The 98,793-nt window shown below is 60.0% G+C and carries 82 protein-coding genes and 1 riboswitch; of the genes, 22 read left to right on the forward strand and 60 right to left on the reverse strand.

All coding sequences use genetic code 11. From position 1 onward, the window contains the following. Window positions 1-72: 72 nt before the first annotated feature. The 12 genes from AC1DIS_RS08900 to AC1DIS_RS08955 form a co-directional block, all read right to left on the reverse strand. Entirely contained in the window at window positions 73-2,007 is a 1,935-nt protein-coding gene (locus AC1DIS_RS08900) for a methyl-accepting chemotaxis protein (protein WP_477744201.1), read from the reverse strand. Between the two features lie 138 nt (window positions 2,008-2,145). Then, window positions 2,146-3,438, reverse strand: a complete 1,293-nt coding sequence (locus AC1DIS_RS08905) for an adenylosuccinate synthase (RefSeq protein WP_018928499.1) — start codon at window positions 3,436-3,438, stop codon at window positions 2,146-2,148. 54 nt (window positions 3,439-3,492) lie between these two features. Further along, window positions 3,493-4,680: an ATP phosphoribosyltransferase regulatory subunit gene (locus AC1DIS_RS08910; protein WP_007939588.1), complete on the reverse strand. Its 1,188-nt coding sequence runs from the start codon at window positions 4,678-4,680 to the stop codon at window positions 3,493-3,495. Window positions 4,681-4,998: 318 nt separating this feature from the next. Further along, window positions 4,999-5,868, reverse strand: a complete 870-nt coding sequence (gene hflC, locus AC1DIS_RS08915) for a protease modulator HflC (RefSeq protein WP_086944078.1) — start codon at window positions 5,866-5,868, stop codon at window positions 4,999-5,001. Further along, on the reverse strand, window positions 5,868-7,040 hold the full coding sequence (gene hflK, locus AC1DIS_RS08920) for an FtsH protease activity modulator HflK (RefSeq protein WP_018928501.1): 1,173 nt from the start codon (window positions 7,038-7,040) through the stop codon (window positions 5,868-5,870). Before hflK ends, hflC begins: the two co-directional genes overlap by 1 nt. A gap of 96 nt (window positions 7,041-7,136) precedes the next feature. Continuing rightward, window positions 7,137-8,438, reverse strand: a complete 1,302-nt coding sequence (gene hflX, locus AC1DIS_RS08925; protein WP_007939591.1) for a ribosome rescue GTPase HflX — start codon at window positions 8,436-8,438, stop codon at window positions 7,137-7,139. A gap of 12 nt (window positions 8,439-8,450) precedes the next feature. After that, window positions 8,451-8,711: an RNA chaperone Hfq gene (hfq, locus tag AC1DIS_RS08930; RefSeq protein ID WP_007902656.1), complete on the reverse strand. Its 261-nt coding sequence runs from the start codon at window positions 8,709-8,711 to the stop codon at window positions 8,451-8,453. Between the two features lie 94 nt (window positions 8,712-8,805). Further along, the gene (gene miaA / locus AC1DIS_RS08935; RefSeq protein WP_477780835.1) at window positions 8,806-9,777 is read right to left on the reverse strand and encodes a tRNA (adenosine(37)-N6)-dimethylallyltransferase MiaA; all 972 of its coding nucleotides are present in this window, start codon (window positions 9,775-9,777) and stop codon (window positions 8,806-8,808) included. Then, window positions 9,777-11,687 (reverse strand): DNA mismatch repair endonuclease MutL, encoded by a 1,911-nt coding sequence (gene mutL / locus AC1DIS_RS08940; RefSeq protein WP_086944080.1) that lies wholly within the window; start codon window positions 11,685-11,687, stop codon window positions 9,777-9,779. The genes miaA and mutL overlap by 1 nt, the downstream gene beginning before the upstream one ends. Continuing rightward, window positions 11,684-13,114: an N-acetylmuramoyl-L-alanine amidase gene (locus tag AC1DIS_RS08945; protein ID WP_019582199.1), complete on the reverse strand. Its 1,431-nt coding sequence runs from the start codon at window positions 13,112-13,114 to the stop codon at window positions 11,684-11,686. The genes mutL and AC1DIS_RS08945 overlap by 4 nt, the downstream gene beginning before the upstream one ends. Further along, window positions 13,115-13,585, reverse strand: a complete 471-nt coding sequence (gene tsaE / locus AC1DIS_RS08950; protein WP_018928505.1) for a tRNA (adenosine(37)-N6)-threonylcarbamoyltransferase complex ATPase subunit type 1 TsaE — start codon at window positions 13,583-13,585, stop codon at window positions 13,115-13,117. Further along, a complete protein-coding gene (locus AC1DIS_RS08955; protein WP_477780836.1) occupies window positions 13,573-15,072 on the reverse strand; it encodes an NAD(P)H-hydrate dehydratase in 1,500 nt (499 codons plus the stop codon). Before AC1DIS_RS08955 ends, tsaE begins: the two co-directional genes overlap by 13 nt. Window positions 15,073-15,135: 63 nt before the next feature. On the opposite strand from AC1DIS_RS08955, the gene queG reads away from it, so the two are divergent. After that, window positions 15,136-16,200, forward strand: a complete 1,065-nt coding sequence (gene queG, locus AC1DIS_RS08960; protein ID WP_086944082.1) for a tRNA epoxyqueuosine(34) reductase QueG — start codon at window positions 15,136-15,138, stop codon at window positions 16,198-16,200. A 93-nt stretch (window positions 16,201-16,293) separates the two neighbouring features. On the opposite strand, the gene AC1DIS_RS08965 is transcribed toward queG, so the two are convergent. Further along, on the reverse strand, window positions 16,294-16,905 hold the full coding sequence (locus AC1DIS_RS08965) for a trimeric intracellular cation channel family protein (RefSeq protein WP_477780837.1): 612 nt from the start codon (window positions 16,903-16,905) through the stop codon (window positions 16,294-16,296). A gap of 239 nt (window positions 16,906-17,144) precedes the next feature. After that, on the reverse strand, window positions 17,145-17,687 hold the full coding sequence (orn, locus tag AC1DIS_RS08970) for an oligoribonuclease (RefSeq protein ID WP_018928509.1): 543 nt from the start codon (window positions 17,685-17,687) through the stop codon (window positions 17,145-17,147). Window positions 17,688-17,794: 107 nt separating this feature from the next. On the opposite strand from orn, the gene rsgA reads away from it, so the two are divergent. The 4 genes from rsgA to AC1DIS_RS08990 all read left to right on the forward strand — a co-directional run bounded on the left by rsgA (window position 17,795) and on the right by AC1DIS_RS08990 (window position 20,907). Continuing rightward, window positions 17,795-18,826, forward strand: a complete 1,032-nt coding sequence (gene rsgA / locus AC1DIS_RS08975) for a small ribosomal subunit biogenesis GTPase RsgA (protein WP_018928510.1) — start codon at window positions 17,795-17,797, stop codon at window positions 18,824-18,826. Between the two features lie 226 nt (window positions 18,827-19,052). Continuing rightward, window positions 19,053-19,460 (forward strand): TIR domain-containing protein, encoded by a 408-nt coding sequence (locus tag AC1DIS_RS08980; RefSeq protein WP_477744204.1) that lies wholly within the window; start codon window positions 19,053-19,055, stop codon window positions 19,458-19,460. A gap of 2 nt (window positions 19,461-19,462) precedes the next feature. Further along, window positions 19,463-20,422, forward strand: a complete 960-nt coding sequence (locus AC1DIS_RS08985) for a caspase family protein (protein ID WP_064616015.1) — start codon at window positions 19,463-19,465, stop codon at window positions 20,420-20,422. Next, complete coding sequence (locus tag AC1DIS_RS08990; RefSeq protein WP_064616014.1) at window positions 20,422-20,907, forward strand: toll/interleukin-1 receptor domain-containing protein; 486 nt, start codon at window positions 20,422-20,424, stop codon at window positions 20,905-20,907. The genes AC1DIS_RS08985 and AC1DIS_RS08990 overlap by 1 nt, the downstream gene beginning before the upstream one ends. Before the next feature lie 204 nt (window positions 20,908-21,111). Here the strand turns inward: AC1DIS_RS08990 and AC1DIS_RS08995 are convergent, their stop codons facing one another. The 6 genes from AC1DIS_RS08995 to motA all read right to left on the reverse strand — a co-directional run bounded on the left by AC1DIS_RS08995 (window position 21,112) and on the right by motA (window position 27,144). Further along, window positions 21,112-21,873, reverse strand: a complete 762-nt coding sequence (locus tag AC1DIS_RS08995) for a hypothetical protein (protein WP_477744205.1) — start codon at window positions 21,871-21,873, stop codon at window positions 21,112-21,114. Next, on the reverse strand, window positions 21,867-23,021 hold the full coding sequence (locus tag AC1DIS_RS09000; protein WP_477780838.1) for a hypothetical protein: 1,155 nt from the start codon (window positions 23,019-23,021) through the stop codon (window positions 21,867-21,869). Before AC1DIS_RS09000 ends, AC1DIS_RS08995 begins: the two co-directional genes overlap by 7 nt. A 211-nt stretch (window positions 23,022-23,232) precedes the next feature. Beyond that, a complete protein-coding gene (locus AC1DIS_RS09005; protein WP_064616011.1) occupies window positions 23,233-23,502 on the reverse strand; it encodes a hypothetical protein in 270 nt (89 codons plus the stop codon). Between the two features lie 463 nt (window positions 23,503-23,965). Beyond that, complete coding sequence (locus AC1DIS_RS09010) at window positions 23,966-25,132, reverse strand: sterol desaturase family protein (protein ID WP_064616010.1); 1,167 nt, start codon at window positions 25,130-25,132, stop codon at window positions 23,966-23,968. A gap of 110 nt (window positions 25,133-25,242) precedes the next feature. Continuing rightward, the gene (gene motB, locus AC1DIS_RS09015; protein WP_018928514.1) at window positions 25,243-26,289 is read right to left on the reverse strand and encodes a flagellar motor protein MotB; all 1,047 of its coding nucleotides are present in this window, start codon (window positions 26,287-26,289) and stop codon (window positions 25,243-25,245) included. Between the two features lie 3 nt (window positions 26,290-26,292). Further along, a complete protein-coding gene (motA, locus tag AC1DIS_RS09020) occupies window positions 26,293-27,144 on the reverse strand; it encodes a flagellar motor stator protein MotA (protein WP_018928515.1) in 852 nt (283 codons plus the stop codon). A gap of 166 nt (window positions 27,145-27,310) precedes the next feature. On the opposite strand from motA, the gene AC1DIS_RS09025 reads away from it, so the two are divergent. From AC1DIS_RS09025 to AC1DIS_RS09040, 4 genes are all read left to right on the forward strand, one after another. Next, window positions 27,311-28,843 (forward strand): HDOD domain-containing protein, encoded by a 1,533-nt coding sequence (locus tag AC1DIS_RS09025; RefSeq protein WP_477744207.1) that lies wholly within the window; start codon window positions 27,311-27,313, stop codon window positions 28,841-28,843. A 96-nt stretch (window positions 28,844-28,939) separates the two neighbouring features. After that, complete coding sequence (gene rhdA / locus AC1DIS_RS09030) at window positions 28,940-29,755, forward strand: thiosulfate sulfurtransferase (protein ID WP_019582192.1); 816 nt, start codon at window positions 28,940-28,942, stop codon at window positions 29,753-29,755. 18 nt (window positions 29,756-29,773) lie between these two features. Continuing rightward, window positions 29,774-30,634: an archaetidylserine decarboxylase gene (gene asd, locus AC1DIS_RS09035; protein WP_086944086.1), complete on the forward strand. Its 861-nt coding sequence runs from the start codon at window positions 29,774-29,776 to the stop codon at window positions 30,632-30,634. 135 nt (window positions 30,635-30,769) lie between these two features. Next, window positions 30,770-32,557, forward strand: a complete 1,788-nt coding sequence (locus AC1DIS_RS09040; RefSeq protein WP_477744208.1) for a molecular chaperone — start codon at window positions 30,770-30,772, stop codon at window positions 32,555-32,557. Window positions 32,558-32,626: 69 nt separating this feature from the next. Here AC1DIS_RS09040 and serB read toward each other — a convergent pair whose 3' ends face one another. Beyond that, window positions 32,627-33,841, reverse strand: a complete 1,215-nt coding sequence (gene serB, locus AC1DIS_RS09045) for a phosphoserine phosphatase SerB (RefSeq protein WP_477744209.1) — start codon at window positions 33,839-33,841, stop codon at window positions 32,627-32,629. Between the two features lie 134 nt (window positions 33,842-33,975). Between serB and AC1DIS_RS09050 the strand changes: the two genes are divergently transcribed. Next, entirely contained in the window at window positions 33,976-35,505 is a 1,530-nt protein-coding gene (locus tag AC1DIS_RS09050) for an AhpA/YtjB family protein (protein ID WP_477744210.1), read from the forward strand. Window positions 35,506-35,791: 286 nt separating this feature from the next. Here AC1DIS_RS09050 and AC1DIS_RS09055 read toward each other — a convergent pair whose 3' ends face one another. The 9 genes from AC1DIS_RS09055 to AC1DIS_RS09095 form a co-directional block, all read right to left on the reverse strand. Next, window positions 35,792-36,505, reverse strand: coding sequence for a PqiC family protein (locus AC1DIS_RS09055; RefSeq protein WP_018928520.1), 714 nt, complete (start codon window positions 36,503-36,505; stop codon window positions 35,792-35,794). Window positions 36,506-36,681: 176 nt separating this feature from the next. Then, window positions 36,682-38,946 carry a DNA topoisomerase IV subunit A gene (gene parC, locus AC1DIS_RS09060; RefSeq protein ID WP_064616004.1) on the reverse strand — a complete coding sequence of 755 codons (2,265 nt, stop codon included), beginning with the start codon at window positions 38,944-38,946 and terminating at the stop codon, window positions 36,682-36,684. Between the two features lie 10 nt (window positions 38,947-38,956). Next, window positions 38,957-39,478, reverse strand: coding sequence for a retropepsin-like aspartic protease family protein (locus AC1DIS_RS09065; protein ID WP_018928522.1), 522 nt, complete (start codon window positions 39,476-39,478; stop codon window positions 38,957-38,959). Then, window positions 39,475-40,464, reverse strand: a complete 990-nt coding sequence (locus AC1DIS_RS09070) for an esterase-like activity of phytase family protein (protein WP_064616003.1) — start codon at window positions 40,462-40,464, stop codon at window positions 39,475-39,477. Before AC1DIS_RS09070 ends, AC1DIS_RS09065 begins: the two co-directional genes overlap by 4 nt. Next, entirely contained in the window at window positions 40,464-42,371 is a 1,908-nt protein-coding gene (gene parE / locus AC1DIS_RS09075; RefSeq protein WP_018928524.1) for a DNA topoisomerase IV subunit B, read from the reverse strand. Before parE ends, AC1DIS_RS09070 begins: the two co-directional genes overlap by 1 nt. A gap of 42 nt (window positions 42,372-42,413) precedes the next feature. Beyond that, window positions 42,414-43,022: a YqiA/YcfP family alpha/beta fold hydrolase gene (locus AC1DIS_RS09080; protein WP_018928525.1), complete on the reverse strand. Its 609-nt coding sequence runs from the start codon at window positions 43,020-43,022 to the stop codon at window positions 42,414-42,416. Between the two features lie 151 nt (window positions 43,023-43,173). Next, window positions 43,174-43,989: a 3',5'-cyclic-AMP phosphodiesterase gene (cpdA, locus tag AC1DIS_RS09085; RefSeq protein ID WP_026286607.1), complete on the reverse strand. Its 816-nt coding sequence runs from the start codon at window positions 43,987-43,989 to the stop codon at window positions 43,174-43,176. Between the two features lie 111 nt (window positions 43,990-44,100). Beyond that, on the reverse strand, window positions 44,101-44,553 hold the full coding sequence (locus AC1DIS_RS09090; RefSeq protein WP_007939629.1) for a DUF1249 domain-containing protein: 453 nt from the start codon (window positions 44,551-44,553) through the stop codon (window positions 44,101-44,103). Continuing rightward, on the reverse strand, window positions 44,544-45,161 hold the full coding sequence (locus tag AC1DIS_RS09095) for an NUDIX domain-containing protein (protein WP_007939630.1): 618 nt from the start codon (window positions 45,159-45,161) through the stop codon (window positions 44,544-44,546). Before AC1DIS_RS09095 ends, AC1DIS_RS09090 begins: the two co-directional genes overlap by 10 nt. Before the next feature lie 229 nt (window positions 45,162-45,390). Here AC1DIS_RS09095 and AC1DIS_RS09100 point away from each other — a divergent pair, with 229 nt between their 5' ends. Beyond that, window positions 45,391-46,137, forward strand: coding sequence for an RsiV family protein (locus AC1DIS_RS09100; RefSeq protein ID WP_064616001.1), 747 nt, complete (start codon window positions 45,391-45,393; stop codon window positions 46,135-46,137). On the opposite strand, the gene cytX is transcribed toward AC1DIS_RS09100, so the two are convergent. Next, window positions 46,106-47,398: a putative hydroxymethylpyrimidine transporter CytX gene (gene cytX / locus AC1DIS_RS09105; RefSeq protein WP_064616000.1), complete on the reverse strand. Its 1,293-nt coding sequence runs from the start codon at window positions 47,396-47,398 to the stop codon at window positions 46,106-46,108. The genes AC1DIS_RS09100 and cytX overlap by 32 nt on opposite strands. Before the next feature lie 213 nt (window positions 47,399-47,611). After that, the gene (gene thiC, locus AC1DIS_RS09110) at window positions 47,612-49,501 is read right to left on the reverse strand and encodes a phosphomethylpyrimidine synthase ThiC (RefSeq protein WP_064615999.1); all 1,890 of its coding nucleotides are present in this window, start codon (window positions 49,499-49,501) and stop codon (window positions 47,612-47,614) included. A gap of 166 nt (window positions 49,502-49,667) precedes the next feature. Next, window positions 49,668-49,773, reverse strand: a riboswitch (TPP riboswitch). Between the two features lie 192 nt (window positions 49,774-49,965). Here thiC and AC1DIS_RS09115 point away from each other — a divergent pair. Then, on the forward strand, window positions 49,966-51,399 hold the full coding sequence (locus AC1DIS_RS09115) for a TolC family outer membrane protein (RefSeq protein WP_064615998.1): 1,434 nt from the start codon (window positions 49,966-49,968) through the stop codon (window positions 51,397-51,399). Between the two features lie 66 nt (window positions 51,400-51,465). Here the strand turns inward: AC1DIS_RS09115 and waaA are convergent, their stop codons facing one another. Together waaA and AC1DIS_RS09125 are read right to left on the reverse strand one after the other, a co-directional pair. Then, window positions 51,466-52,743 carry a lipid IV(A) 3-deoxy-D-manno-octulosonic acid transferase gene (gene waaA / locus AC1DIS_RS09120; protein ID WP_018928533.1) on the reverse strand — a complete coding sequence of 426 codons (1,278 nt, stop codon included), beginning with the start codon at window positions 52,741-52,743 and terminating at the stop codon, window positions 51,466-51,468. A gap of 22 nt (window positions 52,744-52,765) precedes the next feature. After that, window positions 52,766-53,656, reverse strand: a complete 891-nt coding sequence (locus AC1DIS_RS09125) for a LysR family transcriptional regulator (protein ID WP_018928534.1) — start codon at window positions 53,654-53,656, stop codon at window positions 52,766-52,768. Between the two features lie 103 nt (window positions 53,657-53,759). On the opposite strand from AC1DIS_RS09125, the gene AC1DIS_RS09130 reads away from it, so the two are divergent. The 4 genes from AC1DIS_RS09130 to AC1DIS_RS09145 all read left to right on the forward strand — a co-directional run bounded on the left by AC1DIS_RS09130 (window position 53,760) and on the right by AC1DIS_RS09145 (window position 57,217). Then, a complete protein-coding gene (locus AC1DIS_RS09130) occupies window positions 53,760-54,092 on the forward strand; it encodes a DMT family transporter (RefSeq protein WP_007939639.1) in 333 nt (110 codons plus the stop codon). A gap of 139 nt (window positions 54,093-54,231) precedes the next feature. Next, window positions 54,232-55,407 carry an NAD(P)/FAD-dependent oxidoreductase gene (locus tag AC1DIS_RS09135; RefSeq protein WP_064615996.1) on the forward strand — a complete coding sequence of 392 codons (1,176 nt, stop codon included), beginning with the start codon at window positions 54,232-54,234 and terminating at the stop codon, window positions 55,405-55,407. Then, window positions 55,404-56,216, forward strand: coding sequence for an aldo/keto reductase (locus tag AC1DIS_RS09140; protein WP_477744211.1), 813 nt, complete (start codon window positions 55,404-55,406; stop codon window positions 56,214-56,216). The genes AC1DIS_RS09135 and AC1DIS_RS09140 overlap by 4 nt, the downstream gene beginning before the upstream one ends. Before the next feature lie 32 nt (window positions 56,217-56,248). Continuing rightward, entirely contained in the window at window positions 56,249-57,217 is a 969-nt protein-coding gene (locus AC1DIS_RS09145; RefSeq protein ID WP_086944091.1) for a metal ABC transporter ATPase, read from the forward strand. A 98-nt stretch (window positions 57,218-57,315) separates the two neighbouring features. On the opposite strand, the gene hldE is transcribed toward AC1DIS_RS09145, so the two are convergent. The 4 genes from hldE to msbA all read right to left on the reverse strand — a co-directional run bounded on the left by hldE (window position 57,316) and on the right by msbA (window position 62,139). Further along, entirely contained in the window at window positions 57,316-58,746 is a 1,431-nt protein-coding gene (hldE, locus tag AC1DIS_RS09150) for a bifunctional D-glycero-beta-D-manno-heptose-7-phosphate kinase/D-glycero-beta-D-manno-heptose 1-phosphate adenylyltransferase HldE (protein ID WP_086944092.1), read from the reverse strand. 102 nt (window positions 58,747-58,848) lie between these two features. Beyond that, window positions 58,849-59,454 (reverse strand): adenylyl-sulfate kinase, encoded by a 606-nt coding sequence (cysC, locus tag AC1DIS_RS09155; protein ID WP_018928542.1) that lies wholly within the window; start codon window positions 59,452-59,454, stop codon window positions 58,849-58,851. Then, window positions 59,447-60,151, reverse strand: coding sequence for a sulfotransferase family 2 domain-containing protein (locus tag AC1DIS_RS09160; RefSeq protein WP_018928543.1), 705 nt, complete (start codon window positions 60,149-60,151; stop codon window positions 59,447-59,449). Before AC1DIS_RS09160 ends, cysC begins: the two co-directional genes overlap by 8 nt. Before the next feature lie 185 nt (window positions 60,152-60,336). Continuing rightward, the gene (msbA, locus tag AC1DIS_RS09165; RefSeq protein WP_064615993.1) at window positions 60,337-62,139 is read right to left on the reverse strand and encodes a lipid A export permease/ATP-binding protein MsbA; all 1,803 of its coding nucleotides are present in this window, start codon (window positions 62,137-62,139) and stop codon (window positions 60,337-60,339) included. 156 nt (window positions 62,140-62,295) lie between these two features. On the opposite strand from msbA, the gene AC1DIS_RS09170 reads away from it, so the two are divergent. Then, window positions 62,296-64,161, forward strand: coding sequence for an O-antigen ligase family protein (locus AC1DIS_RS09170; RefSeq protein ID WP_138866684.1), 1,866 nt, complete (start codon window positions 62,296-62,298; stop codon window positions 64,159-64,161). A gap of 136 nt (window positions 64,162-64,297) precedes the next feature. Here AC1DIS_RS09170 and AC1DIS_RS09175 read toward each other — a convergent pair whose 3' ends face one another. From AC1DIS_RS09175 to glnE, 16 genes are all read right to left on the reverse strand, one after another. Further along, window positions 64,298-65,182: a glycosyltransferase gene (locus AC1DIS_RS09175; RefSeq protein ID WP_064615991.1), complete on the reverse strand. Its 885-nt coding sequence runs from the start codon at window positions 65,180-65,182 to the stop codon at window positions 64,298-64,300. After that, entirely contained in the window at window positions 65,179-66,333 is a 1,155-nt protein-coding gene (locus AC1DIS_RS09180) for a glycosyltransferase family 4 protein (protein ID WP_064615990.1), read from the reverse strand. The genes AC1DIS_RS09175 and AC1DIS_RS09180 overlap by 4 nt, the downstream gene beginning before the upstream one ends. Further along, entirely contained in the window at window positions 66,330-67,214 is an 885-nt protein-coding gene (locus tag AC1DIS_RS09185; protein WP_086944094.1) for a DUF6625 family protein, read from the reverse strand. Before AC1DIS_RS09185 ends, AC1DIS_RS09180 begins: the two co-directional genes overlap by 4 nt. 52 nt (window positions 67,215-67,266) lie before the next feature. Then, complete coding sequence (locus tag AC1DIS_RS09190) at window positions 67,267-68,700, reverse strand: PIG-L deacetylase family protein (protein ID WP_086944095.1); 1,434 nt, start codon at window positions 68,698-68,700, stop codon at window positions 67,267-67,269. An 8-nt stretch (window positions 68,701-68,708) separates the two neighbouring features. Next, window positions 68,709-69,605: an antimicrobial resistance protein Mig-14 gene (locus AC1DIS_RS09195; RefSeq protein ID WP_086944096.1), complete on the reverse strand. Its 897-nt coding sequence runs from the start codon at window positions 69,603-69,605 to the stop codon at window positions 68,709-68,711. After that, on the reverse strand, window positions 69,605-70,735 hold the full coding sequence (locus AC1DIS_RS09200; RefSeq protein ID WP_018928551.1) for a glycosyltransferase: 1,131 nt from the start codon (window positions 70,733-70,735) through the stop codon (window positions 69,605-69,607). Before AC1DIS_RS09200 ends, AC1DIS_RS09195 begins: the two co-directional genes overlap by 1 nt. After that, the gene (locus AC1DIS_RS09205) at window positions 70,719-72,476 is read right to left on the reverse strand and encodes a carbamoyltransferase family protein (RefSeq protein WP_018928552.1); all 1,758 of its coding nucleotides are present in this window, start codon (window positions 72,474-72,476) and stop codon (window positions 70,719-70,721) included. The genes AC1DIS_RS09200 and AC1DIS_RS09205 overlap by 17 nt, the downstream gene beginning before the upstream one ends. A gap of 174 nt (window positions 72,477-72,650) precedes the next feature. Further along, entirely contained in the window at window positions 72,651-72,986 is a 336-nt protein-coding gene (locus tag AC1DIS_RS09210; protein WP_081626544.1) for a YceK/YidQ family lipoprotein, read from the reverse strand. Window positions 72,987-73,154: 168 nt separating this feature from the next. Then, window positions 73,155-74,606, reverse strand: coding sequence for a lipopolysaccharide kinase InaA family protein (locus AC1DIS_RS09215; protein WP_064615985.1), 1,452 nt, complete (start codon window positions 74,604-74,606; stop codon window positions 73,155-73,157). After that, the gene (locus AC1DIS_RS09220) at window positions 74,606-75,358 is read right to left on the reverse strand and encodes a lipopolysaccharide kinase InaA family protein (RefSeq protein ID WP_064615984.1); all 753 of its coding nucleotides are present in this window, start codon (window positions 75,356-75,358) and stop codon (window positions 74,606-74,608) included. The genes AC1DIS_RS09215 and AC1DIS_RS09220 overlap by 1 nt, the downstream gene beginning before the upstream one ends. Beyond that, on the reverse strand, window positions 75,355-76,089 hold the full coding sequence (locus AC1DIS_RS09225) for a lipopolysaccharide kinase InaA family protein (protein WP_477744212.1): 735 nt from the start codon (window positions 76,087-76,089) through the stop codon (window positions 75,355-75,357). Before AC1DIS_RS09225 ends, AC1DIS_RS09220 begins: the two co-directional genes overlap by 4 nt. After that, a complete protein-coding gene (gene rfaP, locus AC1DIS_RS09230; protein WP_019582161.1) occupies window positions 76,089-76,895 on the reverse strand; it encodes a lipopolysaccharide core heptose(I) kinase RfaP in 807 nt (268 codons plus the stop codon). Before rfaP ends, AC1DIS_RS09225 begins: the two co-directional genes overlap by 1 nt. Beyond that, window positions 76,895-78,016: a glycosyltransferase family 4 protein gene (locus AC1DIS_RS09235; protein ID WP_086944097.1), complete on the reverse strand. Its 1,122-nt coding sequence runs from the start codon at window positions 78,014-78,016 to the stop codon at window positions 76,895-76,897. The genes rfaP and AC1DIS_RS09235 overlap by 1 nt, the downstream gene beginning before the upstream one ends. Further along, on the reverse strand, window positions 78,016-79,077 hold the full coding sequence (rfaC, locus tag AC1DIS_RS09240) for a lipopolysaccharide heptosyltransferase RfaC (protein WP_477780839.1): 1,062 nt from the start codon (window positions 79,075-79,077) through the stop codon (window positions 78,016-78,018). The genes AC1DIS_RS09235 and rfaC overlap by 1 nt, the downstream gene beginning before the upstream one ends. A gap of 1 nt (window position 79,078) precedes the next feature. Further along, complete coding sequence (gene waaF / locus AC1DIS_RS09245; RefSeq protein WP_018928560.1) at window positions 79,079-80,113, reverse strand: lipopolysaccharide heptosyltransferase II; 1,035 nt, start codon at window positions 80,111-80,113, stop codon at window positions 79,079-79,081. 300 nt (window positions 80,114-80,413) lie between these two features. Then, window positions 80,414-83,353 carry a bifunctional [glutamate--ammonia ligase]-adenylyl-L-tyrosine phosphorylase/[glutamate--ammonia-ligase] adenylyltransferase gene (glnE, locus tag AC1DIS_RS09250; RefSeq protein WP_064615983.1) on the reverse strand — a complete coding sequence of 980 codons (2,940 nt, stop codon included), beginning with the start codon at window positions 83,351-83,353 and terminating at the stop codon, window positions 80,414-80,416. A gap of 383 nt (window positions 83,354-83,736) precedes the next feature. Between glnE and aceE the strand changes: the two genes are divergently transcribed. The 5 genes from aceE to msrA all read left to right on the forward strand — a co-directional run bounded on the left by aceE (window position 83,737) and on the right by msrA (window position 93,763). Next, on the forward strand, window positions 83,737-86,382 hold the full coding sequence (aceE, locus tag AC1DIS_RS09255) for a pyruvate dehydrogenase (acetyl-transferring), homodimeric type (protein ID WP_477780840.1): 2,646 nt from the start codon (window positions 83,737-83,739) through the stop codon (window positions 86,380-86,382). A gap of 11 nt (window positions 86,383-86,393) precedes the next feature. Then, window positions 86,394-88,376, forward strand: a complete 1,983-nt coding sequence (aceF, locus tag AC1DIS_RS09260) for a dihydrolipoyllysine-residue acetyltransferase (protein ID WP_477748803.1) — start codon at window positions 86,394-86,396, stop codon at window positions 88,374-88,376. Window positions 88,377-88,723: 347 nt separating this feature from the next. After that, window positions 88,724-90,118 (forward strand): alkaline phosphatase D family protein, encoded by a 1,395-nt coding sequence (locus AC1DIS_RS09265; protein ID WP_477744214.1) that lies wholly within the window; start codon window positions 88,724-88,726, stop codon window positions 90,116-90,118. 235 nt (window positions 90,119-90,353) lie between these two features. Beyond that, window positions 90,354-93,047 carry a putative bifunctional diguanylate cyclase/phosphodiesterase gene (locus AC1DIS_RS09270; RefSeq protein ID WP_477780841.1) on the forward strand — a complete coding sequence of 898 codons (2,694 nt, stop codon included), beginning with the start codon at window positions 90,354-90,356 and terminating at the stop codon, window positions 93,045-93,047. Window positions 93,048-93,115: 68 nt separating this feature from the next. Next, a complete protein-coding gene (gene msrA, locus AC1DIS_RS09275) occupies window positions 93,116-93,763 on the forward strand; it encodes a peptide-methionine (S)-S-oxide reductase MsrA (protein ID WP_018928566.1) in 648 nt (215 codons plus the stop codon). Window positions 93,764-93,876: 113 nt separating this feature from the next. On the opposite strand, the gene AC1DIS_RS09280 is transcribed toward msrA, so the two are convergent. The 6 genes from AC1DIS_RS09280 to AC1DIS_RS09305 all read right to left on the reverse strand — a co-directional run. Further along, complete coding sequence (locus AC1DIS_RS09280) at window positions 93,877-94,716, reverse strand: 23S rRNA (adenine(2030)-N(6))-methyltransferase RlmJ (protein WP_018928567.1); 840 nt, start codon at window positions 94,714-94,716, stop codon at window positions 93,877-93,879. A 323-nt stretch (window positions 94,717-95,039) separates the two neighbouring features. Next, window positions 95,040-95,363, reverse strand: a complete 324-nt coding sequence (locus AC1DIS_RS09285) for a hypothetical protein (protein ID WP_477744218.1) — start codon at window positions 95,361-95,363, stop codon at window positions 95,040-95,042. A 404-nt stretch (window positions 95,364-95,767) separates the two neighbouring features. Then, a complete protein-coding gene (locus AC1DIS_RS09290; RefSeq protein ID WP_258613000.1) occupies window positions 95,768-96,184 on the reverse strand; it encodes a hypothetical protein in 417 nt (138 codons plus the stop codon). Further along, complete coding sequence (locus tag AC1DIS_RS09295; protein WP_477744215.1) at window positions 96,184-96,588, reverse strand: hypothetical protein; 405 nt, start codon at window positions 96,586-96,588, stop codon at window positions 96,184-96,186. The genes AC1DIS_RS09290 and AC1DIS_RS09295 overlap by 1 nt, the downstream gene beginning before the upstream one ends. Before the next feature lie 75 nt (window positions 96,589-96,663). After that, window positions 96,664-96,969, reverse strand: a complete 306-nt coding sequence (locus AC1DIS_RS09300; RefSeq protein WP_477744216.1) for a contact-dependent growth inhibition system immunity protein — start codon at window positions 96,967-96,969, stop codon at window positions 96,664-96,666. Next, the coding region (locus tag AC1DIS_RS09305; protein WP_477748568.1) for an RHS repeat-associated core domain-containing protein at window positions 96,962-98,793 on the reverse strand (1,832 nt) is incomplete at its 5' end. The genes AC1DIS_RS09305 and AC1DIS_RS09300, both read right to left, overlap by 8 nt.

A 98,793-nucleotide genomic window follows, 5' to 3' on the forward strand; every position in this document is an offset into this window, starting at 1 on the left:
CCTACAAGGATTACGTAGCCCTTGTAGGAGCGAGGCTTGCCCGCGAAGGCACCAGACCTGCGAACGAGAAACCTAAGCCCTGAACTGCCCCAGGCTCGCCTTCAACTGCGCCGCCAACCCATCCAGCACCTTGCCGCTGGCCGTGGTCTCCACGACCGCCTGAGCCGCCTTCTCAGCTTGAGCATGGATGGTCTCAACCCGCCCACGCACGGCCTGCGCACCTTGCGCCTGATGCGCCGCGGCCTGGGTCGCCAGGCCGATCGCCGCATGCACCTGCTCGACCGACGCCTGCACCGACTGTTGCAACCGCGCGCTATCGCGCAACACCAGCAGGCCTTCGCTGGCCTGACGCCCAGCCTGCCCGATTGCCGCGACGGCCTCACGCGCGCCCTGCTGCAGCGCAACAATGTGCGCCTGAATATCGCCAGTGGAGCTCTGCGTCTTGCTCGCCAGCGCCCGCACCTCGTCCGCCACCACGGCAAACCCGCGACCGGTCTCGCCGGCACGCGCCGCTTCAATGGCCGCGTTCAGCGCCAGCAAGTTGGTTTGTTCGGCAATCCCGTGAATCACCGTCAGCACCACTTCAATCTGCTCACTCTGCTGCGCCAGGCGCTCGATGACTTTCGCACCAGTGTCGACTTGTCCAGCCAATGCCTCGATGAGACTGCCGACTTTCGCCGAAGTCCGGGTGTTCTCATCCGTGGCCTGACGAATGCCCACCACCTGCTGCAAAGCGGCCTGCATGGCGTGGCTTTCAGACTGGGCCTCGTCAGCCATTTGCGACAACGCGCGCAGGCTTTCGGCCACTTCATCGCGCTGCATGCCAGCCGCCGCATCGGCACCAGCATTACGCAAAGTCATGGCGCCGATTTCCACACCGGTACGCTGGGCCACATCACCCGCCTCACGCACGATCGGCTGTAATTTATCCACAAAGCGATTGACCGCCGAGGCCATGTCGCCGATCTCGTCCTGGCTGTTGATCTGCACGCGCTTGGTCAGGTCGCCCTCGCCTGCCGCCAAGTCATCCATCGCGACAATGAGCATTTTCAGGCGATTGACCACTCGACGCCCCAGCACCACCGCCAGTAACAGCAGCACACCGAAACCCACCACCGCCAGGCCCATGCCGATGCGCCAGCGCAAAGCCCCTGCGGCTTCCTGTACGGCGCCCGTGGTGTTGGCTTTCATTTCAGAAGCAGTGGACTGCGCCGATTGCAGACGTCCGCGCATCGCCGTTGCGCTGTCGGCCGCCGCACCTTTGAGGCTGTCACCCACCAATTGATCGCCGCTGGCGATCAGCGCCGAGAAACGCTTGTCCAGCGCCGCCAGATCGGTTTCCACGGAGGCAGTTGAGACCCCCATCAAGACCTTGCCGATTTCCACCCCATTGGGACTGATCGAGGCTTCGAGGTAGTAGACCGACGGATCGCTCTTCGCTGCGTCCAGCACCTTGTCCAACGCCCGCTCGCCCTGGCCTTTATCCAGAAGCGCCTTGTTGATCGCGTTCTCCCGGTTGAGATAGCGCGTCAGGTGCTGGCCCGTGGCGTCGTCATAGACCACGAACAACACGTTGGGATTGCGCTGGGCGCGGCGAGCGAATTCGGACAGGGTGGGAATGTCGCTGTCCCACATGGCGCGGGGTGCGACCGACGCCAGAAGTTGCGCCATGTCATTGGCCGAGTCCTTCAGGTCCTTCTCCAGCGTCGTACGCAGTTGAGCCTGCTCGTCTTTCAAACGTGAAGACAGCCCAGCGGTCAGGCGCTGACGGGTATTGCTGGACAGGTTATCCAGGCTCGACGTGACTTCACGCCCCGCCTGCTCCAGCTCACCGGAGAGCTTTTGGCTATCGGAGCCCAAGCGCACGCCCAGATCGGTTTCCAGCGCAGTCACCGTGCTCCGGGTCAGAGCGACAGCCACCAGCACCTGCACCAAAAGGGCGATACCAAGGGTAACGAACACGGGCCGCAACAAACGGCTTTGTAACAGTGAGAGAACGGCCGACACAGGAAATCCCTCTACTCTAACGCCATTAAATTGATGGCATTCTGAAGGCAATATTCACAGCAAAGGTCATGCCGTCCAACAGGCATAAACGACAAAGGCCCCGATTAAGGGGCCTTTGTGTTTTACATCAACGACTTATTAAGCGAACGGGTGACGCAGAACGATAGTTTCGTTGCGGTCCGGGCCCGTCGAAATAATGTCGATCGGCGCGCCGACCAACTCTTCGATGCGCTTGATGTAGTTGCGCGCAGCCTGAGGCAGCTCCTCCAGGGTCTTGGCACCCAGGGTCGACTCGCTCCAGCCCGGCATCTGCTCGTACACCGGCTCCAGGCCGATGTAGCTGTCGGCGTCGGTCGGTGCGTCGATCACTGCACCATCTTCGTTCTTGTAGCCTACGCAGATGTTGATGGTTTCCAGACCGTCCAGCACGTCCAGCTTGGTCAGGCACAGGCCCGAGATGCTGTTCACATCGATAGCGCGACGCAGGATCACGGCATCGAACCAGCCGCAACGACGGGCACGGCCAGTGGTGGCGCCGAACTCGTGGCCACGCTTGGCCAGGAACGCACCAACGTCGTCGAACAGCTCAGTCGGGAACGGACCGGAGCCGACGCGCGTGGTGTAAGCCTTGGTGATGCCGAGGATGTAGTCCAGGAACATCGGACCAACACCCGAACCGGTGGCGATGCCGCCAGCAGTGGTGTTGGAGCTGGTGACGTACGGGTAGGTGCCGTGGTCGATGTCCAGCAGGGAGCCCTGGGCGCCTTCGAACATGATGTCCTTGCCGGCACGACGCAGGTTGTGCAGCTCTGCGGTGACGTCGAGCATCATCGGCTTGAGCAGCTCGGCGTATTCCATGCACTCGTCGAGAGTCTTCTGGAAGTCGATCGCTGGCTCTTTGTAGTAATTGACCAGTACGAAGTTGTGGTAATCCAGCAACTCGCCCAGCTTGGCGGCGAAACGCTCACGATGGAACAGATCACCGATGCGCAGACCGCGACGGGCAACCTTGTCTTCGTAAGCCGGGCCGATGCCGCGACCGGTGGTGCCGATCTTCAGCTCGCCACGGGCCTTTTCACGGGCCTGGTCCAGTGCTACGTGGTAGGACAGGATCAGCGGGCAGGACGGGCTGATACGCAGGCGCTCGCGCACCGGTACGCCTTTCTCTTCCAGCTTGTTGATTTCCCGCAGCAGGGCGTCGGGTGCAACCACCACGCCGTTACCGATCAGGCACTGCACGCCTTCGCGCAGCACGCCAGACGGGATCAGGTGCAAGACGGTTTTTTCGCCGTCGATCACCAGAGTGTGACCAGCGTTGTGGCCACCTTGGTAGCGCACTACGGCGGCAGCATGTTCGGTCAGCAGATCAACGATCTTGCCTTTGCCCTCATCACCCCATTGGGTGCCCAGGACTACGACATTCTTACCCATAACACTTGTCCTCATTCGCGCAAACTTGGTGCCGGCGGCGGCCGGCAGGAAAACTCAAGAAGCCAGTGGCGATACTTGCCAAAGCCCGTTCTGCTGAATCAATTGCCGGTCGCAGTCCGCTTCACGGGCGGCGGCCAAAGGCTGCCCAGGCAATGCCTGAACGACACGCTGACCCTCACTGCGCAACTGGCAAACCTGCTGCCAGAGTGCTGCATCCGTACTGTCAGGCATCCAGATACCGCCAGACGGTAGCTCGATCTCAGCACGCCCCAGGGTCACCAGGGTTTTCAAATCGGTGGAGAAGCCTGTCGCCGGACGGGCGCGACCGAAGTCGGCACCGATATCGTCGTAACGACCGCCCTGAGCGATGGACTGGCCAACACCCGGCACGAACACGGCGAACACCACACCGGTGTGGTAGTGGTAGCCGCGCAATTCGCCCAGGTCGAAGTACAGCGGTAACTCCGGGAAACGCGTGGACAGACGCTCGGCAATCGCCAGCAAATCGTCCAGGGCCGCCAGAACAGGCGCCGGCGCATTGGCCAGACGCTCGCGGGCAGCGCTCAACACTTCACGACCGCCACACAGGTCGACCAGCGCTCGCAGCATGCCCGACAGATCGGCAGGCAGGCCTTCGGTCAAGGTAATGACCTCGTCGATGGCTTTACGTTGCAATGCATCGAACAACTGTTGCTCGACTTCGCCGGACAAACCGGCGGCGCGGGCCAGGCCGCGGTAGATGCCGACATGCCCGAGGTCCATGTGCACATCCGGCACATCGGCCAGTTGCAGCATGGCCAGCATCAGGCTGATGACTTCCACGTCGCTGCTCGGGCTGGCATCGCCGTACAACTCGGCGCCCAGTTGAATCGGGCTGCGCGAGGACGACAACGCACGTGGCTGAGCATGCAGCACGCTACCGGCATAGCACAGACGGCTCGGGCCTTCGCGACGCAGGGTGTGCGCATCGATGCGCGCCACTTGCGGCGTGATGTCGGCACGGAAACCCATCTGCCGGCCCGACTGCGGGTCGATGACCTTGAAGGTGCGCAGATCGAGGTCCTGGCCTGCGCCGGTCAGCAGGGATTCCAGGTACTCGATATGGGGAGTCACGACAAACTCGTAACCCCAGCTCTGGAACAGATCCAACACCTGGCGACGCGCAACTTCGATGCGCGCAGCCTCCGGTGGCAGTACTTCTTCGATGCCATCTGGCAGCAGCCAGCGGTCTACCGTTGCCATTACGCCATTCCCCTATGATCCGGGCAGCAAGCCTTTGGGCGAGCCTTGAGTGAAGCAGAAAATGATCGGCTCATGTGCATAAACCCCGCGCATGAACAACGTGGCGAAAAGCCTGGAATCGGCTTCGCCAACCACTTTCCTCGAAAAACCTGTCGAGTCATTCAACTCGGGCGCCTGCATAAAAACAGCAATCAAACGTGCAGACGCAAAAAAGCCGGGAATTTCCCGGCTGCCGCATCATACACACGTTTTCCCAAAGGATCACCCCGCCCGAGGCTTTAGCCGCCAGGCGGGGGGATGATTCAGGTCAACGTCGTATCAAGGCTTGGCTTTTTCCAGGTAACGGAAGAAGTCACTGCTCGGGTCCAGGACCATGACGTCGGATTTGTTCGCGAAGCTTTCACGGTAGGCACGCAGGCTACGGTAGAACGCGTAGAACTCCTGATCCTGGCCGTATGCCTTGGAGTAGATCGCAGCAGCCTGGGCATCACCATCACCGCGAACCTCTTCGGATTCACGATAGGCTTCAGCCAGCAGCACGCGGCGTTGACGGTCGGCGTCGGCACGGATGCCTTCGGCCAGCTCGTTACCCTTGGCGCGGTGCTCGCGAGCTTCACGCTCACGCTCGGTGCTCATACGCTCGAACACGCTGCGGTTCACTTCCTTCGGCAGGTCGATGGCCTTGACCCGGACATCGACAACTTCAATGCCCAGCTCTTTTTCCGCCATCTTGTTCAGCGAAGCGGTGATGTCTGCCATCAGCGCATCACGTTCACCGGATACCACTTCGTGCAGGGTGCGTTTACCGAACTGGTCACGCAGGCCCGACTCCAGACGACGGGACAGGCGCTCGTCGGCAATCTGCTTGAGGCCGGAAGTCGCGGTGTAGAAGCGCTCGGCATCTTTCACGCGCCACTTGGCGTAGGCATCGACCATCACGGCTTTCTTTTCCAGCGTCAGGAAGCGCTGTGTCGGTGCATCCAGCGTCATCAGGCGCGCGTCGAATATGCGCACCTTGTTGACGTAAGGCACTTTCACATGCAGGCCCGGCTGAACATCGGCCTGGACCACGCGACCGAACTGCAGCAACACCGCACGCTCGGTCTGAGCCACGATGTAGAAGCAGTTCCAGGCAACGATCGCCACGACGACGCCGATAATAAGGGCGATCAGCGATTTATTGCTCATCAGCGACTCTCCCTGGTACGTGCCTGCTGTTGCTGCAGATCAGCCGCCGCACGCACATTCACTTCATTGCTGCTGGCTGCTGCGCCGGTCACCGGAGTGCTGGTGCGGCGACCATCCTCGACCATCTTGTCCAGCGGCAGATACAGCAGATTGCTCTGGCCATTCTTGTTGCCGGTCACGAGAACCTTGCTGGTGTTGCTGAAGATTTCCTGCATGGTGTCCAGGTACAGACGCTGACGGGTAACTTCAGGCGCCTTGCGGTACTCGGCCACCAGTTTGGTGAAGCGGTCAGCCTCACCCTTGGCGCGGGAGACGGTCTCGTCGCGGTAACCGTTGGCATCCTCGAGGATGCGCTGGGCCTGACCACGGGCTTCCGGCACGACGCCGTTGGCGTAGGTTTCAGCCTGGTTACGCGAACGCTGCTCGTCTTCACGGGCGCGGATCACGTCATCGAAGGCTTCCTGGACTTCACGCGGTGCAGCAGCGCTCTGTACGTTGACCTGAGTGACGGTGATACCGGTGCGATAGGTATCGAGGAAACGTTGCAGACGCTCCTTGATTTCGCTGGCCATCAATTCACGACCTTCGGTCAGCACCTGGTCCATGGCGGTAGAACCCACCACGTGGCGCAAGGCACTGTCGGTCGCATGCTGCAGGCTGGTTTCCGGCTGATCGACGTTCAGCACGAAGTCCTGCAGGTTGCTGATCTTGTACTGCACGGTCAGCGGCACTTCGACGATGTTTTCGTCTTCAGTCAGCATTTGACCCTGCTTGGTATAGGCACGCTCACGCGTGACGTTTTCCAGGTACTTGCGATCGATCGGCGGGAAATAGATGTTCAGGCCCGGGCCGACGGTTTCATAGTATTTGCCGAAGCGCAGCACCACGGCCTGCTCCTGCTCGTCGACCACGTAGACAGCGCTGTACAGCCACACGGCTGCGAGCACGGTCAGACCGATGCCGAGCAGGCCACCAAAGCCGCCACTCTTGCCCGGACCACCGCCCTCGTCACCGCGTTTCTTGCCACCACCGAACAACCCGTTCAGGCTTTCCTGCAGCTTTCGGAAGGCCTCGTCGAGATCCGGTGGTCCCTTGCGGTCGCCGTTATTGCGGCGCTTGCCACCCCAAGGATCCTGATTATTCGAGTTGCCACCCGGCTCATTCCAAGCCATAGCGCTCTCCATCTGATAAAGCAAAGACGCACCCACGGCGCGCCGACCAATGCTACAGAATGCCTGTCACCGCGGCACAACCGCTTTCTCAGGCTTTTATTGCAAAGTGTGTTGCTCGATGAATTCCATCGGTTGCAGACCTTCGCGGCTCACGAGTCGATTCAATTCGATCCGTGGCAAGCGAACGGCCAGCAGGCTGATGCCTTCTTCGTCGTGTTCTTCTTTTTGCACCGCACCGAGTTCGAAAAACTGCGCACGCAGTCGAGCAAAACGTTGCGGCAAGCGCAAGGTGCCAACAAACAAATCGCTGCCCAACAGTTCCGCCACTGCCTGCTTGAGCAAGTCCAGGCCGGTACCGTCCTTGGCCGACAACCAGACCCGCTGCGGCTTGCCATCGGCATCGCGCTGGATCTGCGGCTCAACCCCCTCGAGCAAATCGAGTTTGTTGTATACCTCAAGGATCGGCAAGTCTTGTGCCCCGATCTCCCCGAGCACCACCATGACCTGTTCGATCTGGGCCATACGATCAGGCTCGTGCGCATCGATCACGTGCAGCAGCAGGTCGGAGTTGCTCGACTCTTCGAGCGTAGCTCGAAATGCCTCGACCAGTTTGTGCGGCAGGTGACGAATGAAGCCCACGGTGTCGGCCAGCACGATCGGCCCGAGGTCCTCGAGCTCTAGTCGGCGCAAGGTCGGGTCGAGGGTCGCGAACAGCTGGTTGGCGGCAAAGACGTCGGAATCGGTGACCGAGTTGAACAGCGTCGATTTGCCGGCGTTGGTATAACCAACCAGTGAAACCGTCGGAATGTCAGCACGCTTGCGCCCGCGACGAGACTGCTCGCGCTGGCTGCGGACCTTTTCCAGGCGCCCCTTGATCTGACGCAGACGAATCCGCAACAGGCGCCGGTCGGTTTCCAGTTGGGTTTCACCCGGCCCGCGCAGGCCGATACCGCCCTTCTGCCGCTCAAGGTGAGTCCAGCCGCGAACCAGACGCGTACTCATGTACTCAAGCTGGGCCAGTTCGACCTGGAGCTTGCCTTCATGGGTGCGGGCGCGTTGGGCGAAGATATCGAGAATCAGACCCGTGCGATCGATCACGCGACACTCGAAAATACGTTCGAGGTTACGTTCCTGACTGGGCGTGAGGATGTGATTGAAAATCACCAGATCGACCTGTTCGGCTTTGACCAGGTCGCGTAACTCTTCGACCTTGCCGCTGCTGATCAGGGTTTTGGCGGTTGGCCGATGACGCGGCACGTTAAAAAACGCGACGGTCTCGGCACCAGCCGAAATTGCCAACTCCTGAAACTCCTGCGGATCTTCGCGCGCCTCAGGGTCCTGACCATCCAAGTGAACGAGAATTGCCCGCTCACCACCACCGTGGCGCTCAAAGAACAAAGGAGACTCCTATCAGGCGTTACCTGGCTCAGCGTCGCCTGCTTCGGATTCGGTTGCGCTAGGCAGACGAATTGGACGAACTGGCACCACTGTAGAGATAGCGTGTTTGTAAACCATCTGGCTGACGGTGTTTTTCAGCAGGATAACGAACTGGTCGAAAGACTCGATCGTGCCTTGCAGTTTGATCCCGTTGACCAGGTAGATGGAAACCCCCACTTTCTCTTTACGTAAAGTATTCAAGTAAGGGTCTTGTAGCGAATGCCCTTTTGACATGTGCCGCACTCCTTTAAGGATTCAATATAAAAAATAGGTAAACAGATGGCTTGGGGCCGTCACACCCCCAAGGATAGACGGCAATTGCAAGGACTCAGCTCAATATGGAGATGGTCCCGAGGTATTTCAAGGCGCGCGGCAGATTGTCGCAATCGAGGCTGTCCAACCAGTGTAAATCAGCCCAACTGCGCAGCCAGGTGAACTGGCGCTTCGCCAATTGGCGCGTGGCAATGATTCCACGCTCCTGCATCTCGGCTTGCGTCAGCTTGCCATCCAGGTAATCCCAGACTTGTCGATAACCTACTGYACGTATAGACGGCAACCCGGAATGCAAGTCACCTCTATCTCGCAGGGCTACGACCTCGTCGACGAATCCCTGTTCCAACATATTTGTGAATCTTTGTTTAATGCGCTCGTGCAGTACCTGGCGATTTGCCGGAGCGATGGCCAAGTTCGCGACAGTATAGGGCAATTGTTGCAGTCCCGAAGCGGCTGCTTCAGTACTTTGCGCAGATTGTCGCAAGCGTAGCTCAGTCATGCTCTGGCCGCTGACGCGATAAACTTCCAGTGCACGACTAAGGCGCTGCGGATCGTTCGGGTGAATTCGCGCCGCGGATTGCGGATCAATCACCGCCAATTGATCGTGCAGGGCTTGCCAGCCAAGGCGTGCAGCCTCTTCTTCGATTTGCGCACGAACGTCCGCATCGGCCGCCGGCATGTCGGCCAGACCTTCGAGCAAAGCCTTGTAATAGAGCATTGTGCCGCCCACCAGCAGCGGAATATTGCCCCGCGCGGTGATCTCGCCCATGGCTTGCAACGCATCGCGACGGAAATCCGCGGCGGAATAACTCTCGGCCGGGTCGAGAATGTCGATCAGACGATGCGGGAATTCGGCCAGGATCTCTTTGGAGGGTTTGGCGGTGCCGATGTCCATGCCGCGATAAACCAGCGCCGAATCGACACTGATCAGCTCGCAGGGCAGGACCTTGGTGAGTTCGATGGCCAGGTCGGTCTTGCCGGCGGCCGTCGGCCCCATCAGGAAAATCGCGGGAGGGAACTGGCTCATCAACGACCGCGCAAGAACAGTTTGTCCAGATCGTCCAGGCCCAGTTGGGTCCAGGTCGGTCGGCCATGGTTACATTGACCGCTGCGCTCGGTGTTTTCCATGTCCCGCAGCAGGCCGTTCATTTCCGGCAAGGCCAGGCGCCGATTCGCGCGAATCGCGCCGTGGCAGGCCATGGTGCCGAGCAGTTCGTTCAAGTGCGCCTGAATCCGGTCGCTGGTGCCGTATTCCATCAAATCCGCCAGCACATCGCTAACCAGTCGGTTGGCCTCGGCCTGCTTCAGCAACGCAGGGATTTGCCGGATGGCCAGGGTTTCCGGGCCAAGGCGCTGCAATTCAAAACCCAGACGCTGGAACCAGGCGACGTTTTCTTCGGCGCAGTCGGCTTCGCGCTGGCTGACCGCCAGGGATTCCGGCACCAGCAATGGCTGACCGCTCAACCCCTCGCTGGCCATGGCGACTTTCAGCCGTTCGTACATGATCCGCTCATGGGCGGCATGCATGTCTACCAGCACCAGGCCTTGGGCGTTTTCCGAAAGAATGTAGATGCCCTTGAGCTGCGCCAGTGCATAGCCCAGCGGCGGAATGTCATCTTGCCCGGCCGGCAGCGCGACCGCATTGGCCTCGGGCAACGGCGCGAAAAACTCGCGATAGGCCGCCTGGGCTTCGGCGACGGGCACGCCGGACTGAGGTCGCGGCGTGTATTGATACTGATAACCGGCACCGGCGCCAGAGCCCGCCGAAGTATTGAAGGACGGCTGGGCCTGAGGCTGCTCCAGCAGCGCATTGGCCGCCAGACGCATCTCGCCCTGCGGGCCGAACTCGCCGGCTTCGATACCGGTTGGCCGGACCACGGCTGTCGCGACAGGCGCGGCCAACTGGTCTTCCGGCCGCACATCACCCAAGGCGCGATGCAAAGTGCCGTAAAGGAAGTCGTGAACCATGCGCCCGTCACGGAAGCGTACTTCGTGCTTGGTCGGGTGCACGTTGACGTCGACGCCCGCCGGATCGACTTCGAAAAACAGCACGAATGTCGGGTGCCGACCGTTGAACAATACGTCGCGATAAGCCTGGCGCACTGCGTGCGCCACCAGTTTGTCGCGCACGGCACGGCCATTCACAAAGAAATACTGCAAATCCGCCTGGCTGCGGTTGAAGGTCGGCAACCCGACCCAACCCCACAAATGCAGGCCATTGCGTTCGATTTCGATCGGCAACGCCTGCTCCAGAAAGCCCGCCCCGCAGATCGCCGCCACACGCCGGGCGCGGGCCGCGTCATCATGGGCTTCGTGCAGGCTGAGGATGGTTTTGCCGTTATGGCGCAGATGGAACGCCACATCGAACCGCGCCAGCGCCAGACGCTTGATCACTTCTTGCAGGTGATCGAATTCGGTTTTTTCGGTCTTGAGAAACTTGCGGCGCGCCGGGGTATTGAAGAACAAATCGCGCACTTCCACCGAAGTGCCCACCGGATGAGCCGCTGGTTGCACGCGAGCCGCCATGTCCCGGCCTTCGGTTTCCACCTGCCAGGCTTGATCGGCGTCGCGAGTGCGGGAAGTCAGGGTCAGACGCGCCACGGAACTGATGGAGGCCAGCGCCTCACCACGAAACCCCAGGCTCATGACCTGTTCGAGGTCTTCCAGGTTGCGAATCTTGCTGGTGGCGTGACGGGCCAGGGCCAAAGGCAGGTCATCGGCGGAAATGCCACTGCCATCGTCGCGCACCCGCAGCAGCTTGACACCGCCCTGCTCCACATCGACATCGATGCGTTTGGCGCCGGAGTCGAGGCTGTTTTCCAGCAACTCCTTGATCACCGAGGCCGGGCGCTCAACCACTTCACCAGCGGCAATCTGGTTCGCCAGCCGTGGACTGAGTAGCTCGATACGCGCCGTGTTGGTCAGCACCTGGTTCATTCTTTGGCCGCCAGTTCAGTGCCTGGAATGGTCAACGTCTGACCAATCTTCAGCTCGTCACTTTGCAAGTTGTTGGCACTGCGCAAGGTGGCCGCAGACACCTGATAACGCACGGCGATCATCGCCAGGGTTTCACCGGGGCTCACGCGATGGTCACGTGGGCCTTGGGCGATCTTGCCGGAATCGCGCAGCCAGGCAATGTAGGTGCCCGGCGGCGGGTTCTGCTGGAAGAATTGCCGCACGCCGCTGCTGATGGAGCGCGCCAGCGCCTGCTGGTGGCTCGATGCCGCGAGTTTCGAGGCTTCGTTGGCGTTGGAGATGAACCCGGTTTCCACCAGGATCGACGGGATGTCCGGCGACTTCAGCACCATGAACCCGGCTTGCTCGACACGTTGTTTGTGCAGCGGCGTGACGCGACCGATGTTGCTCAAGACTTTCTGGCCAACGTTCAGACTGGAAGTCAGGGAAGCGGTCATCGACAGGTCGAGCAGCACGCCGGCGAGCATCCGGTCCTTGTCGTCGAGGCTGACGTTGCCGGCACCGCCGATCAAGTCGGAACGGTTTTCGCTGTCGGCCAGCCAACGGGCGGTCTCCGACGTAGCGCCGCGGTCAGACAGGGCAAACACCGACGCACCGAACGCTGCGGCTGACGGCGCGGCGTCGGCGTGGATCGAAACGAACAGGTCGGCGCCCTTCTTGCGGGCGATTTCGGTACGGCCGCGCAATGGAATGAAGTAGTCGCCGGTACGGGTCAGTTCGGCGCGGAAACCTTTCATGCCATTGACCTGACGCTGCAGTTCACGGGCGATGGCCAGCACCACGTCTTTTTCACGCTGACCGCGAGACCCCGAGGCGCCCGGGTCTTCGCCGCCGTGACCGGCATCGATCACCACGATAATGTCGCGCTTGCCAGCCGGTGCGGGTGGCAGCTTGATCGAAGGCTCGGACGGCGTGACGGGTACGGCGGGTACCGTGGCCACAGACGGTGTTGGCGCAGGCGGTGGCGCGGCATCGGCCGCGTTGTCGAACAGGTCGACTACCAGGCGATTGCCGTACTGGGCGTTCGGCGCCAAGGTGAAGCTTTTCGGCGTGACGGCTTTTTTCAGGTCGATGACCACCCGCAAATCGGTCGGCGTACGCTGAGCCGAACGCATTGCCGTGATCGGCGTGTTGGCCGTGGAGACGTTCAGCGGCGAGCCGAGCGTCGCGCCATTGATGTCGATTACCAGCCGATCCGGTGCGGTCAGGGTAAAGACGCTGTGCTGGACAGGCCCCGTCAGGTCGAACACCAGTCGAGTGTTATCCGGCGCCCGCCAAAGGCGAACACTGTTGACCTTCGTCTCGGCCACAGCGTCGACGGTCACCGCCAAAAACAACACCCCTACGGCAGCAACCAACGCGCGAAAGCGCATACCTAACCCCATCATTTATTTGGATTCCAATGCCAAAACGGCACACCACGACTCGCCACGCGAGCCTTGGGGCAAAATTCTCAGCGAACGCCCGCTGTCTTGCGGGCTAATGGTAATGGTCAGGTCGGGCTTTGGCAAAAAGCCTGCACCCTTCTGGGGCCATTCAATAAGACATAATGCGTCGTCATCGAAATAGTCGCGGATGCCGAGGTACTCCAGCTCCTCGGGGTCGACCAATCGATATAAGTCGAAATGGAAGGCGCGGACGGCGCCGATCTCGTAAGGCTCGACCAGGGTAAAGGTCGGACTTTTTACCGCGCCGGTATGCCCCAGGCCACGGATGATGCCCCGGGACAGTGTGGTTTTCCCCGCGCCCAGATCCCCTTCAAGAAAGATCAGACCGTGCCCTCCGGTGGTTTTGGCGATACGTGCGCCAAAATCGCTCATGGCCTGCTCATCAGCCAGGTACAGGGTTACTTCAGACACGGTGCTTGCTCCTCCAACAACTGACGAATGGCTGGAATCAGATCACTGGCCGCCAGCCCGCGGCCTAATTTACCTTGTTGCGCACCGGCATTGGCGTGCAGCCAGACCGCCAGGCAGGCCGCGTCATACGCGTCCAGGCCCTGAGCGAGCAAGGCGCCCACCAGACCGGCCAGCACATCACCCAACCCGGCCGACGCCATGGCCGGATGGCCCTGATGACACAGCGCCAGACGCCCATCGGGGCTGGCAATCAGACTGCCAGCGCCCTTGAGCACTACCACCGCTGTATATTTTTTGCTCAACGCATGGGCCGCGGCCGGGCGGTCAGCCTGTACGGCGGCTGTCGATATCCCCAGCAATCGTGCCGCTTCGCCCGGATGCGGCGTGATGACACTACCTGCGGGCAAGCTCACGCCACCTTCGGCCAACAGGTTCAATGCATCGGCATCCCATACTTGTGGCTGCGACGCGTTGGCCGCGGCCGACAACAGGCTGCGCCCCCAGGCGGCCTGCCCCAGCCCCGGGCCGACGACCAGCACCGTGGCCTTCTCCAGCAAGCCCATCAATTGATTGGCCGACGACGTACCGAGCACCATAGCTTCCGGCAAACGCGCCAGGGCGGCCGGAACATGCTCGCTGCGGGTGGCCACGGACACCATGCCGGCACCGCTGCGCAGGGCACTTTGTGCACTAAGCAGGATGGCGCCGCCAAAACCGCGATCACCGCCAACGAGCAATACGTGACCGAATTTGCCTTTGTGGGCAGTTGGAGCGCGGCCGGTCAGACGCGGCACATTACCGGCCGTCAGGCGACGCGCACTTATCTCGGCCCCAATAAATGTCTCGGGGGCGACGTGCAGATCGTTAAATACCAAATCGCCCACCACATCCGCCGCGTCACCGGCGAACAGCCCCACCTTCAACCCGATGAACGTCACAGTCAGGTCTGCTCGAACCGCAATGCCGAGCTGGYGCCCCGTATCGGCGCACAACCCCGAGGGGATATCCACCGCCGCAACCGGGAGCCCACTGGCATTGATCGCGGCGATGGCGCTGGCGAACGGCTCGCGCACTTCACCGGTCAGGCCGGTGCCGAGCAATGCATCCAGCACAATGCCGCGCAACTCGGAGTGCGGGGTCCAGCCTTGAATGGCCACGCCTTCGGCCACCGCCTCGGCATGCGCCGACGCGGCATCGCCCTGCAAACGCCCGGGGTCACCGGCGGCCAGCACCCGCACATGCCAGCCGGCACGTCGGGCCAGCACGGCCACCAGATAACCGTCGCCCGCGTTATTGCCATGGCCGGCCACCACACTCAATTCGTGCCCGGTCGGCCAATGGCGGACCAGCGCACGCCAGGTCGCCCGTGCCGCACGCTGCATCAATTCGAAGCCCGGTGTACCGGCCGCGATCACGCTCGCATCGAGCCCTCGGACTTGCGCGGCGCTATACAGCGCGTCGGGTAATTCATCTTTAGTGTGCGGCATGCGTCTTCAGGCTCCGATGTCTGGCAGAATTATACGCATCTCAGCTCCGGTTTCTCTCGCCTCATGCCCGCTATTACCACAGACCTGCCCGCCCTCGCCCAATCCATCAAGGACTGGGGCCGCGAGCTGGGCTTTCAGCAAGTCGGCATCAGCGGCCTCGATCTGGCCGAGCATGAGCAGCACCTGGAGCGCTGGCTCGCCGCTGGCTATCACGGCGAAATGGATTACATGGGCGCCCATGGCAGCAAACGCTCGCACCCGGAAGAACTGGTGCCGGGCACCCTGCGCGTGGTTTCCCTGCGCATGGACTACCTGCCGGGCGACACGCACATGGCGCAACGGCTGGCCCAACCGGAAAAAGCCTACGTCTCGCGTTATGCCTTGGGCCGCGATTACCACAAATTAATTCGTAAACGCGTGCAACAACTGGCGGAAAAAATCCAGGCGGTGATCGGCCCGTTCGGCTACCGCGCCTTCGTCGACAGCGCCCCGGTGCTGGAAAAGGCCATCGCCGAACAGGCTGGCCTGGGCTGGATCGGCAAAAACACGCTGGTCTTGAATCGCAAGGCCGGCAGTTACTTCTTCCTCAGCGAACTGTTCGTCGACCTGCCGCTGCCGGTGGACCCACCCCACGCCACCGAGCACTGCGGTCGCTGCACGGCCTGCCTGGACATTTGCCCGACCAATGCCTTCGTCGGCCCCTATGTGCTGGACGCCCGTCGCTGCATTTCGTACCTGACCATCGAACTGAAAAGCGCGATTCCTGAAGATTTACGACCGCTGATCGGCAATCGGGTGTTCGGTTGCGATGACTGCCAGATTGTCTGCCCATGGAACCGCTTCGCCCGACCTTCCGGGGAAAGCGACTTCAAACCCCGGCACAACCTGGACAACGCCGAACTGGCCGAACTGTTCATGTGGGACGAAGAAAAATTCCTCAGCAGCACCGAAGGTTCACCGTTGCGTCGGGCCGGTTACGAGCGTTGGTTGCGCAATCTGGCGGTCGGCCTGGGCAATGCGCCGTCGAGCATTCCGGTGCTGGAAGCGTTGAAGGCACGGCGGGACTATCCGTCGGAACTGGTGCGCGAGCATGTCGAATGGGCGCTAAAACAACACGGGCTTATGTAGTAGCTGCCGAAGACTGCGTTCGGCGCGACTGCGAAGCGAGCCCTTCGGCCTCGAACGCAGCCTTCGGCAGCTGCTACAGGGACTGCGTGTAAATCAGGCTTCGTCGTTATAAACGAACTTGGGCATTTCCCAGTGGAAACGGATCGCCAGCAAGCGCAGCAGGAAGCCGCCGAATAGCGTGATCAGGATCGCCTGTTCACCCGGCAATTGCAGATAGATACAGAATAAATAGCACCACGCCGCAGCAAACGAGACGCTGGCGTAGAGTTCGCGGCGGAAAATCAGCGGGATGTCGTTGCAGAAGATGTCCCGCAGAATGCCACCGAATACCCCGGTGATCACGCCGCTGACCGAGGCCACCAGCATGCCGTGGCCCATTTCCAGGGCGGTCATGCAGCCGATCAGGGTGAACGCGACCAGGCCCGCGGCGTCGAGCACCAGAAACAGCGAGCGCAGATGGCGCATCCAGCGCGCAGCGAAGACGGTGAACATCGCAGCGATCGACGTCAGCACCAGGTATTCCGGGTGTTTGACCCAGGTCAGCGGGTAATGGCCAAGCAACACGTCGCGCACCGAACCGCCGCCCAACGCCGTGACGCATRCAATCAATACCACGCCAAACCAGTCCATGCCGCGACGGCCCGCAGAAAGGGCGCCAGTCATGGCTTCGGCAGTAATGGCGATCAGGTAGAGCATCAGCAACATGGTGGCGGTCCTTACGAGAAGGCGCGCAGTCTACTCAGATCGTCAGGGCACCAAAAGGGGGCAAGGGTACCTGTGTCGAGGGAGCTTGCCCCGCTGCGCCGCAGAGCGGCCCTATTTGCTGAGAGAGCAACTCTTCAAATAGACCACGCCGGCTGACTTTACGACTGCTACGCAGCCGAGCGGGACGGTGCGGCGTTCCGACAAGCCCCCTCGCCACAAAAACCCTCGTTGCCACCCAATCAGAACTTGATGAAATTCTTGCGGTAGTGTTGCAGCTCGGCGATCGATTCGCGGATGTCGTCCAGGGCCAGGTGGGTGCTGCCCTTTTTGAAGCTGTCGCGCACATCCGGTGCCCAACGCGCGGCCAACTCCTTGAGGGTCGACACGTCGAGGTTGCGGTAGTGGAAATAGCTTTCCAGCGACTTCATGTGGGTATAAAGGAAGCGACGGTCCTGGCAGATGCTGTTGCCACAGATCGGCGACTTGCCCTTCGGCACCCATTTCTCCAGGAAGGCGATGGTCTGGGCTTCCGCTTCGGCCATGCTGATGCGGCTGTCGCGAACCCGTTGGGTCAGTCCGGAGCCGCCGTGTTGACGGGTATTCCACTCGTCCATGCCGGCGAGGATCTCGTCGCTGTGATGAATGGCGATCACCGGACCTTCAGCCAAGGTGTTCAAATTACTGTCGGTGACGATGGTGGCCATCTCGATGATGACGTCGGTATCAGGGTTCAGCCCGGTCATTTCCAGGTCGATCCAGATCAGGTTCTGCGGGTTCTGCATATGTCGGCTCCTCGGCGTAGGTTCGCAGTTTAGCCTAGGGAGACGGCCGGGCGTGCTAAACTCGCGACCGTTTTACCTAATCGCTGCATTCTCGATACGGAACACCCATGGCCAAACGCCAACTCAATCGTCGTCAAAACTGGCGCATCGAAAAGATTCAGGGCGAGCGCGCTGCCCGCGCCGCCAAACGCGAGTCCTCGGCTGTCGAGGCACTTGAGGGTGGCGACCTGGGTCCGGAACAGACGGGCCTGGTGATCGCGCACTTCGGTGTACAGGTTGAAGTCGAAGCCCTCGATGGCGAGCTGGCCGGCCAGGTATTCCGCTGCCACTTGCGCGCCAACCTGCCGGCGCTGGTGACCGGTGATCAGGTCGTATGGCGTGCCGGCAACCAGGGCATCGGCGTGATCGTGGCGCAACTGCCGCGCAAAACCGAGCTCTGCCGCCCGGACAGTCGTGGACAGCTCAAGCCGGTGGCGGCCAACGTCGACATGATCGTCATCGTCTTCGCACCGCTGCCAGAGCCTCATGCCAACCTGATCGACCGCTACCTGGTTGCCGCGGAACATGCGGGTATCCGCCCGTTGTTGCTGCTGAACAAATTCGACCTGATCGACGAGCAGAACGCCCCGGCGCTGAATGCCTTGCTGGCGGTTTACCGCACGCTGGGCTACCCGGTGCTGGAAGTGTCGGCGCACCACGGCAACGGCATGGAACAACTTCAAAAACTGTTGGACGGGCACATCAGTGTGTTCGTCGGCCAGTCCGGTGTCGGCAAATCATCTTTGGTCAACAGCCTGTTGCCGGAAGTCGAAACCCGCGTCGGCCCGCTGTCCGAGCTGTCGGGCCAGGGCACCCACACCACCACCACCGCGCGGTTGTTCCACTTCCCCGGTGGCGGTGAGCTGATCGACTCTCCGGGTATCCGCGAGTTCGGCCTGGGTCACGTCAGCCGTGCCGACGTCGAAGCCGGCTTCATCGAGTTCAACGACCTGCTCGGCACCTGCCGCTTCCGCGACTGCAAACACGACCGCGAACCGGGCTGCGCCCTGCTCAAGGCCCTGGAAGATGGCCGCGTGCAGCAGCAACGGATGAACAGCTACCGGTCGATCATCGCCAGCTTGCCTGAAAACAGCTATTAAACAGACGCTCCAGCCGCCCCGACATTAACGGGACGGCTGGCCGCTCGTAACCACCTACAAAACAACCTACAAAACAACCCGTCGACTTAAACATCAGATATTTCTGTAGGGCGTCCGCACGCCTGTTTGAAGGGCACTTCTCTTTCACCGCGAAGCCCTTGTTTCGGCCATTCAACTGCATACATTCAAAACCCTCTTCGCACATTGGCGATACCGAGGGCCCCCCATGCAAACCTATCATTTGTTCATCAGCCACTCGTGGAACTATTCAGACGCCCACGACAATCTGATCCGCCTGCTGGGCGCACAGCCGGACTTCAGTTTCAAGAACTTCTCGGTGCCACCGCACAACCCGATCATCGGCGCCCGCACCGACAAACAACTCGAAGAAGCCATCGAAAACAAGATCCGCCCGTGCTCGGCAGTGCTGATCATGGCCGGGATGTATTCGACCTACAGCAAGTGGATCAACAAGGAAATCGAGATTGCCAAACGCATGGGCAAAGTGATCATCGCGATCAAACCGTTCGGCGCCGAGCGGATTTCCAACGTAGTGCGCGAAGCCGCACACGCCGAATGCGCGTGGAACACCAAGAGCATCGTCAGTGCGATTCGCCTGCATACGGCGGTGTGATCATGCGCAAGGGACTGTTTATCGGTATCAACCACTACTCGCATATCGCGCCGCTCAGTGGCTGTAACAATGACGCCATCGCCATGGCCTCGATACTGGAACGACATGCGACGGGTAAGCCCAACTTCAAAAACCTGGTGCTGACGTCCGCCGAGGAGTATCTGACTCGCCAGATGCTGGAAGAGAACATAAAGCAATTGTTCTCCGGCGACTGCAATGTGGCACTGCTGTACTTCGCCGGACATGGCCACTTCGAAAGCGGTATCGATGAAGGCATGCTAATTCCACAGGATTACCGCTGCAGCAACGATGGCATTCGCATCAGCGACATCCTTCAGTGGGCGAACGCTGCCGACAAGATCAAAAACAAAGTCATCATTCTCGATTGCTGCGAAGCTGGCGCCGCGGGCGAGATGCGCGGCCTGCGCGGTGGCGCCAGCGTCATCGGCGAAGGCATGACGATATTGACCGCCTGCAAGAAAGCCCAACCCGCCCTGGAGGAATCCGGCCATGGCGTGTTCACCGGACTGCTGCTGCAAGCGCTTCACGGCGGCGCCGCCAACGTATTGGGCGAGATCACGCCTGGCAGCCTGTATTCGTTCGTCGATAACGCATTGGGCGCCTGGGATCAGCGTCCGGTGTTCAAAACCAACGTGTCGCAATTCATCGCCCTTCGCGAAGTCCCGCCGCTGATTCTGGAAGAAATATTAAGCCGCTTGCCCGAGTGGTTTCCCGAGGCACAGTCGGTCTATGCACTTGACCCCAGCTACGAGCCCACCGAAGCCACGTACGACCCGGACCACGGCCACATCTTCAAACAACTGCAAAAGTGCAACCGCCACAGCCTGATCGAACCGGTGGACGCCGAACACATGTACTACGCGGCCATCAACTCCACCGGTTGCCGCCTCACGGCACTCGGCGCCTATTACCGCGAACTCGCCCTCAAAGGACATTTCTGATGCCCGTATTCATCAGCTACCGTCACGTGGATCGCCCCCACGCGATCGCCATCAACAGCCGTCTGATACAGGCCAACATCAAGACCTACTTCGACGTGCTGGATCCGGAATCACAGACCACCGACGACATCACCGGGGTCATCACCCGCAACATCACCGCATGCACGCATCTGATGGCGGTGGTCTCTGACAAGACTGCGCTCTCGTGGTGGGTACCGTTCGAAATCGGCGAAGCGACCATCAGCAACCGGCGGATCTGCTCATTCAAGACCGAACCGGCGGAACTGCCGCTGTACCTCGATAAATGGCCAAAGCTCAGCACTGACAAGGATCTGGATTTTTTCATTGATGCCTACCGTGAAGAAGTGGCGACCAAGCGCTCCATGACGCTGGATTCGATCAGCGAATCCCTTTACGGCACCTACAGACGCAATGCCGAGCTGTTCCACGACCAGCTCAAAAACCGCATCCGACGGGGTTACTGACAGGTGCAAAAAAGCCGCGATGATCGCGGCTTTCTGGTCTTTAGCAAGCCTTGGATGCGCTGGGCTGGAAGCTGACGCACTGAGCAGACTTGCCCAGCCAACATACCTTACGTCCAAAATCGGCATTACAGAGCCATCTTAACAGCCAAATAACAGGATTTACGCACGCTATCAGCGCCTACGATACCGTGCGAAAAAAATGAATTAATTGAGGCTGAAGGCTTCTTGAATGGTCTTGATCAAACGGTCGCCATCCACCCCTTTGTAACCTTGGGGGTTTGACGCAAGCTCAGCGGACACTTGGCTGAGAAATGACGTCAAATCGAGAGCCATTCGTTCAGGGAGTTCGGTCATTCCTTCCGTAAGACCGACAGAAAGCAAGATCACATCTCTGAAGTGCTTCTTGATATCGCGACTGTCCACTTGCACGCCGTTCTGGATCTGCGCCTTCTTGTTAAGCCAGGCATGGGCTTTGAGCGGAACGAGCCTGTCGGCCCCAATGTGACTGATTTCCTGGGTGTGATCGACGCCGGCCAGGAGAAAGTTGTAATACTCATCATCAAGGATGATCGCAGAAAGACTTGCGGCTTGCTCTTCTACGGGGATTCTGGTCATTCGGGCCGCTTCTTCGTGTTCCAGGCCATCTGGGAGACGAGAAAAAAGCTCGATCTGAACTGGAAAGGATTTGTCCTCGGGATTCTGGAAGCGATAGAAAACAGGGGAGCCCCCTTCTCTGTCTCCATTTTGGCGAATGGCATATCCGCCGTCCTTGATGAACTTCCAGAACTGACCTACGAACTCACGATTGAGAGCCTCAACGACCAGTACGACATCCAGATCCTTGGTGGGTCGAAATCGCTCACCCAGATCCTCCATGGTTATCGAGGCTGCCACCCCGCCTATCAGAACGTAGCTGCCCTGATAGTCTTTGAAATACTCTCTAAACCGGTCGATACCCACTACCATTTCACGTTCTCCATCATTTCATCCAAACACATTTGCACCCGGTCATCATGGTCATCCTTGAGACTTAGATAGAGAGAAAATGGGTCGACAACTCCAATAGCTATGTTGCTGTGCAGTGGCTCATAGTTCCAAAACTGGATGCAGCACGCTGCATGGTTTTGCGGCACCTCAAAATAGGGAAACGTGGTCTCGCGTTTAGATTTGGCCGTCTTTGAAGTCGAGCCCCAAAAGCCGATCTCTACCCCATATGCCGTATTCACTTTTTGGAGGTGATCAGACTGAGCAAGCTCTCGAATGTGATCGAACTGCGCAGTCGTCATTGCAAAGCCAGGTACTTTTGGACTGGCGAGAAGGCTCATCTCTGCCAGGGCCGCCTCCCCCGCCAGCAGCATTGGGGTGTCAAACGCCTCAGGAATTGCATTTAACCAAAGCGTTTTTTTGACCGGCGTACGCATGTAGTCTTTCGCCATTTCCCAAGTCTCTTTAGGAGACAAGTGAAAAAAGATCGCGGCTTCACCCATTTCCTTTCCAGGCTGAACGATGTCCAGATCGGTCAGCTCTTTGATGGCTCTGGTAACGGTCATTTTTGCGTAGGCAAAGGACTTCTCGAAAGTAGAGCGAGTGGTCAGTAACCGGGGCTGCCATCCTTTGATCAATAATTGAATAAGCATGGATTGAGTGGCGGGGCTCAGAACCTGAGGTTTTTCCAGGCGCTGCCTGTAGTACTCACGCAAATCCATTCCAAACGCTGGAAGATAAAGCTGGTTTCCCGGCACGATGAATTGGACGCCTTTCTCGACCAGTCGTTTTCTGTCATAGCTCGGGAGCGCGTCTGTGACGAAAACCATGAGGTCACTGGTTTCGGGCAACTTCTTCTCCAGCAGCTTGTTGATTGCCTGCATATGCTTGGCTACATCCGCAACGCTAGCTTCCCGCTGTGGATGCTCCTTGAGGATAAGGCACTTGGCACCCAAGATTTCCGTGACGAAAAATTCGTATCGGTCACGCAGCACATACGGAAGGATTTTGACGTGCTCCCACGGTTTTAAGCGCAGCTTGAGACCAAGCACACTCTCTACATRGACCTTGAGCTCGATCAGGTCACGCCTCTCAGGGAGGTCGTGGTCGTAGCTGGTAAAATCAACCATGGCCATTCTTCCGTATCACGATTTCATCACGATATCAGAGGCTCTGATAGCGTGCAAAATTCCTGATATTCTTCCGTGAATTCTGATACAGAGTCTCTGTGAAGCGAGATAAAAGATAATGGCCAGGGAGCGAGTGACTGTCGCGGTAGGGATAGAGTTATCTACAACCCCTACCGCGACCAGATGCGCGACGATCGCGGCTTTCCGGTCTTCAAAGTGCGGCTTTTTCCAGCTTCCAGCCCAAAGCATCCAAGGCGTCACAGCCGTCCTGAATCAACAGGTGTGCAGCATTGGCGAAATGCTCCAGATCGTGACCTTCGACGTTTTTGATGCACAGGCAGGTGACGCTATTGAGCAGATTGCGCGCGGCTTTGATTCGGTGAGTGGCGGTTTCGAGGAGATCCGAGAATTTGGCTTCGGTGTCGATATACAGAGTCGGGCCGACGCTGAAATTGCCTTGCAAGGGGTGATACTTAGCCATTAGGTCTAACTCCGGTCACTTGGGTGAGGATTCATCTTTGTTTCGACCGGCTAAGATCGATCGCTGATTCGTCAGCGACGAGCGAACTGTAGGCGAGCAATCTGGGGAAGTAAACCCGGCCAATACGCCTCGGAACTGTCCTACATCATTCTCCGAACAAGCCTCACTCCTTGATTTTTACCGCCGGCACCGCCAGCCCATCGCGCGGTTAATCAATCCACCTTCCGTTCGTTGCTGTCTTATTCGAGTTCCAGATCGACAGTCGCTGCCCGCCTTTGCCGATCATTTTCGTGACGCCACGAAAATGATTAGCGGCATCCAATCCAGCGGTTTTGCCGTTGAAGCTGTGGCAAGGAGTGATTGTCCATAACGACTTCCTGATAAGAAGCCAGAAGGTGTAAACCTTATTCAGGACGAAGCAGCAGAGACAAAAAAGCCGCGATCATCGCGGCTTTTTTTGGCCTCAGGAAACCGCTGCCGGCGGTTTCGGCTCGACGCTCTTCAGGCCAGGCTTCTGGAACGGGTACAAGTGCTGGCGCAGGATACCGCCCGGCAAGTCCTTGCCAAAAACCCCGTAGCGCGTCGGCCACTCCTTGGGTGGCAACTTGAAGGTGCCAAACAGCATATCCACCAGCGGCGTATGGATCGCATAGTTCTTGTAGATGTAATCCTTGTGCCGGGCATGATGCCAATGGTGATAGCGCGGCAGGACCAGCACATAATTCAGCCAGCCGCCGTTGATCCGTACATTGGCGTGGGCCAGCACTGCCTGCACCCCGACCAGAATCACGTAGGCGTTCAACGCCTGGGGCGCAAAACCCAGCAGCATCAAAGGCACCAGCACGCCGGTACGGGTGAGCAGAATCTCGATGAAGTGGACACGCGAACCGGCGAGCCAATCCATGTGCGTGCTTGAGTGATGTACGGCATGCATGCGCCATAACCATGGCACGACGTGATACAGCCGATGCAGCCAGTACTGACCGAGGTCAGCCACCAATACCGCCAGCAAGAACTGCACAACGATCGGCAGGCTTTGTACGCTGGCCTGCAAATCCGCCGACACGGCCCAGCCAGCCATAAAGCTCGACGAGGCAGTGATGAAAATCAGGATGAACTGCACCAGCATATGACTGACAAAAAAGTAGGTCAGGTCAGTTCGCCAGTGCGGACGCAGAATGTTTTGCTCAGGGTCCTTGGAATAGAGTTTTTCCAGGGGGATAAAGACGATGGCCGACACCAGCAGAGCCAGGACGAACCAGTCCAGCCCCAGCGAGTACGGTGTCTGCCCAATCGAGCTGATCTGCACATTGGTGCCGCCGAGAAACACCGCCAGCCCCGAGGCGACAAGTCCGGTAATCCCCAAGCGCTTTCGCTTGTTGAGCAGGATATTCAGGGTGCCCAGGCTGAAAGACAGTACCAGCCCAAGCAATAGCGTGGTGCGCGCAAACTGTTCGTCGTACACCTTGCGCAGTTCGGCGGTGGTCAGCCATTCGGGAAAGAGAAAGCACAATACCGCCAGCAGGCTCAATAGCCCGAGCGTGGCTGAGATGTAGCCACTGACCCGCCCTTCACCAAACTTGAAGGGTGCATTGCCATGCTGCTGAAAATAGGACTTGAGTCTTTCCATTACTGATCTTCCATGATTCCGAAAACAAACTTGCAGTGAGTCGAGTCAGTGCGACGCTGCAGTGACGCAGCCAGAAACAGAAAAGCCACTCATGGTGGCTTTTCTGCAGGTTATTGCTTGGGCGGTACAGCGGGTTTGGGCGGTTCGCCCGGCTTCGGCGCCGGATTATCAAACAGATTCAAACGCTCACGAAGTTCGTGTGCCGGCAGCGGTTCCTTATCCGCCGGCAATGCGTTCGGATCGGCTGGCGGCGCATGCACTTCGCCCGGGCCACCCTGCCCTTGCGTCGGCGCTGGCGCCGGTTCGGCACCTTGTTCACCTTCGATGGCGCGCTGGGCTTTCTTGGTCAGCACCACGATGTCGATCCGGCGATTGACCGGATTGAACGGGTTCTCCCTGTCGAACAGCGCCGACGAGGCATAACCGACGACTCGCGCGACCTGGGCATCCGGATAACTGCCGGCGACCAATGCACGACGAGCCGCGTTGGCGCGATTGGCCGAGAGTTCCCAGTTACCGAAATCGCCGGTGCCCGAGTACGGCTTGGCATCGGTGTGGCCGCTGATGCTGATCTTGTTCGGCACCGCTTTGATGGTGTCGGCCATGGCCAGCAGAATGTCTTCGAAGTACGGCTTCAGACGCGCACTGCCAGAGTCGAACATCGGGCGGTTTTCGGCGTCCATGATCTGGATGCGCAAACCGTCCTGGGTGATCTCGAAGAGGATCTGGTCCTTGAATTTCTGCAATTGCGGGTTTTCATTGACCTTGTTCTGCAACTCTTGCAGCAACAACTCCAGGCGTTCCTTCTCGACCTGCTCGGCCATGCCTTCAACCTGCTCGGCGTCGATGGTCACCTTGTCTGGCTGCGGCTGAGATTTCACCTCCGGGTTGAGGGTGTTCTCCGGCGCCAGGGTCGGCGTGCCGCCCAGGTCGATGATGTACGGTGTACCGCTTTCGGAAAACCCGACCGGGTCCTTGAAGTAACCGGCGATGGCGATCTTCTGTTCAGGCGTCGCGGTGGACAGCAGCCACAACACCAGGAAGAACGCCATCATCGCCGTCGCGAAGTCCGCGAAGGCGATTTTCCAGGCGCCCCCGTGATGCCCTCCGGCGATGCGCTTGACGCGCTTGATGATTATCGGCTGGTTATTTTCCATGACTTAACGACCGCGAACCGCTTGTTCCAGCTCAGCGAAGCTAGGACGGTGCGCCGGGTACAGAACCTTGCGACCGAACTCCACCGCCAGCGACGGCGGCATCCCGGAAGCCGAAGCCACCAGCGAAGCCTTGATGGCTTCGTAGGTGTTCAGTTCTTCCTTGGCATCGTGAGCCAGGGAGTGGGCCAGCGGACCAAAGAAACCGTAGGCCGCGAGAATACCGAAGAAGGTACCGACCAGTGCCGCACCCACGTGCAGACCGATGGACTTCTGGTCGCCTTCGCCCAGGGATGCCATGGTCACCACGATCCCCAATACCGCCGCGACGATACCGAAACCGGGCATGGCGTCGGCGATGCCGTTCACCGCGTGGGACGGGTGCTCGAGGTCTTCCTTGAGGCTGTAGAGTTCCATGTCGAACAGGCCTTCCAGCTCATGGGGAGCCATGTTGCCGGAGGACATGATGCGCAGGTAATCGCAGATGAACGCGGTCATGCGTTCGTCTTTGAGCACCGCCGGGTACTTGGCGAAGATCGGGCTCGCGGCGGCATCTTCGATGTCGCCTTCGATCGCCATCATGCCTTCGCGACGGCTCTTGTTGAGGATCTCGTAAATCAGCCCCAGCACTTCCAGGTAGAAGGTGTGGTTGAAACGCGAGCTGAACATGCCCAAGGACTTCTTGAGCACGTGCATTGTCATGTGGCCGGGGTTGGCCTGCAGGAAGGCGCCAAGGGCCGCGCCACCGATAATCATCACCTCGAAAGGCTGGATGAGAGCGGCAATCTTGCCGTGGGAAAGCACGTATCCGCCGAGCACGCTCGCGAATACGACGATGATGCCGATAATTTTAGCCATAGGTAGGAGAGCACTTACTGAGTCGGGTTCAAGGTCATATTCGGAAGTTAAAAAATCTCTTCTTCTACTTATCGGCAAAACTGCGCCAGACTATAGCCAGTTAAGGCGAAAAGCTAATTTGACCCGTTCAGGGCATAGGTAAAGCAGACGATGATCGCGTCCAGACATGGCTAACGAAACGAACGTCCCAACGCCAAAACCAACCACGCTTGAAGGCTGGGTCAAGCTTCTCGATGGCGTGCGCCTGCCGGTTCCGCAAGCCAGCCACGACCGGGTCTGCAAAGCCATCCGCGATAACCGCAGTTCCCTGCGCGACATCGCCGAACTGATGCAGGAAAGCCCGGCCCTGGCCTTGAGCGTGATTCGCGAAGCCAACCGTCACACCCATGGCAGCATGACCGAGCCTGCTGAAAACCTTGAGGTGGCGATCAATCGCCTCGGTTTGAAACGCACCGAAGAACTGCTCGACCGCCTGCCCGCCGAACCCCAATTGCAAATCCCCGTCGCCCTGCGCCAGCTTCAACTGATCAGCCAGCACGCCACTCAACAGGCCAACGGCTTTTTCGCCAGTCGCCTGGCGCGACTGTGGCAGGACATCCACTGGGGCAGCCTGCTGTTTCTTTCGCCACTCTGGCCCATGGCGCTGACCCACCCGCAGTTGCTTGAAGAATGGGAGCTGCGGGTTATCCATAAAGGCGAGTCGGCACGCAAAGTCGAAAAGCAATTGTTCGGCGTGCGCCTGCTGGACATCTGTCTGGCACTGGTGGACGTCTGGCGCCTGCCGATCTGGGTACAGCAAGGTTATCGGCTGCTGCGCAGCGAACAACGTGAGCTGGTGAAAGTCCTGCGCATCGCGCGCGACAGCGACCACCCATTGCGCCAACAGAACCGCCTTGATGACGACCCGACGTTACGCCGCTGGCTCAATCAGCCTGCCAATACCGTGCTGCTGGCCAACGGTCTGGCGTTGGCGGCACAACAGGCCTGGGACAGCCCCCACTGCGAGCGCTGGCAGTACCTGACCAGTCTTTACCTGCAAATGCCGATGGATGAGGTGCAACAACAAATGCACCAGCAGGCCGCCAACAGCGCTCGTCAACACGCTATGCCGGACCTCTGGCACGCGGCCGAATCGCTGATCTGGCCACCGGGTGCGCACCGCGTGCATGCCGGTTTGTTGCCCGCACCGGCACCGACCACCGAAGACCTGGCGAAGTGGCGCAAGCAATGCGCCGAATTGCTGGTGGAGCCGAGCCGCTTTACCAATGCCATGCACTTGACCACATCGGCCCGGGACGCCCTGGTGGCGTGTGGCATGCGCCGGGTGATGATTCTGATGGCCGATCGCACGCACGCCAATTTGCGTGTGCACCAGACCGCCGGGCTGCCCAAGGAAGTGGCCGGCCTGAACCTGGTGGTCAGTCAGAGCACCGTGCTGCAACGCCTGCTCGCGCAACAGGCCCAGGTGCGCCTGACGCCGGCCAACAACGCACAATTCTCGGCCCTGCTGCCAGCCAGCCTGCGCTCACAGTTCAGCGGCGAACACCTGCTGCTGCGCTCACTGGTCAATAACGGCCGGGTGATCATGATCGTGGTAGCGGATCAGGGCGGCGGACCGTTCTCGGAAATCACCGTGCAAGCGTTCGGCAAAACCGCTCAATGCATCGAAAAGGCCCTGCACAGCTTTAGCCACCGCTAGGGCCTGTTATCAGTTATTTCCTGCCCCAAAATAACTGATAACAGGCCCTCATGACGCTGCGCTACAATCCTCCCCTTTGTGCTCTGGAGACCTCACATGTCTGACTTCTCTGGCTTGGCGCTGGTGATCGAACCGAGCGACCTGCTCCCGCGTCTCGACTCCCGCGAACTGATTCTGGTGGACCTGACCAGCAGCGCCCGCTATGCCGAAGGGCATATCCCCGGTGCACGCTTTGTCGATCCAAAACGCACTCAGCTGGGGCAGGCACCTGCGCCTGGTCTGTTGCCGACCCACGCCGCGCTTGAAGCATTGTTCGGCGAACTGGGGCACAACCCCGATGCAGTCTATGTCGTCTATGACGACGAAGGCGGCGGTTGGGCCGGGCGCTTTATCTGGCTGCTGGATGTCATCGGCCACAGCAAATATCACTATGTCGACGGCGGCCTGCCGGCCTGGCTGGCGGAAGGCTTGCCCATGTCGATCCAGATCCCGCCGGCAGTCGGCGGCCCGGTCGCCCTGACCCTGCACGACGAACCTGTCGCCACCCGCGAATACCTGCAAAGCCGCCTCGGCGCCGCTGACCTGGCGATCTGGGACGCACGCGGCCCGCAGGAATACTCCGGCGAGAAAGTGTTGGCGGCCAAGGGCGGGCACATCCCCGGCGCGGTCAATTTCGAATGGACCGCCGGCATGGATCAGGCGCGCAACCTGCGCATCCGCACCGACATGCCGAAAATCCTGGAACAACTCGGCATTACCAAAGACAAAGAAGTCATTACCCACTGCCAGACACACCATCGTTCTGGCTTCACCTATCTGGTGGCCAAGGCGCTCGGTTATCCGCGGGTCAAAGGCTACGCCGGCTCCTGGGGCGAATGGGGCAACCACCCTGACACGCCCGTAGAGATTTAAGTTTTTCAAGGACAGTTAATGAATAAGCGTTTGTTTATCCTCAGCCAATACCTGCTGCCCCATCACTTGCTCTCGCGACTGGCCGGCTGCATTGCCGAATGCCGCGTGCGCTGGTTCAAGAATGCCTTTACCGCCTGGTTCGCCAAGCGTTATCAAGTGGACATGTCCCAGGCGCTGGTCGAAGACCTGACCGCTTACGAGCACTTCAATGCGTTCTTCACCCGCGCCTTGAAAGACGGCGCTCGCCCGCTGGATCAAACCCCGGGCGCGATCCTCAGCCCGGCCGACGGTGCCGTCAGCCAGCTCGGCCCGATCGAACACGGTCGCGTTTTCCAGGCCAAGGGCCACAGCTTCAGCGTACTGGAACTGCTGGGTGGCGACGCAGCCAACGCAGCGCCCTTCATGGGCGGCGATTTCGCCACCATTTATCTGTCGCCGAAAGACTACCACCGTGTGCACATGCCGCTGGCCGGCACCCTGCGCGAGATGGTCTACATCCCCGGCCGCATCTTCTCGGTCAACCAGACCACCGCTGAAAACGTTCCGGAACTGTTCGCCCGCAACGAGCGTGTAGCGTGCATTTTCGACACTGAACGCGGCCCGATGGCCGTGGTACTGGTGGGCGCGATGATTGTGGCGTCGATCGAAACCGTTTGGGCTGGCTTGGTCACACCGCCAAAACGCGAGCTGAAAACCTTCCGCTACGACGAAGCGGCCCGTGCGCCGATTCACTTGGAAAAAGGTGCGGAACTGGGTCGTTTCAAGCTCGGTTCTACGGCGGTCGTGCTGTTCGGGCCGGATCAAGTGAAATGGACTGAAGGGCTGGGCGCCCTTTCGCCAGTGCAGATGGGCCAGGGCATCGGCCTGCCAACCTCCTGATCCCTCGATCCGATCCCACGAACGCCTTTCGTGGGATCGGGCATTTCCTCCCGCTGCGCCCCCTCCTCCAGCGTTCATAGCTGCTACAGTCAAAGTCATTCGTTGCCCATTTCACGGTCGGAGTTTGTCCACGGCATGAATGAGACCAATCCTGCCCTGCTGCTACGCGCACCGATCCCGACGCAGTCGCGCCTGTCTTTCTGCGAAGCCACGCCACGCGACCTCAAGCGCTGGATCGCCAACCTGCCCAAAGCCAACATCGGTGAAACCGCTCGCCAGTTGTATCAAGGCCTGAGCGAACTCAACCAGTTGCTCACACCCAGCGACAATCGCCTGCAATTGCTCGAATTGCTGCGGCCCGAGGTGTATTACGTCTGCAAGCACCTGGAGCGGCATTTCCTGCATCAGGCCATTGTGCTCGACGAGCGTTCGCGCAAAATCGCCAACCTTTGCCAGGCGCTGCAGAGCCACTTGGCGATCGGCTACAAGCAGATCGTCGTCCGCATCGCACCGCGCTTCAGTAAAGACCGTGCGCCGCTGCTGACCCAGTCATTGCAACGTGCCGTCCATTGCTTGAACGGTACGTTGATCCGCGCAACTGAGCTCTATTGCCCGGCGCCCGAAGGGCTGTGGCTGGAACTGCATCAGCTGTACCGGATCGGCTGCGAACATCAGCTGCAACATCAGAGCGTGCGCGATGAACTGGCCAGCCAGACGCAAAGCCTGAGTATCGAGCAGACCTACGTCGTCGCCCTCCTGCTGGGCGCTTCACGCTGCAATCAACTGCGCCAGAACCAGATCGCCCGGCTCGCCGAGGTGCTGGAACCCTGGAGCCAATGGATCAAACTGCAACCAGCCAAACCGGACAGCGGGCTGTTTGCCGTCGCCTCGGACCTCGACAGCGGCCCGCGTTATCGCACCAAGTTCCCGGCCGAACACCAGGAGCGCTTGTTGAGGATCGACCCGCAGCCCTTGGTCGCCGCCATCGAAACCCATCTGCAACAATCGGCCGACAAGGCATCGCCGCTGCCGGTTCCGATGGGCCTCAATCTGGATACGCTGCAACACCTGCATGCCGCCTGGGGGCAGGCCTCCGAGCGCGGCTTCCAGCGCACCGTCGGCCACGGCACGTTGACCCTGTGCGTGGGCATGAGCGCCCTGCACTTTTATCTCGGTGGCAAACGCCCGTTCAACGACATCCTGAAAAAAACCGGCGCCCGTCCCGCGCAGTTCTCGGCAACCGAGCCGACAGGACGCGCCAAGGACCAATGGAAACAGGCCTTCGACGCCGCCCCCCATGGCACGGCAGACACGCTGCTGCCCTACGAAGAGATCGAATATCCACACCTTCAGAAACATGACAACCACGAGGCGTCCGGCCAACAGCATTTCCCGACCTACGCGCTACCGGTGATCAATCACAGCCCTGGCGGTTATTGCCTGGCCTGGCCCGGCGCAGTGCCTGCCGAACTGCAGGCTGGCGAAATGGTCGGTATCGAGGATACGGCCGGTCAAGGCTGGAGCGTTGCCGTGGTGCGCTGGATCCGCCAGGTACGGGGCGGTGGCACGCAGATGGGTATCGAGCAGGTTGCGCCTTACGCCGAGCCCTGCGGCCTGCAACTGATTCGCTCCGACGACGAGCACAGCCAGTACTTGCGCGGGCTGTTACTGCCCGCCATCAGCGCCATCGACTTGCCGGCCACCCTGCTCACCCCGCGCCTGCCGTTCCAGGAAGGGAATAAGGTGCTGATCAACACCAATGGCCAGGAACGCCCGGCCGAGCTGGAGCGACGGATGACGAGCACCAACAGCTTCAATCAGTTTGCCTACCGTTCGCTGGAGGTAGCCAGAAACGAAAACGCCGCGGAAGGCGGCGTGGTCGGGGTAGCGCAAGAGTTTGATTCGTTGTGGAAGTCGCTATAACGGCGAGTCCCAGAGGGTGCCCCTATCGCGAGCAGGCTCGTGATGGGGCTCGCCCGGACGGTCGAAAACTCAGAGCTGCCCGTCGCGATCCCGGAAACCCAGCAGATACAGCACACCATCCAGCCCAAGGGTGGAAATCGCCTGCTTCGCCGATTGTTTGACCAATGGTTTGGCGCGGAACGCTACGCCCAGCCCGGCAATCGCCAGCATCGGCAGGTCGTTGGCACCGTCACCGACGGCAATCGTCTGCTCCAGACGCAAACCTTCTTTATGCGCCAGCTCACGCAGCAAATCCGCCTTGCGCTGCGCATCGACAATCGGCTCGACCGCCACGCCGGTGACCTTGCCGTCGACCACTTCCAGTTCGTTGGCGAACACATAGTCGATGCCCAGCTTGGCTTGCAGTTGCTTGGCGAAGTAGGTGAAGCCGCCCGACAGAATCGCGGTCTTGTAGCCCAGGCGCTTGAGTTCGGCGAACAGGGTTTCGGCGCCTTCGGTCAGGCGCAGGGAAGCACCGATGGCGTCCAGCACGCTGACGTCCAGCCCTTGCAGCAAGGCCAGGCGCTCCTTGAAGCTGGCGCGGAAGTCCAGCTCGCCGGCCATCGCCCGCTCAGTAATCGCGGACACCTGGTCGCCAACGCCGGCGGCCTTGGCCAGTTCGTCGATGACCTCGGCTTCAATCAGCGTCGAGTCCATGTCGAACACCGCCAGACGACGGTTACGGCGGAACAGCGAATCTTCCTGGAAGGCGATGTCGACGTTCAGCTCTTGCGCAACGCTGAGGAATTCAGCCCGCAGCGCTTGCGGGTCAGCCGCTTCGCCACGCACGGAAAACTCGATGCAACCCTTGCCCTTGTCGGCCGGGGTGTCCAGCGGCATGCGCCCGGACAGACGGTCGATATGGTCGATGTTCAGACCGTATTTGGCGGTGATCGAACTCACACGCTGCAACTGCTCGGCGGTCACTTTGCGGGTCAACAGGGTGACGATGTGGCGTTTCTTGCCCTGGTTGCCGACCCACTGCTGGTAATCCTCTTCGGACACCGGCGTGAAACGCACTTGTTGCTCAAGCTCATAGCCTTTGAACAGGATGTCTTTGAGCACCGAGTTGCCTTGCTCGGTGGCAGGAATTTCAACCAGGATGCCGAACGACAGGGTGTCGTGGATCACCGCCTGACCGATGTCGAGAATGTTCACACCACCCTGGGCCAGAACGCCGGTTATGGCCGCAGTCAGACCCGGACGGTCGACTCCCGTGATGTTTATCAGGACGATTTCGCGCAAGGCGCACCCCCGCAGGTGGAAAAAAACCGCATTCTACCCATTTTCAGTGACCATCGGGCACCGCGAGCGCTTTGACGGCCTAGGGCCTGTCGCTATACTGCGCGTCAACTTCACGGACAAAGAGCCGAGCTCAAGTGAACCGGCCCACGCCAGTAAAAACCGACAACTTCTTTCTGCTGATCTTCCGGGCACTGCGTCATCGCCGTGTACCGATCGCATTACGCATTGCCAGCCATAACGTGATCCTGGTCGCTCTGGCCCTGGTGATCTATGCCTGTGTGATGGGTTTGCAGTTCAAGCAGGCCATGCACGAGCAGGCGGATGCCCTGGGCGAAAGCCTGACTACCCAGACGGCTACGTCGGCCACGGAGCTGTTGGTGTCCAACGACATCCTCAGCCTGAATGTGCTGCTCAACAACCTGACCAAGAACAAGCTGGTGGCCCACGCTGCCATCTACAGCGTGGATAACCGCATCCTCGCCGAAGCCGGTCAGCGTCCCAAGCACGGCCTGCTGGGCGAAGCCGAAGGCATGTACCAGAGCAAGATCACCTTCCAGGACGTGACCGCCGGGCAACTGCGCATCAGCCTGGACATGGATCAGTTCCAGCAGCCGATGACCATCAGCCTGCAAAGCATGGGCATTCTGAGCGCGATTCTGCTGGCGCTGTCCCTGGCCTTGAGCCTGCGCCTGGGCCGCAATATCTCCACGCCGCTGCTGCAATTGCGCGTGTGGCTGCGCAATATCGACGAATACACCCCGGCCACCGAGCGTCAGGATGAAGTCGGCGATCTGGCTCGTCAGCTGCACGCCAATTTCGCGCCGGAGCCGGCCGAACCCGAGCCCGTTCCAGAGCCCGAGTTCGACGACAGCGATGACGACGAAGAGGCCGATCCGGCCTTCGAAGTTCGCAACCTGCGTGATCCGAGCTTCGATGAAACCCGACCGGTGGCAGGTCTCAAGCCTGCGCCGCGGCGCATTGTCAGCACGGTCGAAGACGACGAGGACGACGAAGATCCGTTTGCCGACCTGCGTGACGACTCGACAGACAATGCGCCGAAATCCATCGCAAAGCCGCAGGTATCGAACGTACCTCAACACAGCGCGGTACTGGCGGTACAACTGGGCGCGCAGGATCAACTGCGTCGCCTGCCCCGCGCACGTCTGGAAGAGCTGCTCAAACGCTACCGCGATTGCCTCGATCAGGCGGCGTCGCTCTACCAGAGCGAACTGCACACCCTGAACGATGGCAGCACACTGATGCTGTTCCACACCGAAGACAGCGGCGATGACTACCTGACCAACGCCATCTGCTGCGGTGAGCTGCTGCGCGCCCTGGGCCATCAATTGCAGATCGAAGTCGCCGACAGCGGCATCACCCTGCAATTGCAGTTGGGCCTGACACTGGGCGACGAACTGTTCAGCTTGAGCCAGATCGACCTGCTGCTGACCGAAACCGCTCAGGATGCGCTGGCCCTGTCGCAACACAGCCGCAACCTGCTGCTGGTGGAGCGCAAGATCAGCGATGACGCGCTGATTCGCCAGCGTGCGCGGATCCGCCCGATTGCAAGCCCTGAGGGGGCGTGCTGCGTAGAACGCCTGATGGAGCCTTATCCATCGATGCTGGAGCGGCAACTGGCGCGGATGCACGAACGCCGGGCATAACCCGTAACCTTGTGCCCGCTATAGAGAAGCCCGCAGATGAGTGATCGTCTGCGGGCTTTTTGTTGTCCCTTAACTCTTGTAGCAGCTGCCGAGCCTGCGAGGCTGCGTTCGGCTGCACAGCAGTCGTAAAATCAGGCGATGGGCACGGTCAGGCAAAACGCACCAACAAGGTCTGCGAGGACTTCTTCCTCGAACGCAGCCTCGCAGGCTCCGCAGCTGCTACAACCAACCCGCAAAAACAACAAAGCCCGCACAAGGCGGGCTTTGTTCTGGACTCAATCCAGGCTCAGAACCTGAACACTTCCATATCCGTACGAATCGGCGAGGCCATCGGGATCTTTGGCTGTTTCTCGGGCTCTGCTGCCGGTGCTGCCGGTTTGGCAGCTGGTTTACGCGGTGCTTCAGCGATCGGTGGCTGGTTGGCCAGTGGCTTGAGCGCTGTGGACAGTTGCTCGGCCAGACGCTGCAGCAACACACCCTGGGCCTGAACCTGGGACGCCGTGCCGCCGGAGTGCTGCTCCTGCAGATGAACGATACGGTTATCACGCACCTGACCACGACGATCGATCAGGCGCCATTGCGCGTCCAGGATCGCCGGTTGCGACACACCCGAGTCCAGACGGGTGATGGTCAGCAGAACCTGAACATCCGGCGTGAAGCCCACTGTCGCAGGTGCCAGGACAACGCGTTGGCTGTCCAGATGACCAGCGACCTGACGCAGCAACAGCTGATCGATGTCCGACGACAGGCTGCCCGCCCAACGACCGTCGGCCGATGCTTGAAGGCTGCCATCCGGCTGACGCTGCAACAAGGTTTCGCGTTGCAGGTAATCAGCAACCGTTACCGGGCCCAACAATACCGCCATGCCCGCGCTTTGCGCAGGCTGAGCCGGACTTCCGCTGTCCAGCTGATACAGCGACACCGGCTGGTGCACGCTGCAACCCGCCAGGCCAAGAACGCCAGCGAGCATCAAAATAAAAGGAAGGCGCAGAGCAGTCATCGTCCCATCCAGGTGGCTGCCACAAGGCTCACCACAGTGAAAATACTCAAAAAATATGAAGAACACTCGGCTACGCCGGCGCTTGAAAGGCCATATCATCCGTGAATATGCGTTCCGACTCCAGCGCCAAAGCGTCGATCTACGCGTCAAATCGTAGATCGAGCGCTCTAGGACGCTTAATTGAGGTTTTCGACGAACAGCGCATCCACCCTCTGGAAGCCCCGTGGCAGTTTGTTACCGCGACGCCCACGCTCACCTTTATAGTGTTCAAGGTCGTCCGCCTTCAGTGACAAGGTACGTTTGCCGGCCTGCAGCACCAAAGTGGCGCCCTCCGGCAAAACAGCGATGTCCGTGACATATTCTTCGCGACTGGCAACACGCTCACCGGGAATCCCGATGATCTTATTCCCTTTACCTTTACCTAATTGTGGCAGATCGCTGATTTTGAAGATCAGCAGGCGACCCTCGGTGGTCACCGAGGCCAGCCAGTTGTGTTCACGGTCGGCCACTGGACGCGGCAGGATGACCTTGGCGTTGTTCGGCAGGCTCAACAGGGCCTTGCCCGCCTTGTTCTTGGCTTGCAGGTCTTCGCCCTTGACCACGAAACCGTAACCGGCGTCGGATGCGATCACGTACAGCGCATCGTCTTCAGGCATCAGCACGCATTCGAAGCTCGCCCCTGGTGGCGGCGTCAGACGGCCGGTCAGCGGTTCACCCTGGCCACGGGCCGACGGCAGTGTGTGGGATGCAACCGAATAACTGCGGCCGGTGGAGTCGATAAACACCGCAAACTGGTTGGAACGCCCGGCCGCCGAGGTCTTGAAGCCATCCCCGGCCTTGTAGGACAGCCCGGTAGCATCGATGTCGTGACCTTTGGCGGAGCGAACCCAGCCTTTTTCCGACAACACGACCGTCACTTTCTCGTTCGGCAGCAGATCGTGCTCGGTCATCGCTTTGGCTTCGGCGCGCTCGACGATTGGCGAACGACGGTCGTCGCCATAGGTTTCGGCGTCTTTGATCAGCTCGCTGCGTACCAGTTTCTTCAGCTTGGCTTCGCTGCCCAGCAGGGCTTGCAGCTTGGCCTGCTCCTTGAGCAGTTCGTCCTGCTCGGCACGCAGCTTCATTTCTTCCAGTCGCGCCAACTGACGCAAACGGGTGTCGAGAATGTAATCGGCCTGGATCTCGCTCAGGGCGAAACGCTCGATCAGACTGGCCTTCGGATGCTCCTCGGTACGGATGATGTGGATCACTTCATCCAGGTTGAGGTAGGCAATCAGCAAGCCGTCCAACAGGTGCAGGCGACGCTCGACCTTGTCCAGACGGAATTGCAGGCGTCGACGCACGGTCCGCACGCGGAATTCCAGCCATTCCACCAGCAATGCACGCAGGTTCTTGAGCTGCGGCTTGCCGTCGAGGCCAATGATATTGATGTTGACCCGGTAGCTGGATTCCAGCTCGGTGGTCGCGAACAGGTGCTGCATCAGCGCTTCGTGATCGACCCGGCTGTTGACCGGAATAATCACGATGCGACAAGGGTTCTCGTGGTCCGACTCGTCGCGCAAGTCCGCGATCTGCGGGGCTTTCGACGGTTTGGCCTGCATCATCGCGGCAATCTGCTCCAGCACTTTGGCACCAGAGACCTGGTGCGGCAGCGCCGTCACGACGATGTCGCCGTCTTCGACGTGGTAAACAGCGCGCATGCGCACCGAACCGCGACCGGTTTCGTAGATTTTCAGCAGGTCGGCGCGCGGCGTGATGATTTCCGCTTCGGTCGGATAATCCGGCCCCTGAATGTGTTCGCAGAGCTGCTCGACCGTGGCTTTCGGTTCATCCAGCAAGCGCACGCAAGCGGTCGCGACTTCGCGCAGGTTATGCGGCGGGACGTCGGTGGCCATGCCCACGGCGATACCGGTGGTGCCGTTGAGCAGGATGTTCGGCAAACGGGCCGGCAACACCAGAGGTTCTTCCAGGGTGCCGTCGAAGTTCGGGCCCCAGTCCGCCGTGCCCTGGCCCAGTTCGCTGAGCAGCACTTCGGAATAACGCGACAGCCGCGCTTCGGTGTAACGCATGGCCGCGAAGGACTTGGGATCATCCGGCGCACCCCAGTTACCCTGGCCGTCGACCAGCGTGTAGCGGTAGCTGAACGGCTGGGCCATCAGCACCATGGCTTCGTAGCACGCCGAGTCGCCGTGGGGGTGGAATTTACCGAGCACGTCACCGACGGTACGCGCCGACTTCTTGTGCTTGGAATCGGCGTCCAGCCCCAACTCGCTCATCGCATAGACGATGCGTCGCTGTACCGGTTTCAGGCCGTCGCCGATATGCGGCAAGGCACGGTCCATGATCACGTACATGGAGTAGTTGAGGTAGGCATTTTCGGTGAAGTCAGCCAGTGACCGGCGTTCTACACCGTCCAGGCTGAGATCAAGGGAGTCGCTCATGCGGGCCTCATTATTTCGTGGTCTGGCGCAGCAGCATGGTGCCACCGCGCTGGGTAAATTCAAGTTTGTTCAGTGCGCTCATGCCGAGCAGCACTTGATTGCCGTGCAAACCGGGCGCCACCAGCGCGCGAACGTCACGCAGCACGATGGCGCCCAGTTGCAGCCGGTCGAGGCGGGTCCGATAACCCTCACTCAAGCCATTGGCCGTGCTCAGGGTCACCCCGAAGCCTTTTTCCAGTTTCAATCGTTCAGCCATTTCGGCCGGGATCGACACATCGGTTGCGCCGGTATCGAGCATGAACTCCACGGGCTGGCCGTTGATCTGGCCGGTGGCGACAAAATGCCCCTGGCTGTTACCGATCAGCTTCACCTCGATAAAACCCTGGCCCTGCTCAGAGCTGACGACGGTGTTGGGATTCTGTTGACGCTCCTCCCATTGACCGAAGAACCGCGTTGCCAGAAACAGCGCGGCGCCCCAGGCCAGCACCATCAACACCCGACCGGCGCGTTTGCCCGGCGGTTGCTGACTCATGGCTTGGCACTCCAGCCACCTTCAGGCGCGGCAAAGCGCCACACAATCGGCCGTACTTCACCGTCGGCGCGCGCACCGTAGTTGTTGTCGATACCGATCCAGGCACCGTCGACGTCCACGATCAACGCTTCCGCCAGCCCAAAGGGCTGTGAATAACGACGGTTTTCCTGCAAGGCCTCGGCAGCAAACGACCAGCAGCGCTCGACCTTGGTCGTCACCGCATCACGGCGACAGATCTGAAAGGCGTTGCGCTCAAGGGTAAACAGCTTGCCGTCGAACAATGACAGATCAGAAAAATCCCGAGGGCGCGCTCTGGCGTGGGGAAATTGCGCTGGCTGCATTTCCACCCCGCCTTCACTCAGCAGCACACAGCTACCGTCGCAGTCCCACACTGTTTGCTGGCGCTTGATCAGCAACAAACCGCGGCGCTCACGTTCGGCGGCCAGCCACAGCGTGTCACCGGCCGGATTGATCGCCAGGCCTTCGAACAACGCATTGAAGTGCAACAACATGCCGCTCGCCCGCGCTTCGCGCACCAGCATCGGCGAGATTTTCAGCCAGGACGCAGGCCCGGTTGGCGGTACTTGCAACACCGCGGCGTGGCCTTCGCTGACGATATAACGATTGCCCGCGCTGTCACAGGTGATGCCTTCGAAATCCAGATCCCCGCCCCGCACGAACGATGCCGCCCAAGTCCGCGCACGCAAGCCCCAAGGCAAACCGGTGTCGGGCACCAGGGGTACGTCAATGTGCACGGTTTCGGCTTGCCAGGTGGGGTTGCGGGTGTCGAGGCGATAGATTTGATCATCGTCGCGATCCGAAACGGTCCACAGCTCCTTGCCACACTGGGCCAGCCCCGACAGATTGCCGCCGCGCATGCCGTCGACGGCATGTTCGGACAACAGGCGCAGCTCTGGCGCGGGTTCCGCGCAAATCGTCACCGAAGTCAGCAGCAACGCACACGCCAGGGCCCAGCCAAAGCGCATCAGCCCAGAACCTCGGCCAAGTTGCCTTTGGATTCCAGCCAGGTCTTGCGATCGCCCGCGCGTTTTTTCGCCAGCAGCATGTCCATCATTTCCGAGGTCTCGGCGAAATCTTCACCCAGCGTCAGTTGCACCAGACGCCGCGTGTTAGGGTCCATGGTGGTTTCGCGCAACTGTGGCGGGTTCATTTCACCCAGGCCCTTGAATCGGGTGACCTGCGGCTTGCCGCGTTTCTTCTCGGCCACCAGGCGATCGAGGATGCCGTCGCGCTCGGCCTCGTCGAGGGCGTAGTAGATTTCTTTGCCCAGGTCGATACGGTACAGCGGCGGCATCGCGACGTAGACGTGACCAGCCTCCACCAGTGGGCGGAAATGCTGGACGAACAAGGCGCAGAGCAAGGTGGCGATGTGCAGACCGTCGGAGTCGGCGTCGGCGAGGATGCAGATCTTGCCGTAACGCAACTGGCTCATGTCCGCCGCGCCCGGGTCGACACCAATCGCCACGGCGATGTTGTGCACCTCCTGGCTGGCCAGCACTTCGCTGCCGTCGACTTCCCAGGTGTTCAGGATCTTGCCGCGCAACGGCAGGATCGCCTGAAATTCTTTGTCCCGCGCTTGCTTGGCCGAACCGCCTGCGGAGTCACCTTCCACCAGGAACAGCTCGGAACGCATCGGGTCCTGCCCGGCGCAGTCGGCGAGCTTGCCCGGCAATGCCGGCCCTTGGGTAATGCGTTTGCGCTCGACCTTCTTGCTGGCCTTCAGACGACGGCCGGCGTTGTTGATCGCCAGCTCGGCCAGCAACATGCCGGTTTCCGGGTTGGCGTTGAGCCACAGGCTGAAAGCATCCTTGACCACGCCGGAAACGAAGGCGGCCGCTTCACGGGATGACAGGCGCTCCTTGGTCTGGCCGGAGAATTGCGGTTCCTGCATCTTCATCGACAGCACGAACGCGATACGCTCCCAGACGTCTTCCGGCGCCAGCTTCACACCACGCGGCAACAGGCTGCGGAACTCGCAGAACTCGCGCATGGCGTCGAGCAAGCCCTGACGCAGACCGTTGACGTGAGTACCGCCCTGGGCTGTCGGGATCAGGTTGACGTAGCTTTCCTGAACGCTGTCGCCACCCTCGGGCAACCACAGCAACGCCCAATCGACGGCTTCCTTGTTACCGGCCAGGCTGCCGCAGAACGGCTCGTCCGGCAGGCGTTCGAATTCGCTGACGGCGTCTACCAGGTAGGAGCGCAGGCCGTCTTCGTAATGCCATTCGACTTTCTCGCCGGTGGCCTTGTCTTCAAAACTGACCAGCAACCCCGGGCACAGAACGGCCTTGGCCTTGAGCACGTGCTTGAGGCGGCTGATGGAGAATTTCGGTGAATCGAAATACTTCGGGTCCGGTGCGAAGAACACGCTGGTGCCGGTATTGCGCTTGCCGACGGTGCCGACTACTTCCAGCTCGGTTTTCTTGTAACCGTCGGCGAAGGTCATCTGGTATTCGTTGCCGTCGCGTTTGACACGCACCCGGACTTCGGTCGACAAGGCATTGACCACGGAAATACCCACCCCGTGCAAACCGCCGGAGAACTGGTAGTTCTTGTTGGAAAACTTGCCGCCCGCATGGAGTTTGGTGAGGATCAGCTCGACGCCCGAAACACCTTCTTCCGGGTGAATGTCCACCGGCATGCCACGGCCGTCATCGCTGACTTCCAGGGAGTGATCGGCGTGCAGGATGACCTGCACCGACGTCGCATGCCCGGCCAAGGCTTCGTCGACGCTGTTGTCGATGACTTCCTGGGCGAGGTGGTTCGGCCGACTGGTGTCGGTGTACATGCCGGGGCGTTTGCGCACCGGGTCGAGGCCCGAGAGGACTTCGATGGCGTCTGCGTTATAAGAGCTAGCGCTGGGAGTGGCCATGGGGTCTCGTCGTCAGTGTTCAGTGAAAATAGGGGGCAATGATCACAGTGCTGTGAAATCGATCGCCTGATACAAATCTGCGCCGATGCCGGCAAAACTCAATATTGCCGGCAGTTGCGCGGCAAAACCCTGGAAACTATGGTCGCCGCCGGCCTGAATGCGCAAGGCACAGGCCCGGTAATATTGCTGGGCGAGGCGATAGTCCAGTGTTTCATCGCCAGTTTGCAACCATACCTGAAACCGCTGCGGATCCTGGGGCGCCGGCACTTCCAGCTCGGCCAGGGCCGTCACGTGGTCGTGGGTCATTTCCCAGGTCTCATCGGTATACAGGTTTTTCTGCGTCCCCAGAAACCCGTCGAACATCCGGTGTGGGCTGACGGCCGGGTTGATCAACAGGGCTTTCAAGCCATGGCGCTCGGCCAAGTGAGTCGCATAGTAGCCGCCGAGTGAGCTGCCGACCAGCAGTGGCCGCCCCAGCTCCACAATCGCCTGTTCCAGCTGAGCGATGGCCTCGCGGGGATGGTGATGCAGGGCCGGTACACGCAACTGATCGCTCAAGCCCAGCCGCTCCATCACATTCATCAACTGACAGGCCTTTTTCGACGCCGGCGCGCTGTTGAAACCATGGATATAAAGGATCGAACCAGACATTTGAGCTCCCTGTGCGTCGGGTAAAGAAGGCGGAGTTTACAGGGACTCGGGGGGAATCGGGGACATGCGTGGGATTCATGTCGCCTGAGCGAATGCCATCGCGGGAAAGCTCGCGATGGCCACGCCTCGGTCTTTGAAAATGACAAAGAAATCAGTAGCCGTTGGAGCCGTAATCAATCTGGAAATCGAACCCGGTGACGCGCTCAACGCCAGTTTCAAGCTGACCATCGGGCAACAGCCGCAACCACCGATACCCCGGCGCCTGCTCACTCACCTTGAAATCGTCGCTGCCCGGCTCGAACTGGATGCAGGTCGAGGGCGATGCGATCAGGCGAACACCGTTGCGCACTTGATCAATCTCCTGATGAACATGCCCCCAAAGCACCGCACGCACCTGCGCAAATCGATCCAGCACCGCGAACAACGCCTCTGGATTGCGCAATCCAATGGGCTCCATCCACGCACACCCGATCGACACCGGATGATGATGGAAACACACCAGATGATGCCGCTGCGGCGCCTCGCTCAACGAGCGCACGAGCAATTGCAACTGTTCATCCTGCAAATACCCCGGTACTGAACCCGGCACCGCCGAATCGAGCAACGTCACCCGCCAGTTGCCGATGTCCACCACCGACTCCAGCAATGCACTGTGCACCGCCGCCTCGGCCATGATCCGCGGCTCGTCGTGATTACCGGGGATCCAGCGCGCCGGGGCATCGATCTGCCGGGTCAGGTCGCGAAACAGCTGGTACGACTCCAGCGTCCCGTCCTGGGACAGATCGCCAGTGGCAATCATCAGATCGATCTGCGGTTGCTGCTTCAATACCAACTCAATCACCTGTTGCAGGCTGTCGCGGGTATTCATGCCCAGCAACGTCGCGTCCGCCTCGGCAAACAGATGACTGTCGGAGAGTTGCACCAGCAACGCCGGATCGGCGGTGGTCAAAGTGGATACGCTCGGCAAGGCGTTCTCCCAGGGCGTGATCACGGGATTGGAAAGTGCCGCAATTATGCTGGGGGACGATCAAAAGAGGAAACCTGTGAACCGGAAGCAGTTCACAACTACACAGCACTCTTAGCGCACAACGGCGTACTCGTGTCCGCAAGCCAGGCAATGACTCAGCCATTCCCCCAGGAACAGATTGAGTTGAGCCTTTTCGTCCGGCTGATGCATCGCGGCGTTCGGGTAAGGATAGATGCCGCGAAAGCGTCGTGCATGTTCGGCACTGATAACTTCAGCCATGCGCGCGTCGTGATACACCTGCACTTCCAGTTGCGGCACCGGCAACCAGGGCAGGCTGTGTTCCTGACGCACTTGCAGGGTGGTGGTGTATGGACAGGCTTGCAGCACTTCCAGGGCCAGCACGCCCAGCATCTGGTCACCCTGGGTCACGGCAATGCGCCGGGCCGCCGGATCGTTGCGCATGTCCGGCAACAGTCGCATCAGGCGCGCGTAGTTGGCCTCGCAGGAAGCTTGCAGCCCCACGAGATCAACCCGATAGCGATCGCGCAGCTTGTTTACGACCATAACCCCCTCACTTCCACGCGGTTCAAAGCCAACCACTGCAAGGCAATGATGCTCGCTGCGTTGGCAATACGTCCGTCACGCACGGCTTGCAGGGCGTCTTCGAAAGCCCAGACCGTGACGCGAATATCTTCAGCCTCTTCCTCCAGCCCATGCAGGCCGCCAACCCCGGCACTGTCACAACGCCCCAGGTACAAGTGCACAAACTCGTTACTGCCACCCGGCGATGGAAAATATTTGGTCATCGGCCAGAGCGCCCCGAATACAAGTCCAGCTTCCTCCTGCGCTTCGCGGTGAGCAACTTCTTCCGGTATTTCATCCTTGTCGATCAGACCGGCGACCAGTTCGATCAGCCACGGATTGTCGGTCTTGCCCATGGCGCCGACGCGAAACTGCTCGATCAGCACCACTTCGTCGCGCTGTGGATCATAAGGCAGCACACACACCGCATCGTGGCGCAAGAACACTTCACGATTGATCTCGCGACTCATGCCACCGTCAAACAATTCGTGGCGCAAGTGCACGCGGTCGAGCTTGTAGAAGCCCTCGTAGCACTTTTCGCGCCGAACGATATCAACGGCGGTCGGAATGGCGTTGGCAAAATCAGTCATGTCAATCCTCGTTTACTGCAAATCCGTTACGAGGCTCCTTTTGGTTACTTGCAACCTCGACTTCGCGCCATCCTAACGCGCCCGCGATGTTTGATGCAGCCCCTTTACAGTCAGCGGGATAGACGGTGAGGGCGAAACCAACTCTAATTAGCTTAGTGGCGAACTGACTGCCTCGTTGAGAGTCGAAGCGGGTAACTTTTCGCCTTCCCCTGTTTCATTAAGGACGCCCATGTCGCTTTTCAAGATCGCCTCCGTGGCCGCCATCGCCCTGACCCTGGGTGCGTGCCAGAGTCTTTTCCAGCCCAATTACCGGGCGCCGCTGGAAACCACCCGCGACGCTTCCGAACAGCTGAAGCCGGGTTGCGCCAACCCTGACTGCCCGCTGGTGAACATCGATACGCTGCACTTCCCGGCTGAGCCTGCGCTTGACGGCATCATCGAAAAACGTTTGCTGCAAATGACCCGCACCTCACCCGACGCCCCTGTAGCGCCGACACTGGCGGCGTATCGCGAGCAATTTTTGAGCAGTGCCGAGCCGCGCTACAGCAGCTACTTGCAAGCCAAGGTACGTGAGCAGCATGACGGCTTGGTGATCATTGAATTGTCCAGCTATCTGGACAGCGGCGGTGCGCATGGCACGCCGGGCCGCGGTTTCATCAACTACTCGCGTCAGCAGCATAAAGTGCTGACGCTGTCGGATATGGTGATCCCGGGGCAGGAAGAAGCGTTCTGGAAAGCGGCCCAAGTGGCGCACAACAGCTGGCTGATCAGCACCAAACTCGATCAGGAGCCAGAGTTCGTCAAGAGCTGGCCCTTCGTGAAAACCCAGAACGTAGCGTTGACGTACGGCGGGGTGATCCTCAAGTACGAAGTGAGCACCCTTGCGCCTTACGCATTGGGCCACGTCGAACTGAAGATCCCCTACCCACGCCTGAACGGCATTCTCAAGCCTGAGCTGTTTCCCGGCCGTAGCTGAAGGCTCGACCAAGCACCAGTTGCAGCAGCCCTGCCAGTACCAGCGACGGCAGGGTTGCGCCGATGTCCGGATAGAGATTGGCCAGCAAGTGATAAGTGCTCACCCCGCCCAGCCAGGCGAGCAACGCCGGCCAGCGCAAGGCAGCCGATGCCACACGGGCACTGCGCTTGCGCAGGATGAAGTGATCCACCAGCACCACGCCGAACAGCGGCGCAAACACCGAACCGATCAACAGCAGGAAATTCTGGTACTGGGCCAATGGCGCCAGGCAAGCGATCAGTGTGCAGATCACGCCGATGGCCAAGGCCAGATGCTCGACTTTCAAGCGCAGCAGAATCCCGCTGGACACCGCCGCCGAATGAATATCGGCAAAGGCATTTTCTGATTCATCCAACAGAATCAGCAGCAACGGAATCCCCAGGCCCGCACCGGCCAGCGCCAGCAGCAAGGCATTCACTTCACCACTCGGCGCGAACGCCAGGGTGTACGCCACGCCCAGGCTCATCAGCCAGAAGTTACCGATAAAGAAACCCAGCGCCGTACCGCCGAACACATTCTTCGCACGCTTGCCGAAGCGCGAGTAGTCGGCAATCAGCGGCAGCCAGGACAGCGGCATCGCGATCGCAATGTCGAAGCCCACGGCGAACGGCATCGAACCATCACCGGCCTGCGCCCACAACGCCGCCAGGTCGGCCTTGGCGAACAGGTTCCAGGTCAGCCAGATGCACGCGGCCAGCAACAGCCAGATGCCCCACTTGCGCAGGATCTTGCGCACGAAGGTCAGCGGACCGCTGACCGCCAGCAAAGTCGCCAGTGCACCGAAGAACAGCGTCCATAGCAGCGGGTTCGACCACAGGCTGCCCTCGCTGAATGCACGGGCACCGAGCAGGCTGGCGGCGTCGCGCATCACGATGATTTCGAACGAACCCCAACCGATCAGTTGCAGCAGGTTCAGCACCGCCGGAAGGCTCGCGCCCTTTGCACCGAGGCTGAGTTTGAGCGCGGCCATCGATGACAGGCCGGTGTCACTGCCGATCACGCCGACAGCGGCCAGCAACAGCACGCCGACCAGCGTGCCGAGAAAAATCGCCAGCAATGAACCGGACAGGCCCAGACCCGGCGCGAGCAACGCGCCGGTCTGCAATACCATCAGGCCGATGCCGAGGGAGAACCACAGGGAAAACAGATCCCGACCGCCGAAGACGCGCTTGTCGGTCGGCACGGCGGTATCCGGGGAGTAAGTGCTGGGTTGAATGCTCAAAGGGTGTTATCTCAGAGGAACATGTGTTGTGGTGTTGACCACCCTTTGTGGCGAGGGAGCTTGCTCCCGCTGGTCTGCGAAGCAGACCCAAAACAAGTCACCGCGGTCTGACAGTCAGGTTGCGATTACCGATTTTACGACTGCTTCACAGCCGAGCGGGAGCAAGCTCCCTCGCCACAAGGGTAAGCGGCGCACCCGAGTGCGCCGGTCAGATCAAACCTTCTTGTACAGCTGACTGCCTTCCTGCTTGAACCGCTCAGCCTGTTCCGCCAGTCCCTTGGCGACTTCGGCATCGACGGTTTCGATCCGCTGGTTGGCCGCGTATTCACGGACTTCCTGGGTGATTTTCATCGAGCAGAATTTCGGCCCGCACATGGAGCAGAAGTGCGCGACCTTGGCCGAATCCTTCGGCAGGGTTTCATCGTGGTACGAGCGCGCGGTGTCTGGATCGAGGCCCAGGTTGAACTGGTCTTCCCAACGGAATTCGAAACGCGCCTTGCTCAAGGCGTTGTCGCGAATCTGTGCCCCCGGATGCCCTTTGGCCAGGTCGGCGGCGTGAGCGGCGATCTTGTAGGTGATGATCCCGGTCTTCACGTCATCCTTGTTCGGCAGGCCCAAGTGCTCCTTCGGCGTCACGTAGCAGAGCATGGCGCAACCGAACCAGCCGATCATCGCCGCACCGATACCGGAAGTGATGTGGTCGTAGCCTGGGGCGATGTCGGTGGTCAGTGGGCCAAGGGTGTAGAACGGCGCCTCGTCGCAGCACTCCAGCTGCTTGTCCATGTTCTCTTTGATCAACTGCATCGGCACGTGGCCCGGGCCTTCGATCATGCACTGCACGTCATGTTTCCAGGCGATTTTGGTCAGCTCGCCGAGGGTTTCCAGCTCACCGAATTGCGCTTCGTCGTTGGCGTCGGCAATCGAGCCCGGACGCAGGCCATCGCCCAGCGAGAAGCTGACGTCGTAGGCCTTCATGATTTCGCAGATGTCTTCGAAATGGGTGTAGAGGAAGTTTTCCTTGTGGTGCGCCAGGCACCACTTGGCCATGATCGAACCGCCACGGGAGACGATACCGGTCACGCGCTTGGCAGTCAGCGGCACGTAGCGCAGCAACACGCCGGCGTGGATGGTGAAGTAGTCGACGCCCTGCTCGGCCTGTTCAATCAGTGTGTCGCGGAACAACTCCCAGGTCAGGTCTTCGGCGACGCCATTGACCTTCTCCAGTGCCTGATAGATCGGCACGGTACCGATCGGCACCGGCGAGTTACGGATGATCCATTCGCGGGTTTCGTGGATGTGCTTGCCGGTGGACAGGTCCATGACCGTGTCCGAACCCCAGCGAATGCCCCAGGTCAGCTTCGCCACTTCTTCTTCGATGGACGAACCCAAGGCACTGTTGCCGATGTTGCCGTTGATCTTCACCAGGAAGTTACGGCCGATGATCATCGGTTCCAGTTCGGTGTGGTTGATGTTGGCCGGAATGATCGCGCGACCGCGGGCGATCTCTTCACGGACGAATTCCGGGGTGATGATTTTCGGCACGCTGGCGCCGAAGCTGTGGCCGGCGTGTTGCTGGTCCAGCAGGCCGGCGGCGCGGGCCACTTCGAGCTTCATGTTTTCGCGGATGGCGACGTATTCCATCTCGGCGGTGATGATGCCTTTACGGGCGTAGTGCATCTGGCTGACGTTGGCACCCGGCTTGGCGCGGCGCGGGTTGTTGACGTGAGCGAAACGCAGCTTGGTCAGTTCCGGGTCAGCGAGGCGTTCCTGACCGAAGTTGGAGCTCAGGCCGGACAGACGCTCGGTGTCGCCACGGGATTCGATCCACGGCGACCGCACATCGCCCAGGCCTTTGCGCACATCGATGGTGACATTGGGGTCGGTGTACGGGCCCGAGGTGTCATATACCACCACTGGCGCGTTGATTTCGCCGCCGAAGTCGGTCGGGGTCACGTCCAGGCTGATTTCGCGCATCGGCACGAGGATGTCGGGGCGTGTGCCCTGAACATAGATTTTTTGCGAGCGGGTAAACGGCTGAACCGATTGCTGATCGACCTTGGCCGAATCACTCAGGTTGGTTGCGATTTTTGATTTTGTAGTCATCACGGGCTCTCCAGACACACATCCAGGCAGTGGATTTTTGTCGGAGCGAACCTGTAAACGAATGGACGCACGGGCGCTGGAAATTCCAGCAGGTGCTGTGCTCGATGCTCGAGGGGTGTTCGATTGTCGAACAACATCCCGGACGAAGCACAAGAGGACTCGCCGGGTGACGAGAAATCTTGTTCCCTACGCAGGCGCTAACCTGATCAGGTTCAACGGGATCCGAAATTATTCGATCTCAGCCTCATAGCAAGGCACCCCGACAAGAACCCGGCCAGTCTAGACATAACCGGCAAAGAACGCCAACACCACGGTAAACACCATGATGAATGGCGCAATCAGCGGATTGTTGCCATGCCTGCGTGCATCTACACTCGCTACGCCGTGCCGCGCCTTGACGCTGCAGGGCGCCGCGCCGTAGCCTTGGCGTTCAAATTATCAGCATAATTTTTAGGGATGGCCTCATGCTGCGCAAACTCTCACTGGCCCTTGCCGTGTCTTGTGCGTCCAATGGAATGGCCTGGGCAGCAGAAGCGCCCTTATCGACCAAGACCGACCTGGTCAGCGTCTATCAGGAAGCGGTGGACAACAACGCCGATATCGCCGCCGCCCGCGCCCAGTACGGCGCCCAGAAGGAAGTCGTGCCCCAGGCCCGCGCCGGGTTGCTGCCCAACCTGTCGGCCGGTGCCAACATGAACGACACCCGCACCGCGCTCGATCAACCATCGGTGACCTCGAACCGCAGCGGCACGGTGTATCAGGCGACCTTGTCGCAACCGATTTTCCGCGCCGACCGCTGGTTCCAGTTCCAGGCCGCCAAGGACGTCAACGAACAGGCCGCCTTGCAACTCTCGGCCACTGAACAAAACTTGATCCTGCAAAGCGCCGAAAGCTACTTCAACGTACTGCGCAGCCAGGACAACCTGGCCTCGACCAAGGCCGAAGAAGCAGCCTTCAAACGCCAGCTCGACCAGTCCAACGAGCGCTTCGACGTCGGCCTGTCGGACAAGACCGATGTGCTGCAATCCCAGGCCAGTTACGACACCGCGCGGGCCAACCGGATTGTCGCCCAGCGTCAGGTGGATGACGCGTTCGAAGCGCTGATCACCCTGACCAACCGCCAGTACAACTCGATCCAGGGCATCGTCCACACCTTGCCGATCCTGCCGCCGGCACCGAACGACGCCAAGGCTTGGGTCGACACCGCCGCCAAGCAGAACCTCAATCTGCTGGCCAGCAACTACGCGGTGAGCGCCGCCGAAGAAACCCTCAAGCAGCGCAAGGCCGGGCATGCCCCCACCCTGGATGCGGTCGCGCAATACAGGAAAGGTGACAACGACGCCCTCGGTTTTACCAACCCGAGCGCGACCGGCGTGCATTACGGTGGCGATGTGGAACAACGCACCGTCGGCCTGCAATTGAGCATCCCGATCTACAGCGGCGGGCTCACCAGCTCCCAGGTGCGTGAGTCTTATTCACGGCTGGATCAAACGGAACAACAACGCGAAGCCCTGCGTCGCCAGGTCGTGGAAAACACCCGTAACCTGCACCGCGCCGTGAACACCGACGTCGAGCAGGTGCAGGCACGTCGACAGTCGATCATTTCCAACCAGAGCGCGGTGGAAGCGACCGAAATCGGTTATCAGGTGGGGACGCGCAACATCGTCGACGTGCTCGATGCCCAACGTCAGCTGTACACCTCGGTGCGCAACTACAACAACACGCGCTACGACTACATCCTCGACAACCTGCGCCTGAAGCAGGCCGCCGGCACCTTGAACCCGGGGGACTTGCAGGACCTGACCCGTTATCTCAAAGCCGACTACAACCCGGACAAGGACTTCTTGCCACCAGATCTGGCGAAGGCTGCGGCGGAGCAGTTGAAAGCGAGGCCTTAAACAGCAAAAGATCGTCCGAAGGCTCGGGCCGCGTTCGGACGATCTTTTTTGTTCGCGCGACTCGGTCTACCGCTCGATCAACCTGCCCAACCCATCCAGCAACCGCTGCAACGCCCCCTGATTGGTGCGCATTACCTTCAGCCCCGCCTCCGCCATCCGCTGTGCATCGCGTGGCAGTTCGAACAGCCGCTGCACCGCCAGTGCCAGGCCTTCAGCATCGTCGACCTCGGCCAGCGCCCCGGCGCTGCGCAACTGCGCGGCGATTTCAAGGAAGTTGAACAGGTGCGGCCCACTGAGCACCGGTTTGGCCAAGGCCGCCGGTTCCAGCAGGTTATGGCCACCATTGGGCACCAGGCTGCCGCCGACGAAAGCGCTGTCGGCCAAGGCGTAAAGAAACAGCAACTCGCCCATGGTGTCGCCCAGCAACACCGAAGTATCTGCGGTCACCGGCTCGCCCGTCGAACGCCGCACCGTGGTGAAACCTTTTTGCCGGCACAACTCAAATACCGGGTTGAAGCGCTCCGGATGACGCGGTACCAGAATCAACAAGGCATCGGGATGATTGGCCAACAGCCGACGATGGGCATCGAGCACCACTTCGTCTTCACCTTCATGGGTGCTCGCAGCGATCCACACCGGGCGATCCTGCGCCTGCCATTGCCCGCGCAGCTCGGCAGCACGCTGCAGCAGTTGCGGATCGATAGTCAGGTCGAACTTGATCGAACCGGTCACTTCAACCGTTTCCGGGCGCGCGCCCAAATCGCGGAAACGCTGCGCCTCGGCTTCGGTCTGCACTGCGAACAGGCTCATCTCGGCGAGCATCGGCCGGGTCAGTTTATGGAAGCGGCCATAACCTTTGGCCGAGCGCTCAGACAGTCGCGCATTAGCCAGGGCCACGGGAATTCCACGCTTGGCGCACTGATGGATATGGTTGGGCCAGAGTTCGGTTTCCATGATCACTGCCAGTTTCGGCCGGACCCGATCAAGGAATCGCGCCGCAGCGCAAGGCAAGTCATAAGGCAAATAGCAGTGCTGAATGCGCGGCTCGTTGGCAAACAGCGCCTGGATGCGCTCAGACCCGGTCGGGGTCATGCAGGTGACGGTGATCGGCAGCGTCGGATATCGCTGCAGCAAGGCACGGATCATCGGCGCCGCGGCGATGCTTTCGCCTACCGACACCGCGTGCACCCAAAGGCCGTCCGGCTTCATCGCCGGTAGCGCGAGGGAGAAACGCTCGCCAATGCGTTTGGCGTACGCCGGCGCCTTGCGCGCCCGCAGCCAAAGCCGAATCGCTACCAATGGCAGCCCCAGGTAAAACAGCGCGGTGTAGAGGGTTCTATTCATGGCGGCGGAGTTTATCGGTTTTTTAGCCAATCGCCTGCAAGTGCACGGCAAAACGTTCCGCCAGCCAACGGGCTGCCGGGCCGAGGGGCTCGTCGCGGCGCCAGACCAGCTCCACAATCAATGCCGGCGGCGTCCATTCGCTGGTCAGTTCGACCATCAGATTCTGATACGCCGGGTACTGCACCACGTGGCGCGGCAACCAGGCCCAGCCGAGGCCGCGCATCACCCATTCGGCCATCACATAGAAACTGTCGGCCCGCCAGACCTGCGGGCTGGCCGGCTCACTGCCGGGATAGACGCTGGACTGCGTGGACATCAGCAGCTGTCGATGCTGCGCCAGTTGCTGGCAATTGACCTGCGTCTGCTGCGCCAATGGATGCCCCACGCCGCACACCGTGACCATTTCAACGCTGCCCAGCACTCGGCGCTCAAGGGCTTCGGGAATCTGCTCGTGATAAAACAGCAAGCCCAGGTCGGCCCGGCGCTCCACCAGTTTGCGCGCGACATCGCCCTGGGCGGCACTGGTCAGTTGCACTTCGAGGCTGGGAAATTGTTCGGCCAGGGCTTCGAAGCTTTCAACCACTGCCTGATAAGGCATTGCCTCGTCCTGAGCCACCCGCAAACTCGCTTCCTGGCCCCGCATCATCGCCAGTGCCCGGCCGTTGAGGCGCTCACACTGGCGCAGCACTTCCCGCGCCTCTTCAAGCAGCGCGGTGCCGGCTTCGGTGAGTTTCGGCTGGCGACCACTGCTGCGATCGAACAGGCTGACGCCCAGGTCTTCTTCCAGCAGCGCAATCGAACTGCTGACCGCCGACTGCGCCTTGCGCTGATCCCGCGCCACCGCGGAAAAGGAACGTTGTTCCGCGACACTGACAAACAAGTGCAGCTGTTCCAGACTCCATTGCATATTCATGGCTCAACCCATCTCCAGAACAGATAGGTAATGACTTTACCGCATCTGGCGGATCTCTAGAATGCCGACCTCAGAAAGCAACACTTCATACGAGGATTGACCCATGACCGCTTACTACTACCTCGCCATTGCCATCTGCGCCGAAGTGATCGCCACCGTTTCGATGAAAGCGGTCAAGGGTATCAGCACGCCACTGCCGCTGCTGCTGGTCATCGTCGGTTACGGCATTGCTTTCGGGATGCTGACCCTGGTGGTGCGCAGCGTTCCGGTCGGCGTGGCCTACGCGGTGTGGGCCGGCATGGGCATCGTGATGGTCAGCGTCGCGGCGCTGTTTATCTACGGGCAGAAACTGGATGTGCCGGCAATGCTGGGGATGGCGCTGATTGTGCTGGGCGTCGTGGTTATTCAGCTGTTCTCCAAGACCGCGGGACATTAAAACCCGAAGCACTATCTTACTGTGGGAGCACCGCACCGCCGCTCCCACAGGTTTTGCATCCGCTCTATTGATCACCAACAAATCTCCTGCGCATCGAGTCTGTATACTGCGCCCTCGTCTTGAACACTGAGGTCGCTGCATGCCATCCGTTATTTCCACCGACGTTCTGATTGTCGGCGCTGGTGTCGCCGGCCTCTGGCTGAATGCACGCCTGCGCCGCCAGGGTTTCTCGACCGTGCTGGTGGAAAGCGCCAGCCTCGGTGGCGGGCAAAGCCTGAAGTCCCAGGGCATCATCCACGGCGGTGCCAAGTACGCGTTGCACGGTGCCCTGACCGGAGCCTCGGAAGCCATTGCCGACATGCCGCGTCGCTGGCGTGAGGCGCTGGCCGGCGACGGCGAACTGGACCTGTCCGGCGTGCGCGTATTGTCCGATGCCCATTACCTCTGGTCCCCCGGCACCCTCGCTGGCAACCTCACCAGCTTTTTCGCCAGCAAAGCCGTGCGCGGGCGGGTCGATCAGGTCAAAGGCGATCAACTGCCGCCGGCGCTGCAAGACAAGCGCTTCAAGGGCAAGGTCTATCGCCTGACGGAACTGGTGGTCGACGTGCCGAGCCTGATCCAGCGCCTGGCCGACCTGGCTGGCGACGGCCTGCTGGCCGGTCAGCACATCGAACCGCTGCTGGAGAATGGTGAACTGGTCGGTTTGAAAGTCGACGAACGCGAAATCCGCGCCCAGCGCATCGTTCTCAGTGCCGGTGCCGGCACCGCTGACCTGCTGACCGCGCTGGGCCTGAGCCAACCGGCCATGCAGCGCCGTCCCCTGCACATGATCATCGTCAAAGGCCCGAGCCTCAAACCGCTGTACGCCCACTGCCTGGGCGGCGGGCCGAAGCCGCGCGTCACTGTGACCACTCACCCGGCCGCCGATGGCCAGTGGGTCTGGTACGTGGGCGGCGACATCGCCGAAGCCGAAGGCGTGGCCCGCGAGCCAGCCGCGCAAATTGCCGCCGCCCAGAAAGAACTGGGCCAACTTCTGCCGTGGATCGACCTGAGCACCGCACAGTGGGCGACCTTGCGGGTCGAACGCGCCGAGCCGCTGCAATCGGGCTTGACCCGCCCGGACAACGCCTTCCTCGCCGAGAAGAATCGTCTGCTGGTGGGCTGGCCGACCAAACTGGCCCTGGCACCGGACTTCGCCGACCGCGTCTTCGCCACACTGCAACGCGACGGTATTCAGCCGAGCCATCCGGCCACGCTGCCGGAACTGCCGAAACCGCCGATAGGGACCCCTGCCTGGGAGCAACTGCTGCCATGAGCCAACCGACCCTGCATGACCTGCATCGTCCGCTGGGCAGCACCGGCCTGCTGGTATCGCCCCTGGGCCTGGGCACAGTGAAACTTGGCCGCGATCAAGGGGTGAAATACCCCAACGGCTTTCAGATCCCCGGCGACGACGAAGCCCGCATGCTGCTCAAACTCGCGCGCGACCTGGGCATCAACCTGATCGACACCGCCCCGGCCTATGGCCGCAGCGAAGAGCGTCTCGGCCCGTTGCTGCGTGGTCAGCGTCAGGACTGGGTAATCGTCAGCAAGGTCGGTGAAGAGTTCGCCGACGGTCAGTCCCGCCATGATTTCAGCGCCGCGCATACCCGGCTCTCAGTGGAGCGCAGCCTGCAACGCCTGGAAACGGACTTTATCGATCTGGTGCTGGTGCATTCCGACGGCAACGACCTGGCGATCCTCAACGACAGTGAGGTCTATGCGACCCTTGCCGAGCTCAAGCGCGAAGGCAAGATTCGCGGTTTCGGTTTTTCCGGTAAAACCGTCGAAGGCGGCTTGAAGGCTCTGGAACAAGGTGATTGCGCAATGGTCACCTACAATCTGAACGAACAGAACGAGAAGCCAGTCATTGACTATGCTGCTGCTCACGGCAAAGCGATCCTGGTCAAAAAGGCCCTGGCCAGCGGCCATGTGTGCCTGAGCCCGGGCGTTGATCCGGTGCGTGCCAGCTTCGAATTGTTGTTTGATCACCCGGGGGTGGCCAGTGCTATTGTCGGGACCATCAATCCGCTGCACCTCGCCCATAACGTCGCGACCGTTGCCCAGGTCCTTCGTAGCCATTGATGCCGCCCACGCGGCCTTAAGCAGGAGCCGACATGCCGCGTACGCTGATCAGAAAGAACCCGAGCAACTTCAAGACCCTGCCGCTGTTCGTCGAAGCCACACCCGAAGGTTTGAGTTATCAGAGCGTCGGGATGCCGTTGAATTTTTCCCAGACCCTGCAACGCCGCCGTCCGGTGACGGTGGCCGACAGCGAGCGGTTTGCCCTGGAGCTGGCGAACCTTGGGGTCTCGGTGCGCCTGACCCTGCATTGGCAGAATCGCGATTACTGGGTGTTGGTGCGTCAGCGTCGGCAGGATCGCGGCGACGTGGTGCTCAAGCTGATCTCCGGCTACGTGCCGGCCCATGAGCTGAACCTGCCGCTGCACACGGCGACCCAGGAAATTGCCGAAGAGTGCCTGCTGGAAACCCCGGAGGGCTGGCTCAGCGGACGCTTCAACGAAACCTGGCTGCCAGCGCCCTACTCGGCAGCCCTGCATTACCGCGAAGCCCTGCCGTTTCGCCTGACACCACTCTCCGGCTCGGCGCGGCCGGTGCGCTGCGCGAACATGCCGCTGATCGAACGTCCCCGGGCCTACGTGCACTTGCCGACAGCCTCGCTGCAATTGATCTACGATTTGCGCCTGGACGTGCCCAAGGAAGCCAAATCCCTGAGCCTGTTCCATGTCGACGAGCGGCTGGAGGGCGATCAACTGGTGGCCCGGCTCGATCGCAAACGTCCCGATTTGTACCTGATGCCACTGCAGGACGGTCAGCCGATGGCCGAGCTCTATACCCTGAAAAAGGATCACCTGTACCCGGCAAGTACCCGCGGGTTGTATCTGGCGGAGAGTTTTGCCCGGCAGGAAGGCTGGCTGGTGAGGGATGAGCGGATTCGCTGGAAGGATTGGGTGCGGCAGCAGGGTTTGACCCCACCGGGGAAGGATTCGGGCCTGGCCCGGTTACGCGGGAAGGCGAAGCAACTGCTGAAAAGAATCGTGCCGCGCAAGAAAGTCAGCTCTTGAAGCATCACAAAAGCAAAAGATCGCAGCCTTCGGCGGCCCCTACAGGGTCATGTGTATACCTGTAGGGGCCACCGATGGCTGCGATCTTTTTTATGGCTTTACTCCGGCTCTGATTGGCGAATCTTCTCGACAATCGCCGTGGTCGAGCTGTTTTCCACCAGCCCCAGCACTTTCACGGTCCCGCCGTAAGCGCTGACGATGTCCGCGCCAACCACTTGGTCGATCCCGTAATCACCGCCCTTGACCAGTACATCCGGCTTGACCGCACGCAGCAGGTTTTCCGGGGTGCCTTCAGAGAAGCTGATCACCCAATCGACGGCGCCTAAACCTGCCAGCACCGCCATGCGACGGTCGACGCTGTTGATCGGCCGACCCGGCCCTTTCAAGCGACTCACCGACGCATCGTCATTGACCGCCACGATAAGGCGATCACCTTGGGCGCGCGCCTGTTCGAGGTAAGTCACGTGGCCGGCATGCAGGATGTCGAAGCAACCGTTGGTGAACACGATCTTCTCTTTGTGCGCTCGCGCGTCATCGACCGCCAGCAGCAACTGCTCGAGGCCCAGCACACCGCGCTCGGAGCCTTCCTCACGCTGGATCGCACGACGCAGTTCCGGTGCGCTGATGGCCGCGGTACCGAGCTTGCCGACCACGATGCCCGCCGCCAGGTTGGCCAGGGCCACCGCGTGGGGCAGCTCTTCGCCAGCGGCGATCGCCGCCGCCAGGGTAGAAATCACCGTGTCGCCGGCGCCGGTCACGTCGAACACTTCACGGGCACGGGCCGGCAGGTGCAGCGCCGGATGATCCGGGCGCAGCAAGGTCATGCCGTGCTCGCCACGGGTTACCAGCAATGCACCGAGGTCGAGGTCGTGCATCAGCTGCGCGCCCTTGCTCACCAGTTCGTGCTCATCGGCGCAACCGCCGACGATGGTTTCGAACTCGCTGAGGTTCGGGGTGATCAGGCTCGCGCCACGGTAGATCGAGAAATCCTTGCCCTTGGGATCGGCCAGCACCGGAATGCCACGGGCACGGGCGGCCTGGATCAGCACCTGATGGTTTTTCAGCGCGCCTTTGCCATAGTCGGACAGCACCAACACCTTGATGCCTTCGAGCAATTCGTCGACTTGCTCGCCCAGCGCCAGGGCGTCAGTTGCGAAAGGCTCTTCGAAGTCGATACGCAGCAATTGCTGGTGACGGCTCATGACCCGCAGCTTGACGATGGTCGGCTGGTGCGCAATGCGCTGGAACAACGCCCGCACGCCGGCACCCTTGAGGCTATTGACCAGGCTGTCGGCGGCTTCGTCGTCGCCGGTCACGCCGACCAGCGAGGCCGGCGCACCGAGCGCGGCAATGTTCAAGGCAACGTTGGCGGCACCGCCCGGGCGGTCCTCGATGTGCTCGACCTTGACGACCGGTACCGGCGCCTCAGGGGAGATCCGTGAGGTACCACCATGCCAGTAACGGTCGAGCATGACATCGCCGACCACCAAGACAGGGGCTTGATTGAATCGCGGCATGGACAACTTCATGGAGCAACCCACATACAAAATGAACAGGGGCGCGATATTAACACAGGGTTGGCGCTGGCTTGCGGGGCGGCTGCAACCGGATGAATCGGCAGGGAATTCTGTTCATTTATTGAGCAGAAATTGCGATAAACGATGGCAAGCGTCCTCACGTTGCAGCACCTGGGTGTCGATCTCGCACTCAGCCGTCAGCGGTGCCTCATAAGGGCTGTCGATGCCAGTGAAGTTCTTGATCCGCCCTTGGCGGGCCGCTTGATACAAACCTTTGGGGTCCCGTTGCGCGCACACCGCGAACGGCGTGCTCACGTATACCTCGATGAAATCGCCCTCAGCGAACAACCGACGAGCGGCATCACGCTCTGCGCGAAACGGCGAGATCGCCGCAACAATCACAATCAAACCGGCGTCGACCATCAGCCGTGCCACCTCGGCCATGCGCCGGATGTTTTCCCGGCGACACTCAGCACTCATTCCCAAGTCACGACACAGGCCATTGCGCAGGTTGTCGCCATCGAGCAGGAACGTGTGCAGCCCGCGCCGATTGAGTTGCAACTCCAGTGCATTGGCCAGGGTCGACTTGCCCGCGCCCGACAGGCCCGTCAACCACAGGCAACGCGGGTGCTGGAATTTGATTGCGGCGCGGTCGCGGTTCGACAGTGACAGATCGTAAGGCCTGATCTCTGGAACAGGTATCGACAGGGGCTCATTCATAACCGAGCATTTCGTAATCGCGCTGGTACACCCGCCGCACCAGCCGACGGGTACGCACCGAGCAGAAATCGCGGGCAAGCATCGGACGCCGCTGTTGCGAGCCGTTGACGTGAGGCAACACCGCCCAGTGGCCCACCTGTTCGCAGACCAGGCGAAAATCCCGCTCCAGATGCTCCTGGTAGCCAATGAAGTCCAGGGCCAGATGCCCCAGGGAGTCGGTCAGAAAATCCGTTTGCGCGGCAAAATGCATTTGTCGGCTGATGGTCTCCGAATGCAGCCAGCGAGCGACGAAATCATCGAAGTCGCGGTAGTGGCAGACCAGCCTCTGCGCCGCCTGATCGCGCCGGCCCAACTCATTGCCGCGCAAAAAAGCATAAGCCGAGTAGGCCCTTTCCAGCGGATCACGAACGAAGGCGAACTTGAAACTGGCGGCAAACTGCTCGGGAAATTGCTGCTCGTACCAGTACAACGGCAAGTGCCCGGGGCTCCACCCATCGAACATCGCCGCACATACGCTGCTCCCGGCACACTTGGGAACATGAATGAATAGACAGGAACGCTGCTCGAAGGCCCGTGGGAAGCTCAGGCTGGCCGACATCGACTTGTTGATCACCTGACGGTCCACGACCGACAGGCGTCCCAGCAGGAAAGCCCGCTGCGGCTTGGGCAAGAGCTTCCAGAGATAACGTTGCAGCATGGCAGTACCCGCGCGAAAGGGTTGCCCCCCTCGATTGAAGTCAAAGTTCGTTCAGGAACCTTAACAAGCGCGTTGCCGAGATTTATTCCGGTTTGGTCAAGAAGCGTAAAGGTCTGGATACAATCCACCGGACGCGTTGCACGCCGGTGAACGCAAGGGTGAGCAGGGCTCACCCTTGCATCGAATCAGGCGATGTCTTCAGCCGGGGCGTCGAGGCCCATGGCGTTCAGACGGGCGTAGTAGCCATTCTGCGCCAGAAGCTCGGCATGGGTGCCGCGCTCGACGATCCGGCCCTGATCCATGACCAGAATCAGGTCAGCCTTCTCGATGGTCGACAACCGGTGAGCGATGACCAGCGTCGTTCGACCTTTCATGACCTGATCCAGTGCAGCCTGAATATGCCGCTCGGATTCGGTATCGAGGGCCGAAGTGGCTTCGTCGAGAATCAGCAACGGTGCATTCTTCAGCAAGGCCCGGGCAATTGCCAGACGCTGACGTTGACCGCCGGACAGCAACACGCCGTTCTCGCCGACCTGGGTGTCCAGGCCTTCGGGCAACTGCGCAATGAAGTCCATCGCGTAGGCGTCTCTTGCCGCCTTCTCGATGTCTTCGCGGGGAGCCCCAGCCAGATCGCCATACGCAATGTTGTTGGCCACGGTGTCGCTGAACAGCGTCACATGCTGGGTCACCTGGGCGATGTGCCTGCGCAGGTTCAGCAGCTTGTACTGTTCCACTTCAACGCCATCGATCAGGATCTCGCCCTTGTCGTGGTGATAGAAGCGCGGAATCAGGTTGGCCAATGTCGACTTGCCGCTGCCCGAACGCCCCACCAATGCCACCATTTGCCCCGGCTCGACCGAGAAACTGATGTCATCGAGTACCTGGCGATCGGTGCCCGGGTAAGTGAAGCTCAAGTGACGCACATCCAGACGACCGCTGACGGCATCGCGCTCGATGGTGCCGTTATCGACTTCGGGTTCGACGTCCAGTTGCTCGAAGATACTCTCGGCGCCGGCCACACCTTTCTGGATGGTCGAGCTGACTTCAGACAATTGGCGGATCGGCTTCGGCAGCAGGCCTGCCAGAGTGATGTAGGCCACCATGTCACCGGCGGACGCATCTCCGCGCAGGAACAACACCAGGAACATCAGCACCGCCATGGCGGTGTAGATCACCAGCTGCAACAGCGGCGTATAGATAGCGCCGGTGCGAGTCATGCGCAATTGCTTGTCGGTGTTGCCCTGGCTGGCATTGAAGAAGCGCCTTTCTTCATAGACTTCGCCGCCGAAGCTGCGCACCACGCGATAGCCCTGGATCGTTTCCGAGGCCACGTGGGTCACGTCCCCCATGGCAGCCTGGATCTTCTTGCTCTGTTTACGGAATTTCTTGCTGGCGGTGCGCACCATAAAGGCGATCAACGGCAGGATCGCAACCATGACCAGCGTCAGGCGCCAGTTCATGAACAGCAGCGAGGCGAACAGGAACGCCACCGTCATGCCTTCACGGATTACGACCTTGATCGCATCTGTAGCCGCCCCCGTGACCATGGTTACGTTGAAGGTGATGCGCGAAATCAGATGACCCGAGTTATGCTTGTCGAAATAACGGTTGGGCAAGACCAGCAGATTGTTGAACAACTGCACACGCAAGTCGTGGACAAGTCCGAGGGAAACCTTGGCCAGAAAGTAGTTGCCCAGATAAGATCCGAGCCCCTGCCACGCTGCAATCAGGATGATCAGCAAAGGCACGGCCTGCAGCAGTTGCAGATCACGCAGGTACGGTACGGTTGGAAAGAGCGCCGCTTCGGGATTGGACAGGCCGTCGACGAAATACTTGAGGATGTACCCGAGCATTGGCTGAGTCGAAGCGAAAATCAGAAAACCGACAATGCTGATCAGGAACAGGCTGATGTACGGCCGGACATAGCTGAGCAGGCGGAAGTAAATTTTCAAGCTCGATGGGCTTGCGGAGAGACTGGAGTCGGTCATATCACGCGAATGTCGATAAAAAGGACGCTGACTTTAGCACAGCTTCTTCAGGGTTCTGGCAATCGCATAAAGGCTGTTATTGTTAAGCGTCAGAATTCAACATCAAATAGCMATCACCCCAAATGGCCGATCAACTTCAGGATTGAATCTCTCAGCATGCAACTCAGTGGCTTCAACAACACATCCAATCGAGTCTTCGATTTCATTTGCCTCTGGATTCTTCCACTCGGCTACTTCCTGCTGCTGTGCGCGATGTTCTTTCTGCCTGGTCGCAGCCTGCATCACAAGATGTTTTATGGCCTGTTCAGCATCCCATCGTTTATTGTCCTGTGCCTGCGCCCCCGCGAACTCAAAGAGTTGCTGCGCGAACCGATCTTCGTCGCGGTGCTGTTGTTCGCCGCCTGGGCCTTGCTCAGCCTGAGCTGGGGGCCGCCGATGGATCAAAGCGTCACCGGTCAGTTCAAACCCGCTTTGCACACCCTGCTGTTGTTCGCTGGCTGCTACCTGCTGGTGCGCTACCGAAGCGAGATCATCCAGCCCCTGCTGTTCAGTGCCGCAATGGTCGGGCTGATCGCGTCGGCCTACAACCTGTTCATGTTTACCCGCCACTACGAGCCGGGCATGCGCCTGATCGGGAGCGGCGCATTCGACAACCCACTGCTCAGCTCCCACGTATTCGGCTTTTTTTGTACCTACTGGCTGAGCGTGAGCATGACCTGCAAGCGTCGCCAGATGCTCTGGCTGAGCATCCCGGCGATGGCGATCATGTTCGCCACGGTGATCGCCACCGGCTCCAGAACCCCGCTGGTTGCTTTGACACTGGCTGCGTTATGGCTGAGTTTCATCAGCTGGAACCGTCGTTCTTTCATATTGCTGGGTACCCTGTTGATCGGTGGCGCAGCGGTTGCCGTACTGTTTTCGCAGATGATCGTCGAGCGCGGCGACTCCTATCGCTTTGAAATCTGGCAGCTGGCCCTGCAAAAAATTGCCGAGCACCCGTGGATCGGTCATGGCTACAACGCCACCCTGACTCTCGACCCCGGTATCGGCTACACCTTGCAGGAGCCTCATAGCTTCGCCTTGGGGGTGCTCTATTACGTTGGTATTTTCGGCTTGCTGCCGTGGCTGTTCTTCCAGGTCCGGTGCTTGCTGAATAGCTGGCGGTATCGCCTGCAGCCGTTGTTCATCATCGCCTCGACCTGGCTGGTATTCGGCATCGGCGCCGGCCTGACCGAAGGCGGCGGTATCATTTCCCGGCCCAAGGAGCACTGGTTTTTGCTGTGGATTCCGCTGGCGCTGATCGCCGCATTAAGCATCAACCAACGGGCCAGGCGCCTATTGGCAATGCCGATCAGGACCTTGACGCCGGCCGCCCTGCAACAGTTGACCGCCAGTGCCCAGGTGATCGAGGAAGACGGGCTAGGGCCAAAAGTCCTGCGCCTGGTCGATGGCAGCTTCCTCAAGTTGTTCCGCCGCCGTCGCTGGTACACCTCGGGTAGCTTCAACCCCTATTCCGAACGGTTCGCCGCCAACAGCGAGCAATTGCGCAACCTGGGTATCCCGACCCCGCAAATTCTGGACCTGTATCGACTCAAGGACGGTAGCAGTGCCGTACACTATTCGCCGCTGCCGGGCAGCACTTTGCGTCAGGTTCTTCAAGGCATCACCGCGCCCGCGGTGCGTCAGGCGCTGGTTGAGCGTTTCGGCAAGTTCATGGCGCAACTGCATGAACAAGGTGTCTATTTCCGATCACTGCACCTGGGCAATGTACTGGTACTGGATGACGGTGAGTTCGGCCTGATCGATCTGGCGGACATGCGCATCTATCCGTCATCGCTGAGCCTGTCCCTGCGCAAGCGCAATCTGCGCCATATGCAGCGTTACGCCGTGGATCGACGCTGGCTGTTCGAAGACCACTTTGGCGCGCTACTTCAGGGCTACGCCGTGATGGCGTCGAAATCTGCAGTGGATAACCTACACAGGCAAGTACTGACCGGGAGTCATCCCGCCCGGGCTCATTAATAGTCGAAACCAACCCGTTCATTGCGCTGGCGGCCTACCTGCTGGCCATCGTGACCGCCGCCCTGTTCCCGACACCTCAGGCATGCCGGTGAGGGCCGCTATACCGGCATCGATGGCTGCGCGTGTCAGGGTGGGCTCAGTCTTTTTCCAGCGGTGAGAAATACAGCCGCCCCAGGCCGCGCCAAGTCTTCTTGTTCCAGGCCTTGAACGGTATCTGCGCCAGCAGTTCGCGCGCCAGCTTGCGGTCGCGATTGGAGGTTTTCAGGAACATCGAGCTGAGGAATTTGTAGCGCACCTCGTCGTACAGCGGATGATCGCTGAACAGCGCGTAGGAGCGCAGGATGTTGTCGATCATGAAGCGGTTATTCTTGTAGGAGTTGGTGGCGTGCTTGCGATAGCGCGCCATCAGCACATTCAGGCCATCGATGAAGTAACCGGCGCGGGTCACCTTCAACTCGATCAGCAAGTCCTCCAGGCGAATGTTCGGATCGAAGCCGCCTACCTTGTCCAGCGCTTCACGGCGAATCATCAGGGTCGGCGCCGGCGGATAAGGCTTGCGCTCCAGGAACATGTCATCGAAGTCCAGACGACGGAACGGCACATCGCGACGCTGACGATTCTCCGGATAGAGATTGCCGTCGGCGTCGATCAGTTCGATGTTGCCGGCGCAGATCCCGACCTCGGGCTTGCCATCCATATACGCCACCTGGGTGGCGATGCGCTCCGGCAACATGATGTCATCGGACCCGAACGGCACGATCAAACTGCCCTTTGAGCGCGCAATGGCGCCGTTGAGGGTGTTGGTCAGCCCCTGGTTCTGCTGGACCCGGAAATCGAAATCGTGCTGCGCCTGCAAGGCATTGATGCGCTCGACGCTGTCATCGCTGGAGCCGTCATCGATGACCAGCAACTCGATATTCTTGTAGGTCTGGGTGAGGACGCTGAGGATGCTTTCCTCGATATAGCGACCGTGGTTGTACGACGCGATGATGACCGTGACGAGAGGTTGCACGTCGTTCATGGTTGCTCCCTGCGGGCTTGACTCAAGCCGGAGTCGATCAGGTTCAGGTACTCCTGGCGGAATACCTCGATGTCGTGTTGCTCCTGGAGATAGCGGTAGGCCTGTTCACCCTTGGCCTTGAGCTCGTCATCCGACAGCCCCAGGTAGTTCTCCAGCGCTGCGACCAGCGTCGGCACGTCCGCCGGGGTAATTGCCAGACCGCCCGCGCCCTGAATCAGCGGCAACATGGCCGGTACGTTCGAGGCGATTACCGGCAGGTGCCCGCTCATGCCCTCGAGCAATGCCAGCCCCAGGCCTTCAGCCAAGGACGGCATGGTCCAGATGTCGAACGCCCGAACATACTGCAAGGCGTTTTCCTTGAAACCCAGCAAATGCGCACGACCGGTCAACCCAAGGCGCTCGATCTCGGCGGCCAGGCGCGACTCTTCACGCCCCGCACCAATGATTGCCAGTTGGGTGTTCGGGTATTTGTCCTTGAGGGTGGCAAAGGCCTGCAGCAGGTAGGTGTGGCCCTTGACCGGCACCAGCCGGCCCAATGCACCGATCAAGCGCACCGACGGTTCGATGCCCAATAACTCGCGAGCACGCTCGCGGCTGTGCTGCAAACCTTCAGCCTGCTCGATGTCGATGGCGTTGGTGATCGCGTAGGTATTCTGGTCGGTAAAGCCGCAGTCGCAATCGAGCAGGTACTGTTTGACCGCTGGCGACACGCCGACAAAGCGCCAATGGCGATCGATCAGGCGTTGGGTCTGGCGGCGCCGGTAAAACCGGTCGTACTCGCCAAAACCGTGGGAGATGCCGATGCACAGCGGTACTTTCAACCAACGGTTGAGCGCCAGCATCATGTTTACCGGTTTGAAGCGATTGCAAATCACCACGTCGAATTTTTCTGCGCGGCAAAACTTGTACAACTGCCACATGGCGCGCAGGCGCATGCCCTTGAGGGACTTGTCGGAAAACTCGAAATACACCGAACGGTCGGCGCGACTTACGGCCTCGCCAGGCCCGGGCTTGCCCCGCAGGAACGCCGCGGTCACTTCATAGCGATCGCTCGGCAGGGCCTTGACGATCTGCTCCGCGAGGTCGGCAAAATCATGGGCTTTGACGTTGTAGTCCGGCTGCAACTGCAGAACCTTTGACCGTTGACTCATAACTCTCCCCGGTGAAAACCAGTCGCATCGATGACCCATGCCGGCTCGGCGGCGAGGCGCCTGATCTCGGCTGGATCGGGTGGGGGCAACCGTGACCATTCGTTGCGTTTCCAGCAGACGAAGTGGAAATACGGATACCGGCGGTCGCCATCGCGATCGTTACTCAAACAGCCATTGCGCCAATACCAGTGCTGCGGAAAATCATTCGTGCCGTCGTGCCACTTGATGCAACCGCCCGGCGTACTGAACGCCTCGATGAATTCGCTGCGGCGGCGCCACGAATTGAGCTTGCCCAACAGAGAGAACAGTGGCTCGGGAAAATTCTTGCGCCAGAGGAAGATCCGACTGAATGCGCCTTCATCCAGCGCGTGATGCGCCTGATCGGTAAAGCGTGTTTGCCAGTCCTTGATCTGCATGAACAACTCACGTTTGCGGGCAGTGTTGCGCATCAGACAGAGATGGCCTGCCACCCGCCGCTCGTGGGTAGAGAACAGGTCATAACTGGCCAACCGATCAGCGGTGAAATAACTTCGCAGGTCACCAAATACCAGATCAATATCGCCGAACGCCCAGAAATCATAGCCTTGCAGGCGGTCGACATGAATATGCCCCAAGGCAGGCTTGATGTCGCAGAGCTTATAAGGCGCGTCCGGCACAAAGTCGATATTCAGCCGCTGTGACACCAGCGCGCAGTACTCGCTGAAACTCATGGCTTCAACAGTCACGTTGGGCGGCAGGTTCTCAGGAGTACCGCAATCACTGAACAGCAACCAGTCGATATCGGCGTTGCGTCGGCAACTCTCGAGGAAAAACGGCATCCAGAACGGCCAATGACCGAAATACGGAATCAGGAACAGGATGCGCGGGCATGGATTGATCACAGAAATACTCACTGCTGCGTGGATACGGCGCCATGCTAGGCCGCGCGATACTTCATTTCTGCCTAACAGATGTTTCACCATGCTTCAGAACCCAGAACAACTCATGCTGCCTGACCGCCTTGCGAAAGAACTCGTTCTCGCCATAGACGGGTGGCACCCTACTGGCCAGAAGCCACTGTATCAACCGTCGTAAACGTCGCTTGAACGGCATGGGCGGTTGCAGGTCGTGCATCATGCCCAACGCCATTGCTTTATCACGCTGACGCGCCAAAGGCATTCGCAGACAGCAGGGCTGCATCGGCGTTGTCGAATCGAACGTCGGTGGCAGGGCGATGCCATGACCCGCATCCCCCATAGGCCAACGATCATTGTCATGCAGATGGTTGGCATAGCCAAGCACGGTGGTCGGCTGCCACTCCAGCCCGCTCAACGCTTCGAGAACCGCTGCCTGGGCACAGATGTGATCCGGGTGCGGGTCGAGGGACGGATGCGGCAATACGATCACTTGCGGACGCGCCCTCAGCAACAGTTCACGCAGATCGGCCAGTAAATTATTCCAGGTCGGCGCACCATCGACATCGCCCGGCAGGGCAAATGGATTCAACTGACGAAATAACCGGGTGTCTCCCAAATCCGCTTCGCGCGAACCCACCGGTGTGGCCGGCGCGGCCTGCATCGCCGCCAGTTGCAGGCAAAAATACCCCAACTGCACGCAATGGGCCTCAGGCACCCCGGCCCAGCGCGGTACGGCGATGCTATCCCAGGCCCGCAAACGGCCTTTGAGACGAGCCGCCTCGACCGTGTTCAGACCCATCTGTTGATAATGTTCGGCTTCAATTTCACCGGCGGTCAGGGTGACGATCCAGGCTTCGTCGGCCTGGCTGTACAAACCGTATGCGGCCAATTCAGCGTCGTCGGCATGGGGTGCAATCACCATCACTCGCTGACGGCGGTAGTCCGGTTGCTCGAACGCCCAGAGCACAGGCTCGCCGAGCAACCGACAGAAACGCCCGCGCAGACGCAACTCGCCTTGCGACAACACGTTTGCCTGACCACTGAGATTGAGGTAACGCAGGCCGTTTACACCGCGCTCGAAGGTTTGCCGGTCGGGGTTATCCCCCCCCAGCAACTCGACCACCGGATCGATAAAGCGCCCCAGCCAAGTACTTTTCACCCGCAGCGCCAGTATCAGCGTGGCGTCATCGACCAGCATGACGCCCTCATCCAGCCGTAACCGTTCACCGTCCAGATGAATCTTGGGTTGCGGGGTATACGGCGGGAAGCTGTATTGATAATCGTCTTGGGGGGAATAAAACAGATGGTCCGCAAACCACGCCTCGTGGGCGATCCAGCCCAGCACCGCAAGCACCAGCGGCAGCCACCAGGCCACCAGCACGCCGATCGCAATCAGCAGCATCAACGCAATCAACAGGCCGATGCGTTTGTTGCGCCGATGGCGCTTGAGCAGTTGCTGTTTGCGACTCATGGGTTGGCTCATACCGTGAAGACCGGCACAGAATTGCACCAACGGTCCTTGTACTCACGGTCGGTTCGACCAAAGGAAAACCGTAGGGGTTTATCCAACGCGCGTGCATGTTCCCAGGCGCTTTGGGTGTTGAGGAAGCTCAGCACGCTGCCCGGGCTGAATTCGCGGGTCTCGGGATCGACACCGCCGTTGACGTATTCGATGCTGATCCATTCCGGCGCCTCGACGCGGTACACCAGTTGAGTCGCAATCGGTGCGTCGTTGAGGAAAATCACCGAGCCGATCAGCAACTCGCGCAACAACTCGATCACCTCGCCCATGCGCTCGGCACCGGTGGCCGGAAAGCCCCAGCGACGCTGGAACAGGTCGCAATAGATCGCCGCCAGCTCACTGCTGGAAAACTCGGTAACCGGCCGCACCACGCCGCCCGCCTCTTCCAGCAGACGCAACTCGCGGCGCTGGTTGTAGCGAAACTTTTTCGACAATTCTTCAGGCGTGCGGGCCAGCGCCAGTTGTTCTGTCTGCAGCTTGATACCGGTAAAACGACCTTCGCTCAGCGCCGACAGGTAACGCCCCCGATGGCGCAGCGGTGCCTGGGCATCGGCGGCGGCCGGCAGGATCAGTTCGGCATTGCCGAGGTCGAACAGGCCTTTTTTACCCGTGCGCTTGAGCACGTCCTTGGACAGCGCCAGGTCGCGCCCCCAGGTCGGGATGGCGGCTTTCACTTCGCCGTCCTGCTCCCAAGCCAGGTAACGCACCGGGATGTCGGCCAACTGTGCCAGACGTTCGACCACCAGAGGATGAGTCGCGACGCTGCCGCCAAAACGCTGCCAGGTTTGTGCATAAGTCGAGGCGTCGACCTGCACCCAGCCACGCTCGCGCCAGCCTTGAAATCGGTTGAGCATCAGCCCCTCGGTGCCAGTTCGGTAACGTGCGGCAAATGCCAGAAAGCATCGCGCACCGCGCGATCGGAGAAGCGCTCACGCAAGCGGTCGAACATCAGCTCGGCGCACTGGCGGCGTTGCTGCTCGTCCATCGCGGCCAGATGTTGCAGCCCTTGAGCCAGGTGCCCGGCATCGCCCAGCGGAAATAGAATGCCCACACCTTCGACCACTTCCCTGGCGCCACCACACGCGGTGGCGAGCAACGGCACACCGGCGGCCATGGCCTCCAGCAATACCATGCCGAACGGTTCATGATCGGAACTCAAGGCAAACACATCGAAAGCACGGAAGTAGCGACGCGCCTCGGGCACCTGACCGAGGAACAGCACGCGATCGCCGATACCCAGTTCACGCGCCAGGGCCTTGAGGTCCTGCTCCAGCCGACCGCTGCCCAGAATCACCAGCTGACTGTTGGCCGGCAACCCCGGCAATGCCGTGGCAAAACCATGCAACAACGTAGTCTGATCCTTGTCCGGATGCAGGCGCCCGACGTTGCCGACAATCCAGGCATCCATCGACAGACCGAGGGTTTCCCGGGCCTCGCGAACCGACACCTGACTGGCCTGTAACGCCTGTACATCAATCCGGTTATAGAGCGTCTGAATCCGCGCCTGCGGCCATTTCGGCAAGCAACGGCGCATGTCGTCACGCACCGCATCGGAGACGCCGAGCAGGCTCAGGCGTTTGCGGAAAATATGCGCGAACAGTTTGCGGGTGCGGCGCTGGTAATCGCCAAACGCGTGATGCACGCCAATCACCGGCAACGAAGTGCCGAGCAGGGCGATGTAGATCGGTTTGAAACGGTGAGCGATGCAGAAACTGAAGTTGCGCGATGCGGCGATCTTGCGCAGATCGCCGATGGCGCCCAGCTTCAGGCCACGAATGGCCTTGGAGCTGTACTCCATGAACAGCACCTCGTCGGACGCACAGTTCGCGGCGACTTGGCTATCTGCAGCCCCGGTCAGGAACACCGTGGTCACGCGATAACCGGTCCCCGCGAACAGGCTGGCGTACTGCCGGGCGCAGTCCAGAAACGGCCCGTCATAGCCGTGACAGAACTGCAGCACATGGCGTTCAGCCGAGCGAGTCATAAGCGTCCGCGCCTTCTTTGACCACCAGAATGTCTTCCATGATCAGATACTGCAGGTCGGAACCGAAGAACATGTTCAAGGCGTCGGTCGGCGAGCAGATCATCGGCTCGCCACGACGGTTGAGCGAAGTATTCAGCGACACACCGTTGCCGGTCAGTACTTCCAGCGCCTTCATCATGTCGTAGTAGCGCGGGTTGTATTCGCGCTTGAGCACCTGGGCCCGGGACGTGCCGTCTTCATGGACGACTTCCGGCACGCGGGTTTTCCACTCTTCAGCCACTTCGAAGGTGAAAGTCATGAACGGTGCCGGGTGATCGATCTTGATCATTTGCGGCGCAACGGTGTCGAGCATCGACGGGCAGAAAGGCCTCCAGCGCTCGCGGAACTTGATCTGATGGTTGATACGGTCCGCCACGCCGGCCACGCTCGGACAGCCAATGATCGAACGACCGCCCAAGGCACGCGGACCGAACTCCATGCGACCCTGGAACCAGGCCACCGGGTTGCCATCGACCATGATTTTGGCGATCTGCTCCGGCATATTGTCGAGCTTGCGCCACTTTGGCTTGTCGGCGTGACGGGCGCAGGCCGCGATCACGTCTTCATTGCTGTAGGACGGGCCGAGGTAGACGTGTTCCATCTTCTCGACCGGTACACCACGGGCATGAGACACATAAGCCGCTGCACCCACCGCGGTACCGGCATCGCCGGACGCAGGCTGGACGAACAGTTCTTTGATGTCGTCGCGGGCAATGATCTTCTGGTTCAGCTTGACGTTCAACGCACAACCACCGGCGAAGGCCAGCTTGCCGGTTTCCTTGAGCACATCGCCCAGGTAATGGTCGATCATCTGCAACGCCAGTTTCTCGAACAGCGCTTGCATGCTCGCGGCGTAGTGAATGTAGGGCTCGTCGGCGATATCGCCCTCGCGCTTCGGCCCCAGCCACTCGATCAGCTTCGGCGAGAAGTAGAAACCCTTGCCCTTCTCTTTATAACGACGCAGGCCGATGACGTTGGCGTAGTCGGTGTTGATCACCAGTTCGCCGTTTTCGAACGAGGCCAGGCGCGAGAAATCGTATTTGCTGGCGTCGCCGTACGGCGCCATGCCCATGACCTTGAACTCACCGTCGAGCATCTCGAAGCCGAGGAACTCGGTGATCGCGCCGTACAGGCCGCCGAGGGAGTCCGGATCGAAGAATTCCTTGATCTTGTGGATCTTGCCGTTTTCGCCATAACCGAAGAAAGTCGTGGCGTATTCGCCCTTGCCGTCGATCCCCAGGATCGCGGTTTTCTCTTTGAAACCGGAGCAGTGGTAGGCGCTGGAGGCGTGAGCCAAGTGGTGCTCGACCGGCTCGATCTTGATCTTTTTCGGATCGAAACCCAATTGCTCGAGGCACCAGACAATCTTGTTGCGATAGCGCTTGTAGCGACGGTTACCCATCAGGATCGCGTCGAGGGCGCGGTCCGGGGCGTACCAGTAGCGCTTGGCGTAGTGCCAGCGAGCCTTGCCGAACAGACTGATCGGCGCGAATGGAATCGCCACCACGTCAACGTCGGACGGCTTGATGCCCGCCTGCTCGAGGCAGAATTTCGCCGATTCGTAAGGCATGCGGTTCTTTGCATGTTTATCGCGCACGAAACGCTCTTCTTCAGCCGCCGCGACCAGCTTGCCGTCGATGTACAAGGCTGCGGAAGGATCATGGCTAAGGGCGCCGGACAGGCCAAGAATCGTCAATGCCACAGGGGTCTAGCCTCTTTAGTCTGCATGCAGGCGCAACGCGCCTCAAAAATTAATGTGCCCTCGCAAGGGGCGAGAGACAGCTAAAGGGCGGGATTATAGCGTAAACGTGGCGGGAATGACCCTGCCCTTATCGGCGCCGTGAAGATGACGTCGAGCCCAAGCGTTCGCCTTTGCTCATCCGCGACCCGGCCGCCAGTAAATCCTGATGTTTCCGTCGGCAGCTTGCCGGTAAATCGTATAGGGCAAGAAAACCGTGTCGAATACACCCGAAAGGGTCAAGTCCAGCAATACGAACGGCACCAGAATACCCGTGGGATCGGGCGGCGCGTGCAGGAGACAAAAGTCGTGAGCCAGACCGCTGTAGATGCGAGGAATGGACTGACAGTAGGTCTTTTGCTTTCTGAGGCCACGAGCGGCGTCTTCGTCATCCTGCAGCACCGTGACAGCGGTCCCGCAGCCAGACAACGCCAGTGAAAAAGAGCTCAACATCACAGCCATTTTTATCGTCAAAATCTGCCCTCCGAGAACGTCAGGCAAACTAGCATCGTGGCTATTCAGGGCACAGTTCATGGGTTCTGCAGATCATGTAGGACGATTCACAAGAACTTGTCCGCCAGTTCTCGGGAGACTGATCTGGCGCCATCGCGGGCAAGCCCGCGATGGCGTCGAAGACCCGCGTCAAGCAGCGCTAGAGATATCTTTGGGCAGACGCTGATCAATCACTTGGTACAGCGCACTGCTCTCGGGCCAGTTGCGCATGAACCGCGCCCGATCCCGCGCATACGCGGGGGCAAAGCTGCTGAGCGAACCATGCTGACACATCGAATCCAGGTCGATCAGCGCCCAGCGATCCTGTTGCCAGAACAGGTTATGGCCCTTGAAATCGCCATGGCTGATCCGCTCGCCAATCAGCTCGGCAAACAGGTAATCCAGAGCCTGCAGCTCAGCCTCTGGCGCATCCCCGCTCTCAACGTACGGCGCGAAGCGCTCGATGATGTCCGGCCCCGGCAAATACTCGGTCACCAGGTACGCCCGGCTGCGCAGCCAGAGAAAACGCTTCTCCAGCAACGCCAATGGTTTTGGCGTGGCAATACCGAGGAACGCCAGGCGATTGCCTTCGCGCCATGAGTGCCAGGCGCGGCTCGGGCGCCAGAAACGCTTGAGCCAGTGGGTAAAGCCTTTGATGTTGTAACGCTTGACCACCAATGTGCGCCCGGCCACCTCGACCTTGCCGACGCTCGCCGCGCCGCCGGTCTTGTACAGATGCCCCTGATCGAGCAAGGCGTCGGCCTGTGCCAGCACCGGCAGCATCGCCGCCTCTTCCTCACGGCGAATCGCCCGCAAGCCGAACGCACCACGCTGGACGCTGAACAGCGTGCATTCGCGGCCGACCTTGATCAGAAAGTCCTTCAAACGCCAGCGACGGACCTTGTCGATCTGTTTTTGCAACGCCTCCATCGGCAACGCGTGTTCGCCATTACTCAGCAGGTAATACACCAGCAACTCTTCGGTGAAGGGTTCCAGCACTTTGGGCAACTGGGCGAAGAACACCCCGAGGTTTTCCAGGACTTTTTGTTGCGACAGCGGCTTGCCCGCCGTCTCGACGCAGATCCCGGCGCCATCGATCAAATACAACTGACCGCCATGGCGCAGCAGGTTGTCCAGGTGCAGGTCTTCCTGCCACAGGCCTTTGCTGTGCAGTTGGCCGATGGCGCCCAACGCCTCAGCCAGCACCGCGGATTGTTCATCCGCCAATGCGGGCAAGTGTTCGACCTGCTTCCAGGCATCCCCCAGGCTCTCGGCACCCTCAAGGAAATCGAACAACAGCCAACCGCCCTCGCCGTCCTTGAGGCCATCGGCCAATAACAACGGCGTGGTCAGCCCCTGAGCGGCCAGCAAACGCACACCGTCCAGTTCGCGTTGAAAATGCCGCGCCGCTTTGCCACCGACCAACAACTTGGCCAGCACCGGCCGGCCGCGCCAGACGCCAGCCCCAACATAACGCTGTCCCGGCAACACCCGCAGCAGACTCAGCAACTGCAAATCGGCAGGCCCCGCGGCATCGGCCAGTGGAATACTCAGCGGCAGGCTCGGGCTGCGGCCGGCGTTTTTCAGCTCGGACAAACGCATCAACGCGTCTCCTTGTTACTGCGCCGCGCACTCAGGCGCGATACCCAACGGTCCACCCGCGAACTGTTCAGCGGCTGATCCAGATAAACCGCCAACAATTCGCGCAGCTGGCTGTCGCTCCATTCCGGCGCCCGACGCAGCAACGGCTCCAGATCCTTGATCCGATCACGCCGGCCGAAAAACAGCGGCCGGGTTTTTTCCAGGTCAATCAATTGCGCCTGATAGCCGTCGCCGGTGGCCTGAAGAAAAATGTGCTTGGGGTAGAAGCAACCGTGGACCTGGCGCCTGCCGTGCAGGCGTCGCGCCAGTTGCCCACAGGCCTTGAGAATGGCCGAGTGCTGTATCGCGCTCAGCTCCGACCAGCGCTGCAACAGCGAATCCAGATCATCCCAACCGTCCAGCGCGTGAGTCAGCAGAATCGCCCGAACTTCGCCGTCGACCTTGCGCTCACCAAAAAACGCCGCCTGCAGCGCCGGAATACCCAGCGCCCGATAACGACTGATGTTGCGAAATTCACGGGCAAAACTCGGCTCGCCAAAGGGCGAATGCCGGGAGCGCGTCAGGTAGTTGCTCTGGCGCTTGAGGTAGTAGCCATGACCGTCCAGATCCAGCCGAAACACACTGCTCCAGCCACCCCGACCGGTATTGGGCTCGTCCACCGCGTCGAGCTGTTTGGCCCAAAGCGCGTCGAAGGTGCCGAGACCATGACGCTCGAACAGCGCGCGGTCTTCAGCAGCCAGAAAATCAGTCATTCGCGCCCCTCAAAAAATCTCACCACGTGCCGAATGCGTTTCTTGTCCGCGGCATCGAGCCGGGCGCATTGGCGGTATTGCAGGTAAAAGCGCAGGCGCTGGGTCGCCGACAGGTGATACTTGGCGACCTTGTCGAGGCAGGCCAGGTCTTTGGTGATACGGTATTTGAGCCAGAAGCCGCGCCAGAAATCGCCGTTGGGGCAATCGATCAGGAACAGCCGGGCCTCATCGTCGACCAACAGGTTGCGCCACTTCAAATCATTATGAGTGAAACGGTTGTCGTGCATGGTCCGGGTGTAACCGGCCAATTGGCGACTGACGGTATCAACCCAGGCGCGGTCCGCCAGTTTCGGATCATGCCGATTAGCCAGGACCGACAAGTCTTCGGTATGCGGCAGTTCGCGGGTGATCATTGCCCCACGGGCGTACGTCACACCGTGCCGCTCCAACCCCCAGGCCACAACCTCTGCGGTGGGAATGCCCCACTTGGCGAAACGCTTGAGGTTCTGCCATTCGGCCTTGACCCGAGGTTTGCCCAGGTAGCGCCGCAGGCCTTTGCCGGCACTGACGTAGCGTTTGACGTAAAAGTTGACGCCTTTGCGCTGGACGCGAATAACTTCGGACAGCGGATCATGGGTCAGTTGCTCGCCCTCGAGGGCAAACACCGCATCAAGACTGCCGAAATCTTCTGCCAGATCGCTGTAAGCCGGCTCCAGTGTCCAACCCGACATCAGAGCGCATCCCCGTAGCGCTGTTTACGCTCGTAGAGCTTGTTGGCCTTGCCTTCGAGCCACGCCAGTAACCCGGCTTCTTCAACCAGTATCTGGCGCAGGGGCTGCTGGAAGTACCCCTTGAGGAAACGCAGTTTGTCGCGACGGGTCAGGCCGATCTCCAGCGCCGAAAAATACAGCGCCGCCAGGTCCTTGTTGCGCCAGCGCCGGGTAATCGTCGGGCGGGCCTGGGCGCGGTGCAGGTCGATCACCGACAACTTGAGGTCATCGCAGGTCACCGGCTTATCGGTGTGCAGCAGGAAGTGGCAGATGTAGCAGTCGCGATGGTTGACCCCGGCGCGGTGCATCATGCCGGTCATGCGCGCGACTTCGGCGATCAGCGCGCGCTTGAGCTTTGGCTCCGGCGGGTGCTTGACCCAGTCGATGCTGAAATCTTCAAGGCTGACGGTGGGCGCCAATTCTTCAGTGACGATGAACGAATGCTGATCCGCCGGGTTGCTGCCCTTTTCGCCATAAGCGACGGCAGTCATGGTCGGCACGCCGACTTCTTGCAGGCGCTCAATGGCCTTCCACTCCTGGCCCGCGCCCAGCACCGGCAGCTTGGCGGTCAGCAGGTTCTTGAAAATCTCACCCCAGCCGATACCCCGGTGGATCTTCACGAAGTACCCGTGGCCGTCCACTTCAGTTCGCAGTGTCCGGCGCGCTTCGAGCTCGCGGTACACCTCGCCCTTGAGGCCCTCGACTTCGGCGAACGGGTCGCGTCCGGCCCAGAGGCTCTTGAACGGTTCAGCCAGCATCAACTTCATTAAGCGTGCTCCGCCAGAATCACATCGGCCGCGTGCTGCGGCATGCTGTAGAGGTCGGCCGTCTCGGCGAAGGCCAGACCGTTGCGGCTCCAGGCCGCCCGTGCATCAGTGTCGTTCAACATGCCGGTCAGGTACTGAGTCAGTTGCGCCTGATCGAAGGGTTCGTCCAGCACCAGACCCGCGTCGGCCTCGGCGATGTAATGGGCATACCCACACACCGCGCTCACCAACACCGGCAAACCGGCTACCAGGGCTTCAAGCAATACCGTCCCGGTGTTTTCGTTGTACGCCGGGTGGATCAGCAGATCGGCACCGAGCAGGAAGCGCGGGATATCGCTGCGGCCCTTGAGGAATTGCACGTTGTCGCCGAGCCCCAATGTGGCGCTCTGCAATTGGAATACTTTGGGGTCGTCCTGGCCAATTACAAACAGCCGGGTGCGTTTTTTCAGCTCGGCGGGCAGCGCGGCCAGTGCCTTGAGGCTACGGTCCACGCCTTTGGTCTTGAACCCGGAACCGATCTGCACCAGCAGCAGCTCATCGTCCTTCAGGTTGAATTCGGCGCGGAACCCGGCGCGAATTTCATCCGCGTTCGCGGGGCGACGACGGTCTTGGGCAATGCCCGGTGGCAGCAAATGGAAGCGCGCCAGCGGTGTGTCGTAATGCTTGATGAACAGCGGCTGCTGGACTTCGGAAATCATCAGCACTTCGGTCTTGGCATCTTTGGCGAACACCGCGCGCTCGTACTCGGCGAAGTGCCGGTAGCGGCCCCAGCGACGGTACAGCGAGTTGCGCAGGTTTTGCGCCTTGTCTTCGAAGCAGCCGTCGGCGGCGTAGTAAACGTCCAGGCCCGGCATTTTATTGAAACCGATCAGGCGATCCACCGGGCGCTTGGCCAGGTCGGCCTCCATCCATTCGGTGAGTTTCTCGTTGCGCCGATGATTGAAGAACGCCTTGACCGGCGCCACCAACACTTCGAAGCCCGGCGGGATGTCGCCTTCCCAGATCAACGTGTAGACACGAATTTGATGGCCGCGCTGCTGGCATTCAAGGGCGATGCGCATGAAGTCACGCTGCAAGCCGCCAAAGGGAAAGTACTTGTACAGGACAAATGCCAATTGCATCAGCGCAGCTCCTCAGCCAGTAACAACGTGCTCAGTCGGCTCGCGACACGCTCGGGATTCAGACGCGTGAAGCACAGGGGCCACTCGCGTTTCAGGTCAAACCGACGGGCATCGTCGGCCGTCGGTTGATAGGTGCATTTCTTTTGCAGGCACGGTGCGCAAGGGAAGTCGCTGGCCATGTGAATCTGCGATTTGCCATAGGCGCCGGTCAGGCCCGGATTGGTCGGGCCGAACAGCGACAGGGTCGGCACGTCCAGCGCCGCAGCCAGGTGACCGAGGCCGGTGTCCACCGCCACGCACGCCTGCGCGCCGGCCAGGACTTTGCCGACACCCGCCAGGTTCAGCCTGGGTAGCACTTCGACGTGTTTCATGTCTTTGGCGATGCGCTCGGCGCGGGCTTTTTCGACCGGGTTGCCCCATGGCAGCTTCACCGCCACGCCGAGATAACCCACCCGCTCGGCCAGCTCGCGCCAATAGGCTTCGGGCCAGTGCTTGGTGTCCCAGGTGGTGCCGTGGAGAAACACCACGTACGGATTCTTGCGCGGCAATTCCACCAGCCGCTCGACGTTCAGGCCGTAATCACCCAGGCCTTTGGGCAGGTCGTAACCCAGGGCCACTGCGAACAGCTGACGCACTCGCTCAACCGCGTGCTGCCCACGGGCCACGGCCAGACGCCGGGAATAGAAGCGCGCGGCGATCGGTTCGCGGGCCGAATTCTTGTCCAGTCCGGCCACCGGCGCTTTGGCATAGCGCGTCAGCAACGCACTTTTCAGCAGGCCCTGGGCATCGATCACCAAGTCGTATTTCGTCGCGCGAACGCTTTGCTTGAAGCGCTTCCACTCGCCACTCTTGRTGGTCTGCCAGATGTTCTTGCGCCAGCGACGGATCGCCACCGGAATCACCTTGCCCACGGCCGGGTGCCAGGTCGGAATCTCGGCGAAACCTTCTTCCACCACCCAGTCGAACTTGATGCCGGGGATCGCCCTCGCCGCATCGGTCAACGCTGGCAACGCGTGAATCACGTCGCCCAGCGAAGAAGTCTTGATCAACAGTACCCGCAAACTATTTGACCTCGACCACAGTGCCCAGCAACCGCTGCAAGGCTTCGTTCACCGCTTTGGGCATGAGCTGGCGCAAGCAGTTGTAATGACCGAAACGGCAGGTGCGATCGAAGCACGGACTGCATTCGATGCCCAGGCGCACGATCTCGACATGCTCGGCCAGCGGTGGCGTAAAGCCCGGCGACGTCGAGCCGTACACCGCCACCAACGGGCGGTTCAGCGCGGCAGCCACGTGCATCAGGCCGGAGTCGTTGGAGACCACCGCGTCGGCGCAGGACAGCAGATCGATGGCCTCGGCCAAGGAAGTGCCGCCACTGAGGTTTACCGACTCTTCACGCAGCCCCGGAATCAACCGCCCACGAATGTCTTCGCCCACCGCGTGATCGTTTTTCGAGCCGAACAGCCAGACTTGCCAGCCTTCACGAATCTTCGCCTCGGCGACCTTGGCATAGTGCTCGGACGGCCAGCGCTTGGACTCGCCAAATTCGGCGCCAGGGCACAGCGCCAACACCGGACGGTCAAGGGCCAGGCCGAACTTGGCCAGTGCGCCGTCGCGAGTCACCGGATCGATCTGCAAGCTCGGCCGTGGATAAGGTTTCGGCAGCTCGATGCCAGGCTCAAAGGCCAGGGCCATGAAGCGCTCGATCATCAACGGATAACGCTCTTTGTCGAGCGTGCGCACATCATTGAGCAGGCCGTAGCGGAACTCGCCACGCCAGCCGGTGCGTTTCGGGATGCCGGCAAAAAACGGCACCAGGGCCGATTTCAGCGAATTGGGCAGCAGGATGGCCTGGTCGTACTGACCGGCCAGGGATTTACCGATGCGCCGACGCGTCGCCAGTTCCAGCACGCCGTGGCCGAGCGGGAAGCTCAAGGCCTGGCGTACTTCGGGCATGCGCTCGAGGATCGGCCGGCTCCACTCGGGGGCCAGCACGTCGATTTCGCACTGCGGGTGGCGTTGTTTGAGACACTGAAAAAGTGTCTGCGCCATCACCATGTCACCGACCCAACTGGGCCCAACGATCAGAATTTTCATGTGGTTTCCAAAAACGAACCGGGGAGGCATACGCCTCCCCGCCTCGAGAATCCAGCACCTGCGGGGTGAGCCGCCAGGTCATTTGGACGAGCCGGCTGGGGCTCGTCGAATAAATTTAATACACATCCATGTTAGTTAGCATAACCCTCTGTGGCGAGGGAGCTTGCTCCCGCTGGGCTGCGAAGCAGCACCAAAACTGCCACTGCGTTTTAATCTGGCGGACCGCACAATCTGATATGGGAGTGCTTCGCACTCCAGCGGGAGCAAGCTCCCTCGCCACAAAAGCCTGCCACACTCATGTCAGCTTAACCCCAGCTCACGCCAGATCCGCATGACCTGCCGTCGCTCATCCGCGAACTGGTCGCCCGGTATCACACCGGCATCCTTCTGCAAGGCCTCCCGGTGAGCGGCGGAGCGGTAGGCTTTATAAGCCTCACGCAACAGGCTGGCGTCTTCGGCGGGTATCAACCCTTCCTCCTCCAACCCTTCCAGAATGCGGATATTGTCGGTATAGCGCAGCAATGACGGATGTGTTTCAGACCACGCCAGAGCCGCGTATTGCACCATAAATTCAATATCGACGATACCTCCAGCGTCCTGCTTGAGATCGAACGGCGCCGTGGCCTCGAAGGCATTTGCCGCCGTGCCTGCCGCAGTGCTCTTGCTGCCGAGGTTATCGCGCATCTTGGCGCGCATCTCGCTGACCTCCTGGCGCAAGGTCGACAGGTCCCGCGATTTGGCCAATACCGTCGCGCGAACCTTCTCGAACGCTTGGCCGACATCCTGACTACCCACCAGCACCCGCGCCCGCACCAGCGCCTGGTGCTCCCAGGTCCAGGCCTCGTTCTCCTGATACCGGGCAAACGCGCCCAATGAACTCACCAGCAAACCGGAAGCACCGGACGGCCGCAGGCGCATGTCCACTTCATATAGCTGACCGGAGTTGGTCTGAGCCGTCAGCAAGTGAATGATCCGCTGCCCGAGCCGGGTAAAGAACTGTGCGCCGTCGATGGGTTTCGGGCCGTCGGTTTCCGCTTGCGGATCCGCGTCATGGATGAACACCAGATCCAGGTCCGAACTGTGCCCCAATTCCAGGCCGCCGACTTTCCCGTAACCGACAATGATGAATCCAGGGTCGCACACGCTGCCATCGGTGCGCAGCGGTGTACCGTACTTGGCCACCGTCTGGCGCCAGGCCAGGGCCAGCACTTGTTCGAGGATCGCTTCGGCAAGCCAGGTCAGGTAATCGCTGACTTTCATCAACGGCAGGCTACCGGCAATTTCCGAAGCTGCGACACGCAAGCGGTGCGCCAGTTTGAAATGCCGCAGGGCTTCCATTTGTTGTTCGAGGTCGTCTTCGGGAATCCGCGTCAGACGCTCGCGCAACTCGGCCGCCAGTTCCGGCGCCAGCGGCGGCTTGAACAGCCGGCCTTCGTTGAGCAATTCGTCGAGCAGCAACGGGAAGCGCGTGATCTGTTCGGCAATCCACGGGCTCGCCGCGCACAGTGTCAGCAGACGGCGCAGCGCACCGGGGTTTTCGGTCAGCAGCACCAGATAGGCGGAACGCCGCGCCACCGCTTCAACCAGTGGCAGCACGCGCTCCAGCACCAGATCGGGATTGGCGTGCTCCACGGCCTGGGCCAGCAAGCGCGGTATAAAAGCATCGAGGCGTTCCCGCCCCAGGCGCTGCATGGCACGCAATTGCGGACTGCTGCGCAGACTGGCCAATGCTTTCAGCGCCTTGGCGGCATCGGCGAAACCGCCCTCTTCGAGTTGGCGGCACGCGGCTTCTTCGTCCTGGGCTTCTTCCCACAGCGGCAGCCATTCCCCGCCGACCACCACTTCGCTCTCGGTGCCCTGCTCTTCATCGGGATCGGCAATCACCTGACCAAAGTGCCAGGCCACCCGGCCACGCCAGTACATCAGTTGTTCGTGGAATGCCGTCCAGTTGGCAAACCCGAGCATGAAGGCAATGCGCGCCTGATCCTGCGGGCCGTCCGGCAACATCTGGGTCTGGCGGTCGGCAATCGCCTGAATCGCGTGCTCGGTGTAACGCAGGAATTCGTAGCCTTGGCGCAGTTCGCTGACCACCGCCGGCGGCAGATAGCCCTGCCCCTCCAGGGTGCTCAGTACTTTTAATAGAGGACGCTGCTGCAGGCTCAGGTCGCGACCACCGTGAATCAGCTGGAAGGCCTGGGCGATAAACTCGACTTCACGGATGCCGCCGGAGCCAAGCTTGATGTTGTCGGCCATACCCTTGCGCCGGACTTCCTGCTGGATCAACTGCTTCATGGTGCGCAGCGCTTCGATGGCCGAGAAGTCCAGGTAACGCCGGTAAACGAACGGCCGCAGCATCTCGAGCAACTGGGCGCCAGCCACTTGATCACCTGCCACCACCCGCGCCTTGATCATCGCGTAGCGTTCCCAGTCACGGCCCTGATCCTGGTAATACTGCTCCAGCGCATTGAAGCTCAGCACCAGAGCGCCGGACGAACCATAAGGCCGCAGGCGCATGTCGACGCGGAACACAAAACCGTCGACAGTCATCGGGTCCAGCGCCTTGATCAGACGCTGGCCGAGGCGAATGAAAAACTCCTGGTTATCCAGCGAACGCTTCACGCCGACGGTTTCGCCGCCCTCGGGGTAGGCAAAGATCAGGTCGATGTCCGACGACAGGTTCAACTCCACCGCGCCGAGCTTGCCCATGCCGAGGATGACCATCTGCTGCGGCTCGCCGCTGCGCCGCCCGGTGGGCACACCGAACTGCTGGCAATGCCGCGAGTACAACCACTGATAGGCCTGATCGATGCTGGCATCGGCCATGTCCGAGAGGTCGCGACAGGTCTGCACCAGATCGGCCTGGCGAGTCAGGTCGCGCCAGATGATCCGCACCTGGTGACGATTACGCTGGCGGCGCAGGGCACGGCCTAGCTGGTCGTCGGTTTCGGCGGCGCTCACCGCCATGGCGATCTGTGCGCACAACTCGCCCGGTGCCAAGGCGCGGTCCAGTTCGCCGGACTGCACCAGTTCCAGCAACATCAAAGGGTCACGCAGACTCTGCTCAATCACAAAGTCGCTGGCAGCGGCGACGCGGGCAAATTGCGCCCAGCGCTCAGGCGTCCAGGCAGACAGGCCATGGTCATCGGGAAGAACCCCGACTGTCGTACGAAACGACTGCTCGGCGCGGGTGACTAACGGCAGGAGCCCATCGGGTAGTTCGGCAAGCGAAGGGAGGCTCATGGTCTATCCTTGATCGGCGTGTGAAGGGCTGCATGTAGTGATTCGTGAAAACACGCTACGCGACTGACTGTCGAACAAAGGTTAGAAATAGCTGAAATTTCTTTTTTTTTGGCAGCGATCATCAAGCTTCCACCTTTTTCGATTGGCAAAAGACCAACCTTAACGATTATTCTCACAACGCAGCCGGAGGCCACAAGCCAATCATCTGTAGTTTTACTACTCGTCTATACATTCGAAAGGCTGAAATGCCCGAAGATTTGTAGTAAAACTACACGCCGCCGGAACAACCTATCGGCAATCCAAGAATTTATATCGTCTGCCCACAAGGCCAGTCGCAAACTCAGGCAACCGATTCTGGAAGCCTTTCCGCCCTGGAGCAAGCCATGCAAGACCTCGATCCCGTCGAAACCCAGGAATGGCTGGACGCCCTGGAATCGGTTCTCGACAAAGAAGGCGAAGACCGTGCTCACTATCTGATGACCCGTATGGGCGAACTCGCAACCCGTAGCGGTTCGCAATTGCCTTACGCCATCACCACGCCATACCGCAACACCATTCCCGTTACCCACGAAGCACGCATGCCTGGCGACCTGTTCATGGAACGCCGCATTCGCTCGCTGGTACGCTGGAACGCGATGGCCATGGTGATGCGCACGAACCTGAAAGATTCTGACCTGGGCGGTCACATCTCCAGCTTCGCCTCCAGCGCAACCCTGTACGACATCGGCTTCAACTATTTCTTCCAGGCCCCGACCGACGAACACGGCGGCGACCTGATCTACTTCCAGGGCCACACCTCGCCAGGCGTTTACGCCCGTGCATTCATGGAAGGCCGCATCACCGAAGACCAGATGAACAACTTCCGCCAGGAAGTCGACGGTCAGGGCCTGTCGTCCTACCCACACCCATGGCTGATGCCTGACTTCTGGCAGTTCCCGACCGTATCCATGGGTCTGGGCCCGATCCAGGCGATCTACCAGGCACGCTTCATGAAGTACCTGGAACACCGTGGCTTCATCCAGCCAGGCAAACAGAAAGTCTGGTGCTTCCTGGGCGACGGCGAGTGCGACGAGCCGGAATCCCTGGGCGCGATCTCCCTGGCCGGCCGCGAAAAGCTGGACAACCTGATCTTCGTCATCAACTGCAACCTGCAGCGCCTCGACGGCCCGGTTCGCGGCAACGGCAAGATCATCCAGGAACTCGAAGGCGTGTTCCGCGGTGCTCAGTGGAACGTGACCAAAGTCATCTGGGGCCGCTTCTGGGACCCACTGCTGGCCAAGGACGTCGACGGCATCCTGCAACGCCGCATGGACGAAGTCATCGACGGCGAGTACCAGAACTACAAAGCCAAAGACGGCGCGTTCGTGCGTGAACACTTCTTCAACTCGCCAGAACTCAAGGCGATGGTTGCCGATCTGTCCGACGACGAGATCTGGAAGCTCAACCGTGGCGGCCACGACCCGTACAAGGTCTACGCGGCATACCACGAAGCGGTCAACCACAAGGAACAACCGACCGTCATCCTGGCCAAGACCATCAAGGGTTATGGCACCGGTGCCGGCGAAGCGAAAAACACTGCGCACAACACCAAGAAAGTCGATGTCGACAGCCTGAAGTTGTTCCGCGATCGTTTCGACATTCCGGTCAGGGACGAAGAGTTGGAGAACCTGCCATTCTTCAAACCGGAAGAAGGCAGCGCCGAAGCCCGTTACCTGGCCGAGCGCCGTACCGCACTGGGCGGTTTCGTGCCTCAGCGTCGCGCCRAGAGCTTCAACATCCCGACCCCTCCACTGGACACCCTCAAGGCGATCCTGGACGGCTCGGGCGACCGCGAAATCTCCACCACCATGGCCTTCGTGCGGATCCTCGCGCAACTGGTCAAGGACAAGGAAATCGGCCCGCGCATCGTACCGATCATCCCGGACGAAGCCCGTACCTTCGGTATGGAAGGCATGTTCCGTCAGTTGGGCATCTACTCCTCCGTCGGCCAGCTCTACGAGCCAGTCGATAAAGACCAGGTGATGTTCTACAAGGAAGACCAGAAGGGCCAGATCCTCGAGGAAGGCATCAACGAAGCGGGCGCCATGAGTTCCTTCATCGCTGCCGGTACTTCGTACTCCAGCCACAACCAGCCGATGCTGCCGTTCTACATCTTCTACTCGATGTTCGGCTTCCAGCGTATTGGCGACCTGGCCTGGGCCGCTGGCGACAGCCGTACCCGTGGCTTCCTGATTGGCGGCACCGCCGGCCGTACCACCCTGAACGGTGAAGGCTTGCAACACGAAGACGGTCACAGCCACCTGCTGGCCGCGACCATCCCGAACTGCCGCACCTACGATCCAACCTACGGCTACGAGCTGGCGGTGATCATTCAGGACGGCATGAAGAAGATGACCGAAGAGCAACAGGACGTCTTCTACTACATCACCGTAATGAACGAGTCCTACCAGCAGCCAGCCATGCCGGCCGGTGCCGAAGAAGGCATCAAGAAAGGCATGTACCTGCTCGAGGAAGACACCCGCGAAGCGGCGCACCACGTTCAGCTGATGGGCTCCGGCACCATCCTGCGTGAAGTCCGTGAAGCGGCGAAGATCCTGCGTGAAGAGTTCAACGTCGGCGCCGACGTATGGAGCGTTACCAGCTTCAACGAACTGCGTCGCGATGGCCTGGCCGTTGAACGCACTAACCGTCTGCACCCTGGCCAGAAGCCTAAGCTGAGCTACGTCGAAGAGTGCCTGAACGGCCGTAAAGGTCCGGTCATTGCCTCTACCGACTACATGAAGCTGTTCGCTGAACAAATTCGTCAGTGGGTCCCGTCCAAGGAATTCAAAGTCCTGGGCACCGATGGTTTCGGCCGCAGTGACAGCCGCAAGAAGCTGCGTCACTTCTTCGAAGTAGACCGTCATTTCGTGGTGTTGGCAGCCCTGGAAGCCTTGGCTGACCGTGGTGACATCGAACCTAAAGTGGTGGCTGAAGCCATCGCCAAGTTCGGCATCAACCCGGAAAAACGCAACCCACTGGACTGCTGAGGAGACACTCTGTGAGCGAACTCATTCGCGTACCTGACATCGGCAGCGGTGAAGGTGAAGTAATTGAACTGTTTGTGAAGGTCGGCGACCGTATCGAAGCCGATCAGAGCATCCTGACGCTGGAATCGGACAAGGCGAGCATGGAAGTGCCTGCGCCTAAGGCCGGCATCATCAAGAGCCTGAAAGTGAAGCTGGGCGATCGCCTGAAAGAAGGCGACGAACTGCTGGAACTGGAAGTCGAAGGTGCCGCTGCGCCAGCCCCTGCGGCTGCTGCGCCAGCTGCCAAAGCTGAAGCCAAACCGGCTGCCGCACCTGCGCCAGCGGCGCCTGCTGCCGCGCCTGCTGCCGCGCCGGCTGCTGCCAGCATCCAGCAAGTGCACGTGCCGGACATCGGTTCGTCGGGCAAGGCCCAGATCATCGAGATCCAGGTCAAGGTCGGCGACACCGTCGAGGCTGATCAGTCGCTGATCACCCTGGAATCCGACAAGGCCAGCATGGAAATCCCTTCGCCCGCTGCTGGCGTGGTCAAGGCCATCAGCGTCAAGCTCAACGACGAAGTCGGCACGGGCGACCTGATTCTGGATCTGGAAGTGGCGGGTGCTGCGGCCCCTGCTGCTGCCGCTCCTGCCCAGGCTGCTGCGCCTGCTGCCGCTGCTCCGGCGCCAGCCGCCGCGGCTCCGGCTGCACCGGTTGCCGACAGCGTTCAGGACATTCACGTCCCGGACATCGGTTCGGCTGGCAAGGCCAAGATCATCGAAGTACTGGTCAAGGCTGGCGACACTGTTGCCGCCGATCAGTCGCTGATCACCCTGGAATCCGACAAGGCGAGCATGGAAATCCCATCGCCTGCCGCTGGCGTGGTGGAAAGCATTTCCATCAAGCTGGATGACGAAGTCGGTACCGGCGACCTGATCCTGAAGCTGAAAGTCAAAGGCGCGGCACCTGCTGCAGCCCCGGCTCCGGCTGCCGCTGCCGCGCCGAGTGCTCCAGCGCCTGCCGCTGCCGCTCCGGCTGCCGCCGCTCCTGCTGCTGCCCCGGCTGCTGCCCCGGCTGCTGCTCCTGCCAAGCCTGGCGCGAAAGTTCACGCCGGCCCTGCCGTGCGTCAACTGGCTCGCGAGTTCGGCGTCGAGCTGAGCGCTGTCGGCGCCAGCGGTCCGCACGGTCGCATCCTGAAGGAAGACGTTCAGGTTTACGTCAAGGCCATGATGCAGAAGGCCAAGGAAGCTCCGGCCGCTGCAGCTGGTGCAACCGGCGGCGCGGGCATCCCGCCGATTCCGGTCGTGGACTTCAGCCGCTTCGGCGAAATCGAAGAAGTGCCGATGACACGCCTGATGCAGGTCGGCGCTGCCAACCTGCACCGCAGCTGGCTGAACGTGCCGCACGTGACGCAATTCGACTCGGCGGATATCACCGAGCTGGAAGCGTTCCGTAACGCCCAGAAAGCCGTTGCAGAGAAGGCCGGCGTCAAGCTGACCATCCTGCCGCTGCTGCTCAAGTCCTGCGCACACCTGCTCAAGGAACTGCCGGACTTCAACAGCTCGCTGGCACCAAGCGGCAAAGCGATCATCCGCAAGAAATACGTGAACATCGGCTTCGCCGTCGACACCCCGGATGGCCTGCTGGTACCGGTCATCAAGAACGTCGACCAGAAGAGCCTCCTGCAACTGGCCGCCGAAGCTGCTTCCCTGGCTGAGAAAGCCCGGACCAAGAAGCTTTCGTCGGACGAGATGCAAGGCGCCTGCTTCACCATTTCCAGCCTCGGCCACATTGGCGGCACCGGCTTCACGCCGATCGTCAACGCGCCGGAAGTGGCGATCCTCGGTGTTTCCAAGGCAACCATCCAGCCAGTCTGGGACGGCAAAGCCTTCCAGCCGAAACTGATGCTACCGCTGTCGCTGTCCTACGATCACCGTGTGATCAACGGCGCCGCTGCTGCACGCTTCACCAAGCGTCTGAGCGACCTGCTGGCGGACATCCGCACCATCCTGCTGTAACACCGACTGGCCCTCCCCTCACGGAGGGCCAATCGCGTTCCACGTTTTCCGAGCGCCACGCTCGTACCTCAACCCCGTCGATTTGGCGGGGCTTTTTTTTGCCCTGAAGAAAGCCCTCCGCGTTTCAGCATCCTATGTAGCAGCTGTCGAGCTTGCGAGGCTGCTGCTACGGGATTGACCCTCTTCGTGCCTTATTCCTACATCTAAGGCTTACGCCACCTACAACCCCAGTCCACTTCTGCCCGATATTTTTCTCCAGCCAATAACTAGGCTTAGTTCGGAGATTTCTAATAGAAACCTCGATGACTTAATTTGCTTAGTTAGCATTACCTCGAATGGATTCGAACATGTTCAAACCAACTGTCGGCCCAATTATCGGCCATACCACAACTAACCATGCGCGTATTTTCTTGCGCGGTGAATTACAGAACGACGCCTTGGTATTTGCGGGCATCCGTTATCGACGCACAGGCGAGAAACTCTGGTCCAAAGGCGTATTTGCAAAACTGTCCGTCTTGCGCGACATGTCCGATGTCATTGCACTCAATGACCTGGTCACCGACACCGACTATGAGTACCAGGCAGGCTGGTTCAGCCCCATGAGCCCGGTGCATACCGTGGAGACAGTTCAGGAACTGCCGCTGCAATGGCCACGGGAGATTTACCGCTTTCGCACGCAGTCCAGCAAAATCTGCCAGCCACGGGCCTATATCGTCGGCTCGTGTCGTTACCTGCGAATGACCGCCGGCATTGCGTCGGCCCCACAGTTGGGCGACCGGATTTTTGCCTCGATCAACAGCCTGGCGGACAGCGCCGAACCGCCCGTCAGTGCCATGCTGATGACTGGCGATCAGATTTACGTCGACGACTTGAACCTCGTGGCCCCCGACCGGGAATACAAGGACATTCTCAAAAAATACCGCACAGCCTTTTCGCAGCCTCATATTTCCAAGTTAATGTCGGGCATGCCGACTTACATGATCCTCGACGACCATGAAATAGAAGACAACTGGCCCGCCAACAAAAGTAACGCCGATGATTACTTATACAAAAACGCCATTGCAGCATATGAGTTATATCAAGCCAGTCACAGCCCCACGTATGAGCTGCTGGCCAATGGGCAAGTAAGCAAAAGACTGGAAAAGTATTGGTATCAGTTCTCCGAGGGTGATATCGGGTGGTTTGTCACCGACAGTCGAACCCGACGCAATCTGTCGGCCAACGACCGGCGCATCCTTGACGAAGAACAGGAACAGGCCCTGCTCAAATGGCTGATCAATAACCCGGCCCGGGTCAAATTCGTGGTCACCAGTGTCATGTTCTATCCCGACCGTAAACTTCACGGTGATGACGCTTGGAAAGCCTTCCCGGAGCAACGCCTACGGCTGCTGGAGACGATTCGTACACGCCGTATCAAAAACGTCTTGTTCATCTCCGGCGATGTCCACGGCTCCCTCACCAGTCGCCTGACCCACAGCGAGGACCCGGATTTCGAAGTCCACACCATCGTGTCTTCACCGTTGTGCAACAGCAAACTGCTGCCGTACGCCAAGGCATCGACCTTCATCCTCGATCAGGCCCTGGCCCGAACAGCGGCAGGCGACTATCGGCATGAACTGACCAGCGAGGTGATCAGCCAGGACAACTTCGCGCATCTGATCGTCGAGGCCGAGCAGGTTCGCGTCAATTATCACGATCGGGATGGCAAGCCATTGCAGTCGATCAGCATCAAATTTCGTTGATCCCTCGAAAAGATCACAGCCTTCGGCAGCCCCTACGGGCTGCAATCTTTTGGCCCACAACATTACTTTTTGACGCCTCGCTGGAGAAAACTGTGCGCCTGCCGACATATTCTTATAGCACTTGGCCTTCATGTCTCTTGTCAGTCGGTGTCGCAATGATGCAACCTTGCCGCAGGCAACAGTAAAGAGGGCGAGAGCCCGGCGCGATCAGCATATTCGAAGCGAGTTTCCTTCAATGAAAAGCCAACCCGATGCCGCCAGCCGTATGGTGGCCGAGGTAGTGACGCAGTTGCCTGTGCCCTCGCGGCTCGGCATGCTGCGTTTCGAACGGCTGAATGAACCAAGCTGGGCGCTGCTGTTTCTCGATCCTAATTGCGAACGACAGTTCGGCCTGCCGGCGGTGGAGCTTTGTGCTCTGGTCGGCTCGCCCTACGCCAGCCTGATGGAGCCCGAAGCGCGCTATCAACTGCATGACACGATCCAGCAGCAACTCACCGAAAGCCCGCATTACCTGATCCGCTACACCTTGCACACCGCCGCCGGCGTTCTGAGCCTGCTGGAACTTGGCGAAGCCTACAAACAACACAATCGGCACCTGCTGCGCGGCTACCTGATGGTGGTGGACGGCCTGTTCGACGGCGAACCCTTGCTGCCGGCGCTGGATCTGGAAACCCAGAACTCACGCCTGCAAATCGCCCTGGAACTCAATCAACGTGCCCAGCAGGAACAACTGCAGCACCTGGACCGGGTGCGCGCCCAGCAAGACCTGATCCTGCTGCTGACCCGCCAGCGCTATAGCACCAACAACTCCCTGCAAGAAGCCGCCGAACTGATCACCCGCAGCGCCTGCGACATCTATGAAATCGACTGCGCCAGCCTGTGGAACCTCGATGGCTCGCTACTGACGCCGATCTCGGCCTATCACCGTGCCACCCGCAATCACCAACTGCCGAAGCCGATCGACGCCAGTGGTTTTCCCGATTACCTCGAGGCCTTGCACACCGGCCGCGCCATCGACGCCCACAACGCCATGCGCGACCCGCGCACCCRGGAAATCGCCGAGTACCTGCGCCCGCGCGACGTCAACGCCATGCTCGACGCCAGCATCCGCGTCGATGGCCAGGTGGTCGGCGTGCTCTGCCTGGAACAGATCGGGGCGACCCGCGCCTGGCAATCGGACGAAATCGCCTTTGCCGGCGAACTGGCGGATCAATTCGCCCAAGTCATCAACAACCACAACCGCCGTACCGCCACCAGCGCCCTGCACCTGTTCCAGCGTGCAGTGGAGCAAAGCGCCAACGCCTTTCTGCTGGTCAATTGCGACGGCGTGGTGGAGTACGTCAACCCAAGCTTCACCGCGATCACCCAGTACACCACCGAGGAAGTCCACGGTCAGCGGCTGTCGGAACTGCCGGCGCTGGAAAACCTCAGCGAACTGCTGTTCGACGCTCCGTCGGCGCTGGCCAAAAGCAACAGCTGGCAGGGCGAGTTCAAGAGCCGACGTAAAAACCTCGAACCCTACTGGGGCCAGTTGTCGATTTCCAAGGTCTACGGCGACAACCGTGAGCTGACGCACTACATCGGCATCTACGAAGACATCACCCAGACCAAGCTCGCCCAGCAACGAATCGAGCGCCTGGCTTACACCGATAACCTGACCAACCTCGGCAACCGCCCGGCGTTCATCCGCAACCTCGATGAGCGCTTCGCCCGAGACAGCGATACACCCATCAGCCTGCTGCTGGTGGACATCGACAATTTCAAGCGGATCAACGACAGCCTCGGCCACCAGACCGGCGACAAACTGCTGATCAGCCTGGCGCGGCGCCTGCGCAACAGCCTGAGTTCGAGCGGCAGTCTGGCGCGGTTTGCCAGTAACGAATTCGCGGTGCTGCTGGACGACACTGACCTCTCGGCGGGCCAGCAGGTTGCCAATCAATTGCTGGCAACCCTCGACAAACCGATGTTCGTCGACAACCAGTTGATCAGCGTCACCGGCTCCGTGGGCCTGGCCTGCGCGCCGCTGCACGGTCGCGACCCACAGACGCTGATGCGCAACGCCGGCCTGGCGCTGCACAAGGCCAAGGCCAACGGCAAACACCAGGTGCAAGTGTTCACCGAAGCGCTGAACGCCGAGGCCAGCTACAAACTGTTCGTCGAAAACAACCTGCGCCGAGCCCTGACCCAGAACGAGCTGGACGTGTTCTACCAGCCCAAGCTGTGCCTGCGCAGCGGTCGCTTGCTGGGCATGGAAGCGCTGTTGCGCTGGAACCATCCGGAAAAAGGCATGATCCGCCCGGACCAATTCATCAGCGTGGCCGAAGAAACCGGGCTGATCATCCCGATCGGCAAATGGATCGCCCGTCAGGCCTGCCGCATGAGCAAAGACCTGACCGCCGCTGGCCTGGGCAACCTGCAAGTGGCGATCAACCTGTCGCCCAAGCAGTTCTCCGACCCGGACCTGGTGGCGTCCATCGCCAACATCCTCAAGGAAGAAGCGCTGCCGGCGAACCTGCTGGAGTTGGAACTGACCGAAGGCCTGCTGCTGGAAGCCACCGAAGACACGCACTTGCAGCTCGATCAGCTCAAGCGTCTGGGCCTGACCCTGGCGATGGACGACTTCGGCACCGGTTACTCGTCGCTCAGTTACTTGAAAAAATTCCCGATCGACATCATCAAGATCGATCGAAGCTTCATCCACGAAATCCCCGACAACCAGGACGACATGGAAATCACCTCCGCCGTGATTGCCATGGCCCACAACCTGAAACTCAAGGTCGTGGCTGAAGGCATCGAGACTGCCGAGCAACTGGCCTTCCTGCGCCGCCACCGCTGCGACGTCGGCCAGGGCTACCTGTTCGACCGACCGATCCCGGGCTCCGAGCTGATCGAAAAGCTCAAACGCTACCCACGCGGCCCAATCGCCTGACAGCGACGTAACACTCGGGCAAACTGGCAGTCTGTATTTACATCTCAACCTGACTGAGAGGACTGATCATGGTTCTGCGCTCGGAAATTCTGGTGAACAAAAACGTGCTCCCGACTAAAGAACAAGCTCTGCCTGGCCGCGAAACCCCGATCAAGGTTCCGGAGAAACACTTCGTCAACGGCAACCCGCTGCTGGGTCCGTTTCCGGGCAACGTAGAATTCGCAATCTTCGGCCTGGGTTGCTTCTGGGGCGCGGAACGCAAATTCTGGCAGCGCGAAGGCGTGTTCAGCACCTCGGTCGGTTATGCCGGCGGCTTCACGCCGAACCCGACCTACGAAGAAGTCTGCTCGGGCCTGACCGGGCACACCGAAGTGGTGCTCGTGGTCTATGAGCCGGAAAAAGTCAGCTACGAACAGCTGCTGAAAATGTTCTGGGAACTGCACAACCCGACCCAGGGCATGCGCCAGGGCAACGACATCGGCACCCAGTACCGCTCGGTGATCTACTGCACCAAACCGGAACAACTGGAAGCGGCGAAGAACAGCGCGAAAGTGTTCCAGGCGGAACTGACCAAGGCTGGCAAAGGCATCATTACCACTGAAATCGACGAAGCCCCGACGTTCTACTACGCCGAGGCGTATCACCAGCAGTACCTGGCCAAGAATCCTGAGGGGTATTGCGGGATTGGCGGTACTGGCGTGACGTGCCCGATCTAAATTTCGGCCCCTGAAAAGCATCGCGGGCAAGCCTCGCTCCTACGGTCACACCGACCTGCAGGAGCGAGGCTTGCCCGCGAAGGCGTCCGATTAGACGCCACACATGCAACTGATCAGCTCTCGGCGATCAACCAATCCATCTGCCAACCACCCTGGGTCTGCCCCAACTTCTTGGACAACCACGGCAGCAACTCACGCAACTCTTCCTCCAGCCCCCACGGCGGATTGGCAATCGCCAACCCCGAACCGTTCAAGCTGTTCGGCGTATCCAGCGGATGCACCAACAACTCCACCCGCAACAACTTAGGCGCGCCCGTTCCGGCCAAATCCTGATAGAAGCGCCGCAACGCCCGCTGATCCTTCACCGGATACCAGATCGCCGCCACCGTCTGGCGCATACGGCCAATCGCCTCTTTCAACGACGCCGCACAACGCTGCATCTCATCAAGCTGCTCGAACGGCGGATCAATCAACATCACCGCCCGCTTCTCCGGCACCGGCAGCAGCGCACGCGGCACATGCCAGCCTTCGCCCAGGTGAACCTTCACCCGACGATCGCCCTTCATGTTGTCCTTGAGCAACACACCGTCTTCCGGGTGCTTCTCATTGAGCAACACGCGATCCTGCGGCCGGGTCAAACGCCGCGCCAACTCCGGCGACCCCGGGTAATAGCGCAACTGGCCATCCGGGTTCATCTCGTGCAACACCTTCATGTAATCGGCGGTCAGCGCTGGCAAATCCGGCTGATCCCACAATCGCGCGATGCCTTCCAGGTACTCACCGGTACGACTGGCCTGATCGCCCTGCAGGTCATACAGACCGATGCCGGCGTGAGTGTCGAGATAGGCAAACGGCTGCTCCTTGCGCGACATCAAGGCGATGAGGCGGGTCAAAGTCAGGTGTTTGAACACATCGGCGTGATTGCCGGCATGGAAGGCGTGACGATAATTCATGGCTGCTCCTGCGAAGGCCGGGAAGTTTACCCTGTACGGCGCAGGACGTCAGGGGTTCGCGGCTGAGCGGGCAAGTACAACCCCAATACCGCGCCAATCCATAAACCCTGTGGCGAGGGGGCTTGCCCCCGTTGGGCTGCAAAGCAGCCCCAAAATATCCAGACCACCCCATAACCTGTGGCGAGGGAGCTTGCTCCCGCTCGACTGCGAAGCAGTCGCCAAACCAAACCACTCGGTACAGCTGACAAAACGGGATTGCAGGTTTTGGGGCTGCTACGCAGCCCAACGGGAGCAAGCTCCCTCGCCACAAAAGCCACTCGACGTTATTCCGAAGGCCGCGCCCGCAACCGCCGCCCCACCACATCCAGCACATCACACCCATCACGCAATGAAATGGCACAGAGCAAGGCAAAATCACTAAGAATGAAAGATTCACACTCGACTGAACCGCGCATGGACATGTTTTCCAGCACCTGAGTGACGGCGCGAATTCGGTAGCTGGCAGTGTCGGTCAAGATATCTAGCGGCGCGCGGGTATCAACGAATAGGGTGGGCATGTCGGTGCAGTTGCCGGTTAGGGCCATGAAGCGGCTTTTTGGGTGGGGGATTGGTTTTTCGTAGGGTGGATCGGGGTGAAGATTTTTCATTTTCAAGTTCCAGAGGCAGTAAACAGGAACTGCCATCAGCCTTCCTACAGGCTGGGGTGGCAGCTATGCGCGGGGTAGGAATATCGAGGCCTTTGGAAAACTCGACCACGCCGAAGCGTGCCCGCGCACAACCGCCGCAACTGATATTACGGACGCACGTTAACGGCCGCAAACCAAGCTTCAACGCTAATACATTTCCAACGACTTTGAAGGGTTCCTACACCCCGCCACTGAGTCTTCAGTGACCACCAGAGACTATCGATGGAATGCATTTCAAACCAGTTCATGGAAACCGATACGAGCTGAAGGAAACTTCCGATAATCCTGCCCGGAAATTTCGCAGCCGTAGCCATCATGCCCGATCCAGTCTGCCAGACAATCTATTAGCGATTTTATGATAGCTTTCACCAAGTTAAAAAATCCTCCTGACTTGCTTTATACAGATCATCAACCCACGCCTCGGATAACTTGAGGTACACATCTTCAAAAAACGCCCTAGGATTTTCCATTTCATTCCACCCAGGAGGGAGCGAGGAGGGAGACATCGGATCATGTTCCAAAATCTCAGAAAAAACACTCGAGTCACCATCAAGAGCCTCTCCCAACACAAAGAACAAAACAAACTTGTGCCGATAACTCAACGCAGCGAAGCGTTTGACAATAAACCGGGATATTAAAAATTCTCTATCTGAAGGACACCCAGGATCGTACGCCGACAACTCAACCCCAAGACTCTCCTCGCGATCATATATATCGAACCCACCGAGAAAGTGCTCTACACTTGGATTATATGGAACATTAAGATACGGATGCATCAACATTAGATTTTCTCTATCGGATAAAGCGCTATAGGCTTCAATGTCTCAAAATCGAATTTCATCTCAAAGGCATTCATCTGAGGAATGAAACGCGGATTTTCTGGGTCTAAAGGATTAGGCTCATATCCCTGACCTACATTTTCAGCCTCCATTCTTACTACCAAATTTCCTTTACTATCCTCCCCAGTAAAACGAGACATTTTTCTAGCCTCCCTTGTCATCACTTCATTATAAGCATTCAGCTGTGCTCTATGGCTTATAAACCTAGAGCTTGGAACGGCTCTCCAACTCTTGCTTTCACCACGAAGTTCGCAGCTAGTGGTTTGTTGCTGAACAGCAGAACCCGAACTATCTGCCCGACTCCTATCCGTACCTCGCACTACTGCGATCCATTTCTTAACAATCATTAACAACATCATTCTTCAAAGACCGGCCATAAAGAAACACAATTAAAGCAGTAAAAAATAAAGAACTTATTTACTCTATTTCCGTTCACCACCAAGGAGAACAACAACGTGCTTTAACCACGACTCTCCCGAAGGCCACTCATGCCAATAGCAATAACAAGCCCCCATATCCTTTAACAAAAAATCTCGCAACTCCCCCTCACCCGTCGACTCCATCAGAAGCATACTTATCTCTTCCCTAGCCGCTGAAACAGCCTCCTTACTAGAGCCCGATAAAAACGATTTAACAACATCATCAGCCGTTTTAAACTCACACATCCAATCTTCATGAAAGTAAGCTCCAAAAAACTGATAAAGGCGCGGAAAATCATCACTATTCATTTACAAACCCTGTCAATATGAAATACCCAGTTGGAGAACCCGGATCTCGTTGAAGTATTAACCTTATTTTTGATAATGCTTCAAGCTTTCCACTCTCGCGCACTACACCAACACCTGCAGGTGCTGGCACCACTTGATTAATAACTAGTCTTCTTTCTTGACCACTCAAAAAATCATCAATTTTTTTCTTATTATTATCAATAACGCCTGAAACAGCCGCCTCAGCTTCAACCCTATTAGCAAATGTGGACGCAATTGGTATTCTCGGTTCTGCTGTAAGCCTAGCCCTCAATTGAGCTTCCGTTCGACCTATATGTTTCGCGATCAAATGCCCGCCTCGAGCTTCATGAGCCCCCAAGCCACCACCCGGAACAATTTCGCTAAACGGCCCTTCAGACTCACCGGGGCAAGGTAGACATGCCAACCCCAACGGATCAACCCACCCCGTCGGATTCGGCGTGTACTGGTACTGGTTCAGCCCACCGGCTAGCTTGATCGGATCCGGCGTCAGATACCGCCCCACCTGCGGATCATAGTACCGATGCCGGTTGTAGTGCAGACCGCTCTCGACGTCGAAGTACTGCCCCTGGAAACGCAGTGGTTGGTCGAGCTGCTCGCCTCCACCGAGTGCGAGGTCCGTGACTTTGCCGTAGGCGTTGTACTTCGCCGACCAGACGATCTCACCACCAAAATCGGTCAGTTCCAGCGGTGTACCCAGGTGGTCGAGCTGGTAGTAGAAGGGACAAGCCTTACGCGGGCCTTTGCCGTCGAGCATGGCCAGCGGGCGGAAGCTGCCGGGTTCGTAGATGTAGCTGCGGTAGTGCTCTTTGCTGCTTTCAGCGACGAGGTGGTCGCCCTGCCAGAAGAACTCGGTGGTTTTGCCGTCGATGGTTTTGGCGATGCGGCGGCCGAAGGCGTCGTAGCGATAACTCGCACAGCTTCCATCCGGCAATGTGACACCGACCAACCGATGCTGGCAGTCGTAACGGTATTCGGTGACCAGTTTCTGCCCGGTGCCACGGCGTTCGCGGATCAGGTTGCCGAAGGCGTCGTAGTCGTAATGGCGGTCGCCTTGCATCAACAGGCGATTGCCTTTGACGGTCGTCGGGCCGGGGCGGTCCTGCATCAGCAGGTTGCCGGCTGGGTCGTGGGCGAAGCTTTCCGGTGGGTCGTCGCGGGTGTGGCGGACGCGGGTCAGCCGGTTCAGCGGGTCGTACTGGTAACTGCGCTGGCCGTGGCGGGTGTCGGCGATGCTGTCGAGATTGCCGTTGAGGCTGTAGGCATAGTCGCGGCGGTACAGGCTTTTTTGCTGTTGGCTGACGGCGTGGGCCTTTAGCCGGCTCTGGTCGTCGTAGGCATATTCGCTGAGCAGCAGGCCTTGCTGGCGCTGTACTTCTCGACCCGACTTGTACGTGTGATCTGTAAGCCGTGCGCCGTTGAGGTCGATGGCCGTCAGCGCGCCACCCTTGGCGTGGTGGTAGTCGAGCTTGCTGCCGTCCGGCAGGCGCAGGCGGTTGAGCTGGCCGCAGGCGTCGTAGCCATAGCGCAGCGTTCCCCAGCCCTGATGCTCGGTGATCAGCCGGTCCTGTTGGTCGTACTCGAACTCCTGCGGATGATCGTGACCGTCGTCGACGCTGACCAATCGGCCGAGGCTGTCGTAGCGGTATTCGACCTTGATGCCGTCGGGCAAGGTTTTGACTAACAGCCGTCCTTCCGCATCCCGCTCGTACCCGGTAACCAGCTGCGAGCCGTCATCGCCGAATTCGGTTTTCTCCAGCAGATGGCCGTTGAGGTCGTAGACGTAGGCGGTGCGGCGGCCGTCGA

The organism is Pseudomonas sp. 05N433, from assembly GCF_056396925.1.

What these genes read in the sequence shown, in the direction of transcription:
- hflC (WP_086944078.1), bottom strand. Translation starts at nt 5,868, where the DNA reads ATGAGCAATAAATCGCTGATCGCCCTTATTATCGGCGTCGTCGTGGCG.
- AC1DIS_RS09125 (WP_018928534.1), bottom strand. Translation starts at nt 53,656, where the DNA reads ATGAATATGCAATGGAGTCTGGAACAGCTGCACTTGTTTGTCAGTGTC.
- hfq (WP_007902656.1), bottom strand. Translation starts at nt 8,711, where the DNA reads ATGTCAAAAGGGCATTCGCTACAAGACCCTTACTTGAATACTTTACGT.
- AC1DIS_RS09070 (WP_064616003.1), bottom strand. Translation starts at nt 40,464, where the DNA reads ATGCGCTTTGGCTGGGCCCTGGCGTGTGCGTTGCTGCTGACTTCGGTG.
- AC1DIS_RS09065 (WP_018928522.1), bottom strand. Translation starts at nt 39,478, where the DNA reads ATGAGTCAGCAACCGCCGGGCAAACGCGCCGGTCGGGTGTTGATGGTG.
- asd (WP_086944086.1), top strand. Translation starts at nt 29,774, where the DNA reads ATGAATAAGCGTTTGTTTATCCTCAGCCAATACCTGCTGCCCCATCAC.
- orn (WP_018928509.1), bottom strand. Translation starts at nt 17,687, where the DNA reads ATGCAGAACCCGCAGAACCTGATCTGGATCGACCTGGAAATGACCGGG.
- AC1DIS_RS09215 (WP_064615985.1), bottom strand. Translation starts at nt 74,606, where the DNA reads ATGCGTTTGTCCGAGCTGAAAAACGCCGGCCGCAGCCCGAGCCTGCCG.
- AC1DIS_RS08985 (WP_064616015.1), top strand. Translation starts at nt 19,463, where the DNA reads ATGCGCAAGGGACTGTTTATCGGTATCAACCACTACTCGCATATCGCG.
- rfaP (WP_019582161.1), bottom strand. Translation starts at nt 76,895, where the DNA reads ATGAAGTTGATGCTGGCTGAACCGTTCAAGAGCCTCTGGGCCGGACGC.
- msbA (WP_064615993.1), bottom strand. Translation starts at nt 62,139, where the DNA reads ATGACCGACTCCAGTCTCTCCGCAAGCCCATCGAGCTTGAAAATTTAC.
- AC1DIS_RS09265 (WP_477744214.1), top strand. Translation starts at nt 88,724, where the DNA reads ATGTTCAAACCAACTGTCGGCCCAATTATCGGCCATACCACAACTAAC.
- waaA (WP_018928533.1), bottom strand. Translation starts at nt 52,743, where the DNA reads ATGAATAGAACCCTCTACACCGCGCTGTTTTACCTGGGGCTGCCATTG.
- waaF (WP_018928560.1), bottom strand. Translation starts at nt 80,113, where the DNA reads ATGAAAATTCTGATCGTTGGGCCCAGTTGGGTCGGTGACATGGTGATG.
- hldE (WP_086944092.1), bottom strand. Translation starts at nt 58,746, where the DNA reads ATGAAGTTGTCCATGCCGCGATTCAATCAAGCCCCTGTCTTGGTGGTC.
- motA (WP_018928515.1), bottom strand. Translation starts at nt 27,144, where the DNA reads ATGGCTAAAATTATCGGCATCATCGTCGTATTCGCGAGCGTGCTCGGC.
- AC1DIS_RS08995 (WP_477744205.1), bottom strand. Translation starts at nt 21,873, where the DNA reads ATGGTAGTGGGTATCGACCGGTTTAGAGAGTATTTCAAAGACTATCAG.
- glnE (WP_064615983.1), bottom strand. Translation starts at nt 83,353, where the DNA reads ATGAGCCTCCCTTCGCTTGCCGAACTACCCGATGGGCTCCTGCCGTTA.
- AC1DIS_RS09200 (WP_018928551.1), bottom strand. Translation starts at nt 70,735, where the DNA reads ATGACTCGCTCGGCTGAACGCCATGTGCTGCAGTTCTGTCACGGCTAT.
- AC1DIS_RS09010 (WP_064616010.1), bottom strand. Translation starts at nt 25,132, where the DNA reads ATGGAAAGACTCAAGTCCTATTTTCAGCAGCATGGCAATGCACCCTTC.
- AC1DIS_RS09195 (WP_086944096.1), bottom strand. Translation starts at nt 69,605, where the DNA reads ATGCTCAACCGATTTCAAGGCTGGCGCGAGCGTGGCTGGGTGCAGGTC.
- parE (WP_018928524.1), bottom strand. Translation starts at nt 42,371, where the DNA reads ATGGCCACTCCCAGCGCTAGCTCTTATAACGCAGACGCCATCGAAGTC.
- AC1DIS_RS09095 (WP_007939630.1), bottom strand. Translation starts at nt 45,161, where the DNA reads ATGACTGATTTTGCCAACGCCATTCCGACCGCCGTTGATATCGTTCGG.
- AC1DIS_RS09115 (WP_064615998.1), top strand. Translation starts at nt 49,966, where the DNA reads ATGCTGCGCAAACTCTCACTGGCCCTTGCCGTGTCTTGTGCGTCCAAT.
- mutL (WP_086944080.1), bottom strand. Translation starts at nt 11,687, where the DNA reads ATGAACCAGGTGCTGACCAACACGGCGCGTATCGAGCTACTCAGTCCA.
- AC1DIS_RS08990 (WP_064616014.1), top strand. Translation starts at nt 20,422, where the DNA reads ATGCCCGTATTCATCAGCTACCGTCACGTGGATCGCCCCCACGCGATC.
- AC1DIS_RS09225 (WP_477744212.1), bottom strand. Translation starts at nt 76,089, where the DNA reads ATGTCGGGTTGGACACTGGAGCCGGCTTACAGCGATCTGGCAGAAGAT.
- AC1DIS_RS09160 (WP_018928543.1), bottom strand. Translation starts at nt 60,151, where the DNA reads ATGCTGCAACGTTATCTCTGGAAGCTCTTGCCCAAGCCGCAGCGGGCT.
- AC1DIS_RS09130 (WP_007939639.1), top strand. Translation starts at nt 53,760, where the DNA reads ATGACCGCTTACTACTACCTCGCCATTGCCATCTGCGCCGAAGTGATC.
- AC1DIS_RS09295 (WP_477744215.1), bottom strand. Translation starts at nt 96,588, where the DNA reads ATGATTGTTAAGAAATGGATCGCAGTAGTGCGAGGTACGGATAGGAGT.
- AC1DIS_RS09145 (WP_086944091.1), top strand. Translation starts at nt 56,249, where the DNA reads ATGCCGCGTACGCTGATCAGAAAGAACCCGAGCAACTTCAAGACCCTG.
- msrA (WP_018928566.1), top strand. Translation starts at nt 93,116, where the DNA reads ATGGTTCTGCGCTCGGAAATTCTGGTGAACAAAAACGTGCTCCCGACT.
- AC1DIS_RS09005 (WP_064616011.1), bottom strand. Translation starts at nt 23,502, where the DNA reads ATGGCTAAGTATCACCCCTTGCAAGGCAATTTCAGCGTCGGCCCGACT.
- AC1DIS_RS08945 (WP_019582199.1), bottom strand. Translation starts at nt 13,114, where the DNA reads ATGATGGGGTTAGGTATGCGCTTTCGCGCGTTGGTTGCTGCCGTAGGG.
- AC1DIS_RS09300 (WP_477744216.1), bottom strand. Translation starts at nt 96,969, where the DNA reads ATGAATAGTGATGATTTTCCGCGCCTTTATCAGTTTTTTGGAGCTTAC.
- AC1DIS_RS09175 (WP_064615991.1), bottom strand. Translation starts at nt 65,182, where the DNA reads ATGAACGACGTGCAACCTCTCGTCACGGTCATCATCGCGTCGTACAAC.
- AC1DIS_RS08980 (WP_477744204.1), top strand. Translation starts at nt 19,053, where the DNA reads ATGCAAACCTATCATTTGTTCATCAGCCACTCGTGGAACTATTCAGAC.
- AC1DIS_RS09055 (WP_018928520.1), bottom strand. Translation starts at nt 36,505, where the DNA reads ATGACTGCTCTGCGCCTTCCTTTTATTTTGATGCTCGCTGGCGTTCTT.
- AC1DIS_RS09135 (WP_064615996.1), top strand. Translation starts at nt 54,232, where the DNA reads ATGCCATCCGTTATTTCCACCGACGTTCTGATTGTCGGCGCTGGTGTC.
- AC1DIS_RS09170 (WP_138866684.1), top strand. Translation starts at nt 62,296, where the DNA reads ATGCAACTCAGTGGCTTCAACAACACATCCAATCGAGTCTTCGATTTC.
- AC1DIS_RS09040 (WP_477744208.1), top strand. Translation starts at nt 30,770, where the DNA reads ATGAATGAGACCAATCCTGCCCTGCTGCTACGCGCACCGATCCCGACG.
- AC1DIS_RS09290 (WP_258613000.1), bottom strand. Translation starts at nt 96,184, where the DNA reads ATGTTGATGCATCCGTATCTTAATGTTCCATATAATCCAAGTGTAGAG.
- AC1DIS_RS09285 (WP_477744218.1), bottom strand. Translation starts at nt 95,363, where the DNA reads ATGAAAAATCTTCACCCCGATCCACCCTACGAAAAACCAATCCCCCAC.
- AC1DIS_RS08910 (WP_007939588.1), bottom strand. Translation starts at nt 4,680, where the DNA reads ATGGCAACGGTAGACCGCTGGCTGCTGCCAGATGGCATCGAAGAAGTA.
- AC1DIS_RS09080 (WP_018928525.1), bottom strand. Translation starts at nt 43,022, where the DNA reads ATGTCTGGTTCGATCCTTTATATCCATGGTTTCAACAGCGCGCCGGCG.
- AC1DIS_RS09025 (WP_477744207.1), top strand. Translation starts at nt 27,311, where the DNA reads ATGGCTAACGAAACGAACGTCCCAACGCCAAAACCAACCACGCTTGAA.
- AC1DIS_RS09190 (WP_086944095.1), bottom strand. Translation starts at nt 68,700, where the DNA reads ATGAGTCGCAAACAGCAACTGCTCAAGCGCCATCGGCGCAACAAACGC.
- AC1DIS_RS08905 (WP_018928499.1), bottom strand. Translation starts at nt 3,438, where the DNA reads ATGGGTAAGAATGTCGTAGTCCTGGGCACCCAATGGGGTGATGAGGGC.
- AC1DIS_RS09220 (WP_064615984.1), bottom strand. Translation starts at nt 75,358, where the DNA reads ATGACTGATTTTCTGGCTGCTGAAGACCGCGCGCTGTTCGAGCGTCAT.
- AC1DIS_RS09140 (WP_477744211.1), top strand. Translation starts at nt 55,404, where the DNA reads ATGAGCCAACCGACCCTGCATGACCTGCATCGTCCGCTGGGCAGCACC.
- queG (WP_086944082.1), top strand. Translation starts at nt 15,136, where the DNA reads ATGCCCGCTATTACCACAGACCTGCCCGCCCTCGCCCAATCCATCAAG.
- thiC (WP_064615999.1), bottom strand. Translation starts at nt 49,501, where the DNA reads ATGACTACAAAATCAAAAATCGCAACCAACCTGAGTGATTCGGCCAAG.
- AC1DIS_RS09100 (WP_064616001.1), top strand. Translation starts at nt 45,391, where the DNA reads ATGTCGCTTTTCAAGATCGCCTCCGTGGCCGCCATCGCCCTGACCCTG.
- AC1DIS_RS09235 (WP_086944097.1), bottom strand. Translation starts at nt 78,016, where the DNA reads ATGCAATTGGCATTTGTCCTGTACAAGTACTTTCCCTTTGGCGGCTTG.
- rhdA (WP_019582192.1), top strand. Translation starts at nt 28,940, where the DNA reads ATGTCTGACTTCTCTGGCTTGGCGCTGGTGATCGAACCGAGCGACCTG.
- cysC (WP_018928542.1), bottom strand. Translation starts at nt 59,454, where the DNA reads ATGAATGAGCCCCTGTCGATACCTGTTCCAGAGATCAGGCCTTACGAT.
- rsgA (WP_018928510.1), top strand. Translation starts at nt 17,795, where the DNA reads ATGGCCAAACGCCAACTCAATCGTCGTCAAAACTGGCGCATCGAAAAG.
- motB (WP_018928514.1), bottom strand. Translation starts at nt 26,289, where the DNA reads ATGGAAAATAACCAGCCGATAATCATCAAGCGCGTCAAGCGCATCGCC.
- parC (WP_064616004.1), bottom strand. Translation starts at nt 38,946, where the DNA reads ATGAGCGACTCCCTTGATCTCAGCCTGGACGGTGTAGAACGCCGGTCA.
- AC1DIS_RS09090 (WP_007939629.1), bottom strand. Translation starts at nt 44,553, where the DNA reads ATGGTCGTAAACAAGCTGCGCGATCGCTATCGGGTTGATCTCGTGGGG.
- AC1DIS_RS09180 (WP_064615990.1), bottom strand. Translation starts at nt 66,333, where the DNA reads ATGAGTCAACGGTCAAAGGTTCTGCAGTTGCAGCCGGACTACAACGTC.
- hflK (WP_018928501.1), bottom strand. Translation starts at nt 7,040, where the DNA reads ATGGCTTGGAATGAGCCGGGTGGCAACTCGAATAATCAGGATCCTTGG.
- AC1DIS_RS09280 (WP_018928567.1), bottom strand. Translation starts at nt 94,716, where the DNA reads ATGAATTATCGTCACGCCTTCCATGCCGGCAATCACGCCGATGTGTTC.